The sequence below is a fragment of the Paenibacillus sp. GYB003 genome (assembly GCF_036577625.1).
Taxonomy (GTDB): Bacteria; Bacillota; Bacilli; order Paenibacillales; family NBRC-103111; genus Paenibacillus_AB.
This window is the reverse complement of the sequence record NZ_JARBDC010000033.1, coordinates 1-114,174: the sequence shown is the minus strand read 5'-3', so window position 1 is coordinate 114,174 and position 114,174 is coordinate 1. Positions and strand designations below refer to the sequence as shown.

The 114,174-nt window shown below is 59.2% G+C and carries 112 protein-coding genes, 4 tRNA genes and 1 riboswitch (1 of these 117 only partly in view); of the genes, 28 read left to right on the top strand and 88 right to left on the bottom strand.

The window, feature by feature from the left end; genetic code table 11:
* Positions 1–38 carry the 3' portion of a rhodanese-like domain-containing protein gene (locus PV407_RS12195; RefSeq protein WP_332090198.1) on the top strand. The gene continues 265 nt to the left of window position 1, outside the view, so only the last 38 of its 303 coding nucleotides appear in the window; the start codon falls outside the window, past its left edge; it ends in the stop codon at positions 36–38.
* A 30-nt stretch (positions 39–68) separates the two neighbouring features.
* Here PV407_RS12195 and PV407_RS12190 read toward each other — a convergent pair whose 3' ends face one another.
* The gene (locus PV407_RS12190) at positions 69–578 is read right to left on the bottom strand and encodes a shikimate kinase (RefSeq protein ID WP_332090197.1); all 510 of its coding nucleotides are present in this window, start codon (positions 576–578) and stop codon (positions 69–71) included.
* A 137-nt stretch (positions 579–715) separates the two neighbouring features.
* Here PV407_RS12190 and PV407_RS12185 point away from each other — a divergent pair, with 137 nt between their 5' ends.
* Complete coding sequence (locus PV407_RS12185) at positions 716–1,024, top strand: hypothetical protein (RefSeq protein WP_332090196.1); 309 nt, start codon at positions 716–718, stop codon at positions 1,022–1,024.
* 3 nt (positions 1,025–1,027) lie between these two features.
* Here the strand turns inward: PV407_RS12185 and gndA are convergent, their stop codons facing one another.
* The 7 genes from gndA to PV407_RS12150 all read right to left on the bottom strand — a co-directional run bounded on the left by gndA (position 1,028) and on the right by PV407_RS12150 (position 9,467).
* Positions 1,028–2,440: an NADP-dependent phosphogluconate dehydrogenase gene (gene gndA / locus PV407_RS12180; RefSeq protein WP_332090195.1), complete on the bottom strand. Its 1,413-nt coding sequence runs from the start codon at positions 2,438–2,440 to the stop codon at positions 1,028–1,030.
* Between the two features lie 76 nt (positions 2,441–2,516).
* The gene (locus PV407_RS12175; RefSeq protein WP_332090194.1) at positions 2,517–3,287 is read right to left on the bottom strand and encodes an SDR family oxidoreductase; all 771 of its coding nucleotides are present in this window, start codon (positions 3,285–3,287) and stop codon (positions 2,517–2,519) included.
* Between the two features lie 19 nt (positions 3,288–3,306).
* Positions 3,307–4,860 (bottom strand): gluconokinase, encoded by a 1,554-nt coding sequence (gene gntK, locus PV407_RS12170; RefSeq protein WP_332090193.1) that lies wholly within the window; start codon positions 4,858–4,860, stop codon positions 3,307–3,309.
* A complete protein-coding gene (locus PV407_RS12165; RefSeq protein WP_332090192.1) occupies positions 4,857–6,128 on the bottom strand; it encodes a DUF362 domain-containing protein in 1,272 nt (423 codons plus the stop codon). Before PV407_RS12165 ends, gntK begins: the two co-directional genes overlap by 4 nt.
* Before the next feature lie 282 nt (positions 6,129–6,410).
* Entirely contained in the window at positions 6,411–7,412 is a 1,002-nt protein-coding gene (locus tag PV407_RS12160; protein ID WP_332090191.1) for a LacI family DNA-binding transcriptional regulator, read from the bottom strand.
* Positions 7,413–7,582: 170 nt separating this feature from the next.
* Positions 7,583–8,179, bottom strand: a complete 597-nt coding sequence (locus PV407_RS12155) for a hypothetical protein (protein WP_332090190.1) — start codon at positions 8,177–8,179, stop codon at positions 7,583–7,585.
* A gap of 388 nt (positions 8,180–8,567) precedes the next feature.
* Positions 8,568–9,467 carry a stalk domain-containing protein gene (locus PV407_RS12150; RefSeq protein WP_332090188.1) on the bottom strand — a complete coding sequence of 300 codons (900 nt, stop codon included), beginning with the start codon at positions 9,465–9,467 and terminating at the stop codon, positions 8,568–8,570.
* Between the two features lie 171 nt (positions 9,468–9,638).
* Between PV407_RS12150 and PV407_RS12145 the strand changes: the two genes are divergently transcribed.
* Complete coding sequence (locus tag PV407_RS12145; RefSeq protein ID WP_332090187.1) at positions 9,639–10,262, top strand: YktB family protein; 624 nt, start codon at positions 9,639–9,641, stop codon at positions 10,260–10,262.
* 89 nt (positions 10,263–10,351) lie between these two features.
* Positions 10,352–10,885: a hypothetical protein gene (locus PV407_RS12140; protein WP_332090186.1), complete on the top strand. Its 534-nt coding sequence runs from the start codon at positions 10,352–10,354 to the stop codon at positions 10,883–10,885.
* A gap of 261 nt (positions 10,886–11,146) precedes the next feature.
* Here the strand turns inward: PV407_RS12140 and PV407_RS12135 are convergent, their stop codons facing one another.
* From PV407_RS12135 to PV407_RS12120, 4 genes are all read right to left on the bottom strand, one after another.
* Positions 11,147–11,998 carry a phytanoyl-CoA dioxygenase family protein gene (locus tag PV407_RS12135; protein WP_332090185.1) on the bottom strand — a complete coding sequence of 284 codons (852 nt, stop codon included), beginning with the start codon at positions 11,996–11,998 and terminating at the stop codon, positions 11,147–11,149.
* Between the two features lie 108 nt (positions 11,999–12,106).
* On the bottom strand, positions 12,107–12,994 hold the full coding sequence (locus PV407_RS12130) for an AraC family transcriptional regulator (RefSeq protein ID WP_332090184.1): 888 nt from the start codon (positions 12,992–12,994) through the stop codon (positions 12,107–12,109).
* Between the two features lie 103 nt (positions 12,995–13,097).
* Complete coding sequence (locus tag PV407_RS12125) at positions 13,098–14,177, bottom strand: GntR family transcriptional regulator (protein WP_332090183.1); 1,080 nt, start codon at positions 14,175–14,177, stop codon at positions 13,098–13,100.
* A gap of 192 nt (positions 14,178–14,369) precedes the next feature.
* Positions 14,370–15,704: an ABC transporter substrate-binding protein gene (locus tag PV407_RS12120; protein ID WP_332090182.1), complete on the bottom strand. Its 1,335-nt coding sequence runs from the start codon at positions 15,702–15,704 to the stop codon at positions 14,370–14,372.
* 628 nt (positions 15,705–16,332) lie between these two features.
* Between PV407_RS12120 and PV407_RS12115 the strand changes: the two genes are divergently transcribed.
* On the top strand, positions 16,333–17,166 hold the full coding sequence (locus tag PV407_RS12115; RefSeq protein WP_332090181.1) for an aldo/keto reductase: 834 nt from the start codon (positions 16,333–16,335) through the stop codon (positions 17,164–17,166).
* A 40-nt stretch (positions 17,167–17,206) separates the two neighbouring features.
* Here PV407_RS12115 and PV407_RS12110 read toward each other — a convergent pair whose 3' ends face one another.
* Positions 17,207–18,058, bottom strand: a complete 852-nt coding sequence (locus PV407_RS12110; protein ID WP_332090180.1) for a helix-turn-helix transcriptional regulator — start codon at positions 18,056–18,058, stop codon at positions 17,207–17,209.
* Between the two features lie 118 nt (positions 18,059–18,176).
* Here PV407_RS12110 and PV407_RS12105 point away from each other — a divergent pair, with 118 nt between their 5' ends.
* On the top strand, positions 18,177–19,184 hold the full coding sequence (locus PV407_RS12105) for a Gfo/Idh/MocA family protein (protein ID WP_332090179.1): 1,008 nt from the start codon (positions 18,177–18,179) through the stop codon (positions 19,182–19,184).
* Positions 19,185–19,205: 21 nt separating this feature from the next.
* Complete coding sequence (locus PV407_RS12100) at positions 19,206–20,150, top strand: aldo/keto reductase (RefSeq protein WP_332090178.1); 945 nt, start codon at positions 19,206–19,208, stop codon at positions 20,148–20,150.
* 507 nt (positions 20,151–20,657) lie between these two features.
* Here the strand turns inward: PV407_RS12100 and PV407_RS12095 are convergent.
* The 3 genes from PV407_RS12095 to PV407_RS12085 all read right to left on the bottom strand — a co-directional run bounded on the left by PV407_RS12095 (position 20,658) and on the right by PV407_RS12085 (position 25,258).
* On the bottom strand, positions 20,658–22,595 hold the full coding sequence (locus tag PV407_RS12095; RefSeq protein WP_332090177.1) for a DUF2334 domain-containing protein: 1,938 nt from the start codon (positions 22,593–22,595) through the stop codon (positions 20,658–20,660).
* A 169-nt stretch (positions 22,596–22,764) separates the two neighbouring features.
* Positions 22,765–23,925 (bottom strand): MFS transporter, encoded by a 1,161-nt coding sequence (locus PV407_RS12090; protein WP_332090176.1) that lies wholly within the window; start codon positions 23,923–23,925, stop codon positions 22,765–22,767.
* Positions 23,926–23,977: 52 nt separating this feature from the next.
* Positions 23,978–25,258, bottom strand: coding sequence for an MFS transporter (locus tag PV407_RS12085; RefSeq protein ID WP_332090175.1), 1,281 nt, complete (start codon positions 25,256–25,258; stop codon positions 23,978–23,980).
* A 263-nt stretch (positions 25,259–25,521) separates the two neighbouring features.
* Between PV407_RS12085 and PV407_RS12080 the strand changes: the two genes are divergently transcribed.
* The gene (locus tag PV407_RS12080) at positions 25,522–26,988 is read left to right on the top strand and encodes an aminotransferase class I/II-fold pyridoxal phosphate-dependent enzyme (protein ID WP_332090174.1); all 1,467 of its coding nucleotides are present in this window, start codon (positions 25,522–25,524) and stop codon (positions 26,986–26,988) included.
* Between the two features lie 79 nt (positions 26,989–27,067).
* Here PV407_RS12080 and PV407_RS12075 read toward each other — a convergent pair whose 3' ends face one another.
* The gene (locus PV407_RS12075) at positions 27,068–27,355 is read right to left on the bottom strand and encodes a DUF3055 domain-containing protein (RefSeq protein WP_332090173.1); all 288 of its coding nucleotides are present in this window, start codon (positions 27,353–27,355) and stop codon (positions 27,068–27,070) included.
* A gap of 223 nt (positions 27,356–27,578) precedes the next feature.
* Between PV407_RS12075 and PV407_RS12070 the strand changes: the two genes are divergently transcribed.
* A complete protein-coding gene (locus PV407_RS12070) occupies positions 27,579–27,998 on the top strand; it encodes a DUF1885 family protein (protein WP_332090172.1) in 420 nt (139 codons plus the stop codon).
* A 60-nt stretch (positions 27,999–28,058) separates the two neighbouring features.
* Here PV407_RS12070 and PV407_RS12065 read toward each other — a convergent pair whose 3' ends face one another.
* The gene (locus tag PV407_RS12065; protein ID WP_332090171.1) at positions 28,059–28,358 is read right to left on the bottom strand and encodes a DUF1292 domain-containing protein; all 300 of its coding nucleotides are present in this window, start codon (positions 28,356–28,358) and stop codon (positions 28,059–28,061) included.
* Between the two features lie 86 nt (positions 28,359–28,444).
* Positions 28,445–29,074 carry a stalk domain-containing protein gene (locus PV407_RS12060; RefSeq protein ID WP_332090170.1) on the bottom strand — a complete coding sequence of 210 codons (630 nt, stop codon included), beginning with the start codon at positions 29,072–29,074 and terminating at the stop codon, positions 28,445–28,447.
* 287 nt (positions 29,075–29,361) lie between these two features.
* On the opposite strand from PV407_RS12060, the gene PV407_RS12055 reads away from it, so the two are divergent.
* Entirely contained in the window at positions 29,362–29,523 is a 162-nt protein-coding gene (locus PV407_RS12055; protein WP_332090169.1) for an aspartyl-phosphate phosphatase Spo0E family protein, read from the top strand.
* A 13-nt stretch (positions 29,524–29,536) separates the two neighbouring features.
* Here PV407_RS12055 and PV407_RS12050 read toward each other — a convergent pair whose 3' ends face one another.
* Positions 29,537–31,885, bottom strand: coding sequence for an FdhF/YdeP family oxidoreductase (locus PV407_RS12050; protein WP_332090168.1), 2,349 nt, complete (start codon positions 31,883–31,885; stop codon positions 29,537–29,539).
* Between the two features lie 94 nt (positions 31,886–31,979).
* Here PV407_RS12050 and fdhD point away from each other — a divergent pair, with 94 nt between their 5' ends.
* A complete protein-coding gene (gene fdhD, locus PV407_RS12045; RefSeq protein WP_332090167.1) occupies positions 31,980–32,777 on the top strand; it encodes a formate dehydrogenase accessory sulfurtransferase FdhD in 798 nt (265 codons plus the stop codon).
* Here the strand turns inward: fdhD and PV407_RS12040 are convergent.
* Positions 32,770–32,961, bottom strand: coding sequence for a hypothetical protein (locus PV407_RS12040; RefSeq protein ID WP_332090166.1), 192 nt, complete (start codon positions 32,959–32,961; stop codon positions 32,770–32,772). The genes fdhD and PV407_RS12040 overlap by 8 nt on opposite strands.
* Before the next feature lie 229 nt (positions 32,962–33,190).
* Between PV407_RS12040 and PV407_RS12035 the strand changes: the two genes are divergently transcribed.
* Entirely contained in the window at positions 33,191–33,949 is a 759-nt protein-coding gene (locus tag PV407_RS12035; protein ID WP_332090165.1) for an MBL fold metallo-hydrolase, read from the top strand.
* Positions 33,950–34,056: 107 nt separating this feature from the next.
* On the opposite strand, the gene PV407_RS12030 is transcribed toward PV407_RS12035, so the two are convergent.
* From PV407_RS12030 to PV407_RS12000, 7 genes are all read right to left on the bottom strand, one after another.
* Positions 34,057–34,302, bottom strand: coding sequence for a DUF3892 domain-containing protein (locus PV407_RS12030; protein WP_332090164.1), 246 nt, complete (start codon positions 34,300–34,302; stop codon positions 34,057–34,059).
* Between the two features lie 95 nt (positions 34,303–34,397).
* On the bottom strand, positions 34,398–34,841 hold the full coding sequence (locus PV407_RS12025; protein WP_332090163.1) for a GNAT family N-acetyltransferase: 444 nt from the start codon (positions 34,839–34,841) through the stop codon (positions 34,398–34,400).
* 88 nt (positions 34,842–34,929) lie between these two features.
* Positions 34,930–35,724: an ABC transporter permease gene (locus PV407_RS12020; RefSeq protein ID WP_332090162.1), complete on the bottom strand. Its 795-nt coding sequence runs from the start codon at positions 35,722–35,724 to the stop codon at positions 34,930–34,932.
* Entirely contained in the window at positions 35,708–36,511 is an 804-nt protein-coding gene (locus PV407_RS12015) for an ABC transporter permease (RefSeq protein WP_332090161.1), read from the bottom strand. Before PV407_RS12015 ends, PV407_RS12020 begins: the two co-directional genes overlap by 17 nt.
* On the bottom strand, positions 36,508–37,506 hold the full coding sequence (locus tag PV407_RS12010) for an ABC transporter ATP-binding protein (RefSeq protein ID WP_332090160.1): 999 nt from the start codon (positions 37,504–37,506) through the stop codon (positions 36,508–36,510). The genes PV407_RS12015 and PV407_RS12010 overlap by 4 nt, the downstream gene beginning before the upstream one ends.
* A gap of 206 nt (positions 37,507–37,712) precedes the next feature.
* The gene (locus PV407_RS12005) at positions 37,713–39,026 is read right to left on the bottom strand and encodes a S8 family peptidase (protein WP_332090159.1); all 1,314 of its coding nucleotides are present in this window, start codon (positions 39,024–39,026) and stop codon (positions 37,713–37,715) included.
* 83 nt (positions 39,027–39,109) lie between these two features.
* On the bottom strand, positions 39,110–39,361 hold the full coding sequence (locus PV407_RS12000) for a hypothetical protein (RefSeq protein WP_332090158.1): 252 nt from the start codon (positions 39,359–39,361) through the stop codon (positions 39,110–39,112).
* A 259-nt stretch (positions 39,362–39,620) separates the two neighbouring features.
* On the opposite strand from PV407_RS12000, the gene PV407_RS11995 reads away from it, so the two are divergent.
* Entirely contained in the window at positions 39,621–40,001 is a 381-nt protein-coding gene (locus PV407_RS11995; RefSeq protein ID WP_332090157.1) for a cupredoxin domain-containing protein, read from the top strand.
* Between the two features lie 56 nt (positions 40,002–40,057).
* Here the strand turns inward: PV407_RS11995 and PV407_RS11990 are convergent, their stop codons facing one another.
* Positions 40,058–40,354, bottom strand: a complete 297-nt coding sequence (locus PV407_RS11990; protein ID WP_332090156.1) for a hypothetical protein — start codon at positions 40,352–40,354, stop codon at positions 40,058–40,060.
* Between the two features lie 107 nt (positions 40,355–40,461).
* Here PV407_RS11990 and PV407_RS11985 point away from each other — a divergent pair, with 107 nt between their 5' ends.
* A complete protein-coding gene (locus tag PV407_RS11985; RefSeq protein ID WP_332090155.1) occupies positions 40,462–40,764 on the top strand; it encodes a 4a-hydroxytetrahydrobiopterin dehydratase in 303 nt (100 codons plus the stop codon).
* Here the strand turns inward: PV407_RS11985 and PV407_RS11980 are convergent.
* From PV407_RS11980 to PV407_RS11965, 4 genes are all read right to left on the bottom strand, one after another.
* Positions 40,737–41,987, bottom strand: coding sequence for a peptidase (locus PV407_RS11980; protein ID WP_332090154.1), 1,251 nt, complete (start codon positions 41,985–41,987; stop codon positions 40,737–40,739). The two genes, PV407_RS11985 and PV407_RS11980, sit on opposite strands and share 28 nt — an antisense overlap.
* Before the next feature lie 154 nt (positions 41,988–42,141).
* Positions 42,142–43,347 (bottom strand): HD-GYP domain-containing protein, encoded by a 1,206-nt coding sequence (locus tag PV407_RS11975; protein WP_332090153.1) that lies wholly within the window; start codon positions 43,345–43,347, stop codon positions 42,142–42,144.
* A 146-nt stretch (positions 43,348–43,493) separates the two neighbouring features.
* The gene (locus PV407_RS11970; protein ID WP_332090152.1) at positions 43,494–43,796 is read right to left on the bottom strand and encodes a DUF1811 family protein; all 303 of its coding nucleotides are present in this window, start codon (positions 43,794–43,796) and stop codon (positions 43,494–43,496) included.
* 342 nt (positions 43,797–44,138) lie between these two features.
* Positions 44,139–44,211, bottom strand: a tRNA-Val gene (locus PV407_RS11965).
* A gap of 256 nt (positions 44,212–44,467) precedes the next feature.
* On the opposite strand from PV407_RS11965, the gene PV407_RS11960 reads away from it, so the two are divergent.
* Both PV407_RS11960 and PV407_RS29530 read left to right on the top strand, forming a co-directional pair.
* The gene (locus PV407_RS11960) at positions 44,468–44,950 is read left to right on the top strand and encodes an AraC family ligand binding domain-containing protein (RefSeq protein WP_332090226.1); all 483 of its coding nucleotides are present in this window, start codon (positions 44,468–44,470) and stop codon (positions 44,948–44,950) included.
* The gene (locus tag PV407_RS29530; RefSeq protein WP_442951650.1) at positions 44,877–45,050 is read left to right on the top strand and encodes a helix-turn-helix domain-containing protein; all 174 of its coding nucleotides are present in this window, start codon (positions 44,877–44,879) and stop codon (positions 45,048–45,050) included. The genes PV407_RS11960 and PV407_RS29530 overlap by 74 nt, the downstream gene beginning before the upstream one ends.
* Before the next feature lie 541 nt (positions 45,051–45,591).
* Here PV407_RS29530 and PV407_RS11955 read toward each other — a convergent pair.
* The 4 genes from PV407_RS11955 to PV407_RS11940 form a co-directional block, all read right to left on the bottom strand.
* Positions 45,592–46,329 carry an ABC transporter substrate-binding protein gene (locus tag PV407_RS11955; protein ID WP_332090151.1) on the bottom strand — a complete coding sequence of 246 codons (738 nt, stop codon included), beginning with the start codon at positions 46,327–46,329 and terminating at the stop codon, positions 45,592–45,594.
* Between the two features lie 403 nt (positions 46,330–46,732).
* Positions 46,733–47,515, bottom strand: coding sequence for an ABC transporter permease (locus tag PV407_RS11950; RefSeq protein WP_332090150.1), 783 nt, complete (start codon positions 47,513–47,515; stop codon positions 46,733–46,735).
* 7 nt (positions 47,516–47,522) lie between these two features.
* A complete protein-coding gene (locus PV407_RS11945) occupies positions 47,523–48,326 on the bottom strand; it encodes an ABC transporter permease (RefSeq protein WP_332090149.1) in 804 nt (267 codons plus the stop codon).
* A complete protein-coding gene (locus tag PV407_RS11940) occupies positions 48,323–49,303 on the bottom strand; it encodes an ABC transporter ATP-binding protein (protein ID WP_332090148.1) in 981 nt (326 codons plus the stop codon). Before PV407_RS11940 ends, PV407_RS11945 begins: the two co-directional genes overlap by 4 nt.
* 205 nt (positions 49,304–49,508) lie before the next feature.
* On the opposite strand from PV407_RS11940, the gene PV407_RS11935 reads away from it, so the two are divergent.
* On the top strand, positions 49,509–49,760 hold the full coding sequence (locus tag PV407_RS11935) for a hypothetical protein (RefSeq protein ID WP_332090147.1): 252 nt from the start codon (positions 49,509–49,511) through the stop codon (positions 49,758–49,760).
* 65 nt (positions 49,761–49,825) lie between these two features.
* Here the strand turns inward: PV407_RS11935 and PV407_RS11930 are convergent, their stop codons facing one another.
* Together PV407_RS11930 and PV407_RS11925 are read right to left on the bottom strand one after the other, a co-directional pair.
* Positions 49,826–51,586: a sensor histidine kinase gene (locus PV407_RS11930; RefSeq protein ID WP_332090146.1), complete on the bottom strand. Its 1,761-nt coding sequence runs from the start codon at positions 51,584–51,586 to the stop codon at positions 49,826–49,828.
* Complete coding sequence (locus tag PV407_RS11925) at positions 51,583–52,263, bottom strand: response regulator transcription factor (RefSeq protein ID WP_332090145.1); 681 nt, start codon at positions 52,261–52,263, stop codon at positions 51,583–51,585. Before PV407_RS11925 ends, PV407_RS11930 begins: the two co-directional genes overlap by 4 nt.
* Before the next feature lie 203 nt (positions 52,264–52,466).
* On the opposite strand from PV407_RS11925, the gene PV407_RS11920 reads away from it, so the two are divergent.
* Positions 52,467–53,507: an AI-2E family transporter gene (locus PV407_RS11920; RefSeq protein WP_332090144.1), complete on the top strand. Its 1,041-nt coding sequence runs from the start codon at positions 52,467–52,469 to the stop codon at positions 53,505–53,507.
* A gap of 102 nt (positions 53,508–53,609) precedes the next feature.
* Positions 53,610–54,104 (top strand): DedA family protein, encoded by a 495-nt coding sequence (locus PV407_RS11915; protein ID WP_332090143.1) that lies wholly within the window; start codon positions 53,610–53,612, stop codon positions 54,102–54,104.
* A gap of 272 nt (positions 54,105–54,376) precedes the next feature.
* On the opposite strand, the gene PV407_RS11910 is transcribed toward PV407_RS11915, so the two are convergent.
* Complete coding sequence (locus PV407_RS11910; RefSeq protein WP_332090142.1) at positions 54,377–55,540, bottom strand: GDSL-type esterase/lipase family protein; 1,164 nt, start codon at positions 55,538–55,540, stop codon at positions 54,377–54,379.
* Between the two features lie 194 nt (positions 55,541–55,734).
* Between PV407_RS11910 and PV407_RS11905 the strand changes: the two genes are divergently transcribed.
* Together PV407_RS11905 and PV407_RS11900 are read left to right on the top strand one after the other, a co-directional pair.
* On the top strand, positions 55,735–56,148 hold the full coding sequence (locus PV407_RS11905; protein WP_332090141.1) for a hypothetical protein: 414 nt from the start codon (positions 55,735–55,737) through the stop codon (positions 56,146–56,148).
* Between the two features lie 72 nt (positions 56,149–56,220).
* Positions 56,221–56,418 (top strand): hypothetical protein, encoded by a 198-nt coding sequence (locus tag PV407_RS11900; RefSeq protein ID WP_332090140.1) that lies wholly within the window; start codon positions 56,221–56,223, stop codon positions 56,416–56,418.
* Positions 56,419–56,487: 69 nt separating this feature from the next.
* Here the strand turns inward: PV407_RS11900 and PV407_RS11895 are convergent, their stop codons facing one another.
* Both PV407_RS11895 and PV407_RS11890 read right to left on the bottom strand, forming a co-directional pair.
* A complete protein-coding gene (locus tag PV407_RS11895; protein ID WP_332090139.1) occupies positions 56,488–56,883 on the bottom strand; it encodes a hypothetical protein in 396 nt (131 codons plus the stop codon).
* Between the two features lie 38 nt (positions 56,884–56,921).
* A complete protein-coding gene (locus PV407_RS11890; RefSeq protein WP_332090138.1) occupies positions 56,922–57,209 on the bottom strand; it encodes a hypothetical protein in 288 nt (95 codons plus the stop codon).
* A 144-nt stretch (positions 57,210–57,353) separates the two neighbouring features.
* On the opposite strand from PV407_RS11890, the gene PV407_RS11885 reads away from it, so the two are divergent.
* Positions 57,354–57,536, top strand: a complete 183-nt coding sequence (locus PV407_RS11885) for a hypothetical protein (protein WP_332090137.1) — start codon at positions 57,354–57,356, stop codon at positions 57,534–57,536.
* A 233-nt stretch (positions 57,537–57,769) separates the two neighbouring features.
* On the top strand, positions 57,770–58,678 hold the full coding sequence (locus PV407_RS11880) for a protease complex subunit PrcB family protein (protein ID WP_332090136.1): 909 nt from the start codon (positions 57,770–57,772) through the stop codon (positions 58,676–58,678).
* Positions 58,679–58,731: 53 nt separating this feature from the next.
* On the opposite strand, the gene PV407_RS11875 is transcribed toward PV407_RS11880, so the two are convergent.
* The 4 genes from PV407_RS11875 to PV407_RS11860 form a co-directional block, all read right to left on the bottom strand.
* Positions 58,732–59,481: an anti-sigma factor gene (locus tag PV407_RS11875; protein ID WP_332090135.1), complete on the bottom strand. Its 750-nt coding sequence runs from the start codon at positions 59,479–59,481 to the stop codon at positions 58,732–58,734.
* Positions 59,482–59,483: 2 nt separating this feature from the next.
* Positions 59,484–60,053, bottom strand: a complete 570-nt coding sequence (locus PV407_RS11870; RefSeq protein WP_332090134.1) for an RNA polymerase sigma factor — start codon at positions 60,051–60,053, stop codon at positions 59,484–59,486.
* Positions 60,054–60,293: 240 nt separating this feature from the next.
* Positions 60,294–60,376, bottom strand: a tRNA-Leu gene (locus tag PV407_RS11865).
* A gap of 130 nt (positions 60,377–60,506) precedes the next feature.
* Complete coding sequence (locus tag PV407_RS11860) at positions 60,507–61,919, bottom strand: sulfatase-like hydrolase/transferase (RefSeq protein WP_332090133.1); 1,413 nt, start codon at positions 61,917–61,919, stop codon at positions 60,507–60,509.
* A 133-nt stretch (positions 61,920–62,052) separates the two neighbouring features.
* A riboswitch (cobalamin riboswitch) is annotated at positions 62,053–62,249 on the top strand.
* Positions 62,250–62,511: 262 nt separating this feature from the next.
* Between PV407_RS11860 and PV407_RS11855 the strand changes: the two genes are divergently transcribed.
* Together PV407_RS11855 and PV407_RS11850 are read left to right on the top strand one after the other, a co-directional pair.
* A complete protein-coding gene (locus PV407_RS11855) occupies positions 62,512–63,501 on the top strand; it encodes an ABC transporter substrate-binding protein (protein ID WP_332090132.1) in 990 nt (329 codons plus the stop codon).
* A 21-nt stretch (positions 63,502–63,522) separates the two neighbouring features.
* A complete protein-coding gene (locus PV407_RS11850) occupies positions 63,523–64,344 on the top strand; it encodes a helical backbone metal receptor (protein WP_332090131.1) in 822 nt (273 codons plus the stop codon).
* A 127-nt stretch (positions 64,345–64,471) separates the two neighbouring features.
* On the opposite strand, the gene PV407_RS11845 is transcribed toward PV407_RS11850, so the two are convergent.
* The 17 genes from PV407_RS11845 to PV407_RS11765 form a co-directional block, all read right to left on the bottom strand.
* Positions 64,472–65,374, bottom strand: a complete 903-nt coding sequence (locus PV407_RS11845; RefSeq protein ID WP_332090130.1) for an AraC family transcriptional regulator — start codon at positions 65,372–65,374, stop codon at positions 64,472–64,474.
* Between the two features lie 83 nt (positions 65,375–65,457).
* Positions 65,458–66,873, bottom strand: coding sequence for a sulfatase family protein (locus tag PV407_RS11840; RefSeq protein ID WP_332090129.1), 1,416 nt, complete (start codon positions 66,871–66,873; stop codon positions 65,458–65,460).
* A gap of 13 nt (positions 66,874–66,886) precedes the next feature.
* Complete coding sequence (gene cysC / locus PV407_RS11835; RefSeq protein WP_332090128.1) at positions 66,887–67,423, bottom strand: adenylyl-sulfate kinase; 537 nt, start codon at positions 67,421–67,423, stop codon at positions 66,887–66,889.
* Positions 67,420–68,454: a Gfo/Idh/MocA family protein gene (locus tag PV407_RS11830; protein ID WP_332090127.1), complete on the bottom strand. Its 1,035-nt coding sequence runs from the start codon at positions 68,452–68,454 to the stop codon at positions 67,420–67,422. The genes cysC and PV407_RS11830 overlap by 4 nt, the downstream gene beginning before the upstream one ends.
* Before the next feature lie 44 nt (positions 68,455–68,498).
* On the bottom strand, positions 68,499–69,878 hold the full coding sequence (locus tag PV407_RS11825) for a sulfatase family protein (protein WP_332090126.1): 1,380 nt from the start codon (positions 69,876–69,878) through the stop codon (positions 68,499–68,501).
* Positions 69,879–69,916: 38 nt separating this feature from the next.
* Positions 69,917–70,720 carry a sugar phosphate isomerase/epimerase family protein gene (locus PV407_RS11820; RefSeq protein WP_332090125.1) on the bottom strand — a complete coding sequence of 268 codons (804 nt, stop codon included), beginning with the start codon at positions 70,718–70,720 and terminating at the stop codon, positions 69,917–69,919.
* 31 nt (positions 70,721–70,751) lie between these two features.
* Positions 70,752–71,858, bottom strand: a complete 1,107-nt coding sequence (locus PV407_RS11815; RefSeq protein WP_332090124.1) for a Gfo/Idh/MocA family protein — start codon at positions 71,856–71,858, stop codon at positions 70,752–70,754.
* A gap of 100 nt (positions 71,859–71,958) precedes the next feature.
* Positions 71,959–73,032: a Gfo/Idh/MocA family protein gene (locus tag PV407_RS11810; protein WP_332090123.1), complete on the bottom strand. Its 1,074-nt coding sequence runs from the start codon at positions 73,030–73,032 to the stop codon at positions 71,959–71,961.
* Positions 73,033–73,286: 254 nt separating this feature from the next.
* Positions 73,287–73,363 (bottom strand) — tRNA-Ile (locus tag PV407_RS11805).
* A gap of 21 nt (positions 73,364–73,384) precedes the next feature.
* Positions 73,385–73,458 (bottom strand) — tRNA-Met (locus PV407_RS11800).
* 97 nt (positions 73,459–73,555) lie between these two features.
* Positions 73,556–73,720, bottom strand: coding sequence for a hypothetical protein (locus PV407_RS11795; RefSeq protein ID WP_332090122.1), 165 nt, complete (start codon positions 73,718–73,720; stop codon positions 73,556–73,558).
* A 143-nt stretch (positions 73,721–73,863) separates the two neighbouring features.
* On the bottom strand, positions 73,864–74,418 hold the full coding sequence (locus PV407_RS11790; RefSeq protein WP_332090121.1) for a phosphatidylglycerophosphatase A family protein: 555 nt from the start codon (positions 74,416–74,418) through the stop codon (positions 73,864–73,866).
* 132 nt (positions 74,419–74,550) lie between these two features.
* Entirely contained in the window at positions 74,551–76,077 is a 1,527-nt protein-coding gene (locus tag PV407_RS11785; RefSeq protein ID WP_332090120.1) for an ABC transporter substrate-binding protein, read from the bottom strand.
* Positions 76,067–76,942: an ABC transporter ATP-binding protein gene (locus PV407_RS11780; protein ID WP_332090119.1), complete on the bottom strand. Its 876-nt coding sequence runs from the start codon at positions 76,940–76,942 to the stop codon at positions 76,067–76,069. The genes PV407_RS11785 and PV407_RS11780 overlap by 11 nt, the downstream gene beginning before the upstream one ends.
* Before the next feature lie 3 nt (positions 76,943–76,945).
* Complete coding sequence (locus PV407_RS11775; protein ID WP_332090118.1) at positions 76,946–79,861, bottom strand: ABC transporter permease; 2,916 nt, start codon at positions 79,859–79,861, stop codon at positions 76,946–76,948.
* A 5-nt stretch (positions 79,862–79,866) separates the two neighbouring features.
* The gene (locus PV407_RS11770) at positions 79,867–80,949 is read right to left on the bottom strand and encodes an efflux RND transporter periplasmic adaptor subunit (protein ID WP_332090117.1); all 1,083 of its coding nucleotides are present in this window, start codon (positions 80,947–80,949) and stop codon (positions 79,867–79,869) included.
* Entirely contained in the window at positions 80,909–81,634 is a 726-nt protein-coding gene (locus tag PV407_RS11765) for an ABC transporter ATP-binding protein (protein WP_332090225.1), read from the bottom strand. The genes PV407_RS11770 and PV407_RS11765 overlap by 41 nt, the downstream gene beginning before the upstream one ends.
* A 400-nt stretch (positions 81,635–82,034) precedes the next feature.
* Between PV407_RS11765 and PV407_RS11760 the strand changes: the two genes are divergently transcribed.
* Positions 82,035–82,211, top strand: a complete 177-nt coding sequence (locus tag PV407_RS11760) for a hypothetical protein (RefSeq protein ID WP_332090116.1) — start codon at positions 82,035–82,037, stop codon at positions 82,209–82,211.
* Between the two features lie 258 nt (positions 82,212–82,469).
* On the opposite strand, the gene PV407_RS11755 is transcribed toward PV407_RS11760, so the two are convergent.
* From PV407_RS11755 to PV407_RS11690, 14 genes are all read right to left on the bottom strand, one after another.
* Positions 82,470–83,498, bottom strand: a complete 1,029-nt coding sequence (locus PV407_RS11755) for a LacI family DNA-binding transcriptional regulator (RefSeq protein WP_332090115.1) — start codon at positions 83,496–83,498, stop codon at positions 82,470–82,472.
* Between the two features lie 88 nt (positions 83,499–83,586).
* Positions 83,587–84,402: a 5-deoxy-glucuronate isomerase gene (iolB, locus tag PV407_RS11750; RefSeq protein WP_332090114.1), complete on the bottom strand. Its 816-nt coding sequence runs from the start codon at positions 84,400–84,402 to the stop codon at positions 83,587–83,589.
* 32 nt (positions 84,403–84,434) lie between these two features.
* Positions 84,435–85,487, bottom strand: coding sequence for an inositol 2-dehydrogenase (iolG, locus tag PV407_RS11745; protein ID WP_332090113.1), 1,053 nt, complete (start codon positions 85,485–85,487; stop codon positions 84,435–84,437).
* Positions 85,484–86,362, bottom strand: coding sequence for a class II fructose-1,6-bisphosphate aldolase (fba, locus tag PV407_RS11740; protein WP_332090112.1), 879 nt, complete (start codon positions 86,360–86,362; stop codon positions 85,484–85,486). The genes iolG and fba overlap by 4 nt, the downstream gene beginning before the upstream one ends.
* Positions 86,363–86,397: 35 nt before the next feature.
* Positions 86,398–87,843, bottom strand: coding sequence for a CoA-acylating methylmalonate-semialdehyde dehydrogenase (locus PV407_RS11735; protein WP_332090111.1), 1,446 nt, complete (start codon positions 87,841–87,843; stop codon positions 86,398–86,400).
* Between the two features lie 42 nt (positions 87,844–87,885).
* Positions 87,886–88,896, bottom strand: coding sequence for a 5-dehydro-2-deoxygluconokinase (gene iolC, locus PV407_RS11730; protein ID WP_332090110.1), 1,011 nt, complete (start codon positions 88,894–88,896; stop codon positions 87,886–87,888).
* Positions 88,897–88,927: 31 nt separating this feature from the next.
* Positions 88,928–89,839: a myo-inosose-2 dehydratase gene (gene iolE, locus PV407_RS11725; RefSeq protein WP_332090109.1), complete on the bottom strand. Its 912-nt coding sequence runs from the start codon at positions 89,837–89,839 to the stop codon at positions 88,928–88,930.
* Between the two features lie 24 nt (positions 89,840–89,863).
* Positions 89,864–91,735, bottom strand: a complete 1,872-nt coding sequence (gene iolD / locus PV407_RS11720; protein ID WP_332090108.1) for a 3D-(3,5/4)-trihydroxycyclohexane-1,2-dione acylhydrolase (decyclizing) — start codon at positions 91,733–91,735, stop codon at positions 89,864–89,866.
* A 116-nt stretch (positions 91,736–91,851) separates the two neighbouring features.
* A complete protein-coding gene (locus tag PV407_RS11715) occupies positions 91,852–92,586 on the bottom strand; it encodes a glycerophosphodiester phosphodiesterase (protein WP_332090107.1) in 735 nt (244 codons plus the stop codon).
* 122 nt (positions 92,587–92,708) lie between these two features.
* Positions 92,709–94,049 carry an ABC transporter substrate-binding protein gene (locus PV407_RS11710; RefSeq protein WP_332090106.1) on the bottom strand — a complete coding sequence of 447 codons (1,341 nt, stop codon included), beginning with the start codon at positions 94,047–94,049 and terminating at the stop codon, positions 92,709–92,711.
* Positions 94,050–94,127: 78 nt separating this feature from the next.
* On the bottom strand, positions 94,128–95,162 hold the full coding sequence (locus PV407_RS11705) for a LacI family DNA-binding transcriptional regulator (RefSeq protein ID WP_332090105.1): 1,035 nt from the start codon (positions 95,160–95,162) through the stop codon (positions 94,128–94,130).
* A 650-nt stretch (positions 95,163–95,812) separates the two neighbouring features.
* Positions 95,813–97,681: an ADP-ribosylglycohydrolase family protein gene (locus PV407_RS11700; RefSeq protein ID WP_332090104.1), complete on the bottom strand. Its 1,869-nt coding sequence runs from the start codon at positions 97,679–97,681 to the stop codon at positions 95,813–95,815.
* Positions 97,682–98,116: 435 nt separating this feature from the next.
* Entirely contained in the window at positions 98,117–99,751 is a 1,635-nt protein-coding gene (locus tag PV407_RS11695; RefSeq protein WP_332090103.1) for a helix-turn-helix domain-containing protein, read from the bottom strand.
* 16 nt (positions 99,752–99,767) lie between these two features.
* Entirely contained in the window at positions 99,768–99,983 is a 216-nt protein-coding gene (locus tag PV407_RS11690) for a hypothetical protein (protein ID WP_332090102.1), read from the bottom strand.
* Between the two features lie 63 nt (positions 99,984–100,046).
* Between PV407_RS11690 and PV407_RS11685 the strand changes: the two genes are divergently transcribed.
* Complete coding sequence (locus PV407_RS11685; protein ID WP_332090101.1) at positions 100,047–102,236, top strand: family 78 glycoside hydrolase catalytic domain; 2,190 nt, start codon at positions 100,047–100,049, stop codon at positions 102,234–102,236.
* Positions 102,237–102,353: 117 nt separating this feature from the next.
* Here PV407_RS11685 and PV407_RS11680 read toward each other — a convergent pair whose 3' ends face one another.
* Positions 102,354–103,664 carry an ABC transporter substrate-binding protein gene (locus PV407_RS11680; RefSeq protein ID WP_332090100.1) on the bottom strand — a complete coding sequence of 437 codons (1,311 nt, stop codon included), beginning with the start codon at positions 103,662–103,664 and terminating at the stop codon, positions 102,354–102,356.
* Between the two features lie 246 nt (positions 103,665–103,910).
* Between PV407_RS11680 and PV407_RS11675 the strand changes: the two genes are divergently transcribed.
* A complete protein-coding gene (locus tag PV407_RS11675) occupies positions 103,911–104,735 on the top strand; it encodes a helix-turn-helix domain-containing protein (RefSeq protein WP_332090099.1) in 825 nt (274 codons plus the stop codon).
* A gap of 55 nt (positions 104,736–104,790) precedes the next feature.
* On the opposite strand, the gene PV407_RS11670 is transcribed toward PV407_RS11675, so the two are convergent.
* The 10 genes from PV407_RS11670 to PV407_RS11625 all read right to left on the bottom strand — a co-directional run bounded on the left by PV407_RS11670 (position 104,791) and on the right by PV407_RS11625 (position 113,253).
* Complete coding sequence (locus PV407_RS11670; protein WP_332090098.1) at positions 104,791–104,970, bottom strand: hypothetical protein; 180 nt, start codon at positions 104,968–104,970, stop codon at positions 104,791–104,793.
* A 2-nt stretch (positions 104,971–104,972) separates the two neighbouring features.
* On the bottom strand, positions 104,973–105,836 hold the full coding sequence (locus PV407_RS11665) for an RNA polymerase sigma factor (RefSeq protein WP_332090097.1): 864 nt from the start codon (positions 105,834–105,836) through the stop codon (positions 104,973–104,975).
* A gap of 1,435 nt (positions 105,837–107,271) precedes the next feature.
* Positions 107,272–108,843, bottom strand: coding sequence for an OmpL47-type beta-barrel domain-containing protein (locus PV407_RS11660; RefSeq protein ID WP_332090096.1), 1,572 nt, complete (start codon positions 108,841–108,843; stop codon positions 107,272–107,274).
* Between the two features lie 214 nt (positions 108,844–109,057).
* Positions 109,058–109,744: a hypothetical protein gene (locus PV407_RS11655; protein ID WP_332090095.1), complete on the bottom strand. Its 687-nt coding sequence runs from the start codon at positions 109,742–109,744 to the stop codon at positions 109,058–109,060.
* Complete coding sequence (locus PV407_RS11650) at positions 109,741–110,637, bottom strand: ABC transporter ATP-binding protein (RefSeq protein WP_332090094.1); 897 nt, start codon at positions 110,635–110,637, stop codon at positions 109,741–109,743. The genes PV407_RS11655 and PV407_RS11650 overlap by 4 nt, the downstream gene beginning before the upstream one ends.
* A complete protein-coding gene (locus tag PV407_RS11645; RefSeq protein WP_332090093.1) occupies positions 110,634–111,005 on the bottom strand; it encodes a GntR family transcriptional regulator in 372 nt (123 codons plus the stop codon). The genes PV407_RS11650 and PV407_RS11645 overlap by 4 nt, the downstream gene beginning before the upstream one ends.
* 219 nt (positions 111,006–111,224) lie before the next feature.
* A complete protein-coding gene (locus PV407_RS11640; RefSeq protein WP_332090092.1) occupies positions 111,225–111,347 on the bottom strand; it encodes a hypothetical protein in 123 nt (40 codons plus the stop codon).
* A 22-nt stretch (positions 111,348–111,369) separates the two neighbouring features.
* Positions 111,370–112,023 carry an ABC-2 transporter permease gene (locus PV407_RS11635; protein ID WP_332090091.1) on the bottom strand — a complete coding sequence of 218 codons (654 nt, stop codon included), beginning with the start codon at positions 112,021–112,023 and terminating at the stop codon, positions 111,370–111,372.
* 1 nt (position 112,024) lies between these two features.
* Complete coding sequence (locus PV407_RS11630) at positions 112,025–112,876, bottom strand: ABC transporter ATP-binding protein (protein ID WP_332090090.1); 852 nt, start codon at positions 112,874–112,876, stop codon at positions 112,025–112,027.
* Positions 112,873–113,253, bottom strand: coding sequence for a GntR family transcriptional regulator (locus PV407_RS11625; protein WP_332090089.1), 381 nt, complete (start codon positions 113,251–113,253; stop codon positions 112,873–112,875). Before PV407_RS11625 ends, PV407_RS11630 begins: the two co-directional genes overlap by 4 nt.
* Positions 113,254–114,174: the final 921 nt, after the last annotated feature.

The window sequence follows — 114,174 nt, the reverse complement described above, 5'->3', positions numbered from 1 at the left end:
ACATGACGGGCGGCATGCTCGCCTGGGAGAAGCTGTAAGGCATTCGCCTTGCGGCTTTTTTTTCGCGCTCAACCCCCGGCCCGCAGCCGCTCCTCGATCAAGCCGACGATTTGCTCGACCGTTTTGTCCGTCGTATCGATGCGGACGTGGGCGAAATCGTAAGCGTGCTTGCGCTGTTCCATCAGCTCCGGCACCGACTTCTCCGCATTGCCGCGCAAAAGCGGACGGTTCGGATCGTTATGCACGCGGCTAATAATCGTCTCCGCCGTCGCCGTCAACGCCACGACGAGCCCGTTGGCCAGCATGATATCGCGGTTTCCTTCCGCCAGCACCGCTCCTCCGCCGGTCGCGACCACTTGCCGGCTGCGCCCGACAAGCTCCCGCCGGAGCGCTTCCGTCTCCGCTGCGCGGAAATACGCCTCGCCCCGTTCCGCAAACAGCTCCGGAATCGATTTCCCTTCCGCCCGCTCGATCGAAGCGTCCAGATCGATCCGGCTCCATCCGAGCCGCTGCGCCAGTTCGGCCGCCACGGTCGATTTGCCGGTTCCCATAAACCCGACCAACACGATATTGCGCATCGCTTCCGCGCTCCTTTACCCGATTCGTACGGTACGCCCCGCTGCGTTTCCAAAAGATTTGTGAATAATTTCCACACTCTATAGTAATGATTAATAATGCCCCTATTTCGTCCCGCGAAGGAGATGAGCAATGCCCGATGCAACAAGCCGCATACCCGAAGCCGCCGGAGCGCCGGCTCGAGACGATTTTACATCCGAACCATCCGCTGTGCAAAGACGACGTTGTCTGGGTACTGGAATACGTCAAAAAAAAGGTGGCTGAGCAAGATCCGAGACTGCTGGATCTGCCGCAACCACGCCTCCTCAAAAACTTTCAGCATTTCGCCGAAGCGGCGACGATGCTGATCCATCGCAGACCGAGCGGGAACGAGGCGGACCGGCTTCGCACCTCGCTGCTCGAAGCGGCCTACGGCCTGCTGCCCGAATCGGCTCCGCCCGGACGATAGCGATTAGTCCATCCAGTGGAAATGGAACGTGCCCTCTTTATCCACCCTTTGGAACGTATGCGCGCCGAAATAGTCCCGCTGCGCCTGCAGCAGGTTCGCCGGCAGCCGCTCCGACCGGTAGCTGTCGTAATACGCCAGCGCGGAGGAGAAGCACGGAACCGGAATGCCCCGGGCGACGGCTACGGAGACGACCTGTCTCCACGCGTCCTGGTACGACTCGACGACTTCCTTGAAGTACGGATCGAGCAGCAAATTTTTCAGTCCCGGTTCGCGGTCGTAGGCGTCCTTGATATTTTGCAGGAACCGGGCGCGAATGATGCAGCCGCCGCGGAAAATCATCGCGATGTTCCCATAGTTCAAATCCCATTTGTATTCGTCGGAAGCGGCGCGCATTTGCGCGAAGCCTTGTGCGTAGGAGCAAATTTTGCTGGCGTACAGCGCCTTGCGAACCGCTTCGACGAACGCCGCCTTATCGGGAGCGGCCGGAACCGATTCGGGCCCTCTCAGCAGCTTGCTCGCCTGCACCCGCTCGTCCTTGATCGCCGACAGCATGCGCGCGAACACCGACTCGGTAATGATCGACAGCGGCACGCCGAGATCGAGCGCGCTTTGGCTTGTCCATTTGCCGGTCCCTTTTTGGCCCGCCTTGTCGAGGATGACGTCGACCATCGGCTTGCCGGTATCCGGGTCCTTCTTCGTGAAAATGTCGGCCGTAATTTCGATCAGGTAGCTGTCCAGCTCGCCTTTGTTCCATTCCGAGAAAATGTCGTGCAGCTCTTCCGTGCCGAGACCGAGAACGTCGCGGAGCAGCTGGTACGCCTCGCAAATGAGCTGCATGTCGCCGTATTCGATGCCGTTGTGAACCATTTTTACATAATGGCCGGCGCCGTCCGGTCCGATGTACGTGCAGCAAGGGTCGCCGTTCACTTTGGCCGAGATGGCCGTCAAAATCGGCTCGACCAGCTTGTACGCGTCCTGCTGGCCGCCCGGCATGATCGAAGGCCCTTTCAGCGCGCCTTCTTCGCCGCCCGATACGCCGGTGCCGATGAAACGGATGCCGCGCGCCTCGAGCTCCTTGTTCCGGCGCTGCGTATCCGGGAAATAGGCATTGCCGCCGTCGATCAAAATGTCGCCCTCGTCGAGCAGCGGCAGCAGCTGATTGATCGTGTCGTCGGTCGGCTTGCCGGCCATGACCATGAGCAATATTTTGCGCGGCTTCTCCAGCGATTGAACGAACTCTTCCGGCGAATACGTCGGCACGAGGTTTTTCCCTTTCGCCTCGTTCGCCATCAGATCGTCCGTCTTCTCCCGGGAACGGTTATATACCGATACGGTAAAGCCGCGGCTTTCGATGTTGAGCGCCAAGTTTTTGCCCATGACGGCAAGTCCGACGACGCCGATTTGCTGTTTCGACATAAAGTTCCAACCACCCTTATCCGTAATATGTAATGCCTGTTCGATGAAACGTCTTCTCTATTCTATCCCATTTGCGTCAAATTGTCATAGCCCCAAATCCGCCGTCGACCCGAAGCAGCGATCCCGTGACGAATCCGGACGCTTTCTCGGAGGCGAGATATACCGCGGCGCCCTGCAGCTCGTGCGCTTCGCCGAACCGGTTCATCGGCGTATGGCCCATAATCGATGCGATCCGCTCGGGGGACAAAATTTTGCGGTTTTGTTCGGCCGGGAAAAAACCCGGAATGATGGCGTTGACGCGGACGCGGCTCGGCGCGAATTCGCGCGCCAAATTTTTCGTCAAATTGTTGACGGCCGCCTTCGACGCGGAATACGTGAACACTTTCGACAGCGGCGGCTCGGACGAAACGGACGAAATGTTGATGATGCTGCCGCCTTCCCCTTTGTCGACCATATGCTTGCCGAACACTTGGCACGCCAGCACGACGCCCTTCAGGTTGACGTCCATGATCGAATCCCATTCTTCCATCGTGATGTCGAAAAACGGCGTCGCGCTGTTTTTGCCCGGGCAGTTCATCAGCACGTCCACGCGCCCGGTCCAATCGAGCACTTCGGCCAGCACCCGGCGCAAATCGTCCGCGTTTGTCGCGTCGGCGCTGAAGCTTTTCGCCTTCCCTCCGCCCAAAGCCTGGATCCGCGCCACGACCTGCTCGCATTTCTCCATGTTACGGCCGACGACCGCCACGTCCGCGCCGTGTCCTCCGAGCGCTTCGGCCATCGAGCCGCCGAGCGTGCTGTTGCCGCCGATAATAACTGCCGTTTTGCCGGTCAAGTCGAATAAATTCATCGCCATTCGTCCTCCCGAGTTATACGTATTTTTTTTGAAAAGCCGCGATCGCATCGAACTGATCTTTCAGCTGATGGTAAACGGCGCCGTAAATGGCCGTCAGCTCGCGATAAATCGCGTTGTTCGCCATGTCCGGCTCGTGGCGGACCGTCGTCCGGACCCAGTCGCCGATCGACGAGAAGTCGCGGATTTCGCCCAGCGCCAGCAAGCCGAGCTGCGCCGCCCCGAGGCCGGAGCTCTCGATCGAATCCGGCACCGTGACGGGCGAAGCGAGCGTGTCGGCCATCATTTGCCGCCACAGCGGCGAACGGGCGAAGCCGCCGGAGGCGCGAATTTCTTTCGTCTTCCCTCCGAGCTCCTCGAGCGCCACGGCGACGGAATGAATGCGGTAAATGACGCCCTCCAGCACGGCGCGGATCATGTGCTTTTTCTCGTGAAACAGCGACAATCCGAAGAAGACGCCCCGCGCGTTCGCGTTCCAATACGGAGCCCGCTCGCCGGCCAGCAGCGGCAGGAAAAGCAGGCCGTCGGAGCCCGGCTTCACCTGCGAGGCGAGCTCGGTCAAATGGTCGTACGGGTCGATCCCCCGGCGGCGGCCTTCCTCGGCTTCCAATGTCGCCAGCTGATCGCGCACCCAGCGAAGCATGATGCCGCCGTTGTTGATCGGGCCGCCGATCACCCAAAAATCTTCTTTGAGCGCATAGCAAAACAGGCGCCCCTGCGGATCGGTGAGCGGCTCGCGGACCGTGCCTCGAATGGCGCCGCTCGTGCCGATCGTGACGGAGTAGACGCCGGGCTCGTACGCGCCCGCGCCCAGGTTGGCCAGGACGCCGTCGGAAGCGCCGACGACGAACGGCGTATCCGCGGGCAACCCCATTTCGCGGCTGTAATCCGCGGTCAGCCCCTGCAGGAGATGCGTCGTCGAAACCGGCTCGGACAGCTGCTCTCTGGATACGCCCGCGACGCGCAGCGCCTCTTCGTCCCAGTCGAGACGGCGCAGGTTGAACAAGCCGGTGGCGCTCGCCAGCGAATAGTCGATGACGCAGCGGCCGAACAGCTTGGCGAAGACGAATTCTTTGATGCCGATAAATTTGTGCGTGCGGGATACGAGCTCCGGCTCGTGCCGGTTCATCCACATCAGCTTGAGCAGCGGCGACATCGGATGGATCGGCGTGCCCGTGTTCCGGTAAATGCCGAGGCCGTTCCATTGCTCCTTGAGCGGCGCTACGCAGTCGACGCTCCGGTTGTCCGCCCACGTGATGCAAGCGGTCAGCGGATGGAATTCGCGGTCGACGGCGATCAGGCTGTGCATGGCCGAGCTGAACGAGACGCACAGCACGTCCGAGCCGGAAATGGCCGCTTTCGCGATCACTTCCTTGATTCCGCGCACGACGGCCGCGAATATTTCGAGCGGGTCCTGCTCGGCCCGATCCGGCGTCGGCGTATGCATCGGATATTCGATCGAATGTCCGGCGACGACGCGGCCGTCCCGGTCGATGACGAGCGTCTTCGTGCTCGTCGTTCCCAAATCGGCGGCAATGACGTACCGCTTGGCGCTACTGTTTGCAGTCATTTCGGCAAATACCCCTCATCGTCGAACTTCAAATCGTACGGCTCGGTCAAAATTTCGATGTCCGGGTGACGGCGCGCTTCCTCGAGCATGTTGACCGAAATTTCGATTTCCCCGAGGTGCAGCGTATCGCGGATGCGAACGAGCCGGCATTTCGTATAATCGAGAATGTTGCACGTTTTGACCGCCGCTTTGATCGCGTAATAATCGTTTTCGAGCGTCGTCGCCTGTTTCGTCGGCGCGCATACGGTCGACGTGAGCCCGTTCGCGTACGTCGCCGGCCAGTCGGTTTTGTCCACCAGCCGCTGCGTCGTAAAATCGGCCGTGCCGACGCCGTTCGCGTTTCCCTTCGTTTCCGGCGTCAAGTCGAGCACGATCATTTTCGACACGTCCGGTCCGCCGTGGGCGTACGGCGTCGGGTAACGGCCGGTGACGTTCGGGTCCATTCCGTCGCCGCTAATGTTTTTGCCGATATAGTCGATGACGAGCACGTCGATCTGGTCGAACAAAATTTTCGGCAGATGCGATTTCGCCTCGATCAGCAGCTGTTCCTCGCGCGCTTCGATCTCCGCCGCCGGCAGCACCTCGACGCGGCACGTTTCGTCGTACGCATTCTCGACGAGCGCCACGCCGAACCGGATCGGCAGCTTGTTCAGCATCAGGTTCGCCATGGCCGGCACGTTTTCCGCCATATATTTGAAGCCGAGCTGATGGCACGCTTCGGCCCCCTTCTGCTTGCCGAGGCCGATGGCGATCATTTTCATGATGCCGCTCTCGATTCGGCCGCGGAAGGCGGTATGCGGCTTCACCCGATTGATGACGACGATGGCGTCCGCCTCGTACGCGTATTTGTCGACATAGACGGGCAGGCCGTTCGCCATCTCGTCGATTTTGACGACTTCCATCGACGACAAAATCGGAGCGCCCATCGCTTCCTCCGTAACGCCGAGATGGTGCAGCACGTCGCGCTGCCCTTCCGCCGTCGCGCCGCCGTGGCTGCCCATGCACGGCACGATGAACGGCTCGGCGCCGGCTTCCTTGATCGCGTCGATCGTCGCCCGCGTAAATTCGGCGATGTGCGCCACGCCCCGGCTGCCTACGGCGACCGCGACCCGCTCGCCTTTCTTGATCGAGTCGATCGCCCCCGGCTTGCTCAGCTCCCGGCGCAGCGCTCCGATGTAATCGTCGACCTTCGTGCCGTCGAACTTTTGCCGAATGCGCACCATTTGCGGAATCGGGATGTCTTCGAGCAGCGTTCTTAAAATGCTCATGGATGCCATGGCCTCCCCTTCATATGATCCTCAATTCTTTTTTACTTCTTTGGGCGGGGCTTGTATTTTTCATTCATGGGAAATCCGTTAAGAGACATTGCAGCTCCGAGGGGGAAAAGACGCGAGGCGGAAAGCTTGCGGCCACATTTGAAATCGTATCCTGTCCGCTTTCGTTCCAATCAAAAGGATACGATTTCGAGAGGGGTGGAGCTTGCGTCTTTTCTCCCGTCATTACGCCATCGTCTCTTATCGGCCATTTCCCATCCGAAACCCAAGCCCCGTTCAAATCGGCTTCACCGACTCGCGCACAACCAATTCCGTCTCCACGTACACCGTCTCGCGCGACGGCGCCCCCCGCTCGATGTCGGCAAGCAGCTTCTCCGCGCCGATCCGGCTGATCGTCTCGACCGGCCGCTTCACCGTCGTCAGCGCAGGCGACAAAAACGCCGAAAACACGTCGTCGTCGAAGCCGGCGACCGACATATCGTCCGGCACGGAAAGCCCTTGCTCGGCGATCGCCTTCATCGCCCCGACCGCCATTTCGTCGCTGGAGCAAAATACCGCCGTCGGCATCGGATCGGCGCGAAGCAGCTGCTTCATCGCCTTGTATCCGCCTTCAAGCGTGTAACCGCCGACGACGTGCAGCTTCGGGTCGGTATCGACGCCGTATTGGCCGAGCGCCTGCAAATAACCGTCCTTCCGCGCCGCGGACGATTTGAACGACTGCTTCCCCTCGATAATGGCGATCCGTCTGTGGCCCTGGGCGATCATATGCTCGACGACCCGGAATACGCCCGCCCTGTCGTCGGCGAGCACGTTGACCGGCGAAATCCGTTCGGCGTTGCGGTTCAGCACGACGAGCGGAATGCTTTTGTCCGCGACGTACCGGATGAACGATTCGTCGGCGTCGCTTTGGCTCATGACGATGACGCCGTCGAACGTTTTGCGCGTCACCGGCGAAAAATTGCCGTCGTAATCGTCGATCGCGTTGACGATCAGATGGTATTTCGAGCTGACCGCGGAATGGACCCCCTTCACCGTTTCGTGAAAGAAGTTCGACGACGTTCCTTTCGACAGCGTCGAAAAAAACAAGCCGATATGGTACGAGCGCGCGAGCACGAGACTTTTCGCGCTGTAGTTCGGCGTATAGTCGAGCCGCTCCGCGATCGCCCGGATTTTCCGCTTCGTCTCCTCGTGGATGAGCGGACTGTCGTTGAGCGCCCGCGATACGGTCGTATGCGAAACGCCGGCCATGCGGGCGATGTCTTTGATCGTAACGGTCATCCTACCACCTCTTGTCGCTTTGATCATAGCATACTGTGCACACGTTAACAAGAAGCAAACGGGACGCCCCGCCCCCGCTTTTCGCAAACCGCCGCCATTCAAAACAGCCGTCCCCCGGTCCTGTATCGGCACCGAAAGACGGCTGTCACGGAATCGTATGATGGCCCATTTCACATCTCCAGCTGCAGCATCTCGCTGCGCATATCCTTCAATCGTTCCTTGGACTTGGCGGCTTTCTCCTCGTCTCCCGCCGCAATCGCTTCGTGGAGCGTCGCCAGCTCGTAGTCCAGCTCGAGCCGCAGCACCGCCGCGCGTTCTTCCGCGCGCTTCGACTTGAACGCCTGAATCATCTCGTCGATCGTGACGACGGGTTCTTTTTGGAATAGCACTTTGTGCTCGACCCCCGATATTTCCACCATGCGGATGATTTCGCCGAACATGATGTTCTCGATTACGATTTGACGCTCGCGAAACCGTTTGACGATCGCATGACCGCGCGTGTCGCCGATCATTTTTTCCATCAGCTCGGACAGCTTTTCGTCCTTGAACGAATAATCGCCGACGATTTTGTAACGGTCGCCGATGCGTTGAAATTTCAGCTTGATCAGCTTGCGTCCGGTGCGGATCGAGATGACGAACTGCTGCTCGTTTTCGTTCCAATACAAGGAGTATCCTTCCTGAATGAGCGACTTGATGAAGTTGCGGATTTGCCGGCGGTCAAAACGCAACTCCAAGTTGCAGTATTCAACTTCATAGCTTTTGTTCACGGCAATCCCCTCCCTGAAACAGTTAACACCAAGTGTCGTGACATCCGAAAATCGTCTTGCGTCGTCCGATTCAACAGCGCTTCCCACTCGATGCGGCGCCGGGCTTGCCGGAGACTTGTGGAAAGATACTCCCGTTCAGGCGAATGCAGGGAATTTTGACAGAATGTTCAGACAACTCATCTGCTTACAACTATCTTATTATGGATCATATGATTTAGCAACTTGGATTATTGATTATTTTTTAAGCCCCCCTGTTTGTCCGGCCTTTCGACAAAAAAAGGAAGCCCGGTCGGACTTCCTGGGCCGCTTAGGTCCGTTTTTCGCCGGATGGCCGTCCGTCCTTCCGTCACGCCGTTTCGTTCCCGATCGTTCGGGTGTCGTCCGCGGCCTACGGCGTCGTATTCGTCGTTTCCTTCGGATACGATTTCCAGCCGGTGCTCGAAACGTTCCACGTGCCGTCGTGCGACTGCCAAAACCGGATGTAATATTGGACGAACCATTTGTCGCCGCCTTTGGCGAGCACCGAATATTCGTTTTCCGCTCCGAGCGGCTTGATCGTATAGCCGGATTCGCGGGTTCCGAAATAATCGTTCAGCGCCTTCAATTTCGCCTCGCTCACTTCGCCTTCTTCGACGATGACGTATTTCCGCTGGTCGCCCTTCACCTGCTCTTTCCAGTACGGCTTCACGAGCTCGAGATGGACGTACGTCTCGCCGGTGAGCGTTTCCGTGGAAAGCTGCGGACGTCCGACGTCGATCGGCAGCTTCTGGATGTCTTTCCAGCGCAAATAGGTGTCCCCTTTGTACAAATTGACCAAAGTCGGGTACGTGATGCCGTTGTATGTAAAGTTATAGGCGATCGGCGTGTCCAGCGTAATTTTCTCCTCCACCTTCACGTCGGGGACGACGATCGGCTTGTCCGTGCCGGCGCCGGCGCCCGTTCCCGTGCCCGTTCCGCCGCTTGCGCTTCCGCCGCTTCCCGAGCCGGCTCCCGTCTCCGTGTCGGGCTGGGGCGTCACCGGCATCGCCAGCTTGATCGTCTGCTTGCTCTCGTCCCAGCTGACGACGGCTCCGAGCAGCTCGCCGATCGTCTTGAAAGGCAAGTAGCTGCTTCCGTCGTAGATGAGCGGCGTTTCTTTGACCGTTTTCCCGTTCACCTCGATTTTGAAATCGGGACGCAAATAAGCGTCGACCTTTTGCAGCGTATCTTTGGCATAAACGCCGCTCGTGAAGACGACCCCCGTCGCCGCCGTAAGCAGCAGCGTCTTTTTCAGCCGCGTTCGATCCATCTCTTGATCCTCTCCCCACTTTATTCCATTTTCCGACATCTATTATACCGTACCCGTCTCGGCTCGACCAGAAAGAGTTGACAGCCGGCGTTTGCGTCCGCTCCTTCGTTTGTTGTACTGTAGAACATGACGAAAAACGGTACGCAGCGACATGCGAAGCAGGAGGGTTTTATGACGTTTCCGACGTTCGATTCATCCGATTTCGACGTATTTACGATTCCCGGGCTGGAGCCGCGCATGAAAGCGCTCATCGAGCGCGTCCGGCCGAAGCTGACCCGGCTCGGCGACGAGCTCGCCCCGGCGTTGACCGCAATGTGCGGCGAGCCGATGTTCCCCCATGTGGCGAAGCACGCCCGCCGAACGATCAATCCGCCGGCCGACACGTGGGTCGCCTGGGCCAACAGCAAAAAAGGGTACAAAGCCCATCCGCACTTCCAAGTCGGGCTTTGGTCGACGCATTTGTTCGTCCAATTCGCCGTCATTTACGAGAGCGGCAACAAAGACGTTTTCGCCCGCAATCTCGAGAAAAAGCTGGCCGCGATCCGCAAAGCGATTCCGGCCGATTTCCGCTGGTCGACGGACCATATGCAGCCGGAGACGACGCGGCACGGCGACATGTCTAAGGCCGATTTTGCGGCGATGATCGTCAGGCTGAAGACGGTGAAAAAAACGGAGGCGCTGTGCGGCATCACGATCCGGAAGGACGATCCGCTGCTCGCCGATCCGGCCCGGTTTGCGGACGCGGTCCGGGAGACGTTCGAGCAGGTCATGCCGCTGTACCGGATCGCTTTCTAACCGAAGCCGCCTTTCATTTTCGTCGCATGAATGTCCAAAGTTTGGAACAAACTATACGGGACTTTCGACGAAAGGAAAGGTGATGTTCCATGAACGCCCGAAACACGCTTAAACGGATCGCGTTCGGTACATTCGTCCTCGGTATGTCGGGGACTATCGCGTTTTCGGCGCTCGGCGTGCAGGCGAGCGCTTCCGGCCGGCACCCGACTTCCCCGGAGACGAGGCAGGAAGCCCCCGAATCCAAAGGGACCCGCGACGAAAAGCACGGGCACAAACGGTTTTTCCTGTTCGAGGACGCTGCGGCGGCGATCGGGATCGGCGTCGACGAGCTGAAGAAGCAGCTCGAGAGCGGCAAAAGCATCGCCGAGGTCGCCAAGGCGAAAGGGATCGAGCCGTCCGCGCTCATCGACAAAATGACCGCGATCCGGCTGCAAAAAATCGACGAAGCGGTCAAAGACGGCAAGCTTCCGCAGGAAAAGGCGGATCGGATCAAGGAAAAGCTGCCCGAGCATATGAAAAGACTCGTCGAAAAAAAAGATTGGAAAGATTGGGACAAGCACAAAGAACGGCATCCGAAAGACGCCAAGCAGACGACGTCCGAGCAGGAGACGCTGCCGTTCTGACCGGCGCCCGACAGCGGCAATAAACCCGGCTCCTCCTGGAGGAGGCCGGGTTTATTCGCATTGTGCCAAGCCGTCATAACTGTGTACCAATTGTATGGTACGATGGCGTCATTCCCGCAACTGACGAAAGGAAGATCGCGCTATGCCCCGTCCAGCCACCCGCGGCCGCCGCCTGCCGCTCGCCGCTGTCGCCTCGATCGCCGTCAGGCCGGGCGGAGGCGGCCGCCGTTCTCGAGCGGCTCGCCCCGTAGCCGCCCCCGCCTAAAACCCGGCCCGCGAATAGACGAGCGGGTTCAACCGGCTTGCCGCGGGATCCCCGGGCTTCAGGCCGGGAAACCATGCCTGCAAATCGTTTTTGCGCGCGTTCGAGTCCGGCTCCAATACGCGCGCTCCGTCCGCGTAGTAAATGACCGTCATCACCTCGCGCATCGTTTCGGTCGGATTGCCCGGCGCCGAATGAAGCGTCCATCCGGCGTGAAACGTTGCGTCCCCGGCCGCGAGCGCGCCGTAGTTGACCGTCTCCAGCCCTTTGCTATCGATGTAGGCCTTCAGCGTTCGGTGCGACTCGTCCGATATGACCGTTTTGCTGATATAGCCGGCTTTGTGCGATCCGGAGGCGAACGTCATCGAGCCTACCTGCTCGCTTACGGGAACGAGCGGCATCCACATCGTAATCATGTCCGACGTATCGACCGGCCAATAGATCTGATCCTGATGCCATGGCGTATGGCCGCCTCCCGGCTCTTTGAACAGCGCCTGGTCGTGGTAAATGCGCACGCCGCTTACGCCCATCAAGTCGGCGGCGATTTTGGCGAATCGGCGGGCGAGAACAAACGTTCGTACCGCCTCGTTTTGCGTCCACAAGTTGCCGATCTGGATAAACGCTTTTCCGTACGTGTCCCGCTCGTGCAGTGGCTTCGCATGAACATTGCGCTCCCGCACGAAATCGGCGATCGCCGGCCGGTATGCGGCGATTTCACTGGCGTTCGCCACCTGCCGCAGGACGATATGGCCCTTCTCGCGATAATACGCCGCCTGCTCGTCCGAAATCGGATATTCGTCGTCCATGCGGGGCCATTCGCCCGCCCCCGCATGCAATCGTTCGGCTTCCATGCAGCCATCCCCTCGCTTTTACGGAAAAATGAATGAATCTATCCCGATTGTAGCAAGCGGTCGAGGCTTTTTCTTTGTGAAATGCAGCCGATTATGGGTACATTCCGCTTATGGGCGATGTTCCGCATGGAAGCGGCGATAGGCGGCGGGCGAATGGCCGGTGCTTTTTTTGAACGCCTTCGTCAGATGGTGCACGTCGGCAAACCCGCACAGCTCGGCGATTTCCGACAGCGGGCGGGTCGAGCCGGACAGCAGGTCGCAGGCGTGCTTCACCCGCATGCGCAGCACGTATTGATAAGGCGTCTGCCCGAACGTTTGCCGGAACAGAACCGTAAACCGGGACGGCGACAGCTTCGCCTGCCGCGCCATCCGCTCCACCGTCAGCCGCTCGGACAAATGCAGCGAGCAATAGGACGTCACCCAGTTGAGCGGGCCGGACTGGACGGGGGACGTTCCTTTCGTATCGTAGGTTTTCAGCAGCATGAGAACGACTTCCGCGGCCAGCTGCTGCGCTTCCAGCATGGCGAGCTGCGTCTGCTCCTTCCACAGCGCAATCGCTTTCAAAAACGTATCGCGAAAATGCGGGGCGTCCGCGGGAAACAGCTGCACCGGAACATGCAAATCGTCGAAATCGTTCAGCCTCGGCTGCATCAGATGCTCCAGCCCGTCGAGCGCCACCTGTCCCGGCTTCGTCGGGAAGGCGGATTCGCGCAGCGGGTTGTAAAACAGGTCGAGATGGGCGAACGGCGTAATCGTGTCGGTCGTTCCTTCGAACCGGTGCAGCTCGCCGGGCTGCACGAGGCAAAAGTCGCCGTCGCGCAGCCGGTAATCCCGCCCTTCGACATGAAGATGAAAGCTGCCCTCCTGCACGTAAATGAGCAAGTAATCGAGCAGACGACGCTCTCCGTGCCGGTAAGGATAACGGACCGCAAAATCCGCCTGGCGGATGTACGGGACGAGCGGATGCGTTGCGAACGCGTCGTAAACCGAGCCCATGCGCTTCTCTCCTCGCGGCGCGTAATAAGAGCCGTTCCGGCGGATCGGCTCCGATCAATGACGGTCGTTCGCCCGGCAGCCGCAGGGAACGAATTCTTTTCCGTTACGACTTCGTTTTGACGGAAGGACGCGTCGATTCCCGGACGACGAGCTCGGTCGCGACGACCTGCTTCTTCGGCGCTTCGCGTCCGTCGATCAGCCGTTCGAGCGTGTCGAAGGCGGCGCGGGCCAAGCCGCGCTTGTCGAACTTCACCGACGTGAGCGGGACGAACGCGATTTCCGCATGCGACGAATTGTCGTAGCCGAGTACGGCGACGTCGTCCGGCACGCGGACGCCGCTTTTGATTAGAACATTCATGGCGCGGATCGCGATCAAATCGTTGAAGGCGACGATTCCGTCGACACCGCGATCCTTTACGCAGCTCAGCAGCTTTCGTTCGAAATCGGGGTCGTTGTTGAACAGCTCCCGGCTTTCGATCCCGCGGCTTTCCGCCGCCTGCCGCATGCCGACCTGGCGCAGCCCGGACAAATAGCTTTCCGGGTAGTCGCCGATATATAACAGGCCGCTTCGCCCCTGCTTCAGCAAAAGCGTCGCGCCCTCGTAGCATCCTTCGCTTTGATTGAATACGACGTACGGCAAATGATCCATGTCGGCGTGAATTCTCGCGATGAGCACGACCGGGATGCCGGACCGGTGAAGCTGCTCGTACAGCCCGGCGTTGCGGCCGCTCAAGTGCGGAGCGGCGATGACGCCCCGTACCGATTGGCCCGGGATGGCGTTCAGGATCGCCCTCTCCTCGTCGGGATCCTGGCCGGCCAACGAAACGGCCAGCTTATAGTTTCGCTCGGTGGCGATATGTTCGAATTCGCGGTAAATATCGCCGAAATAGTAAACCGATATGTCGGGGAATATGACGGCGATCGTATTCGCCGCCTGCCGGAGCGTATCGAGCTGCTCCTTCGGGGGAATGAAAACGCCGATGCCTCTTCGCTTGACCAAATATCCTTCCGCAACCAGCTCGGAGATCGCCTTGTTGACGCTGAACCGGCTCACGTTCATTTCTTCGGCCATGTCCCTTTCGGATTTCAGCCGGACCTCGCTGCCGGCTTCGGCCTTGTTCAATATATCTTCGCGCAAAAACCGTTTGATTTTATCATATAAAAAGCTGTTGTCGAATTTCATTCGTTCATCTCCAGCGTCGTTGGCGAGTGGACTGACCACCACTCATTATAGGCGATTGCCGGCAGGTTCGCAATAATCGCGGCAGATCGTGCGATCCGAAAACGGGAACGGCCGGCAGGCGGACGTGTGTCGTACCCCTCATCCGATCCTGCCGGCTTCGGTCCGGTTCCTCCTTCGGAAGGTCGGCCGCCGTTATTTTTGACGGCGCGCGGCTTCCTCGGCGATCGCCTTGTCGGCGCTTTCCTGCGTTTCCCGCAGCATCGTGTTGATATCTTTCGTCCCGGCGACGATAACGTCGGCCAGAGCGTTTACTTTGCCAGCGACCGCGACGTGGTACGGATTCGGCGGCGCCATTTTCGCCGGCTTGACCTTCAGCGCGCCTTGGATGTTTTTCCCTTTCGCCAGCGGCAGCTCGGACAAAAAGTCTTTGCGGATCGATTCGTCGGCGAGCGCGGTCAGCCGGCTTTTTTTGTTCAATATCGTCTGCACGTCCGGCGACGTCAAAAATTCGATCACCTTAAACGCTTCTTCCTTGTGCTTCGACGTCTTCGTCACGATCATCAGCTGCGCGCCGGGATCGATCGTAATCCCCGGATTATCGCGGAACGTCGGCGCGCCGACGAGGTCGAACGGAAAGAGCGCCCCGTTTTTTTGCAGCAGGCCGAGCGAATCCGGGATCCAGTTCATGAACATCGCGGTTTGCTGGTCTTTGAAAAAGCTGTCGAGTCCGGGCGGCTTCTGGAAATTGACGACCATCCCCGGAATTTGGTAAAACTGCTGCACGAGCTCGAGCAGCGGCTTGAACTGCGGCGTATTCACCAACGCTTTGTTCGCGCTTGCGTCGACGAGTGGCTGCGATTTCATGCGGGCGAACGTTTCCGGGTTCGGGGGAAGACTGCCGCGAAATTGTACGCCGCCTTCGCTGTACGTCATTTTTTTGACGATATCGACGTATTCGTCCCAAAACAGGCCGTCCTTCGGGTACGGAACGCCGCGCTTGTCGAACAAATCTTTGTTGTAAAAAAGCGCCATATGATTGAGCGCGAACGGAAGCGCATACAATTCGCCTTTCGGACCGAGCTCCTTGATCCAGTCGATGTTCGGGCTGGCGAATTTGTTCAGGTCGACTTTGTACGTTTTCGCGAATTCGCGCAAATCGTACGGCAAATCGAGGTCCTGGAGAACCGAAAATCTGGAGTTGGCCCCGTACACGATGTCCGGCGTCTGCCCCGCCGTTACCAGCTTCGTGATGTCCTCCTTGTTAATGTTCAGCGTAATGTGCGGATATTTCGCCTTCAACGGCTTTATCATCACTTCGTCGTATTCTTCGTCGGTCATGTTCAAAAAGTACGGCGTAAGGGTCAGCGTGACGGGCTCCGGCGCTTTCTCTTTGTTATCCGCCGGCGTCCCGCCCGTCTCCCGGCTCCCGCCGCAGCCGGCCAGCAGGCCGGCCAGCATCGCGCAAGCGGCGACGAGAACCGTTTTTTTATCGGCAGCTATCGAAATCGGAATCCCCACCTTTGTCATCGTTTCAATTCGCCGTTCGGACTCGTTCGTTGGAACGGGTTGCCTGACGACGTTCGCTGTGCCACAATGAAGTCCGGGTTGTTGTCCGGGCCGCTTCGGACCGGCAACAATGCGCAATGCGGGTACCGGCGGGAACGCGACCTTTCGCAGCGGATGCGATCTCCCCGGTACTCGTTCTTTTTCGCTTCGGCAAGCGCACGAATGTCGCAAACCGCCCATGCGAGCGGGAATGCGAATGCGCTTACAATTGAATCCGGCATCACCCTTTCCGCCTCATTCGGCGCGATCGTTTTTGAAAGCTCTCGACCTCCTTGTTTTGATTTGGTTGGTGGACCAGCCACGAAAAGTAAGCGCTATCCCAACTGAAAATCGCTATCCCAACTAAAAATCGCTATCCCAATTGTATAAGCGTTATCCCCATTAATAATCGCTTTCCCAATCGAAGTGGATGGTCCACCTGCTTCCACACCTCATTATAGGTACATACCGAAGCGAATGTCAATGGTTACGTTGGCTGATAACGGCGTTTTTCCGGCGACTTGCCGCGAATTTGCATCGGGCGGGCCGTTGGTGTATCTTGAAGACGTTGCCGCAACCCAAAACAATCCAATGAAGCGGAGGTTTGACGATGACTCAGCAATTGGCGTCCGGCGTAACGCTGGCAAACGGAGTGAACATGCCCTGGCTCGGGCTTGGCGTATGGAAAGTGACCGAAGGCGGAGAAGTGGAACGCGCCGTCAGGACGGCCATCGAAGCCGGCTATCGGAGCATCGATACGGCGGCCGCTTACGGCAACGAAGAAGGCGTCGGCAAGGCGGTGCGCGAGAGCGGCGTACCCCGCGGCGAGCTGTTCGTCACGACCAAAGTATGGAACGCCGATCAAGGGTACGACAGCGCGCTGGCCGCGTATGAGTCGAGCCTGCAAAAGCTCGGCATGGATTACGTCGACTTGTACTTGATCCATTGGCCGGTCAAAGGCAAATATAAAGAAACGTGGAAAGCGCTAGAGAAGCTGTATAAGGACGGCCGCGTCCGCGCGATCGGGGTCAGCAATTTCCACGAGCATCATTTGGACGATTTGCTGCAGGATGCGGAAATCAAGCCGATGGTCAATCAGGTCGAATACCATCCGCGCCTGTCCCAGCGTTCGCTGCTGAACTATTGCCGCGACCGGGGCATTCAACTGGAAGCGTGGAGTCCGCTTATGCAGGGCAAGGAGCTGCTCGATCACGAGCTGATGAAGGAGCTGGCGGCGAAGCACCGCAAAACGCCGGCGCAAATTATTTTGCGCTGGGACGTTCAAAACGGCGTCGTCACCATTCCGAAGTCGGTCACGCCCGAACGTATCCGCGAAAATGCGGACATTTTCGATTTCGAGCTGTCCGCGGACGACATGCGGCGCATCGACGAGCTGAACGAGAACCGCCGGGTCGGTCCCGATCCGGACAATTTCAACTTCTGATCCTGTGCGGCCCGGTTCGAACGACCGGGCCGTTTTGCGTTTACGACGACTCCTTCTTCAAATACAGCTCGCGGAATTCGGTCGGCGTCATCCCTTCGTGCTCGATAAATTTTTTGTTGAAATAGCTCGCGCTACTATAACCGACTTCGGCCGCGATCTCTTTTACCGGCTGTTCCGGGCGTTCCAGCAGCAGCTGCTTGCCGAGCTGCATCCGGCAAAGCGTGACGAAATCGAGCGGCGTCGTCCGCGTCGCATTGCGGAACAGCTTGCAAAAGTAAAACGGGCTGACGCCGGCCTGCTCCGCCCAATACGCCAAGTCGAACGGCTCGCGAGCCTTCTCCTGCATTCGCGGCAGCAGCCCGGTGATCCGATCGGTCCTGACGGCGCTTCTGGCGCCTTCAAAAGGCGCCGCCTGCCCCATAAACTCCACGAGAAACGCGTACGTCAGCGCGGACAGCTTCGTCTCGTGCAGGATGTTATGCCGGAGCGCCTCTCCATACAGCGCTTCGTGCGCTTCCGCGACCGGATCCAGTTGATGAAACGACCATAGCGTGGAACGGTGAAAGCCGTGCTCCATCATGAATTCCTGCAGCTTGTCCCCGTAAAAATGCACCCATCTGACGTCCCACGGCTCATCCTCCGAGCTGTAGTACCTTTGCTCCTCCAACGGAAAAAACAAAAAGGCGCTGCCCGCGTGCATCATATGCACGACCCCGTCGATTTCGACATATCCTTTCCCGCCGGCGACGAAATGAATATTGAATTCGTTGATCGCCCCTTTGCTCCGATGAATGCTGTGATGCGGATCGCCTTTAAATCTCCCGACCGAAACCGGCCAACAAAAAAAACGCCGATGCGGCTGCGTCGGCAGCAGCCGGATATTGTGGACCATGTCGCCCCCCCCATACGATGACAATATCGTGTTACCAGGTAACAATATATTATTATATTTATTATATTATCCATGCATTATAATGACAATAAACTGCTAATGAGGGGTTGAATATTCAATGGTGCAATCCAAGCTGCGATGGGGCATACTCGGCTGCGCGGGAATCGCGGTCCGTTCCGTCATTCCCGGCATCGCGCAATCCGCGCGGGGCGAAGTCGTCGCCATCGCCAGCCGCGACGAGTCGAAAGCGAAGCAAACCGCCGAGAAGCTCGGCATCCCCAAATCGTACGGCAGCTACGAGGCGCTGCTGGCCGACGCGGACGTCGACGCGGTGTACATTCCGCTGCCGAACAATTTGCATAAGGAATGGACGATCCGCGCCGCCGAAGCCGGGAAGCACGTACTGTGCGAAAAGCCGTTTTCGATGGACGCCGCCGAGGCGGCCGACATGGTCGAGGCTTGCCGGAAGCACGGCGTGAAGCTGGCCGAGGCGTTCATGTATCGCCACCATCCGCGGTACGCGCGGGTGAAAGAAATTATCGATTCCGGCGAAATCGGCACGATTCGCGGCATTCACGGCACGTTTACGTTCAACAACTCGGCGAACACGACCAATTTCCGCAACGATCCGGCGATGGGCGGCGGCTCCATCTACGATATCGGCGTTTACCCGATCAGCGCCGCGCGCCTGCTGCTCGGCCGGGAGCCGGAAGCGGCGACCGTCCATGCCTTCTTCTCCCCCGAGCACGGCGGCGTCGACATGATGGCGTCCGGCTTGCTCGAATTTTCGGGCGGCGTCGCCTTGACGTTCGACTGCGCCATGTGGGCGGCGGGCCGCAACACGCTCGAGGTGCTGGGCACCGAAGGGCGCATCGAGCTGCCTTCGGCGTTCGTTTGCCCGCCGAATGCGCCGTCCGTCTTCTACGTAACGGTTAAGGGCGAGCGCCGGGAAGATAAGCTGGACGCCGTCAACCAATACAGCCTGCAGGCCGACGATTTCGCCGCGACGGTTTTGGACGGCGCACCGTCCGTTATATCGTCCGACGATCCGGTCTTGAACATGCGCGTCGTCGACGCCTGTCTCGAATCGGCGCGTACGCGCGCACGCGTCGTCCTTCCATCTTAACGATAAGGAGTGCATCCGATCATGGACTATATTTCGATACCGGGCTTGGACAAGCGCTGCTCGCAGCTTATGATGGGAACCGACTACTACAAGCCGGAGCTGCTGGATACGGTAGGAGAGCTGCTCGACGCCTATGTGGCGATCGGCGGAAACGCGGTCGATTCCGCCTACATATACGGGGGCGGCAACAGCGAAAAGACGATCGGCCTGTGGATGGAGTCGCGCCGAAACCGCGCCGATATGATCGTGCTGACGAAAGGCGCGCATCATAACGCGAACGGTCCCCGCGTGAACAAGCAGGCGATCGACGAGGAGCTGGCCGTCAGCCTGGAGCGGCTGCGCACCGATTACGTCGATCTTTACGCGCTGCACCGCGACGATCCGAACGTCCACGTCGGCCCGATCGTCGAAGCGCTTAACGAGCATATCGAAGCCGGCCGCATTCGCGCCATCGGCGTTTCGAACTGGACGACAAGCCGCATTCAGGAGGCGAACGACTATGCGGCGGCGCACGGTCTCGTCGGATTTACGTTCAGCAGCCCGAATTTGAGCCTGGCGAAGCCGAACGAGCCGTATTGGGCCGGCTGCGTGTCCGCCGACGCGGAGGACTGCGCCTGGCACGAAAAGAAGCAGTTTCCTCTGCTGTCGTGGTCGTCGCAGGCGCGCGGATTTTTCACCGGCTTGTTTACGCCGGACGTGCGCGACAACGCCGACCTCGTGCGCGTCTTCTACAGCGACGCCAACTGGGAGCGGTACCGCCGCGCCGAACAGCTGGGGAAAGAGCGCGGCGCGTCGACGATTCAGATCGCGCTGGCGTACGTGCTGAACCAGCCGTTTCCGACGTGCGCCTTGATCGGCCCGAAAAACGCCGACGAGCTGCATTCGTGCCATGACGCCACGCGCATCAAGCTTAGCGCGGAGGAGCTGGGCTGGCTCGATTTGTCTGCGGAGAAGCAGACGATATAGAGGTAAGAACCAAGAAAAGACCGTCGGACAGGCGGTCTTTTCTGCGCAAACCGTTCGTTCGATTCCAGCGGCCCGGCGGGATCAGGAGACACCGGACGCGGAACCGAAAGACGCCACTCGCATCATGCTCAAAAACTGTAAAGGGCGCCGCCGCTAACGAACCGGCATAACCTTATTGAGACTCGTTTGACGTACTTGCCGATCTGACGAACTGGAGTATCGTTATTCGGCGCAGCGACCGCCTAATTGCGCCCGTTTCCGTGAAATAAGGTCGTCTCGATTCGTTAGACGAGAAAACCGTTCCTTTTGCCGCAAATAACGTTACTTGGATTCGTTAACGTCTCCCTGCCCGAAAGCTGCCGTTCGACGCTTGCTCTTGGCAAAAAGGTCGCACTTCGCTGTTGTGCCATAGCGAAGTAAAACATTCATTATCCAACAAACAAAAACGGTCGCGGCTGCGAGGCGCCTTTCGGCTCCTTGCGTCCGCGACCGTTTTCGTTCGAACCGCTATCGCGCGGCTTGCGCCGCCGGACGTTTCGATTGGAACGACATCGCCGTATCCACATACGGCTCGTCATTGCTGAGCTCGGCGATGTCGTGCCTCCCGTCCCCGTTCAAATCTTTCGCGAACAGCCGGCCGCCCGAATGGCCCCACGGCCCCATCCTCGACAGCAGCTCGAACTGGAGCGGGCCGGTTTGCCGGTAGACGGCGAGCTTTTTCTCCTCCGCGTTCCAAAATAAGACGTCCTGCTTCCCGTCTCCGTTGAAATCGCCGATTTTCACCTGCCCGTCCTCGCCCGTCGGTATCGTCAGCTGAAGCACTTTCCGCTTCCATTTCAATGCCGATGTATCCGGACTCAGCTCGAGCCACCGGGACGAATGCGGAAACGGAATAAGCAGCGAGTCGTTGCCGTCCCCGTCCAAATCGCCAACCGTCAGCGGAATCGGGAAATTGCGGTCCCATGGGCGCGGCGCCAACGCCACCGGCTCGCCCTTTTTCAGCGCATAGCTTTCAAGCTGGCTGCCGTCGGCCGCTTCGCCGGCGATAACCCATTCGCCTCCCGTTTTCCGCAGCGCCATCATCTGGGTCCAGCCCTGCTTGCTTTTTTTCCAGGAGCGCGAAAAGACGAATTCGTTCCCTTTCGAACGATACGACTCGATCGTGCCGTTCGCCCGCATCACCCATAAATCCGCCCGGCCGTCGCCGTCGTCGTCGAGCATCGTCCATACGTCGCCCTTCTCGTACTTCAGCTTGCACCATACTTTCGGAGGCGGCGCGGCTTCGTTGCGCAAGCCGCGAAAACGGCCTTCCGTCACGTTCACTTCGTTTTTGCTTTTGTCCCAGTCGACGATGTCGGACTGTCCGTCCCCGTTCACGTCCTCCAGCTCGACGGCCCCTTCCTTGCCGTTTCCGACCTTGACGCTGTGCGCTGGAACGAACGGAATGAAATCGGTCAACGACATGAACCGGTATCCTTTGTCCGCGAGCCTGGGGAGCAGTTTTTGCAGCGGGCTTTTCGCTTCGGCCGGATAGTCGTACAGCGGGAGGCCGTCCTCGAGCAAAGGGTTTCCTTCCTCGTCCGTCACCGGCAGCAAATGCTTGAATTCCAGAAACGGATGGAAAAATAAAGCCGGCAGCTTGTCGGATTTGCCCAACTGGTTCGTAATGATGTCCACGTCGCGATTATAAGGGATGTAGGATAGCGGCGTCGGGACGTACACCGCCCCGAGCGAAGGGGCGCCATAGCCCGTGTTGCGTTCCGTCGAATATTGCGGGTACAGCGCGTTGCGGTTGATTTGCACGTTCGCCTGAAAATGCAGGCCGAAATAGTTCCGGAACACGGCGTCCTGCTCCGGCAGCGTATGATAGTGCGGCGCCTCCCAAAAATACGGGAAAAAGCCGGCACGCCGAAACGTCTCCGCCCCTTGCTCGACGCGCATCGAGGCGTAAGCCGTCGTCATCGTTTCCTTGACGTCGGGGATATAAAACTCGTTGCCGCCCCCCGACTCCTGCTGTCCGTCGTTGCGGTACGCATCGCCGACCTGATGCGTATAGCCGTGCATCCCGAGTACGGCGCCGTCGCGTTCCGCCATGCGCAGCAGCGAATCGAACGCCCGAACGTACTCGTCGTCCGTCCGGTCGATCGACACGTCGTACCGGCTGCCGTCCTTGGACACGTTGACCCAGCGCGGAATGACGGCGATTTGGTACCGGACTCCGTTTCGCTCCAGCAGGCGCAAAACCGCTCTCAGCTTGCCGAGCTGTTCGACGGTGCCGTACTGGCCTCCCGGCCCGACGTCCTCCAGACGGAGCAAAATCTGTTTCGGCATATTGTCGTTCCCGACGGCCGGGACGAGATATAAAGCGTATAATAAAATGAAAACGGCCATCACGGCCAGCATGACGCGAGTGCGAAACCGGATGGCGAATAGCGCGCGTTTCAAAATGCGGGTCCCTCCTGCTGCTTCATTCCTTTGCGCCGACTAGTTGTATTATATCTAAACCGCTTACAAAAATCATCAACAAAAAAACCTCCCCGCGCATATCGCGCCGGAGAGGTGTCGGCTGCGGGACCGCCCGCCGTTTCGGCATTCCGCCCGTTCGAGCCGGGGCTTACCTGGCCGCGCTTTCCGCGCGGATCGTCCGGCTGTCGGCCGTCCGGAAGGCTAGCAGCAGCGAAATGGCCGCCAAGCAGAGCGTACCGCCGATCGCGAACGGCAAGTTCACGTTCAGATGGTACGCGCCCATGCCCATCATCGGTCCCGCGATGCGGCCCAGGCTGTCCATGGACGAGTTGAGTCCGGTCGCGACCCCTTGTCCGACCTTCGTCTTTTGCGTGATGAGAGACAGGACGCACGGGCGAATGAGCGCGTTGCCGGCCCCGAACACGGTCAAATACAGCGTCGCGGTCAGCAGGCTGGACGACAGCAAAATGAGGAAAAAGCCGGCGGAGGACAGCAGCAGGCCGATCATGATCACTTTCGCCTCGTCTCCCGGCTTGACGAGCCGGCGGACGACGCCGCCTTGAATGGCCGCTCCGACGATTCCGCTTACCAGAAACATAATGCCGATATCCATCGGCCCCGCTCCGAACTTGAGCGCCTCGAAATATTGGAGCGTCCCTTCCATGCCGGCCAGCGTGAACGTCACGAAAAACGACAGCATGTACAAATATTTCAGCGATCCGGAAAAAGCGGTCCAGCGGGACGCCCGTTTCGGCGCTTCGCCTCTTCGCGAGGCGGGCAGCGATTCGGGAAGGCGGGCGGCGGCGAGCGCGAACGCGACGAACGAAAGCGCGGACGCGACGAAGAACGGCACCGACAAGCCGAAGCCGGTGAGCAGTCCTCCTACCGCCGGGCCGAAAATGAAGCCGAGCCCGATCGACATGCCGACGAGCCCCATCCCCTTCGTCCGGTTTTGTTCGGTCGTAATGTCCGCCACGTAAGCGACCGCGCACGACGTCGCAGCTCCGGAAAACAGCCCGCCGAGCAGCCGCGATACGTAAAGCAGCCATAGCGAATCGCCGGCCAGGCCGAGCAGCAAAAAGCTGACCGCGAAGCCGCACAGGCCGGCCAGCAGGACGGGACGGCGGCCGATTTTGTCGGACAGCGATCCCCAAAACGGAGACATGAGAAACGATACGGCCGAATAGAGCATCAGCATCATATTGAGATGGAACGGCCCGACGATTTCCGGCAATACCGGAATGATAATGCCGAACCCGATAAAAATCGTCATAAGCAGCAGCATGATCGCCGAAAGTTGCTTGTTCACAGTTAAAGCCCCCGACTGAATGGAAATGTCGCGATCGATCCGAATCGCTACATCATTTTACCATAACTTTACGGCCGGAAAAAATGAACAATTGCAGAACGAACAGGACGGCGAGCACGATGCCGCTCGTGAGGAACGGCGCGCGATGGCCGAGCGTATCCCACATTTTGCCCGAAACGATCGGTCCGATCACGTTGCCGCATCCTTCGATCGTCAAAAAAAATCCCCATATCGCCCCCCGTTTTTCCTTCGGGATGACGGAAGCGATCAGCGCGTTCCAGGACGGGATAAGCAGCGCATAGCCGATCCCGACCAGCGTCACCAGCACGAGAATGATCGAAATCGACGTAATGTACGGAAACGTAAGCAGACTGAACGTGCTGAGCAGCAGGCCGACGTTGACGAACCATTTCGCCCCCCAACGGTCGACGAGCTTGCCGACCGGAATGAGAAACAGGACGGTAATCGCGCCGCCGGCAATCAAAAACAGGCTGTATTGCGTCGGGGTCAAATGGAGCACCGTCCGCGCGTACAGCGTCAGCACCGGCGTAAGCAGCCCGAGCGCGAACGTTTGGGCGAACAGCGCCACATAAAACGCCCAGCCGACGTCGAGCGAGCTTCTCGCTTCATTCAAATACCGGCGTATTTTGTCGTTTAGACGGCTCCACATGGTACCGAGCGGCTGTCGGGTCTCCCGTTTCCGCTTCAGCTCTTGCGCTAGCGATCGGATACCGTCCCCGCTTTTTCTGCGCGCCGGCATCCAGAACGTTACGAGGATGCAGGCGAGCATCAGCATGACGAGCAGCCGGAACGCGACCGTAAACGTTTCGTCGATAAAAAAGTTGATGACGACCGGACCGAGCCCGACCCCGGTCAGCCACGCCATATAGATGACCGACATCATCGTCCCGGTCCCCTTCTCGCCGACCGACTCCGTCGCCCCCGTAATGACGCACGGCCACAACGGCGACGTGCCGATGCCGAGCAGCGTGCACGAGAAGATGATCCAGGCGGGGTGCTTGAACGTCACCAATATGACGACGGAAACGAAGGTCAGAATCACCCCGGTCAGCATGACCGGACGGTAACCGATTTTATCGATCAGCCACCCGACCGGGGAACGGAACAAATTGTCCCCGATATATTGGAACGCCATCGTCCAGCCGATAAGAAAGGTCGATATCCCGAGCGCCGACTTCATGTAGATCGGCAGGATCGAGACGAGAATCGCTCCTTTCACGAACTCGACGATGAACATGATGACGAGAAGCAGTACGACGAATGGAGTAAAAAATTGCTTTTGATTGGCCCAAAACGTTTTCAGTCGGTTCACGAGTTCACCCTCTGCCGTTGCGATATCGGTTCGGACGGCTGCTTCGCCGCCGCCATCTATGTATTGTTTCCCAATCGGCCGATATTTTACTTCTTGAATATTTAACTTGCATGGGCCGTGCAAGTTAATTCTTGAACATTAACTTGTCATGGACCGTGCAAGTTAATTCTTGAACATTTAACTTGCATGTGGCGGTCAATTTGATATACTCAAGCTTGTTTAAGAATACCATTTCAAGCCGCCCGGAAGGAAGGGATGTCCGCATGGATCATAACCGCACGCCGCTTTTTACCGCATTGACCGAGCATGCGGCCAGGCAGCCGATTCAGTTTCATATTCCCGGACACAAAAAGGGAGCGGGCTCCGATCCGGAATTTCGCGCATTTATCGGAGACAATGCGCTCTCGATCGATTTGATCAATATCGCGCCGCTCGACGACCTGCATCAGCCGACCGGCGTGATCATGGAAGCGCAGCGGCTGGCCGCCGACGCGTTCGGGGCCGAATATACGGTATTTTCCGTGCAAGGAACGAGCGGCGCGATCATGACGATGATCATGTCCGTCGTCGGCGAAGGCGACAAAATTATCGTTCCGCGCAATGTCCATAAATCGATCTTGTCGGCAATCATCTTTTCGGGGGCGAAGCCGATCTTTTTGTCGCCCGTCCGCGATACGAATTTGGGCATCGATCACGGCGTCACGACGAGCTCCGTACGCAAAGCGCTCGACAAGCATCCGGATGCGAAAGCGGTGCTCGTCATCAACCCGACGTATTACGGCGTTTGCGCCGATTTGAAGCAGATCGTGGAGCTCGTACATAGCTACGACATTCCGGTGCTCGTCGACGAGGCGCACGGGGCGCTTATCCATTTTCACGACGACTTGCCGATATCCGCCATGAAAGCGGGAGCCGATATGGCCGCGACCAGCGTGCACAAGCTCGGAGGCTCCATGACGCAAAGCTCGGTGCTGAACGTGCAAGGCCCGCGCGTCAGCCAAAGACGCATTCAAACGATCATCAGCATGCTGACGACGACGTCGACGTCGTACCTGCTGCTGGCTTCGCTCGATACGTCGCGGCGCAAGCTGGCGCTGCACGGCAAAGAGATGGCCGAGCAAACGATGCGGCTCGCCGAATACGCGCGCCGGCGCATTAACGAAATTCCGGGCTTGTACTGCTTCGGGGACGATATTCTCGGCACCGAGGCGACGTTCGATTACGATCCGACCAAAGTGACGATCCATATCCGCCATCTCGGCATTACGGGCTACGACGCGGAAAATTGGCTGCGGGACAAGTACAATATCGAGATCGAGCTGAGCGATATGTACAACATCCTCTGCCTCATTACGCCCGCCGATACGCAGGAAAACGTGGACATTTTGCTGGACGCGCTGGCCGAGCTGGCGAAGGAGCACGCCCATAACGAGGCGAACGAGCTCGTCGTCAAAATCCCGGAAATCCCCCAGCTTTCGCTGACGCCGCGCGACGCCTTCTACGGCGATACGGAGCTCGTCCCGTTCAAGGAGTCGGCCGGCCGCATTATGGCCGAGTTCATTTACGTGTATCCGCCCGGCATACCGATATTGCTTCCCGGCGAGGTTATCTCGCAGGAAAACATCGACTACATCGTCGATCATCTCGAAGTCGGCCTGCCGGTCAAAGGACCGGAAGACCGGACGATCGAGTTCGTCAAGGTAATCGTGGAAACGAAGCCGATTTTCTAGCAGCCCCGAGACGCGACAAAAAAGGAGCCGCCCGCCTGCGAATGCGGAGCGACTCCTTTTCGTTTTGTATCGAATCGCGTCAATATTGCTCGCTGAGCCGCATGCTCGGGATGAGCTGCTTCAAAAAGACGGACACGTCCTCCGCCTCTTCGACGTTCAGCCCGAACGAGCGCTGCAAATGCGCCAAATGGTCGAGATCGTCGTGATCCAACAAACAGGAGCGGTTCGTCTGCATGCAAATGACCAAAGGCTTGCCGAAAAACGCCGTCGTGTACACAATGCCGAAATCGTAACGGGTCCGATCGGTAGCGAAGCCGACAAACTGGACGTTCGATTGTTCCGCCGTATCGTACAAACGATCAAACATGCGGTCACGCTCCTTTTGGATTGAATTTTCTGAATATTTGTATTATTTTTGCAAGTATATCATACGAATCTGGCGGAACGCAATGATTCCTATGGACCAATCCGGCGAAAACCGCCTTTCGACGGCCGCAGGCGAACGAACCGGCCAGCTCCGCACCGTTGTCAAACTATGGACGAAATGCTATGATGTTGATGGATAACGGGACGACTAAGGTGGTGTAGCTATGGCGCAAAGCGCTTACATTTATCTCGTGGACGGATCGAGCGCGTCCACCTTGACGCTGGACGAATTGAAAGGTCATTTGGACCGCTACCGGGAGCAAACGGCGCTGACCGGCAAGCAGCTCGGGTGGGATTACGCCGCATCCGCCTTTCCTTATACGGTGGAGACGAAGCCCGAGAGCCAAGGGAAATGGTTTTATTTGAAGGGCACGAGCTCGCTCTACAAGTATATTTTGTTCGGCGTCGGCAGCAAAGCGGACGAGGACAAGGAGCGTACGTACATCCAGGTGACGCTTCCGGACGACGCGACTCACGGCGACAAATCGAAGGGCAACGAGCTGTGCAAATATTTGGCCAAAAACTTGAAGGCGGAGCTGAAGCTGTTCAACGGGCGCACGATGTACTTCAACCCCCGCAAATAAGGACCCGGGCAAATGAAACCCCCTTTTCCCGCACGGGAGAAGGGGGTTTGGTTCGCTTTATTACGCTTCGGCTTCCGTCGCGACGATCTGTTCGTACACGTTCGTCACGTGCTCCCACTCGGCGTCGTCTTCGATGTTGACCAGGAACGACTCGTCGCCTTCCTCGTCGATCCGGAAAATGATGCTGTCCGCCTCCGGGTCGTTTCGATCGAGCAGTACGGCATAAGCTTTGTTTTGCGTTTCGAACGTATATACGATCACCATTTCGTGTTCGTTTCCGTCTTCGTCCGTCAATATGAACACGTCTTCCTCGTGTTCGTCGCCGCAGCCGCAATTTTCGTCGTGCTGATGCTCGCTCATGCATGACCCTCATTTCGTCGATTGGATTTCGAACCGTTCCTATCGTACCATTTTCCCATATTCCGGTCAATGAAGGTCCGTCCGGGTTACTCGGATATGATCGTTTTCTCGGAAACGACCGCATAGTCGCGAATATCGTCCAGCTTGATTTTGAACTGCACCTTGTACTTGCCGTACGAATCGAACGATACGCTCTCGAGCGGCCAGCTGTACCAGAAGCTGTCCTTGCCGTCCTGCAGCGCGACCGCGTTCGTGGAACGGATGACGGCTCCTTCCGGAGACACGAGATCGATCTTGAACGATTGAATCGGCGTCGCCAAGCTGTCCACCTGGGCGGCTACGACGAAATCGAGCTTGTTGCCTTGGCTCACTTTGCCGAACGGCGTCTTCGGGGAATCGTCCTTTGCGATGTCTTTGGCTACGAACATATGTACGTTCGGTTTGTATAAATAAGCCGTTTTCGATTCGTCGTCCCATTTGACCATCGCCTGGAGCGAATCGGACAGCTCGCGAAGCGGCAGCACGACGCGGCCGTCTATCATGAACGCGGGAACGTCGCCTGTCGGCACCCCCTCGTTGTTCAATTGCACTCTCACTTTGGCGTATCCTTGATAATCTCCCCATGGCGAGCCTGCATAGACGATTCCTGCGCCGAGCACGACCAAGGTGGCTGTAAGTAAAGCAAGCCGCTTCATTTTCACTTCGAAAACCTCCATCGAACTTCTCATTTCTGAACAGTTATACTCGGTGTCGAATGAAAAGTTGCGCGCAAAAACGATAAAAATATTTGCAATTTCGATAGAGAATCGTTACAATAATTGTTTAAATATTCCATGAAGTTCAGGCTGGAAGAACTTCTTAAAGATTGGTAAAATTTTTATAATACACCAGACCAAATACATTGTAAATAATAATTAAGTTTCATAGATTCAAGTTACGCAATCGGCCGAAATCATGTAAACTGATACAGAAGATTTTAATCAATGAGGAAGCGGGAATCATCATGAGCCAGTATTTCGGTTTGCATGCGGAAATCGATCAAATGAAAAAGCTCCTGGAACGTACGGCGAAAGAATGCATGTACAACTTCCGGCACCCGCAAGTAGTCGAAATCAGCCAGCGGTTGGACAAGCTGATCGTCAAAGTGATGCGATACGACCGTTAACGGCCCGTACGCCTTACGGGTCGATCTCCAGCTCCGCAATCCGCCTCTCCGCGTAGCGCGTATCTTTGTACGCGAAAAACGTTTCGGCCTTCTCGACGATAACCGCGCCGTTATATTCAGGAATTCCCGCATGCGGCTCGTAGACGCCTTTCGGAAACAGCACATTGCCTTCGGGCCAGTACACTTCGATATTCCCGGGCGAGATATCGGCGATTTTGGCGCGTCCGTACAGCGTTCCGTTGCGGTTGTAAACGACGATCGCTTCGCTTTCCGCGATTCCGAGCTCGCGGGCGTCGGACGGATGAAGCAGGACGTCTTCGCGCATCGCGGCATTGAACGGATCTTTCCGGTCGTACACCATCGAGTTGAATTGTTTGCCCCTTCGGGTCGTCGCGTAAAAATGTCCTTCGGGCTTCCGCAATTCCGGGAGCTGAATCGCAAGAAGCTTGCCCTTGCCGTCCGGCGTCGGGCATATTCCGTCTTCGCAAAGCCACGCCCCGCCCCATTGAAAGACGTCCCCTGCCTTGGACAAATGCCGGATGCCGTCATAGGAAGGGACGGCCGCCGCGATTTCGTCGCGAATCGCCTGCGCGGACGCGAAAGCGATTTTATGCTTCAGCTCGGGCTTCACTCTCGCCGCCATGTCGGCGATGATGTCCCATTCCGCCCTTACCTCGCCGATGCGCGGGCCTTCGATTTCCGGGCTGAAGTAGACCATCCGCTCCGTGCTTGTCGACGTTCCGCCGCCGGGCTGCTCGTATCTCGTCATCGCCGGAAGGACGATCACTTCCTCGCACGCGTCGACGAGAGCCGACGTATTCAAAATGATGTCCTGATGCACCCGCAGCTCCATATGCTCCAGGCACGAGCGAATGAAGTCCGGCTTCGGCATCGTTTCCAAAAAGTTGCCGCCGCTCGTATACAGGACGCGCGTTCGCCGCTCATGGCCTTCCGGCAGCAGCGCGTTTTCGAGCGACAAGCCGACGATGTCGCCCTGCCAAGCCGGGATCGGGAAGCCCCATAACGCTTCGAACCGTTTCCGGCTTTCCTCGTTCAGCGGTTCACCTCCCGGCAGCGACATCGGCTCGGCGCCCATTTCGCCGGCGCCCTGCACGCCGCTATGCCCGCGAATCGGCATCAAGCCGCATTGTTCCCGGCCGATGAAACCGCGCAGCATCGCCAGGTTGGCGAGCTGGGATACGTTGTCGGTGCCGAACCGGTGCTGCGTAAGGCCCATGCTCCAGACGAACACTCCGGTCCGGGCCGAAGCGAGCGTACGGGCGAACTCGCCGATGCGTTCCTTCGTCAGACCCGAGCTTCGTTCCAGCGCCGTCCAATCGAGAGCGGCGACGTGCCGCCTCAGCTCCTCGCAGCCGGTCGTATGCTCGTTGATATAGTTCCGGTCGAGCGCCGAGCCCGGCTTCTCCTTCTCCATTTCGAACCAGATCTTCATGATTCCGTTCATCAGCGCGATGTCGCCGCCGATATTCACCTGCACGAAATCGTCGGCGATTTTCGTGCCGAACAGCGCGCTTTCCGGAATCGACGGAATCCAATACCGTTCCATCGAAGGTTCGCGGTACGGATTGACGACGATGATTTTCGTCCCCGCCCTTTTCGCCGCGTACATATATTTGGTCGAAACCGGCTGGTTGTTCGCCGCGACGGAGCCCCAGAAGACGAGCACGTCGGCGCCGATCCAATCTTTGTAGCTGCAGCTCGACGCGCCGATGCCGAGCGACCGTTTCAGCGCCGTCTTGCTCGGCGAATGGCAAATGCGAGAGGCGTTGTCGATGTTGTTCGTGCCGAGAAACCGCGCGACCTTCGAGGCGGCGTAATACACCTCGTTCGTAATGCCGCGGGCGGTCCAATAAAAGGCGAGCTGCTTCGGATCGATGCCGCGGATTTTGTCCGCGATCCGGTTCAGCGCTTCGTCCCAGCCGATGCGGGTGAACCCGCCCTCGCCCTTGCGGCGCAGCAGCGGATACGGGATGCGGCCGAGCCCCCGCAGCTCGGCGCCGCTCATCGCCCGCAGCCGTTCGATATCGTCCAGCCAATGCGGGGAAATCGCCGGCATCGTGTTCAGCCGGAGCACGTTCAGCCGGGTCGTGCACAGATGGGGGCCGTCCAGCGTCCGGTCGCGCAGCCCGGAAACGCCGAGCGCGCAGCCGTCGCAAACCCCTTTCGTCAAGATGCGGTAAGCGTACGGCAAATTGTCGCGATTGTCGTAAAGCGCTTTCAACGTATCCCACAGATGATGCGGCTTCACCTTGCCGAGCCCGAGCGGAACCGGGCTGACCCACAGCGAAGGGCGCGGCGTCCGGCCGAGCTTGACCGGACCGGTATGCTTCGTATTTCCCATATCGAACCATCCTCCCGCCTGTTTTCCATGGTATCATAATACCATGAACGCGCGGGATGGGCATCCCGGAATCGAACCTGGGAGGAATGCTGCTATGACCGGCAAAACAGAAACGGCCGCCTGGCTTGTCCGAAAATACGACGGAGACGCATGGACGGAGCAGGACGATCCGATCGCCGCGGAATATCCGCTCACCGTTTACGCCGGCGACGCCGAATGGGCGACGATCGTCTGCACGCCGACCGACCTCGAGCAGCTGACGGTCGGCTTTCTCGCCTCGGAAGGAGCGATCCGCGTCTATGACGATATCGAGGAGCTGGCGATCGACGAGGACCGCGGCATCGCCTACGTCCGGTTGGCGCGTCCGCAAGCGCTCGATCCGTCGCTGTTTTCCAAGCGCCGCATCGGCTCGTGCTGCGGCAAAAGCCGGCTCTCCTTCGTGTTTCGTACCGACGCCGAGACGTCGAGAAAGCTCGAATCGGACATGACGATCGCCCCGTCCCGCTGCTACGAGCTGATGCGGCAGTTGCACGCGGCCTCCGTCGCGCATCGGCTGACCGGCGGCGTTCACGGCGCCGCCTTGTGCGACGAGACGGGCATCTTGGCCCATTTTACCGATATCGGCCGGCATAACGCGCTCGACAAGCTGTACGGGCACTGCCTGATGAATCGCGTGGAAACGGCGGACAAAACGATCGTCTTCAGCGGCAGGCTTTCTTCCGAAGTCGTGCTGAAAGCGGTCAAAATCGGCGCCCCCGTGCTGCTGTCGAAATCGGCGCCCACCGACCTCGGCCTGCAGCTGGCCGAGGAGCTCGGACTGACCGCCGTCGGCTTTTTGCGGGGCGGGAGCATGAACGTGTATACCCGCGGGGAGCGTATCGCCCCTATTTGAAATACCGGGTCAGGATGCATGGAACGCCGCCGCCGACCGCGCCCGGCCGTTCCATCAGCGCCATGTATTGGATGCCGCGCGCGCACTGCTTTTTGCAAACTTCGCATACGTCCGACGTGACGATTTTATATTGGGCTTGCGGCTTTGCCGACGATACTTGCTTTTTCGCTTTTTTGCCTGCCATCGTGCTCCCTCCCCCGCTTCGAGCGAATAGATGCCGGATTCGCATTGTAGTGTATGCGGACGCGGAGAAAGCGGACTCCGCGCCTGTACCGGGAAAAACGAAATGTTTGCGCGGGGAGTCCTGCCCAGGGCCTATGAAAATTTTGTCGAATTCGGGCGAACCGTTCTTTTCAAGCTTGTGGAAAAATGATACATTTACTATATGTGTTCTAGGCCGAAGGGGGAAGCGTATGAGCATCACAATCCGGATGATCGGCACCGGCTCGGCATTCGCGAAAAACTATTTCAATAATAACGCACTCGTGACATGCGGCGACTATACGCTCATGATCGACTTCGGCATAACCGCCCCGCTGGCGATGCACCGGCTGAACGTACCGCTCGACGTGATCGACGGCGTGCTCGTGACGCACCTTCATGCGGATCATATCGGCGGCTTCGAAGAGCTGATGCTCCGCCTGAAGTTCGACTACAATAAAAAACCGGCGCTTTTTATCGAAGAGCGGCTCGTAGCGCCGCTGTGGAATTATTCGCTGCGCGGAGGTCTGGAATTCGGCGCGGGCGGACGGCAAACGCTGGACGATTTTTTCCGCGTCGTCCCGTTCCGGGCCGGCGTCCCGCAAACGGTCGCTCCGGGAGTGAGGCTGGAGCTGCTGCCGACCCGCCATTTTCCGGACATGCCCAGCTTTGCCGTCGTCATAAACGACAATCTGTTTTACAGCGGAGATACCGTCTTCGATCCGAAGCTGATCCAGGCCGCGCAGGATCGGGGGTGCGAATATTTGCTCCACGAATGCCAGCTGGAGGGGCAGGGCTTGTTCCACGCCACGCTCGACGAGCTGCTGACGCTGCCCGAAACGGTTCAGCGCAAAATTTGGCTGATGCACTACGGGGACAATATGGAGCAGTTCGCGGATAAAGCCGGGGCGATGACGTTTATGCGCCAGCACGAAACGTACGCCTTTCCGCCGTCCGTCGAAGCAAAGTAAAGCCGGCGCGAAAGGACGCTTCCTTCGCCGGCCGCGGGGCGATCCCGAGAAAACGTCTTGTTGCGGAAAAAACCCGGGGCTCGCCCCGGGTTTTGCGTGTCGCCGTGTCAAAACATCGGCAAATTGTCCAAATTGTTGCTCGGGTCGCCGTCCGCGTCTCCCCGAATGTACGTCTCGCCGTCTCTTCCTTTAAATGCATTGACGCCTTGAATGGCGCCCGACTTCACTTCCGCCAGAGCTTGCTCGTAGTTCAGCACGCGGCCGGTCGACGTTTTGAAGGCGGTGATGTCGCCATCCCCGTTTTTTTGAACGGCTACGAACGATTCTCGGTCGTTTCCCGATGCGAAATCCATATCGGCAGCTCCTTCGCTGTAAATTCGCGGTACAACGTTACTATTCCCGGAATTCGCCAAAATATGAACGTTCGCGCGTTCCGAAAGCGAACCGCTTACGGCCGCAGTTGTTTTCGCATGCGCACGTGCATGATGCCCGCGTCGTCAAACGGTTCGTCGGATTCGGTCGCGTACCCCAACCGGCCGTAAAACGGCTCGGCCTGCAGCTGCGCGTCGAGCACCGCGTACGAATAGCCGAGATCGGCCGCAAGCCGCTCCGCCGCCTCCATGATCCGGCGGCCGCAGCCTTGTCCCCTTCGAGCCGCTTTTACGGCGACGCGCTGAATTTTCGCCGTCTGCGCATCGTATCGTTTCACTCTCGCCGTGGCGACAGGCTCGCCGCGATCGACCAGCAGCAAATGGCGGCATGCCCCGTCCGGCGTATCGAGCTCGTCGACCTCCAAATGCTCGGGGACGTTCTGCTCGGCGACGAACACTTCTTTGCGCAGCCGCAAGCATTGCTCCAGCCGCTCGGCGTCGCGCGCTTCGATGATGTCCATTGGTCCTCCCCGTCCTTCTTCATAGTGCGATATGGAACCGGAAAGTCCGGCATGTCCATTATAGCCCGAACGGCGAGGCCGCGCATCCTCAGGAGCGCATCGTCATCATGTTGCCGGACGAATATTTGCGCAGGCCGCGGTAAAAGAACAAAATGCCGAGCGCCGTCAGCAGACCGCCGACCCCGGTCGCCCCGGCCAAAAAGGGCCATTTCACTTCGCGCAGCAAACCGATCGGCATATAGCTGATAAAGCCGGCCGGGATGACCGTAAACAGGACGAGCCGCCCGATTCCTTTAAAAATGTCGGTCGGATACGTCGAAAACGTGACGAAGCCGATGAACACCTGCTGGCCGATCCCTTCCGCATTGCCGATGTAAAACGCCAGCGTTTGCGCGATGACGTTGAAGAAGACGAAAATGACCGTAGCGAGCGTCAGCCCGAACCCGAACTTCAACAGCCCGGAAAACGTATGGTCGCCGAAAATCGCGTACAGCATCAGGCCGAAAACGACGTCTCCGATCGCCGATACCGACATGCGGCTGATGAGCACGTGGAGCAGCACCGGCTTCGGCTGGGTCAAATAGACGTCCAGCTGGCCGTTCGCAATCATGCCCGCCATCGCGTAGCTGTTGCCGAACAGGACGGCCGACAGTCCGAAGCCGCCCGCTCCGATCGCCCACATCATCATGACGTCCTGCAGCTGCCAGCCGTTCACGATCGGAAACTTGGTGAAATAGACGCCCCAATAAAAGATCCAGACGACGTTGTTGACGACCATCATCCCGGCCGTCAGCAGGAAGCTCATCCGGTATTCCATCGCGCCGGCCAAGTTCAGCTTCCAGCATGTAAGAACGAATCGAAGCAGCTTACCCGCCGTTGACATTCAGCTTTCGCACCCCTTTCCGGTACACGAACGCCGCGACGGCGACCAGCGCGGCCGCCCAGCTCCACTGAATCGCGACCATCCGGACCGTTTCCCCCGGATCCGGCGCGACGGCCGTTTTCGCGGCGAAATAGGCGACCGCCTGGAAGGGCAGCCACTCGCTGACCGAACGAAGCGAGTCCGGGAACATTTCCAGCGGAAGCAGCATGCCGCCGATCGTAAACAGCAGCTTGTTGTAAACGAAATCGAGTCCCCGCGTCTCCTCGACCCAAAATGCGCATAACGACAAAATCATGACGAGCAGGAAATTGACCGTGAACGAGCCGATCATGACGAGCAGACAGAGCGGAACGTTATAGCCGGGCGGGCTCCAGCCGAACCAAAGCGTCGCCAGCGCCGAGCCGAGCAGCAGGTTGATGACGACGCGGACCGCCGCCTCTCCCATGTAGCTGCCGTAATGCATGAGCAAATAGCTGGCCGGCCGCGTCAGCTGGTAGGCGATATCGCCGTTTTTCACCTCGGCTTCGACTTTCGCGTTCAGCTTCGGCGAAGCGAGAATGATCGATTCCGCAACGGCCAAATACCAAATCATCTGCTCGAACGTATACCCTTCGATTTCGCGTTCCCCCACTCCCGCGAACGTCACCGACCATAGCTGAAAAAAAATAAACAAAATGACGAGAAGAAACAACGATCGGATCAAAAAGTCGAGCACGTAGGCCAAATGGCTGCGAACCGTCACGCGGGCGAACGCCGTATATTTGGCCAGCTTGCGGACGGCTGTCATCCGCCTCCCTCCTTCCGCGCGTGGCTTTCGTAGATGTGCGTAATGATTTGCTCCATTGGCGGATCTTCGATCGTGACGTCGTCGAGCCGGTACCGGTCCACGATATGGGCGAGCACCCGCTCGATCGACGTCCGCGACGTGTCGACCGACAGCTTGAGCCGGTTGTCGAGCGATTCGAGCTGTTCCACGCCCGGATGGTCGATCGGCTCGGGCCGGTCCTTCAGACGGAGCTCGATCGTCTTGCGCGTCAGATGGAGCCGCTTCAAATCGGCCACGCTCGAATCGAGCACGACGCGCCCGTGATTGATGACGATCGCCCGCCGGCACAGCTGCTCGATATCGCCCGCGTCGTGGGACGTAAGGAAGACGGTGATGTTTTCCTTCTCGTTCATCTCTTTCAGCAGCTCGCGGATTTTGTGCTTGACGACGACGTCCAGCCCGATCGTCGGTTCGTCCAAAAAAACGATGCCGGGACGGTGCAGCAGCGCGGCCGCGATTTCGCACCGCATCCGCTCGCCGAGCGACAGCTTGCGGACCGGCACGTCGACGTAAGCGCCGAGCTCGAACCGGTCGATCAGCTCCGCGCGCCGCTTCCGGTAGTCGGCTTCGTCCAGCTCGTAAATGCGCCGCATCAGCTCGAACGTGTCCGCCGGCGGGAGATGGTACCACAGCTGCGATTTTTGCCCGAACACCGAGCCGATCCGGTAGGCGAGCTTTTTGCGCTCGCTCCACGGGCGGAAGCCGAGCACCTCCGCATCGCCGTCCGACGGATGCAGGATGCCGGTCAGCATTTTGATCGTCGTCGATTTCCCCGCCCCGTTCGGGCCGAGAAACGCCAAAAATTCGCCGGCCTCCACCTCGAAATCGATCGGGTGCACGGCCGTCTTTTCCGTAAATTCGGGACGGAACAACGCTTTTACGCTGCCCGCGAGCCCTTCCCGTTTCCGTTTTTGCCTGAATCGTTTCGTCAGTCCTCTTACCCGTATCGCCTTCACAGCGTTCGTCTCCTTCCCGGATCGCCGATTTACTTCGCTAAAGCAGCAAAGACCCGCGGCCGTCCGCTCGTCCATAGAGCCGGAACTTGCCACAGGTCTTTTATCCCCACGGTGTAGCGCGATATTCCGTTCGCGCCCAGCTTCGCTCGGTTCGTCTGCGGCTTCGCGCCGGTATCGGATCCCTAGAAGCTCTTCCAGTAATATTTTTACATATTACCACGGCCCCGCGGAAGCTGCAACGCTTTTTTTGCAACGGCGAAACGGAGGTTCAGCTCGCCGCTTCCTTGGGCGTTCGCGGCGGCCTTCAAGCGGAACGCGCCGCGCTTCAGCAGCCGCTTGACGCGGTTCGGCGTCAGCTTCGGATTTCGCTGGAGCAGCGCTGCCGCTCCGCCCGACACGATCGGAACCGCCATCGACGTGCCGGACATGCGAAAATAGCTTTTGCCGACCCGGTCCGACGGATTGCCGCGGTCGTTCAAAGAACCGGGCGCCCGAAGCGAGACGATGCCCACGCCGGGCGCGACCAAATCGGGCTTGACGCGGCCGCCCGCGACCGGGCCTCTGCCGGAAAACGGCGCGATCGTATCGTCGTTTTGCCTGACCGTTCTGCGGTCGTTCGTCGCTCCGACCGTGACGAGCAGCGGGCTGATGCCGGGCGACTCGATCGATCGCGCGCCCGGCCCGGCGTTTCCGGCGGCGGCGACGACGACGAGCCCCGCCCTCCAGGCCCGCTCCGCCGCTCTGCAAACCGGATCGTCCGCGCATCGCGATACGCCTCCCGAGCCGAACGACATGTTGAGGACGCGAATCCGGTATTTTCGGCGGTTGCGCAGCACCCAGTCGACGGCGGCGACCACGTCCGAGCTGTCGGCGTCGCCGTCCCGGCCGAACGCCTTGACGACGACCAGCTTCGCCGCGCTCGCGGGCCCTTTGTATTTGCCGCCCGAGCTGAAGCCGTTGCCGGCGGCGTCCCCGGCCACGTGCGTGCCGTGACCGTTGTCGTCGTACGGCTGTTTCCGGCCGCGGACGAAATCTTTAAAGGCGACGATCCGGTTCGTCGGCTTCGTCAAATCGGGATGCGGATACACCCCCGTATCGATGATGGCGATCGTCACCCCTTTGCCGTCGAGTCCTTGCCGCTGCAGCGCCGCCCCTCCGACCGAGGGCGTGGCGATATTCAGGCTGACGCGCACCTTGCGGTCCAGATGCACCCGCCTCACGTCCTTGCGGCAGCACAGCTTGCGGAGCCCGGCGAGCGACAGTCGCGCCGACAGCGCCCGAAGCGCGGACATGCGCCGGATGACGCGAAAATGGCCGCCCTGCTTCGTCATTCCCCGCTTCACGGACTGCAGCCATCGTCGCGTCGGGCTCCGTTTCAACTCGATCACGACCTGAAACGTCCCGCGCTTCGATTTCGCCCCCCCGCGCCGCCGCGGATCGGTAACCGCGCGCCGCAGGTGAGCGTTCATTTTCGGATGGACGACGGAAGCTTTCGGCTTCCCGCCCGATCGTTTCGGCATATCCGGTCATCGCCTCCTTCTCCGTTTCGAAAGCGGAAAGAAGCCGGAGCGCACCGCCCCGGCCCGAATCTAGCGGCATGCCGTCAATATTTGCAGCCGCGGCTAATGATGACAAGCAAAATGAACAGCACCAAAATCGTACCGGCCGAGCTGTAAGCCGGAGCTTTCGGATAACAATGGCTGACGTGAACGGGCATGTAAGGCGCCGTGTAAGCGGGAGCGATGTTTTCGTAGGGGGCGTTCACGTTTGCGGGCATCGTTGCGGCCGGAGAGACCATGTTCGGCATGCTCATCATCGGAGAAACCGCGTTGACCGGTTTATTCGGAAATTCCATTATTGCACCTCCCTTTGACCTTCAATCTACCATCAGTCTATGGGATGGCACCTATGCGGAACACGGATAAACACCCAAGCCGGGCAAAATAGACGAATGCCTACCCCTCGCGCCCGTTTGCGAGGCGGCGCATTCGGCAACAATGGAGCTATGGATTTGTTCAACGTTTTGTCAAAAAGACGTCAAACGGGCGAATGGATTTGAAATCCAAAATATCGTATAATCGGTGAAGTGACATTTCGATCGAGGAGGACCACAGATGTACAAATGGATTATGTCCGTTTTGTTTTTCGGGGCATGCGCGTTCGGCCTGATCTTCCTGCTCGTCAGCGCAAAACCTGAAAAAAGCGAAGACGAAGCGGCCGCAGAAAGCGGAAAACCTCAACTGAAAATTACGGCAAGCAACTTTCAGTTCGATCAAGCCGAGTATAGAGTAAAAACGGGGGAAACGTTGCAAGTCGTATTGAAAAATAAAGAAGGCACCCACGGCATCGACATCACCCAGCTCGGCATTTCGCTCAGCGGCAAAGAGCTGTCCAAAGAAGTGACGTTCGACAAACCGGGCACGTACGAAATCGTCTGCTCCGTACCTTGCGGTGCCGGACATGTGAATATGAAAGCGAAGCTGATCGTGGAATAACGTTTGCGGGACTGGAGAGGGACAAGCGCCCTCTCTTTTTCTATGCGCCGGCAGGATCACGTCGCCTTTTCGGCCAGCCGTTCCCGCCGCACGTACCGTTTCAACTGCTCCTTCTCGAGCTCCGTGAACCGGTATTCGCAATCGCAGCCTTCGTTAAGCGCGACATAGTCGATCGGTTCCCCGTCCGTCCGGCAAATGACGAGAGCCCCGGGCTCCGGCAAATCGTCGGGCCATTCCGCTCCGTTCCGGCGCAGCTTCAAATAAACGTCGATGAACGATCCCCTTCGTTCCACAATAGGCGAGTGCGGCAGCAATTCCGCTTCGAACATCGCGCCCGCATCGAATTTGTACACGGTGCATCCCCCTTTTACGCTGCGATGGTTTATAATGTAGGGAAAGCAAAAATCACGGCGAATTCCGGACGTTCGTCCTTTCGGATTCGGAAAGTGAGGTGCCCTTCATGGCGAAAATGACCGAAGAGCAAATTCAAGAGCAGTTGGCCGGAAGGCCGGGATGGACTCGCAAAGACGCGAAATGGCTCGTGAAAAAATACAGGTTTCCGCAATATATGAAAGGCATCGAGTTCGTCCAGCATACGGCCATGACCGCCGAGGCGCTGAACCACCATCCGATGATCGCCATCGAGTACAAAATGGTGACGATCAGCGTCACGACCTGGAGCGAAGGCGGCATCACCCCGCTCGATTTCGAGCTGATGGACCGGTGCGACCGGCTTTACGGCTCCATGTGCGGTCCCGGTTGAACGCCGTGCCGGTCGTCCCTCGGACGGCCGGTTCGGTTTTTCATCAAGGAACGGAGAAGCAGCGAGCCGAGCACAACGATTTCCAGCACGAAAACGACCGCGTCCCAAAATCGCGCCGCATCGTCCGGCACGGCCAACCGCGGCAGCGCGGTCGCAAGCGAAACGACAAGCTGCGGCGCGAAATACAGGGCGACGATCGCCAGGTTGAGCACATAGCCGGCCGCATAAACGACGGCGTACCAACGAACCGCGCGCGGCTCTTCTTCCCGCCCCTTCTCCCGCCCTTCCCTTCCCGACAGCTTCCTGCCGAGCCAGCTGCAGCTTCGTTCCATCAAATTATAGCAGCCCGTCCCGTTCTCCACAACGTAATACAGGTCCGTTTTCATGAAGAGGCAGCATTGGAACGCCAGCTTCACGACGAGATCGAGCACCGCCAGAGCGGCCAGCTTCCGAACAATTTCCGGATCGCCGGGAAGCGCCGTCTGGACGAGCAGACAAACGAGCAGCACCAGCTGATCGACCCCCATGCCGGCCAAAAACGCCCGGTTCCGCTGCTTCGGCGTCAAACTCCAAATCCCGTCCATCTCGGTTTCGAACACGACGAACACGAACCGGTGGCCGACGCCCAGCTTCGCCGGAAGGCCGAACGAGCGAACGGCCGTTATATGCCCGAGCTCGTGCAGAAGGAGCAGTGCGAACGAAAGCCCGAGCCACGTCGCGCTGTTCAGCGCCATCGAATCGAACGGAAAGGCGTCGCGAAACCGCGGGAACAAGTCCGGCTTGGCCGCCAGCAGCGCGACGTTCGCAACGATCGCGCCCGCGTACAGCCATCGCATCGCCGGATGAAACAGCATCCGGGCGAACGAAGGCGATATCCAGCCGAAGCCCCCGGACGTCTTCGCCTTTTCCGCATCGTTTCGCCCGCGAGCCTCGCCGTTGTCCTTGCGGATCGGGATGCCGTCCAGCTCGGCGACGAGCCGAAGCTCGAGCAGCTGCTCCGCGAAGCCGGCGAGATCGACGTCTTCGTCCGGAAAGCGGGCCGACAGCTCCCGCTCGATCGTCTCGAGCGTCTCGCCTTCGCCCATGCGCTGCAGGGCGATCACGCATAGCTCGGACATTTCGTAATAGTCGCGGTTCGCCGCATCTTCGACGATATAGCCGTTCCGGTCTTGGCGAACGACGAGCTGCACCGGCTTCAGCCGGCTTTGCGGCGTAACGTTCAAGCTTCCGCCCCCCTCCGACTTCGTTCCAAATAAAAAGGATGCGGCCGAGTCGGCTGCATCCTTCACGTTCACCACCAAATTCCGCACCACCAGCAAGTCGTTTTCACTTTTGCGAGTTTTCTGATCTTCATAACCGTTCACCCCCTTGTCCGAGTTATGGTGCAGCCGTTGCCGCAGCGTTTGTTGCCGTGTACGCGTTCTGCTTGACGCGCTCCTCCTCGACGTACTGAACGATTTGAGGATACGCGTCTTGAAACAGCTGCACGACAGCGGGATCGAACTGCGTCCCTTTCCCTTGCACGATTCGGTTGTACGCTTCCTGTACGGTCAAGGCGTCGCGGTACGACCGCTTCGTCGTCATCGCGTCGAACGCATCCGCAACCGCTGTAATTCTCGCGATAAGCGGGATTTGTTCACCCTTGAGACCGTCCGGATATCCTCGGCCGTCCCAGCGTTCATGATGGTGAAGCACGACGCTGACGCTGTCCTGCAGGCCGTCGATATGCTTGATCGCGTTGACGCCGACGACCGGGTGGGTACGAATGATTTCGAATTCCTGCTCGGTCAATGAGGACGGCTTCGTCAATATATGATCGGGGATGCTTACTTTTCCCACGTCGTGCAGCAAACAAGCGTAATAATAAGACTTCAGCTGTTCCTCCGAAAAACGGTTCAGCCGTCTCGCCATCACCAGCGAGAAATGGGCGACCCTTTCGCTATGTCCGCGCGTGTACGGGTCTTTCAGCTCCAGAGTGGCGACGATTCCTTTCACGATGCCTTCCAATTGCCAATTGTACGAGTCCCGGATCGCATTCACGTATCCGTAAAACCGGTTCAGCATAATGTACGACATCGCGGATAAAATCGGATAAAGCGCCAGCGGCAGCATCAGTCCGGGTTGGCGCAGCGCCAGAAGCAGCAGCACGTACTTGGCCGTTATGCCCCCGATGACGGTCCAAAAATACTTTTTGTTCAAAAAAATCGGCGAAAACAAAACGAACAAAACTTCCGCCACGTTGCTCGATTCGTAAATGTTGTCGGAGCCTATGTAGACGTACAAATCGTTGGATACCGTTACGGCCAAATACGTGTACAAATAAACGTATTTGACGAGATCCGGCCTCTGTCTGCGCATCAGGTAGACGGCCGCGAACAGCAGCGCGATCTGGAACGCATAGATGCCGTAGCCGAGCCCGCCCGAAGGAAGGCCGATCTCTCTCGTGTGGCCTATATATTTCGGATACACGTAAAAATAAAAAGCGTCAAAAGAGAAACCGATACCATAAAACAGCAGCAAAAACAACCTGATCGCCCGCTGTTCCTGGTTCATGACCGTACTATCGAGCAATCCCTTATGCATTCGGTTACCCCTCTAAACGCAATGGCTGCCGGGATGTTCGGGAACGCCGAAATCGAAAAAGGATTATAGTTCAACTATTTCGACATTTCCCACAATATTCCTGCTTGTTCATCACGTTTTTGTAAAATATTTTAAGATTCGCGTTTTTACAACGAATGTTCGCGCCGCTCCAGCATCGATATAGGAAAACTAGCCTCGTCCTCCGTTCCTATGCGGCCCCATGCCATGACACCGTTAACATACTTCAGCTCGAACGGCTCCGACCGCCCGGCCACCTTGTATACCCCCTGCGGGAACGTCTCGTCGGAACGCAAATACGCCTTCGCCATCCATATTTTTTGCTCCAGCATCTCCCGCTGACTGGGAAATTCGGCGTTCCGCTTGGCCGCCTCCAGCCTGTCCAGCTCCTCGCGCAATTCATCCCGGGACATTTCGCCGTATCGTTTCATTTCCCTCCTCCGTTCCTAGCGTATGGGTAGTTGCAACTATTTTCGGTCTCATTTTTACATTATCACAAATTGTCGATTAGGAACAACGTGAAAAAAGTATGAGAAAGCTTACGCCGCGAAGGAGTTCGACCGCTTCCCAAGAACTACCGGACGGTTGCGCCGTTCGTCGTTCGCCGATTTCATTACATCATTCGACATAATTTTGTCGATTCCTGCAAGACGCTTGCTACAAAAAAAGGGCGAACGCGGTTTGGACCGCGCGCCCCGATTCGACTTTACCGATTTCCGCAAAAAACGGTCGGCAAAAAGGAAAAAACCCTTGATTTACAAGGGTTTTCGTTATGATCTGTAGTGGGCTCGAACCACTGACCCCTACCCTGTCAAGATAGTGCTCTCCCAGCTGAGCTAACAGATCGTATTTAATATTCATCAGCGACAAGTAATATAATAGCAAGAACTTTCGAGCATGTCAACACTATTTCTCGATTTTTTTTGGATTGCGCGGTATACGCCGATTGTTCAAGAATCAGTCCTTCAAACGAAGGGATTTATTGCTCAAAGATGAACGGGAGAGCTACGAAAAAAAGTTTATAAACCAATAGGCCGGATGGTAGCATCCTAATTATAAGAACAGTTGCATCGCATAACGCCGTTGTTACGAAGGTGATCTTATCCGACTTACGAATTATATCAATTTTACGAAAAACCCCTTTCACTTCTCGTATCGGAAAAAGGACCCTCTCGGTCAACAGGGACGTATCTACCATATGCATCAAGGTATGGAACTGTTTTTCCTGCATGAGGGAGTTGGAAAGGCGTTGATCGAGAATCGGATCATCGATATCGAGTCCGGAATGCTTTTATTTTATTCGCCTTTCCAACCGCATGGAGTAACGGTGGAACATAATGTTCCAGGGGCTCTGATCCGCTCTGTCTTCGAATTTGATCCGATCGCCCTTGAGCCGTACGTGAAACCGTTTTCCTCGCCTCAACTATTATTTTACAATTTGTGGAAAAACAGGGCATCATATTTCCACATTATTTCGAAAAGCGACGGGAACGAGCATATCCGAATATTTGATGGCCAGAAGACTGAAGCAAACATGCAAGCTGCTTACCGATACGACCGAATCCATCGAGCGGATCGCCAATGAGGTCGGCCTTACGAACTTCTCTTATTTTTGCCGATTTTTTAAATCGCGAATCGGAATGACGCCGTTTCAATTTCGAAAACAGTTCGCTGAGAAAGACTGACTTCGTTTCTTACAATATTCCTTCGCTCACCCATGTTCCGGGAGAACCGTCCGCCGTGCATATCCACCCTTTCTGCAGTCCTACGGCAGGGTTCGAATTGATAATTTTGTCCCCTTTTTTCCATAACCCTGCGATCGGTATATCCGTACCGTACGCGATAACGGTCTTGCTCGATGTATATTCGACAGACTGGAAAGTCGTATGCGGATTTATGATGTCCATCGGTCCGGCAGGTCTGTTTATCCACTTCTCGCCGGTGTTTAAAAAATATCCGCAGTCCGATATACAATCGAATGCCACTTCTCCAAGATCGACATATTTATCGTAGACTCCGGGTGAGGTTCCTCTATAAATTCGAATAGTAAGACATATTCGATCGTCGTAGTATGGATTATTGATGACGGGAATTCCGTTCCCGGTCGTATTTACTCTGGACAGCTCGCCGGATGCGTTGCGACTGCTGAGCAATCTCGTTTTGTCGCCGAATAAAGCAGGTTGATATTCGATATATCCAGACCGTCGCCCAACCATTTGATTCCGATCAGATCGTTCGGATTATCGGTATGAAACGATGTTCCAGATCGGAGCCGAACAACTTCTCGATGTCCGGATTTGCGATCGTCGGCAGCCTGCCCGATTTGGAAACAATCGTTTGAACCTCGTCGGAAAGAATATGCGACATTACTTTCCAGGCGATTTCTTTTTTCTTTCCGAGCGACGAATGGATCATCATGTGAACGTCAACCTCCCGGCCGGTTCCGAGATACTCTTTGAAATTAGGCAGCGCCACCCAGTCCCAGTTGATCGAATCCCCCTTTTTATGCATGTCTTCCAAAGGACCGAGCATTTGATCGGCCCAGCTGGTCATCATCGCCACATTTTTTTTCTGCAAAAATCCGATGTATGGATAATCCCAGCGTGAATCGAATTTATAGCCCGGCAGCTCGTAATTTTGTTTCATGAAGGTCAATACTTTTTTCCATCCCTCCGTATCGATGAGCGCTTTATTCGTTTTCAGGTCGATCAGCGGCAGCGACATTTGGCCTCCGATCCGGTCGGGAGCATCCAGTTCCATTCCAATGTAGGCTTCCCCGCCATCCGTCCGCGTCAACTTGCGCGCAAGCTCGAACGTCTCGTCCCATGTCATCAAATCTTTAGGGTACTTAACTCCGAACTTGTCAAAAATGCTTTTATTGTAATACCATCCGGCAAAGTTTAAGGAATACGGCACCAAGCAGCTGGCCTTTATCGGAGTACATGGAAAGCGACTCCAGAACAATGGGCCGTATTTTTCCTAAATCGAACCCGGTGGTTCGGGCATATTCGTTAAGATCCGTTGTAAGCTGCAAATCGATGAATCGATGGAGAGACGTATTGCTGGTGTAAATCATATCGGGAACTCGCCCTTGGCCGCAATCAAATCCTGCACTTCGTTTCCTTTTCCTTTTCGAATCCAACCGAACTAAGCCACGGACGCACATGCAAGCATTTGGATACATAGCAGCCTCTTTTTCATCCGAATGTTAGCCTCCCCTTTTTTTAGTAAAGCGCTTACTGGAATAATAGCAAAGCGGCATGTTTTTTTTACTGCTGCGGTTTGAATAAATGTTGCTAAAGTTCGATTTTGACGATGCACAAAAACGAAAGGGAGCCCCAAGGCCCCCTTCCCTTTTCGTATCGGTTCAAGATCCCGTCGACCGATAATGCTTCACGCCGATATGCCAGACGAAGACGCACGGGACGATAAACAGCAAGCCCGCAAGCGGAGCCAGCGCGTAGAGCCAATCGTTTCCCGACGTTTTGCCCAGCACGTACATGAGCGGATAGTAATTGACGCAGCCGAATGGAATGACGAACGTGAAAAAACGGACGATCCATCGGTGATAAATGTTCAGCGGAAATTTCGCCATCTCCCGGCCGCCGTCCGTAAAAATATTGGCGATCTCCATTCCCTGTATCGTCCAAAACGACAGCGTCGCCGCCAAGATGAAGATGCCGGTGAAAATAAAGACGCCGCCCGCGATCATGAGCAGAAGCGTCGCCGTCTTCAGCGCCGTCCATTCGACCGTCAGGCCGCCGAGAGCCAGGACGAGCACGAAGACGCTTTGCAGCAGCCGCCCGAATCGCGTAAATTCGAATTTCGAGCCGAGCACCTGAATGACGGTGCTGCGCGGACGAACGAGCAGCCGGTCGAAATCGCCGTTGCGCACGAGGCTGGAAAAGGCGTCGAAGCCGCGGGCGAAGCATTCGCTGATCGAGTAGCCCATATGTATGACGGCGAAGCAGAGGGCGACCTCGTAAAAGGTCCACCCTTTGATTTGGCCGAACCGCTCGAACAGGAAGTAAATGCCGGCCAGCATCGCGAACGGGATGAAAAACTGTCCGATCGTCAGCAGCCAAAACGACGCGCGATACTGCATTTGCGATTTGAACAAAATAAGCACATACTTCGAGTACAGTTTCACCGCGTTCTCAACCTCCTTGTACGACCACTCGGCGAAGCGCCCGCCGAAGCGCCGTCTTCCCGACGAACAGCAGGGCGGCCAGCCAGAGCAGCTGCAGTCCGATGCCGCGGAAAGCTTCCGCCGGCGGAATATGCCCCGAATACACCCGGAACGGAAAATCGGCGGTCAGATGGAACGGCAGCAGCAGCACGATCGTTTGCAGCCATGAAGGCATGAGCGGAACCGGAATCGTCATCCCGGCCAAAAACTCCCCGAGCAAGCCGAACAACAGCAGCGAACCGACGGGAGACATCGTATAGAAGACGGAAATGTAGATCAGCATCGAGATGGCGACGAGGACGAGCAGCCCGAGCAATAACGCCGCCGCGAACAGCATAAACGACGATGCGGCTGGCGGAAGCGTCAGCCGGTACGGGCGGGGAAGCAGCATCGCGACGACCAGAATCGGAACGCAGCGCAGCAAAGCGGCGGACAGCCGCTGGGCGAGCAGCTTCGCATACCAAAATTCGTACAGGCCGGCCGGTCTGCACAGCTCGTAGGCGATATTTCCGCTCGTAATCAAGTCGAACAGCTCGTTATCGCGAAACCAGAGCATAATAAAGGCGAGAAACGATTGCTGAAGCCACAAGTATACGATGAGCTGCTCGAGCGACATCGGCGGCTCCCCGCTCGTCTGCGCGTAAAACGCCTCGAAAATCATGATGAACAAAAATCCGAAAAAAAATTGCGTCATCACGCCCGCGACGGCCGCCGCCCTATACTGCAAACCGAGCAGCAGCCTGAGCCTCAACACGGAGTAATACGCTTTCATATGCGATACTCCTCGTACAGCTTGACGACGATATCCTCGATCGGCTGCGCCTCGATCGAGACGTCGACGATATCGACTTTCTCCGACAGCTCGCTGATGACTCCGGATATTTTCGTCCGTTCCATATCGACGAGCAGAACCGCTCTGGTGGCGGAACGGGACAGCAGCTGAACGCCGTCGAGCTCGAGCGGCGCATCCGCCGTTTCGCGATAGTCGACGGTGACCGTTTTGCGCGAGCCGAAACGGGCCCGCAGTTCGTTCAGCGTCCCGTCCACCAACAGACTCCCGTTTCCGATCATGATGATCCGGTTCGCCAGCGCTTCGATGTCGTTCATGTCGTGCGTCGTCAGGATGACGGTGACGCCTTTTTGCTCGTTGATCGTTTTGATAAACCGGCGGACGGCGATTTTGGAAACGGCGTCGAGACCGATCGTCGGTTCGTCGAGAAATAAAATGTCGGGACCGTGCAATAGCGATGCGGCGATTTCGCAGCGCATCCGCTGGCCGAGACTCAGCTGGCGGACGGGCATATGAACGAGGCTTCGCAAATCGAGCGATTCGACAAGCAGGTCGAGGCTGTCCCGGTACGCGCGTTCCGGCACTTTATAAATGTCGCGCAGCAGCTCGAACGAATCGATGACCGGCACGTCCCACCATAGCTGCGACCGCTGCCCGAACACGACGCCGATATGCCGCACGTAGGCGACGCGATCTTTCCACGGCGTATACCCCATTATGGAGCATTCGCCTTCGTCGGGCACCAAAATGCCGCTCATAATTTTTATCGTCGTCGATTTTCCCGCGCCGTTCGGCCCGATGTAGCCTACGATTTCTCCGGGCCGGATGCGGAACGTTATGCCGTTTAGCGCCTGCACCGTTTTATACTCGCGGACGACAAGCGCTTTAAGCGCCTGCCCGATGCCGCTCGCCCGCTTCGCGACGCGAAACGATTTGCTTAACCCCGATACCGAAATCACTGGGTCATGTCGCCTCCCCGATTCTGAATAAGCTCTTCCGAGCGCTTCCGTCGGACGGAAGCAATATATCATTCTAGATTCGCGGGGATGCCCGGGCAAGAGAAAAAACAACTATAACGGACAATATAACGCGAAATCATCGGCTAGTACCGTTACCAAACTTGTCTCTCTCTCATCTACTGCTAGCAGGAAGGGAGGGAGAGCCATGCGCACTCATAGTTTCAGCCGCGCGCGGGTCATTCGCCTTCGCCGCGGCCAATCGGTAGCGCTCGTTTGCGGATTCACGCTCGTCACCCGGCGAATTACGCTCAGACCCGGCCAGTTCGTCGTCGCCACCTGCGATGGAAGTCCGCGGGTCATCGTCGTCGGCTGCGAATCGTTTCGCAGAGAAATCCGCATCCACCTTCGCGTCGGCGAACGCTTGATCGTCCGGTGCAGACGGACACATGGCGAATGAGACGGAAAAAGGCCGCTTTCGGCCTTTTTCCCCTTTCCGGCTTGAACGCGCGCGTCCTTCTTCAATCAAGGATTGGCTGGCAGCTCGAACCAGAAGCATACGCCTTTTTCCATATTGGCCACGCCGAACCGGCTTTCGTGCAGCTCCAAAATCAGCTTGACGATCGGGAGCCCGAGCCCGGTTCCTCCCGTTTTCCGGTTGCGCGACCGCTCGACCCGGTAAAACCGCTCCCAGATGTGCGCGATCTGATCGTCCGGGATCGGCTCGCCTTCGTTCTCGATCGAGATACGGGTCATCCCGCTTTCCTTCTCGATGCGAACCGTAATATCGCCGCCCGGAACGGCGTGCCGGATCGCGTTCATCATAATGTTGAACATCACTTGCTCGATCATCCCCGGGTCCGCGTGGACGGACTGCTCGTTCGCCGCGACCGTGACGACGGTAAGCGACTTGTCCTTCAAATGATGCGACAGCTTGTCGACGACGTCCTCCGTCAGCTCGCCGATCGAGAAGACGCTTTTTTTCGGCTTGATCGATTTCGACTCCAGTCTGGCGAGCTCGAGCATGTCTTTGACGAGCTCCTCCATCTTCTCCGTTTCGTCCAATATGACTTCGATATACCGTTCCCGCTTGCTTTCGCCTACGCCGTCCTTCAGCCCTTCGGCGAACCCTCTGACGACGCTGAGCGGCGTTTTCAGCTCGTGCGAGGCGTTCGATACGAACTCCTTCTGCATATGCTCGATCCGCTTCTTGTGCTCCACGTCTTCTCTCAGCTGCTCGTTCGCCAGCTGCAGCTCCTTCAGCGTCGCGTCGAGCGTCTCGGACAAGCTGTTCAGGCTGTTCGACAGGCTGCCGATTTCGTCGTTGCGGCGAATCGGCGACTTCGCCGTAAAGTCCAGCTTGGCCATGCGGCGGGCGACGTTGTTCAGCGAGACGATCGGCCTTGCGATCAATCGGGAGAAAATGAGCGACAGCAGCAAAATGAGCAGGAAGCCGCCGATTCCGATATAGACGTAAAACAGCTGCAGCGCGTCGTACGCCTCGCTGATTTGCTGCAGCGACGCAAAGGCGAAAATGAGCTCGCTGACGCGGCCGTCCCGCATGACCGGCTGGATCGCGATGAAGCTGCGCACGCCGCTCCACGAATCGATCCATTCCTCCTCGATGCGGTTCCCTTTTTGCAGCTCCGCCTTATGGGCGTCCGACAGCGGGAACCATTCCTCGAGAGCGAGCGACAGCATCCCCTGGCGCAAATTCCACTGCTTCAGCCCCGGGAGCAGCAGCTCCGTAATGTCGCCGACGATGCGCTCCCGCGGGTACGGCGTCTCGATCCCTTCCAGGCCGCGAATTTCTTTCGCGCCCGCTTTTTTGATTTCGACCGGGTACAGCCAGTCGCGTGCCGTTTCGTCCTCGAAAAAGCCTTCGACCTCGATCCGGTCCCCGCGCTTCAGCTTGGCCGCCTGCAGTTCGCGTCCTTTGGAGGCGAACGTCGACAGCGACACTTTCACCTGATGCCCGTCCGGCTCACGGATGACGATTCGGAACGGGTTATCGTGGACGATTTTGCCTTCCGGGGTCAAAATCGCCAGCTGGGATTTGTTTTTGTTGATGAACAGGGCGATTTCGCGGGAGATACGGTCGTCGTCGCGCATTTGCGCGTAATGCTGCCCGAACGTCCGCAGCTTTTTGCCGAGCGCGGACAGCTTGTAATGCTCGTAAAACTGCTCGAAAAAGAGCAGCTGGCTGACGAGCACGATCGCGTAAAAGGCGACGAACAGCGACGCCGTAATCGCGAACAGCTTGACGACGACTCCGCGGCCGCTCATCGGTCCTCCTCGAACTTATACCCGGCGCGAATGACGGTGCGGATATGGCGGGCTTCGTCGCCCAGCTTGCTTCTCAGCTTTTTGATGTGCGTATCGACGACCCGCGCGTCGCCGTCGTAATCGAACCCCCACAGCTGGTCCAAAATCGTTTCGCGCGAAAGAACGATGCCGGCGTTCTTATATAAGTAGAGCAGCAGCTCGTATTCTTTGGGAGACAGCTCGATCCCGCTTCCGTCGATGTCGACGCGGTGCGCCCGTTTGTTGACGACGACGCGGCCGAACCGGATAATATGGTCGTCTTTGCCGACCGTCCCTTCGACCCGCTTGATCAGCGTTTTCGCCCGTGCGACGAGCAGCCTCGGGCTGAACGGCTTCGTCACGTAATCGTCCGCGCCGAGCTCGAAGCCGAGCAGCTTGTCGTCGTCCTCCGACCTGGCGGTCAGCATGATGATCGGGATATCGGATTTCGCCCGTATTCGTTTGCAAACCGTCCAGCCGTCGAGCCCCGGCAGCCATATATCGAGGATGACGAGATCGGGCCTCATCGTCTCCAGCATATCCAGCGCATCGCCGCCGTTGTCCGCCTCGTGCACCGTCCACTGCTCCTCCGCGAAATAATCGGCGACGATTTCCCGGATCCGGCTTTCGTCTTCCACCAGCAATACGCTCCGCTTCAATTCGCATGCACCTCCGATTTCCGGAATTCCGGCTCGCTCATCCAAGCTTCGATTTCCAGTATAACCGATCCGTGTGTTTTTTGTATGTCCGCGGACGGAAGCCGTGCTTGAACGATCGATGAACACATGAAGTACACAGCGGCCTGTTATACTGACGGGAACGAGTACCCGCAGACGACCCGCGCCCCGAAAGGATGTATCGCATGAACGTTTTCATCGGCCTGCTGCAAAACAAAGACGTGAAACGATTCGGCATTCTCGCCTTGTTTTGCCTTATTCTGTACTTGCTCCGCAGCATGCTGAACATGATGCTGCTGACGTTTCTGTTTACGTTTCTGATGGACCGGATCCATTTTTACGTATGCCGTTTCGTCCGCCGCCTCGTTCCGGTCAATCCGAAGCTGGTGCTGGCGCTGTTGTACGTCCTGCTCGCTTCGCTGCTCGTAGCCGGCGGCTTCAAGCTGTTTCCCGCTCTCATCAATCAGGCGGGACAGCTGATCGACCTGGTGAAGCGCGCCGGCACGCTGCCGCAAGACAACGAATTGTCGGGGTACCTCGTCTCGTTTCTGGATACGATCGACGTGCAGGGAATGGTGAAGCACGGGCTCGATTTCGCGATGAAAATAAGCAATTGGGGCTTTCATCTGTTCCTTGCCCTGCTGCTCAGCCTGTTTTTGCTGCTCGGCAAGGAGAACGTGATCCGGTTTACGCGCCAATTCCGGACGAGCAAGCTCGGCTGGCTGTTCAACGAGATCGAGTTTTTCGGCCGCAAGTTTATCCATACGTTCGGGAAAGTGATCGAAACCCAGCTGCTGATCGCATTCATCAACTGCGTCTTGACGACGCTCGCGCTGTGGATCATGGGCTTTCCCAACTTGTTCGCGCTAGCGCTGCTCATTTTCGTTTTGGGACTCGTGCCGGTCGCCGGCGTCTTTTTGTCGCTCATCCCGTTATGCGCGATCGCCTACAGCATCGGCGGTTTGCTCTATATCGTCTACCTGCTCGTCACGGTCACGCTCATTCACGCGCTCGAGGCGTACGTGCTCAATCCGCGGCTGATGGCGTCGAAAACGCATTTGCCGATGTTTTTCACGTTCGTCGTCCTGCTGTTTTCCGAACACTTTTTCGGCGTATGGGGGCTGATCGTCGGCATTCCGACGTTCGTCTTTTTGCTCGATATTTTGGAGGTTCAAACGATCGGCAAGCCGGCCGACCGGCTGCCGGAAACGCCTGTCCGCAAATAGTGCGGCCGGGAAAACGGACCGGAAGCCCGCTCTTCCCGCCGCCACGCTTCCGCTTTCGCGGAACGGCAGCTTGTTGCATTTGCCGAAACGGAGTGAATCGATGTGCACGTTGTACAGGATCTGATCGGTCAATACGGCTATATCGCGCTTTATGTACTGCTGGCGTTGGGCATTGTCGGCATCCCGGTACCGGACGAGCTGCTGCTGACGTTTATCGGCTATTTGGCGTCGATCGGCATGTTTTATTATCCGGCCGCCGTTGCGGTGAGCCTGATGGGTGCGATGACGGGAATGGTCGTCAGCTACTGGGTCGGCCGTTCGGTCGGCAAGCCGGCGCTGCGGAAATACGGGAAATGGATCAAGCTGACGCCGAAACGGCTCGGAACGGCCGAGCGATGGTTCGACCGGTACGGGCCGTGGACGGTCAGCTTCGGCTACTTCATCCCGGGCATCCGGCATTTGACGTGCTATTTGTCCGGCGTCAGCGGCATGAGCCAGCGCAAATATTTGCTGTTCGCCGGCGTCGGGGCGCTCGTTTGGTGTCTGTTCTTCATTACGCTGGGCTATTTCGTCGGTTATCATTTCGATTTTGCGTGAACGCATTTCCAAAGACAAAAAAGCCACTCTCACGAGTGACTCCACAGCCATGCGATAAGGGCCCATACCGGGGCGACCAATAGTATCGCGAACAGCAATCCGCGAACGGCCGAGCCGCCGTTTCGCTCCATGTCGCATCACCTCCAAATATCCGCCTCGCCAAAAACGGACGATTTCGGATCGGGTCGGTGATAGCAGTATATGTACGGAAGCGAATGATGATGATGGACAATCGAAAAAATCGGCGAACCCGCGTTCGCCGGCCGGCTGAGCTACTCCCAGCCGAGAAACGATCCGTTTACCATCCCGTATAGTAGCCGAAGCGAGCGTCCGGTACTGTCGGCATGCTTGTTCTCGGATATTCGAATAGCGAGCGTATGGCTTCCCGGCGGCAGTCCGTCCGCCAGCACGACCGCCTTCGGGCGATAAAATTGCGTGCAGTATCGATCGAACAGCTCCACGGTCCGGTACGGCCCTTCGTCGACCGCGACTTCGATCGAACCGGTATCCATGCCGGCCAGAAAGGCGATTCCCGCCGCGGTCCCGTCGAATCGGAGGACAAGCGGGGCGCCCGGCTCGTCTCCGAGCACGATGTCGGCCGGAGGCTTCCAGTTGCACACCCGGTCCGCCGACCACCCGGGAAGCTCGCGCCAACCCGGAGCGTGCACGGAGCCGTTCGGTATCGCCAATTCCCCCCGTTCGTAGCAGAACGGATCCAGCGGCGGCGGGAGATCCGCAGCCTCGGTCCCACCGTTGTCGTCGCCCGTCTTCGTCAGCACGCGGCTTAAAAACGCTTCCAAATAATCGGCGTAAAGCCGGTGCCCGCGATCGTTCGGATGAACGGAGTCCCGGCTGAAATCGCTCCACCGCATGTCTCCGGCCCCGATGATCCGGGCGACGGCGCGGGCGAGACAAACGGACGGCAGTCCGTAACGTTCCGCGACCATCTCGTGGTGAACGATATTGGCGGGAACTCCGCCTTCCGCAAACCGGGCGACTCCGGTCTCGTTTGCGGTATACAGCAAACAAAGCTCCGTTGTCGGGCCGGTCCGCATTGTCCTCCGGACGATGCCTTCCATCGCGCGTACGGACGCCTCCTTGTCGCCGGCGTCGTTAACGGCGAACTCGACGAACAGCAGATCGACGCTCGCTTTGTCGAGCGCGTGAGCCTTCAGCCGAAAAGCGCCGTACGTCGAGTCCGTCCCGCCGATCGCCGCGTTGACGAAAGCGAACTCCGAACGAGGATACGTTCGGCGCAAATAGTCGGCCAGCAGTGCGCGATAGCCGGTTTTACCCGGATCGGAAGCGCCCGCCCCCACCGTTACGGAACCTCCGATAAACGCGACCGTCACCGGCTCTCCGCGCTCCAGTTTTCTTGCCGTATGGGGCAGACCGCCCCGCACGATATAATCGGTCCATGTAAGGTCGCTTCGCAAAGCCTCATCCCCCGCTTTTGTCCGTTCTAGCTTTATCATACTGCCGTCCGGACCGGTTGGGTATCTTTTTTTCGCTTCATTAAGAAGATATGGGGCCGGACGATTCCGGAACGAAGAAAGCCCAAATCCGGAGTAGGCAAGTATCCCTCCTGCCCGATCCGACATATGCTGTCGTATCCAAAGGAGGAATAACGATGACCTATTACCCTTACTCGGCTTACCCGCATCCGGTTTACCCGGGCACCGTTTATCCCGGGTCGTATCCGTACGGGCACTGGCACCATCATCATCACGGCGGCTGGCACGGCTATCCATACGGTTGGCACGGCGGGCAAAGCGGCTGGTACGGCGGCCAAAGCGGCTGGCACTACGGCCAGGGCGGCTGGCACGGCGGCCAGGGCGGCTGGCATGGCGGCCAGGGCGGCTGGCATGGCGGCCAGGGCGGCTGGCATGGCGGCCAAAGCGGCTGGCACGGCGGCCAGGGCGGCTGGCACGACGGCCAAAGCGGCTGGCATGGCGGCCAAAGCGGCTGGCATGGCGGCCAAGGGATGCAGCCGGGCGTTCAGCGCGAACCGGTTATCGATACGACGGGGACCGTCGTGGAGTAAAACCGGTCTTGCCCTTCATTTTTCGACCGTTTTTTTATAAAATCGAGAAAGAATGAAGCGCAGGAGGTTGCCATGCTGAGACTGCTGTACGAATACATCTATGTGAACATGTGGCTGCTGCTGTTCTTGGCTTTTATGTGGGCGAACGACGGGTACATTTCGTTTTTCGAGAGCTGCGTGCTGATCGTCGTGGCGATAACCGGCATCGCGATCGTTTCCAAAAAACAGCAGCGGACTCCGGAGAACCGTCGGTACCGCAAGTTGAATTGACCGGCTTTCGCGCGAATCGATCGGAAAGGAAAAGCCCCGGGTTTCCGGGGCTTTTTCGCGTACTTATTTCTAGGCGCGAAGCAGGTAAACGAGCAGGCCGTAGGCCGCCTCCAGCTCCTTGTTCGTCATGCCGAGCGCGGACGCCTGCTCCTCGTAGGTCGCGTTCGGCAGCTCCGAAATGACTCGCGCCAGCTCCAGCGCCGTCCCGAACGGCGTCACGTCCAAATCGGTCCGGATCAGCTTGTAGCCGTTAAAGCCCGTTTTGCGGACGAGGCCGAAGTCGATCAGCCGGTCGATGCGCGCCTTCGCCTCGGCGCGGCCGATTTTCAGCGCGGCGGATAATTGCTTCGCCGACAAGACGGTGATGCCTTCGGCGTTTTGCTTCTTTTGCAGCAGCTCGATCGTTTCCCGGGCTTGCTCCATCGCTTCGTTCAGTCGATTCGTTATGTTCGGCGTCGCTATCATATATGTCCGATCTGCTCCAACGCATCGTTATTCCATTATCATATACGATGGGGCGGCCTGGAGGCAACCGATCCGTCGATGACGATTTCGATGCCGGCGACGTCGGGAAAATCGACCCAGCAATATTCGTCCGCGTTCTCGATTTTGATCCGTTTCCGCTCTTTGTCCAGCTTCGTAATCCGGCCTTGAATCGTCTGCGCCTCCAGATCGCCGCGTACGGTAACGATCGCCTCTTTCTCCGTAAACATCGCGACGGCGAGCGATCGGATGTTTTCTTCGTACTGTCGGCAGCCCGCCACATCGGCCGCATGTCCGTTTACGTTCATAATCGAACACCCTCCCAAACAAGAACATCTGTTCTTATTATACGTACAAAGACGAACATACGTCAACCGGTTCGAATGGAAAGTCCCGCATTCGGGTACGCTAAGCCAAACGATCCGGAATCGCGAAAGGGGAGCCGATCCACCATGACCGAACGCGGCCAGTATACGTTCGCCGACTTGAACGAAAAACCGGCGCTTGTCGAGCAAATCGTCAGCCTCGAACACAGGCTGCGCGACGAGACGGGTCAGCCCGTCACGCTCATTGCTTACTCGCCCGTCGAATCGATCGCCGACAAAGCCCCGTGCCGAGCCGATCTCGACGATTAAACGAAAACAACGCCGGACCGGCGGACTGATTGTCCGCTGGCTGGCGTTTGCTTTTGCTGTCGAAAGTTACGGCTCCGAGCGCCTTCGCTCGGATTGATTTGCGCCGGCTGTTAGTATGACCGCGAGCCGTCCGGCGAAAAAAGAAAGCCGACGTGCAACATTTTCCTTTTATCGTCCGTTTATAAGGTGGAACGATCGATCGTAGTCCAATTTATAAGAAACGGGTGATTGGAATGAAAAAACGTTTGACGGCAGCGCTCGCGGCGCTGCTCGTAATGGCGACGATCGGAAGCTCCGCCTTCGCGTTCGACGATACGGCTGGCGATCCGAACGAGGCGCAAATCGTCGCCTTGCAAAAAGCCGGCATCGTCAGCGGTCTGTCGGCAAACTTGTTCGCTCCGAAAGGAAAAATGACGACGGCGCAAGGCGTGGCGATGCTCGTGAAGGCGTTCGACCTGAACATCGCGCACATGCAGTTTATTAAAGAGCCGAAGGCGAGCGATTATTTCACGAACATTCCGGACGACGCCTGGTACGCGCAATCGTTTCTGTACGCGTATTTGAACGGCGTTCCGCTTCCGAAGGACGTCGACCCGTCTCAGCGGATGACGAAGGAGCAGTTCGCCCATTACTTGTTCCACGCGATGACGGCGAAAGGCGACTACGCCTTCATTGAAATGTTCGTCATGATCAAGGATGAGAAAGACATTACGAAAGAATATATGAACAGCATCCAAAAGCTGATTCTCGGCAAAATGACCGAGCTGGACGACGGCTACTTCCATCCGAAAAACGAAATTACGCGGAGCGAAGCGGCTCGCATGCTGCACGCGGCCGTCGAATTCGCGAAACACCACGAGCCGGTTCCGAAGCAGCCGGTCGAGCAGCCGAACATCGCGCTTACGGTTACGAAAGTGAACGACGACGTCAACAAAGTGACGCTCAGCTGGGGCGAGCGGCCGAATCCGGGCTACGGCATTTCGGTGACGAACATCGAATTCAGGGACGACGGCATGGCGGTCATCTCGTACGCGCTGCGCGAGCCGGAACCCGGCAAGTTTTACCCGCAGGTCATTTCCGAGGCGAAGGTCGATACGTATATCGCGTCTTCCTACAAACCGGTGCTGAACAATCCGAACTGAATATGAAAGGACTTTCGGTCTCGAATCCGAAAGTCCTTTTTTTGTCCGCCCGGTTACGAACCGAGCACTTTTTGCCCCCGGGGCTCGCGCCCGTCGGCGTCCGGCTCCAGCGTAATCCCGATTTCTTCGAATTCGGCTTTGTTTCGCGGCAAATCGTAGATGAGGACGCCGCTTCCTTGCGGATCGACCAAAAACGTGCCGGCGTTTTGCCTTTGGCCGTTGCGGATCAGCCATACCTGGTACGCTTCTCCCTGAGCCGTTTTCGCCAGACCGCTTACGTTCAGCACGAGCTTTTTCTTTTTGCCCTGGCATACGATCCAGCCGGTTCCGCGGGCGTCGGCCAACGATTTGTCGTAAGAGCGGAGCGCGTACGATTGCTCCACGTAAAGCGGCTGGGCGGCGGCGGACGCAAAAAACGCCTCGTCGCTGCGCGACAAATAAAACCACAGGCAGACGGCCAGCATGACGGCGGCCGCCGTTGCGCCGAACGTATACGTTTTTCGCGCGCGCGGAACGGTTGCCCGCGGCGGGACGGCGGCCGGTTCGGCATTCCCCCGGCCGGAGTCGGCGCTTTCGGTTCCGAACAGGGAGGTCATCAATTCTTCTTTCATTCGGGCGGGAGGCTCGACCAGATCGATCGTCTCCGGTATGAGGCTCCACGCCTCGGTCAATTCCTTCCATTGCTCGGCGCAAGCGGGACATTCGGGCAAATGGCTCTCAAACGCCTTGCGCTGCCCGGCCGCGGCGTCGCCGACCAAACATTCCAGCAAATAGTCGCAAGGAGTGCCGTTTTTCGTTTCCATCGTTACGTCCCCTCCTCTTGCTCGGCCATATGCTTGCGCAATATTTTGAGCGATTGATGGAGCCGGCTTTTGATCGTGCCGACCGGCTCGTTGTTCATTCGCGCAACTTCCACGAGCGTATAGCCTTCCCAATAGACCCGTTCGATCAGCTTGATTTGATGGGCGGACAGCTTTCGGTAGCCGTCGCGAATTTGCTCGCGCACCCATCTCCGGCTCGCTTTCGCTTCCGGCGTATTGCGGCTGTCGTCCGGGATGGCGCCCCACTGATCCGGCTCGAAGGCGACGGCGACTTCGTGCCTGCGCTGCTTGCGAACATAGTCGATCGCGATATTGCGCGTAACCGTAATGAGCCAGTTGACGAAAAGTCCTTTGTCCGGATCGTATCCGCTTTGCGTCGTCCACAAGCGGGTGAACACCAGCTGCACGATTTCTTTGGCGGCTTGCTCGTTTTGCACGGATTTGAGCGCATACGAATAAACCAGCTTGACGTATCGGTCATACAGGCGCTCGAACGCCTCGCGATTGCGGCCGCGTATCCGTCGCATCAGTTCCCCATCGGTTGCTTCATCCATATTACCGGCACTCCTCCGCCGCGTATGACGACCTTCCCTACGTACACCTATCGATATACCCATAATCCTATATCCGGAACGTTTTGGCAAGAATGCAGCCGCGCATTTTCGCGCGGAGCGCCGGATTTTTTGCGTGCGTTTGCGCACCCTAAAGACGTTAAAATAAGAAAAACGCCCGAGCCCGGGGTTCGTCCCCGCAGCGCCAAGCGTTTTCGTTAGTCCCGTATTCGCAACTTATACTGCCGAGGACCGGACTCGAACCGGTACGGGGTTGCCCCCGCAGGATTTTAAGTCCTGTGCGTCTGCCATTCCGCCACCCCGGCATGTACTCGCAGGCTCGTATATAAAGCCAACGAACTACATATTACCACGGTACTCGAGTGCAAGTCAATATGAAAGCCATACGATTTTTTCATAGGTTTTGCCAATACGGGAAAGCGGCCGAACGCATTTCTATTTGTCCAATTTCGCCCCGTGCAGCAGCTGGCGTCGCACCCATTCGTTCCGCACCAGCGCGTCTCCGTCGGCCAGGAGAGTTTCGTACAACTGTCGCCGGAGCGACGCCACGAGGGCTGCGTGCTGCGGATCGCGGATCCGGTTGTCGAGCTCGGCCGGGTCGCGCCGCAGATCGTAAAGCTCGTCGACATCGGTCGTATTCCAAACGTATTTCCATGCCGAAGTTCGGATCATTCGCTGCGTATACAGCCCAAACTGCTGCCCGTTGTACGAGGCGACTACCGCGTGCCGCCAATCCGGGACTTCCCCGTCCCCGGTCCATATCGGCGCCAGCGAACGGCCGTGCAGTCGGACCGAATCGGGAGCCGGAACGCCGAGCAGCTCCAGCAGCGTCGGTGCCAGATCGAGAAAATTGTAAACGAACCGGTTACACGTCGATCCGGCTCGGACGCGTCCCGGCCAACGAACGATAAACGGCACGTGTACGACATCGTCGTACAAAATGTAATGCTTATCCATCATCCGGTGGGAGCCGCACATGTCGCCGTGATCGGCCGTGAAAACGACTAACGTGTCGTTAGCGGCGCCGATTTCCTCCAGCTTGCGCAGCACGAGCCCGATCGCCTCGTCGAGCTGGCTGACGATGCCGTAATAGCGGGCGACGACCGGCGCCCAATCTTTCCATTCGTAGTGCTCGACGCCCCAGTTGTACAGCTGCTGTCTCTGTATATACGGCTTCCCGGCAAACGTTTCGCGAAATCCGCTCCATTCGGGAATATCGGCCGGATCGTACATATCGGCGAATCGGCCCGACGGCCGGCACGGCAAGTGCGGCTCCGGAAAATGAAGCGCCATATGCCAGCGCTTGCCGGAGCGATGCAGCTTCTCCATCGTCTCGGAGGCCCGCTCCGCCAGCCAATGCGTGCGCGAATGCTCGACCGGAATCGGATTCGGCTCGCCGAAATATCCGTTCGTGTACGTCGCATCCGGGTACAGCCGTTTCGCGAACCGGCCGTACTCGTCCTCGGCGACGGCTTCGTCATAGCCGAATGCGGTCGGGCCGCAGGTCGGATGGACGCCCCATTTCCCCAAAAACGCGGACGCATACCCGCAGTCTCGCAGCGTTCGCGTCCAGCTGTAATCGCTCGGCTGGAGCGTTGCCACCGGCAAAGCGCCGCTGTAATTCCACAGCGCCCCGAACGTTTCGGCTCTCCGGCCGGCCAACAACGACTGTCTCGCCGGACCGCAAACCGGAATGTGCGAAAAAGCGTTCGCGAAAACGGCTCCTTCGGACGCGAGCCGATCCAAATTCGGCGTCCGGACGGGATACCGCCCGCTCGAGCCGACGCAGTCGTACCGCAGCTGGTCGGCCGTAATCAGCAATAGGTTCGGCGCGGATGTTGCGTTCATCTCTTTTCCTCCCGACATGACATTCTTGCACTTGGAACAGCATCGGACATACATGCGTCAGGCAGCAGGACTAGATCAACATAGCGACTCTATGATATAATCGCTCAAGAGATTTGAGCTTGAACGAATCGAAATGCTGCAAATGCCAGCAGGTGCCCGCCGTCCATCCAGGACGGCCGGGTTAAAAGGGAAGCCGGTGCGAATCCGGCGCGGTCCCGCCACTGTGAATCGGGGAGCCCCTCCATATGCCACTGTTCCGTACGGAACGGGAAGGCGAGGAGCTCGTCACGACCCGAGAGCCAGGAAACCTGCCTGCTGCGCTCCAGCCACGTAGGTCCTTCGCGGAAAAGGATCGGCTAAATCGGGAACTTGGACCGTTTATCGGCATCGCTTTCTGCCGTCCGGCTCGGGCTCCGCCGTGCGTTTCGCGCGCGACGAACGCCCTGCCGCCGGCTGCGACCGCCGGCTCATTCCTTGATTTGCTGCCTCCGTCCTGACAAGGATGGAGGCTTTTTCGTCGTGCGGAGAGGACGAATTTCATCGCTTCAAGCTTTCAGCTCCAATCCGAATCCGAAGGGGAAGAATGACCGACATGAACAAATTGGCTCAACTCACGCTCGTACTACTGCTCAGCCTATCGCTCGCCGCTTGCGGGGGAGCCGGGGGCGACCGAAACGCCGCCGCGGGAGGAACGCCCGCCGGGTCCGACAAACAGACGGAAACCGGCGCAGCCGCCCAATCGACGAAATATCCGCTGACGGTAAAAGATACGACCGGCACCGAAATGACGATTGCGAAGGCGCCGCAGCGCATCGTTTCGACGTCGACCGCCGAGACGGAAATTTTGTTCGCGCTCGGGCTCGGCGATCGCGTCGTGGCCGTCTCCGACTTCGACAATTACCCGGAGGAGGCGAAAAGCAAGCCGAAGGTCGGCGGCGTATCCGCGCCGAACGTCGAAGCGATTTTGGCGGCGAACGCCGACTTGGTGATCACCGGCATTTCGATCAAGGACGACGCGCTTGGCAAGCTCCGCTCCTTGAACCTGCCTCTGTACAAGTTCGAGCCGAAATCGGTCGACGATATTTTGAACACCGTCAAGACGATCGGGCTGCTGACGGACAAGCAGAAGGAAGCCGAAGCGCTCGCCGAAACGATGAAAAAAGAAATCGACCGGGTGAAAGCGGCGGTCGGCGGCCTGAAGCCGGAGCAAAAGAAAAAGGTGTATATCGAATTTTCCCCCGGCTGGACCGTCGGCAAAGGCGAATTCATGGACGAGCTCATTACGCTGGCCGGCGGCGTCAACATCGCTTCCGATACGAAAGGGTTCAACAAAATCAACGAAGAAAAAATGATCCAGGACAATCCGGCCGTCATTTTCTATACGACGGGGGCGAAAGACAAAGCGGGCCAAACGCTCGACCAAATCATTAAACAACGGAACGGCTGGGACAAAATCGAGGCGATCGCCGCGAACCGTCTCATCGCCGTCGACCAAGATACGCTGTCGCGTCCGGGGCCGCGCATTACGCAAGGGCTGCTCAGCATAGCCAAAGGCATTTACCCCGATCTGTTCAAAAATTGACCGGGAAGGAGCGGCATCGCGATGAGAATCGTCTCCCTTTGCCCGAGCAATACGGAGCTGCTCGGCTTCATGGGCTTCGCCCCGAGCCTCGTCGGGGTCGACAATTATTCCGATTGGCCGGCGTCCGTCGCCGGATTGCCGAGGCTCGGCTCGGATATGAAAATCGACATGGACGCCGTCGAGGCGCTTCGTCCTGACCTGGTCGTCGCTTCGCTGACCGTTCCCGGCATGGAAGCGAACATCGCGGGGCTCAACGAGCGCGGCGTTCCGTACATCACGCTCAGCCCGAAAAAGCTCGCCGACATCGCCGCCAATATGACGATCGTGGGCGAGGCGCTCGGCGCGGAATCCGCCGCCGAGCGGGCGCGAAGCCGGTTCGAGGCGATGCTGGAACGTTACGCCGCGCTAAGCCTCGAATGCGCGAGCAAGCCTTCGCTGTACTGGGAATGGTGGCCGAAGCCGGTATTTACGCCGGGCGGCGGCAACTGGCTGACCGAAATCAGCGCGCTTGCCGGAGCCGCGAACGCATTTGCGGACGACGATCGGGCCAGCGTCAAAACCGACTGGGACGAAGTGGTCCGCCGCGATCCCGACTACATGTTGCTCGCTTGGGTCGGCGTACGGGAACGGCTCGTCAAGCCGGAAACGGTGGCGAAGCGGGACGGCGCGGACAAGCTGCGGGCGCTGGCCGGCGGACGCGTGCACGTCATGGAGGAGTCGCTCTATTGCAGACCGTCGCCGCTTCTCGTCGCCGGCTTGCACAAGCTGGGACGTCTTCTTCACCCGGACGTCTACCCCGCCTACGACGAAGACGAAATGAGCCGCTGGCTAAGCGGCAGCTAAGCAGCCAGGCAGCCAGGCACCAGCCAGGCAGCCGGAAGACGAAGGCGATCCGGCGGATCGCCTTCGTTTCGTGCCGGCACGTCCGCGGTCGGGCGGGTCCGCTCGCTCGAACGCGACCCGGGTTCTTCTACGCGCGGGGCTCCCTGCGTTCGAGACTTTGGCGGTACCGGCTCGGCGAACAGCCGACCTGGCGGACGAACAGCCTGTTGAAGAAGGACGGGTCGTCGTAGCCGACGAGCGCCGCGACGGTAATCACCTTCTCGTCCGATTCGGACAAAAGCCGCTTCGCCCGCGCGATGCGAATGTCGTGCAGCACGTCGATCATGCTCCGGCCGAACTCCTGCTTGACCAGGCGGTTCAGCTGGCGGATGCCGACGTTGAACAGCCCGGCGAGCGACTCGAGCGTAATTTTTTTGTCGTAATTTCGTTCCAAATAGCCGTAAATGCGCCTTGCCGTAATCTCCCGCTCCATCCGCCGCGGCGACGATGCCGTGCCGCCGCCCTGCATCAACGCGTAATAGCGCGACAGCAGCACGAGCAGCTCGATCAGCTGCAGCCGAATGATCGTCATATGGCCCGGAGCGCGGCTGCCGATTTCGCGAATCATGCTGTCCAGCAGGCCGAGGACGTGCACCGCGTCCTGGCCGTGCAGCGTCAAATGACGATTGAAGCGGACGTCCGGCTGCATAAACGGATGGACGTAAAAATAGTCCATGGACGCCGAAATTTGCAGTTCTTTCAAAAGCGCGTCGGGAATGAAGGACGGCATGAACAGACAGTTGACGATTTCCATCCGCTCTCCGTCCCTCACCGAGTAGGCGTGCATTTCGCCCGGATTGATGATGTACACGTCTCCGGAGCCGACCTCGTACTCCGTCCCTTCGAAGATGTGCACGCCCGCGCCGTGCACGACGTAGACGAGCTCGACGAACTCGTGTCCGTGCTCGTCGAGCTCGCCTTGTATTTGTCTCGTAATCCAAAACGGAAATTCGTCCTTCATCAGTCCGCTGCTTCGAATCACTCGCTGCATCCGCATCGCTCCCCGCCTGCGCGAATCGGCACCGGGTCGCTCCGGCGTCGGGCGGCCCGGCCTCCCGGCTTGTTCCGGGCAAATCAATGCTTGCCGACCAGCTTGTCGAACCGCTCGCGGCGGGGATCCAGGCGCCATTCGTCCCAGGTCGTTCCCGCCGACGCCAATATTTGCTCGATCCGCCTCCGAAACGGCAGCCCGGCCTCCTCCAGCTGGCGCGTCATCGGATCCCGACGTCCCGCCAGCTTGGCCGCTACCCACTCGTCCAGCAGCCGCTCGAACCGGTTCGCCAGCTCCGGCTGCCGGGCGGCCAGGTTGACCGTCTCGTGCGGATCGGCCAGCAAATCGTACAGCTCCCTCTCCGGCCGGATGAACGGGCCCGAATCGTACGTGCGAATGAATTTGTAGCGGTCCGTCCGTATTCCGCGGGCCGCCTGCCAAGCGCATTCGCTCAAGTAGACAAGCTCGTGCGTTCCGCCGGCTTTTCCTTCGATCGCCGGCCATAAGCTTTTGCCGTCGATACCTTCCGGATCCGGAAGCCTTGCGGCGTCGATCCCCGGCGGACGTTCCCGGCGGACCGCTTCGAGCAGCGTAGGCAGCAAGTCGACCTGCTGCACGAAGCCCGGAACGCGCCGCCCTTCCGGGATGCGGCCGGGCCAGCGCATCAGGATCGGCACGTGAACGGTCGGCTCGTACAAGCCGCAATGGTCCCAGTAAATGTCGTGCTCGGTCAAGCTTTCCCCGTGATCCCCGAACAGAACGAGCAGCGTGTCGTCCGCGATGCCCAGCGATTCCAGATGGCGGTCGAGCTCCTTCAGCCGGTCGTCCAAATAGCGGATTTCCGCGTCGTACAGCGCGTCGTAATAGTCGCTGTCGGTCACTTCGCCGATCAAGTCGTAATGGTGGTGCTTGAAAAACGGGTAGGCCAAATGATTGTACGCCCGCTCCATGCTGCCGTTCGCCGGATCGAACGGATCGCGCCCGGCCTCGTAAAACGGCGGAACGAGCTCCGGCGGCGGCAAATACGGCGTGTGGGCGTCCCAATAATGAAGAAACAAAAAAAACGAGTCGTCCTTATGCTGCTCGAGCCACGGAAAGGCGAGCGCGTTTACCGTTTTCCCGTCGATCCAGCGGTTGCCGCCGACGCTGTTTATATAGTAGCGGTACCCTCTGGCGAACCATTCCTTCAGCTGGTACAGGTTGTCGACCGCGCCCGTGACGAAGCCGGCCGTCCGCAGCATCGTCGGCAGCCACGGGACCGATTTCGGCAAATGCGTCAGCTCGGAGCCGTGCGAGACGACGCCGGTCGTCAAGCCGACTTTGCCGGTAAATATTCCGGTATGCGCCACCTCGGTCGGAATGTCCGCCGCATAGGCGCGTTCGAACAGCACCCCCTGCCCGGCGATCGTATCGAGGTGCGGGCTTGTCGGCTTTCCGTACCCGTAGCCGCTTAACCGGGAGGCGCGGAGCGTATCGAGCGAAACGAGTATGATTTTCATCCGGTTCCCTCCACTAGGCGCGGGCGGCGCCGGCCCGAATGCCGATATGGGCCAGGACGGTCTCTGCGTTTTCGTCCAACGTGCCGGTTAACGTGCCGATCGTAACGTCGGGACGATGCGGAATTTCGTAAGGATCGGATATGCCCGTAAAATGCCGCACCTCGCCGCGGCGCGCTTTGGCGTAGAGCCCTTTGACGTCGCGGCGCTCGCATTCCTCGAGCGGACATTCCACGTATATTTCCACATATCCGGGCAGCGTCCTTCTCGCATATTCCCTCATTTCCCGGTACGGCGTTATGGCCGATACGAGCACGTCGACGCCGTGCTTCGACAGCAGCCCGGCCACGTAAACGATCCGCTTCACATTCTCAAGCCGATCTTCGCGGGTAAAGCCGAGTCCTTTGCATATCGTGCCGCGCAGCTCGTCGCCGTCGAGCAGCTCGACGCGGCGTCCGCTTTCGAGCAGCCGCGCTTTCACGCGTTCGGCCGTCGTCGTTTTGCCCGCGCCCGACAAGCCGGTAAACCATAATACGTGTCCGAAGTCGTTCATGTTGCCGATCCTCCGTTGCTTATGCATTCAGCCGCCCCCGGCACGTCCACGGGGACGCCGCCAAGCTCGTGCGAGCGGATGGCGGCTTCGATCGTCTCCTGCGCCGCCAGCGCCTCGGCGCCGGAACCGTCGATGCGGTCCGGGGGGTCGCCGGCTTTGATCTGTTCCACGAACCGGTCGATCCGCCGCCGGAACGTATCGTCAAACCCTTGCATGCCGCCGAATATCGGGTTGCGGTATACGATCAAGTCGTCCGATTGATGCGGGTAAAACGTCATCTGCTCGTACACGTTGTCGATGACGAGCCGGCCTTCGCTGCCGGCAACCTCGCAAAATTCGATCGGATGGCGCATCGACATGTCGTAGCTCCCCGTCAAATGCCCGACCGCCCCGCTAGCGAACTGGACGTTGACCGATACGGTCGACCATACGTTCCGTCCGGGCGCCTTCGTCATAAACGACTGCACCCGTTTGATATCGCCGCCGAAGTAGCGCATGACGTCGATCGAATGGGGGTGCAACGCCCGCATATGGAGCCATTCGGCATCGTCCTGCGGATTGCGGATCGTCAGCCGCATGTTGAGAAACAGCGGCGTTCCGAGCCTGCCCTCGTCGACGAGACGTTTGGCGCGATACGCGGCCGGCGCGAAGCGGTGGTTCAAATTGCAGGCGAAGCGGACGCCCTTCTCCCGGGCGAAGGCGACCATTTGCCGCGCCTCGTCGATCCGGTTCGAGATCGGCTTCTCCACGAGCACGTCTTTGCCCGCCGCGATCGCCGTCATGACGGGAGCGAAATGGTGGCTGCCCTTCTCCACTCCCGCCGTGGCGACGACGACCGCGTCGATCGCTTCGCCGGCGAGCATTTCCGCCATGTCCGTGTAGGCCGGCACGCCGTGCCGGGACGCGGCCGCCTGCGCCCGCTCCGGCAGCAGGTCGCAGACGGCGGCAAGCTCGGTGTCGGGGTGGCGGCGGTACGCCTCGCAATGAATGTTGCCGATATGGTTGACGCCGATTACGGCGACTCGAATCATCGTCGTTCTTCCTTTCCGAAGGCCGTCGTCGCCGCGGCTTCCAGCTATTTTTTCTCCTGCAGCGTGCGGGCGTTCACGATCGAGCCGATGTACAGCGAATCGTAAGCCTCCTGCGACGAGGCGAACGGCTTGCCTTTGCCGTGCCAGTTCACGTTCGTATAAATCGGGTTCGGCCGGTTCGTCTCCGCTTCGCGCTTGGCGATATGGTCCAGCATCCGCTTCTCGAGCAGCGCGACGACCTCCGGCTCCTTCTCCGCCAGGTTGACGTTTTCGTCCGGATCGCGGATCAGGTTGTACAGCTCGACCTCCGGCTTGAAGTGGAAATCCGGCTCGAGCGCGCGAATCAGCTTCCATTCCGGCGTCCGCCAGCCGTGCTTGCGCATCCATGTGCACTCGGTAATGTAAAACTCGCTGACGGGCTCAATCGTCTCGCCGTCGATCCAGCGGGCGAGGTTGCGGCCGTCGAACGCGATGTCCGTTTCGATCCCGAGCAGGTCGAGGACGGTCGGCATAATGTCCTGTATGAGCGATACGCCGGCGAACCGTTTGCCGGCCGGCAGCACGCCCGGGTATTTCAAAATAAGCGGAACGACGAGCGTGCAGTCGTACAGGCCGTGATGGTCGAAATAGCAGTCGTGCTCGTACAGCGTCTCGCCGTGATCGGACGTAATGACGATGAGCGTCTCTTCGGTCAGTCCGAGCGCGTCGAGCTTCGCGAAAATCGCCTGGATGCACGCATCCATATAAGCGACGGCCCCGTCGTATTGCGCGCAGACGTAGTCGGAATCGGTCACGCCTTCCGGAATCCACGATTTCAGAAAATCGGCGAACGGCTTGAAATTGTACACCGGCTCCATCGAACGGTTGGCCGGGTCTTTCTCGTTGCCGCCGTAAAACGTCCGCTCGTAAGGCTGCGGCGGCAAATACGGCGAGTGCGGGTCCATATGGCGCAAAAACAGGAAAAACGGTTTGTCGTCGCCGGCGAGCCGCTCCAGCTCCGGAATCGCCACGCGATTCAAGTTGTGCGCCTTCGGCGCCCGTCCGGTTTCGTCGGGATGCCACGATTCATAGTTCAAATACGTTTGGAAGCCGCGCGACGACGGGTTTCCGGTAAAGCCGACGCACGTCGTATTGTAGCCGTTGTCGCCGAGCACCTCGGCGAGCGTCCGCACATGCCCGCCGAGCGGCCCCTGGTGCCGCAGCGCCACGACGTCGGTGCCGAACACGTCCATGCCGGTCAGCATCGCCGCGTAGGCGGGCGTCGTCGGAATGCTCGGGCTGAAATGCTGCTCGAACAAAACGCCTTCGGACGCGATTTTGTCCAAATGCGGCGTCGTCAAGCGGGAATAGCCGTATGCGCTCATATGATCGCGGCGCAAGCTGTCGATGCCGAATACGATGACGTTCGGTTTTTTCGCTGCCATGTACAGTTCCTCCTTCGATTGGCGCAATTCCGTTCCGTTCAGCGGGCGCCGAGCCGCTTCAGGCACCCGTTCAAATAGCCGTACGATTCCGCGGCCACGATCGACACCTGGGCGAGCGTATGGTCGGGAGTCGCCCCGATCACTTCCAGCACGACCGGACCGTCGTAGCCGCCGTCGACCATCGCCTTGCAGTAGCCGAACAAGTCGATGTCGCCGCGCCCGCACGCCTGCAGCTCGATCGGCCCGGGCCCTTTCTCGCGGCCTTTGCAGTCGCGAATATGAATATGCTTCACGCGGCTCAGCACGGCCGGGAGCGCTTCCTCGGCGTTTTCGCCGGCGCGGTGGATGTGGCTCGGGTCCATGTCGATGCCGAACGCCGGGGAGCTGATTTCGCTCATCGCCCTGAGCGTCGTCGGCGTATTGTAAATCGCATTGCCGACATGCGCCTTCACGCACAGCGTAACGCCGTAGGACGCCGCCCGTTCGGACATCCGCGCCAGCTTCTCGATCGACGCCCGAACGTCCTCCTCGACGCCGAGCTTGCCGCCCGGTCCGACGTTGACGACCGGGATGCCGATTTCGGCCGCCGCTTCGAAGGCGGGCAGCAGCCTGTCCTCGCTCAGAGAAGCGACCTCCGTCGACAAAAACTCGAGACCGTTTTCGGCGACGATCGCTTGCAGCTCCTCTTTCTGCTCTTTCCACCGGCTCAGGTCGAGATGCTCGCACATCCCCTGGATGGCCGCGATTTCCACGCCGTCGTAGCCGCACAGCGCGATTTGCTTTGCCGCCTCGGCAAAGCCGAAATGTTTGAACAAAACCGAGTTAACGCCGAGCTTGATCATATCGGATTCCTCCGTCCGCCGGAATTCCGGCTTATTTCATGAAATGCGGGTCGCCGGTCAGCGGCGGCAGCGCGTGCGGGCGGACGAGCTCGCCGCCGCGCTCGTACGATTCGATGACGGCGAACGTATATTCCAGTACGGCCAGCGCGTCCCGGCCGTTCGCGCGCAGCTGGTCGCGCGGCACTCCGTTCGAGACGTCCTCGAGAAACGCGTGCAGCCGGTTGTTGAACGTCCGGTTGAAATCGGTCGTGCCGAAGTCGGTCACTTCCGGCGCCGGCTGCGAGCTGATCGCCGGAATGCCTTTCTCCGCCTTCCAGTACGACACTTTTTCGACGCAGTTTTCGATGCAGAACGTGCCTCGCGTTCCGGCCACCTCCACGCTCCACCAGCCGCCGAGACCGTACGCCGCGTCGCCCCGCTGGCTGAGCAAATAGCCGACGCCGCCGTTCGCGAACTTGACGTGTATGCTGTTGATCGACACCATGACGTCGCCGGCGCTGCGCCGGAAGCCCGGACGGTCGGAGAACGTCTGAATATGCGTAATGTCGCCGCAGAAATGTCTCATGACGCTGAACGGATGCGTCAAAAACGCCTTCATGTGAAAATACGGGTGGCCGTTCACTTTCGGCGATTTGGCAAGCGCGTAATTGAGCTCGCCGCCGTTGAAGCCCATCTTGGCGAGACAGTACACGAGCTCTCCGATGTCGCCGTTGTCGATATACTGCTTGGCCCGCTCGGCCGGCTTCGTAAAATAATGGTTCAAGTTGCAGCCGAGGTAGACGTTCTGTTTTTCCGCGAAGGCGACGAGCTCCCGCGCCTGCCGCACGTCGTGGCAAATCGGCTTTTCGACGAGGACGTGCTTGCCGTAGCCGACCGCCTCCATCGCCGGCTCGAAATGCCAGCTGCCGTTATCGATGCCGCCCGTCGTCACGTCGACGATTTGCAGGTCGGGCTCGTTTTCGATCATGTCCTTCAAGCTGTAGTACGCTTTGATGCCGTATTTCTCCGCAACCGCATCCGCTCTTTCCTTGACGACGTCGCATACCGCGATCAAGTCCGCAAGCTCGTCTTCCTGGTAGCAGGCGGCATGGTTTTTGCCGATGCCGTTTAACCCTACGATGCCGATTTTGAGCGCCATCTTTCCCGTCTCCGGTTCATTCGCCCGCGCGAATGCCGGAAACTTCACCCGCCTTTCTCGTTCGATTGGATTGAAACCGTTTCCACTGCTCCGGCTGCGCTTACATGGCGAAAATCATCGGGTCGTCCAGCGTCACCCGGCGCCCCTGCCGCGCGGAGGCGTAGCAGGCCAGCACCATGCGCAGCGACGTTCGTCCCTCCTCCGCCGTCGCGATCGGACCGCGCTCCCCGCGGACGAACTCCGCGAGCGGCTTCGCCAGCGCGCGGATGCGATGCCCGTGGTTCGGCGGACTTTCGACGTCGCTCGCCGTCCAGACGCCCGCCGCGGCGTCGTACCGTTTGAGCCCGGCTCCGGCGCCCGGCGGACGCGGGACGTTGCAGCTCGGCGCATCGCCGTAATTTTGCACGACCGTGCCGCGCTCGCCGACGATTTCCGTCGTGTTTTCGGCGGCATGGCAGGTGAACGAGCAGCTCACCTCCGCGATCGGCCCGCCCGGATAACGGAAAATCGCGATGCCGTTGTCCATCGGAATGCGCGGGTTGTACAGCGTCTCGATTTCCGCGGTGACGCTTTCCGGCATGCCGAGCCAGAAGTGGAGCAGGTCGATCGGGTGCGAGGCGTCGTCCGCCCATATGTCCCGATTCCATTCCGGCTGCACGTGCCACGAATCGGCGAAGCTCGCTTGGAGCCCCATCGCCAGACCGTGTCTGCGTCTGACCGAGAACAGCCGCCCCAGCTCGCCGCTTTCGATCCAACGCTTCATCTGCACGTTTTGCGGGTCGACCCGCATTTGCCAGGCGAGCGTAAAGCGGATGCCGCCGCCGTTGACGGCTTCGACGATCCGGTCCGCTTCGCGCATCGTCAGCGCCAGCGGTTTTTGCAGGATAACCGTTTTCCCCGCTTTCGCCGCCTGCTCGACGAGCTCCGCATGAAGCGAAGTTTCCGACGCGACGACGACGGCGCGAATGTCTTCCCGGGCGAGCAGCTCCGGGACGGTTTCGAACGGCTGCAATCCGTATGCGGCGGCCGCCTTGCCCAGCCGTTCCGCGTCGCGGTCCCAGCCGGCCGCCACCCGGACGCCGTGTTCGCCGTTTTTCCATTCGTCGCAATACGTATGGACGTGGCCGTGGGCGAATCCGAGAATGCCGATGTGGATCGGCTCGCTCCCGCTCATTTGCATGTCTCCCTCCGCCGGTTGTTCGTTTTTCGCTGGATGTCGATGTCGTCCGGTTACTTCAATCATAATCATCCGGCCCTGTCGATTTCATGGTTGATCTGGACATTTCTATTACCGATATGGACCATTTCGCAAAAAATCGCAAAAAAAAGAACGCCCTGCATCGTTCGGCCGCTCGAAGGCGATCGACGAAGCAAGACGTTCGTTACGTGTTATGTATGATTTCCGTTCGACGCTGCGAGAACTGAATGTGGTGGGCCCTGAGGGACTCGAACCCCCGACCAATCGGTTATGAGCCGACCGCTCTAACCAACTGAGCTAAGGGCCCTTACTCTCGCAAAAAAACGAATTGCGGGGGCAGGATTTGAACCTGCGGCCTTCGGGTTATGAGCCCGACGAGCTACCGGGCTGCTCCACCCCGCGTCAGTATGAAATCGTTCAGTTGATTCAAACAGCGACAAAAATAAATATACACTACAGGCCGATGACGTGTCAACCCTATTTTTTAGGAAAACTCGCGTTACAATTGATAGCGGACGCCGAACCGGCCTTTTTTGGAACGGTATACTTCGACCGTTTGCGGGCATTCGTACCCGTAAATCCACCAGTCTTCCTCCATCCGCTTGGCCAGGCAGCCCGCTTGAAATTTGCTTTCGTACAGTTTGACCCAATACACCCATTTCATTTCGAACGATCGTTCCTTTCGCGCAAGTTGTTCTACTGTATAGCATATCCCAACTCTCCGATTTTTTTTCGGACGCTCGCCCAAAAAAGAGAAAAATCCCCGAAAACGGGATCGTTTCGGGGATTGGATATCGGCCTTTCTGGTCAGCCCGCGTTTTCTTCCATCGCCGTCGCGGCGATTTCGGCTTGCTCTCTCCGCTCTTCTTCGTCGCGCAACCGGTGGGCGATCCGGCTCGATGCGGAGGCGGCGATGCTCGCCACGAGATCGTCCAAAAACGTATGGACGCCTTTGCCTGTCTTCGTATCGAGCCGTTTGATAATGCCGGTTTTATGTTTGTCCAAATGGCCGAACGTCGTGACGGCGATGCTGCCGTACCCGAACACGGAGCCCAGCGCGAGCGTCTCGTCGCAGCCGAACAGCCCTTCGTCGGACGCGACGATCGACTGCAGCGGCTCGGACAGCAGCTTCTTCTCGGCAAGCTGGTCGAGCTCGATGCCGACCAGGATGGCATGCTGCAGCTCGCGCTTTTCCAGCACGGCCCGCACGCTTTCCAAGCATTGATCCAGTCTCAGTCCCGCGTTATAGGGAGATTGCATCTCGTATACGATGCTCGCGATATCTTCCAGCTGCACGCCGCGTTCGGCCAGCTTGCGCAGGGCGGCTTCTTTCACGTCTTTGCTATGAACACGGATTGGCATGGAAATCTCCCCCCGGATGTCAGATGTAATCCATTATAGCACGGATTCGGATCGGCCGCGCGGCTAATAAACGGAAAAAACAAAGCCGGACCGCGCGTCGGCGGTCCGGGTCGTTCGGGACGCAGTCCTGCATTACCACATCGGGACGGCCATTCCTTTGCCGCCCGGCATGTTGATCGGGGCGTCCGGGTTTTCTTTCATTTGCTTCAGCGCCGCGTCTCCCGCGGTTTGCCATTCCTTGAGCGCGTCGCTGACGGTCGACGTGCCTTCAAGCGCCTTTTTGAAATATTGCGCCCCCATCGAACGGATCTGATAAATATTGCGGTATTGACGGGACAACTTGCTCATCTCGTTTTCGATCGGCACCGGCTTGAGCGTCGTAAACGCCTTGATGTTATACTGCAGGCCGTCGCGCGGCTGGATATATTTCGAGCGGGACACGAGCTGGTTGACGCTCTTCGACTTCAGCTTCGCCCACTCTTCGCCGTTGATGAATTTGATGAACTTCCAGGCGTCGGCCGAGTTTTGCGCCTTCGTGTTAATGCCCATCAAGCCGTTAAAGTAGACGCTGCCGCCGAGTCCGTTTTGCTCCGGATGCGTCGGCATCGTGACGATATCCCAATCGATCGGCGTATAGCCTTTAATGTTGGCCGCGTTTTTGTTCGCCTGGATTAATTCGTTGATCGTATACTGATGGCCGATCGTCATCGCGAGCTTGCCGTTCATAAACGGATTGTTCTGGAACGGATTGTACTGGCCGCTTTCCATGGCCGCGCGTCTTGCCGCGTCCATTTTGCTGTAATCGATCGGCTCCGGGAATATTTTATCCTTGCTCAGCTGTATCATCGTCGTCCATACTTTTTCCCAACCCGGAGAAGCGACGGTAAGCGCATCGGCCGCATCGTTGAACATGCGCAGCTGAAGCGGCGCGACATAGGCTTCCATCTCATGGAACAGGCTTTCCTTCGAGCCGGAGGCGTATTGGTTGAAGCCGAAGCCGTAAACGCGGTTTTCGCCTTCTCCTTTGGCCACGCGGCGCGCGAGATCGAACATTTCGTCCCACGTCATGCCGTCCTTCGGATACTGCATGCCGGCATCGTCGAACGGCTTCTTATTATAAAGCAGCACCTGCGACGAAAACGTAGGCGCAAGCGCGTACAGCTTGCCGTCGCCGGCCGCCTTGATTCCGTCGATAACGGCGGGCACGATGTCCGATATGTCGAATTTGTCTTTCGCGATGTCGCCGTCCAGCTGCTTCAGCATATTGTTCGCGACCAGGTCCGGAAGCTGTTCGTAGTTGATCATGACGACATCGGGCGGATTGTCGCCCTTCATCAGCTCTTTCATTTTTTCGTTCGGATCTTCCGGCTTCTCGCCTTCCGGTCTGCCGCCGTACCGGTATTGATTCGGATTCATCGCCGACACGATCTCGACCTTGATGTTCGGATTGCTGAATTCGAATATTTCGGTAAATTGCTGGCGGAAATATTCGTCTTCGTCCCCGCTGTAATACATCGTCGCGATGCGCAGCACCCGCTCCGTTTTATCGTCGTTCGCCGCTCCTTTGTTGCATGCGGCCAGCACCGGTACGGTCAATGTCGCGACCAGCGTCATGCCGGTTACCGTACGGAGCCATTTCGGCTTCTGATTATTCGTCATCCGGATTTCCCCCCAATTGATTCGGCGCCTTGATCGTGATCGTCTTTCCGTCGAATTCCATCGACGCCTTGTTCGTAATTTGCAGCGCCTGCAAAAATGGCTTCGGAATTTGCAGGCGTCCCGCCCGATCGAGCACGACGTATTCCTCGTGCCCTTCATTCATGCTTTTTCCCGCGTCGAGGTTCGGGTTGCGCTTTATAAACTCGGTGCTCGTCATCCCGTCGCGAATCGCCACCACCCGGTCGACTTTGCTCGCGAGCGTCAAATCGTGGGTGACGATGACGATCGTAACGCCCAATTCCTTGTTCAGCCTGCGGAAAATGTCCATGATCATGTCCGACGTCTGCGTATCGACGGAGCCGGTCGGCTCGTCGGCCAGCAGCAGCGACGGCCTGTTGGCGAGCGATATCGCGATCGCGACGCGCTGCTGCTCCCCGCCGGACAGCTGGTACAGCTTGTTGTGCAGCCTTTCCTTCAGCCCGACCCACTCCAGCAGCTGCTTCGCGTACGGGCGGTCGATTTTGCCGCTCAGCATCATCGGCATTTCCACGTTTTCCAAAGCGCTCAAGTACGGAAGCAAGTTGCGGGCGTTGTTTTGCCAAATGAATCCGACCGTCTTGCGCTTGTATTCGACAAGCTGATCGTCGGTAATTTTCAGCAAATCCCATTCGCCGACGCGCACTTGCCCGGCCGACGGGCGGTCGAGACCGCCCAAAATGTTCAGCATCGTCGATTTACCGCTTCCGCTGTTGCCGATAATCGCCATCATTTCGCCGGTTTCCACCGTTATGTTGAGTCCTTGCAGCGCGACGACCTCGATGTCGTCGGTTTTGTAAATTTTGACGAGTCCTTCGCAAACGATCATCGGTTACCGCTCCTCCCCCAGCTTGACCGCCTGATGCACTCTCAGCCTGCGGATATGCAGCAGCAGCAGCGTCGCTCCCGTCACCATCATGAAGGCGACGACGCCGTAAAGCTGATACATGTCCTTCGCCTCGAATACGACTCGGAACGGCGGCACTTGGGTCGCGGCGCTGCCCGCCGTCTGCAAAAACGGCAAAAACAACAGGCTCGTCAGCTTGCCGATCGTAAAGCCGAGGGCGATCGACAGCCCTGCCGTAAACAGCTGCTCCAGCATGAGCATCCCGGTTAGCTGCCGGCGCGACAGCCCCATCGCCCGCAGCACGCCGAACTGAACAACCCGGCTTGACAGGTTGAAAAACCAGTACAGCACGTATCCGATGAGCGATATGAGCACCGAGACGAGGAAGCCGAGGCTTAAGATGCCGAACACGCCGCCTCTGGACGGATGCTTGCTTTGCGTAATCAGCTCGTTGCGGACGTCCTTGTAGCCGGCGAGCTGGATCCCTTTCGCCTGAATCGATTCGATGATCGGCGTCAGCTTGGCGCCGGGCTTCATTTTGATCCATACGTCGTACGGCGTAATCGGCGCACTGTCGAATATGTAGTCGAGATTGGCGATGAAAAACGGCGACTGGTTCGGATACAGCGACGGCCAATACGGTACGGTGCCGACAATGACGAATTCGACCATTTGCTGGGAAACGGCGATCGAAATCAAGTCGCCGGGCTTCAGCTGATTTTTGCTCGCGAACGATTCCGATACGAGCACGCCTTGACCGTCGAACGCGCCGAGCAAGTTCAAATATTGCCACGGCTTCGCCGGAAACAGATCGTCCCGGAACCAGCCGACCTCGTTGAAGTCGACGTTGTCGATGCCCATGACGGTTCCTTGGCCGAGCGATTTGCCCGACACGACCACGTTGCCTTTCGTCTGCAGCACCCGCGTCGCGTGTTCGACGCCTTCGAGCGTTTTGTACATTTCGAACGGCGGCTCGATGTACAGCATTTTCGAGTTTTGCTCGCCTTGGCCGCCTGGACCGCCGCCTTGGCCTCCGCCTTGACCGCCTTGGCCCCCTTGGCCTTGGCCGCCCTGTCCTTGGCCTTGTCCTTGGCCTTGTCCCTGGCCCTCTCCGCCGTTTTGCGACGGGGGCGTCATCTCTGAATAAGCTTCCCACACCGGCTGCAGGACGACGTCGGCGCCGAATTGGTACAGCGTCCGTTCCGTCGAATTCAAGTCGATCGTCCGCGCCGCCGACGAGTTATATACGCCGAGTCCGAGCGTCAGGATCAGGAGCAGCATGAGCGGATAATACGCCTTGGACGACCGCGACAGCTGCGTCAGCGTCAAATAGATCGGCACGGGCAAAAACGTTTTGCCGAGCCAGCCCGCCAGCTTCAGCAGCCACGGGAACAGCCTCAGGAAAAACAGCCCCAGCGCGAATATGGCCAGCGCCGGCACGAAAAACAGCAGCGGATGCACCTGAAGCTGATCGTTCGACAGCCCCGTTCTCTCCGATAATATTTGCACGTTCTGGAACGCATAATAGCCGTAACCGGCCAGACCGACAAGCGCGATGTCGAGAAACCAGCGCTGCCAAAGCGGCTTCCGGTCCGAACGGGCCAGCTGCTGCTTGTAGCTGACGATCGACGAGCGGGCGAACGACACGGCCGGTATGACGCTCGCGACAATCGCGAGCACGACCGCCGACGCGCCGTACAGCAGCGCTTCGCCGGTCACGCCGACGGGTACCGCCTTGCGGTCGACGAAGGCGAGGAAGCCGTTCGACGAGCCGATCCCTTTGGCCATCAAATAGCCGATGAACGGACCGATCAGCATCGCAATGCCGCCGAGCAAAACGCCTTCCAGCAAATAAATCCAAACGATTTGCCGCGTACTGCCGCCTCTGCTTCGCAGCACGGCGATGTCGCTTCGCTGCCGGTCGAGCGACTGGCGGGCGTTCATGACGATATAATAGAACACCATGGCGAGCATCGGCGCCGCCAGCGTGAACAGCATCATTTGCATTTGCAAGCTTTGCTTTTTGAACTCGGACAGCATGTCTTTGAACGAGTAGTCGACCTTCGTTTCTTTCAGCTTCTGGTACAGCGTAATGTCGAGACGGTCCAGGATGCGCGTCAAATCGGACAGCTGGCTCGTCTTGATTTCCCGCAAATCGAAGGCGTAATACCAATTCGCCAAGTTCAGCGGAATTTTCTTTTGCTGCAGCAGCTCTTTCTGAAATACGTCCTCGCTGACGATCAAGCTGGAGAGCAGTCCTTCGAAGCCTTGATACCAATACGGGTCGTTTTCCTGCTTCGGCTTGAACGTGCCGACGACCTTGACCTTCAGCGGCGGGATGCCGAGCCCTCCCGTCAGCGGGTAGTTGAATTCGTCGCCGACGCGGAAGTCGCCCCGGTACATCGCCTCCTCGAGAACGATCGCCTCGATGACGCCGTTTTTCACCTCGTTCGAAAACGGGCTGCCGCTCGCCATCTCGACATGATCCTGCAGGCCGCTCCATGCCGATATCGTCATTTGCCGGCGCTTGCTCGGGTCGGTCTTTGTCGGATCGACCGGCGTCACCTGCGAGCTGCGGATGGAATACGTCCGCACGTAGGTCGACACCGGAAAGCCGATCTGTTTCGGAATGTCTTCGGCGATATACGCGTCGACGTCCTTCAGCGAATCGAGGTCGGCTTTGTCGGCTCCGACCGCCTGGTAACGAATGAGGGTCGAGCCCGGCGGCAAGCCGTCCGTATTGTCGAGCAGCGTTTTCGCGACGACCCGCTTGAGCGATCCGTCGGAATACATCGGGATGCTGGTCGTGAACGAAACCGCGACGATGAGCCCGAGCAGCGTGCTGAGCGTCATCCAGCGGTTGTTCCACATTTTGCGGTACAAAAATCGGAGCATTGGCATAGGCGTTATCTCCCCACCACTTTTTGCCCCGGCTGCAACCCTTTAACGATTTCCACTTCGGTGGACGTTTGCTGGCCGATTTCGACGTCGACCTCGCGTTTGCTGCCTTTGTCGTCGACGACCTGCACGTAGTTCCGTCCGGCATAGGAGCGAAGAGCCGCGCTCGGAATGACGACCGCGTTTTCCTTCCGCTGCGTGATGACGGAGACGCTGAGCGGCGTTCCTCTGTTCAGTCCGGGCGGAAACGCGTCGAGCGTCACGAGCAAATAGTTGTCGATCGTATCTTTTTGCTGGCCCTGGCCTTGTCCCGGTCCCGGCTGGCCTTGCTCCTGCTTCGGCAGCGGTAGCTGCGTCACTTTGCCCTTGTGCTGGCCGGCCGAGTTGATGTCGACGACCGCTTCCATGCCGATCGCCACTTTCTTCACGTCGTCCGGCAGCAAGTCGGCGGCGACCGTCAGCTGGCTCAAATCGGCGATGATGGCGATGTCGTCGTAGCCTTTCACGTTGTCGCCCTTTTTGACCGCGACGGACACGATCGTTCCGTCGAACGGCGCGGTCAGCTTCGCCGCGGCGATCGAGGACTCCAGCTTGGCGAGCTCTTCCTTTTTCAACTCGAACGCAATTTTGGCCCGTTCCAGCTCTTCGGCCGACTTGGAGCCGTCGTTTTTGCGCAGCAGTTCGATCATTTGCAGCTCTTCGCTGCGCTGCTGCAGCCTCTTTTGCCGCAAATCGTTTTCCAGCGTCGTGACGTCGAGCTCGGCGATCAGCTGGCCGGCTTTGACCGAGTCGCCGGTTTTGACGTAAATGTCTTTGAGCCGCTTCGTATCCTCCTGCGTGAAATAGAGCGTCTCTTCCTTCGTCGACAACAGCCTGCCGCTGGCGCGCACCTTCGTTTCGAGCGTCGTCGTCTTGACGACGTGGATCGGCTTCTCCGACATTTTCGGCGGGGCGATCGAAGGAAGCACCTCCTCTTCGTCCTCCTTCGGCAGCAGCGAGCAGCCGGAGGCGGCCGCGAGCGAGACGGTCAGGGCGATCGACAACAGCGTCTTATGTATGGATGAATTTTCCGTCAACCATTTGGTAAACATGATCGGCTACCTCCAAAATCGTAGGGTCGTGGGTCGTCATGCAGATGGTCACCTGCTCGGTCCGGATAATGTCGCGGAACACCGTCATGACCTGCGCGCCCATCTGCGAATCGAGCTCGGCGGTCGGTTCGTCGGCCAGCAGCAGCGTCGGACGGTGGGCGATCGCCTTGGCGATGGCGACCCGCTGCTGTTCGCCCCCGGACAGCTCGAACGGCCGGTGATGCATCCGTTTGCCGAGGCCGACGAGCTCGAGACAATGCTGCACCCGCGGCTTCCATTCCGAGCGCGGCACCCCGGCCATCCGAAGCGACAGCTCGACGTTTTCCCACGCGGATAGTAGCGGCATTAGCGCAAACGATTGGAAAATGAAGCCGATCTGCTTCCTCCGAACTTCCGTGCGTTTGTCGTCGTTCCATTCGTGGAACGGGTGACCCAGGAAAAAAATTTGCCCGCGGCTCGGCTGATCCAATCCGCCGATCATGTTGAGCAGCGTCGTTTTGCCGGAGCCCGAGCGTCCTTTCAGCATGACGAGCCGATTCGGCTTCAGCTCCATGTCGATGCCTTTCAGTACGTGAAGCTGCCTGCCTCCGACCTGAAACGACCTCTCCACGCCGCTCACCGTCAAAATCGGCTTGGCGGTTTCCGGGTCCGCGCGATCGGCGATCGCCTGCATAACCGGCGCCATGCCGGCGGCGCTCTCCATCGCGGCCTCCGTTCCCGGATGAGCGGCAGGGGGCGCGGCGGACGACGGCGATTCGGTCGGCGTTGTTCCCCTTTTTTTGTGTGCGGCGAAACGTTTCAGCCAACCCATTGTGTTAGACTCTCCCTCCTATCCGACTGTTCATAAACAGTTCATCCAAAGGAATAGACGTCGATACGAGCGAAAAAGTTACACCGTTTTCTAAAATTTTGCAGATTTGACCGACTCAAACAAGCATTTGGGTTCGAAAGACCCATATTCTCCCGACTTTTGACGAATGTCGTCGCGCGCGGCATGCCTCCCAAGAAATCCTAGTATTTTGGTCAGATATATAGTACAATAAGGACAGCAGAAATCGAGCAGCAGGAAGGAGCCCGACGCTTTTATGGCCAAACGAAAATGGATTACGATTCCCATCATCGCCGTCGTGGCGGTCGTCATTGCCGTTTACGGACAAAAAGAGCGAAAGAGCGTCGTGGAAGCGAAGCCGTACGTCCCGCAGCCGCTCATCGTGTTGGACGGCGGAACGGTCACGTACAACGACGTGCCGGACTGCCATTAACGAACGGTCGCGCAACACTGCCGACAGGCGATTGCGGGACCGTATAAGAAGCCGAAAGCCGCGCTTCGCCCAGTTTCCTGCGGCGTTGCGCGGCTTTTTCGTTTGCGAACTTGATCATGCGTGATCGCTTAAGGGGCGGTAACCGTTGCCGATCCGGCCGAATTCGAGGTACGAATCCAAGTAACGAAGCATGAACCGAAGCGCAACGATTGAATCGAAATGTCCTCGCCCCGACGCCGACCCTCGTCGTATCGCCGCTCAAATCGGCGAAGGCGCGGGCGCCGCCGTCGACTCCCTGACGACCAGCTCGGGCTGCAGCACCGTGCGCGGAGGTTCGTCCGTCTCGTTTGCCAGCCGCCGGATCAGGAGATCGACCGCCAGCTGTCCCATCCGCTCGATCGGCTGAGCGACCGTCGTCAAAGGCGGATCGGTCACGGACGCCAATATCGTATTGTCGAAGCCGACGACGGATACATCGCCAGGCACGGATAGTCCGGCTTCCTTCGCCGCCTGGAGCGTGCCGATCGCGAGCAGATCGTTGCAGCAAAATATCGCCGTCGGCCGGTCACCGCTCCGCAGCAGCTCCGACGCGCGCCGCTTGCCTTCCGCGACCGGAGGCTGGCCGCCGCACGTTACGACGGCGGCGTCCGGCAGTTCGACGCCCGCCTCGCCGAGCCCTTCGCGAAAGCCCCGAATGCGCTCGCGGCTGCTGCTCAGCTTCGGGCTTTCGGCGAGCACGGCCATGCGGCGGTGCCCGAGCGCCGTCAAATGGCCGGCGGCCATGCGGCCTCCCGCGAAATCGTCGACGACGACCGTTCCCCCGTCGCAGCCGGGCAGCTCGCGGGCGATCGTCACGATCGGGATCCGGCCGTGCGCGAGCGGGGCGATCGTCTCCTTGTCGTCGGTGCCGATGCCGGTGCCGATGACGATGCCGTCCACGCTTTTGCTGCGAAACAGCGACAAATACCGCTCGACCCGGTCTTCCTTGTTGTCGGTGCAGCAAATGACGAGGCTGTAGCCGAGACGGTGCCCCTGCTCCTCGACGCTTCGCGCGATTTCCGCGAAAAACGGATTCGAGATGTCGGGGACGAGCAGGCCGATCGTGTACGTCCGTTTGCCGGCCAAAGCGGTCGCGATGACGCTCGGCCGGTAGTTCAGCCGTTCCATCACGCGGACGATTTCCCTTCGCCGCCGTTCGCTGATTTTCCCTTTGCCGTTGATGACCTGAGAGACGGCGGCGATCGAGACGCCCGCTTCGCGTGCGACGTCGTATATGGTAACGTTCATCGGACTCCCCGCTTCTTCGCTGCCCGGGCCGGGCCGTTTCTTTCCATTATGCGGATGCGGCGGACAAGTTGCAAGACGGAACGTGCGTTCAACGCCCCGGCCGGCCGGCGATCCAGGCGTGGTCGGGATCGGTATGAATGCTCCACGTGCGGACCGGACCGGCCATTACGTTCAAATAGTAGACGTCATAGCCGGGCGGCGCGGCGACGGGATGGTATCCTTTCGGGACAAGCACCGCTTCGCCGTCCCCGACGGCCAGCGTTTCGTCGATCGAGCGATCGTCGGTGTAGATGCGCTGCAGGGCGAACCCTTGTTCGGGCCGGATGCGGAAATAGTACGTTTCCTCGAGCAGCGATTCGTCGGGAAGCGCGTCCCGGTCGTGCTTGTGCGGCGGATAGCTCGACCAATGGCCGGCGGGCGTGAACACTTCCACGACGAGCAGGCTGCGGGCGGGCTCCGTTTCCGGCAAAATGTGATGAATGCGGCGCCGGGTGCTGCCGGATCCGCGAACTTCTTCCGCGACCTGTCCGGGGCCGATCAAGCGGGCCGGATGTCGCCCGTCTCCCGGAGCCGCGCATACGGCCAATTCCAGCTCCGTCAGCGCGCGCACCTCGTAAAAATCGTCCGCCGGAACGTAGACGGAATACGGCTTCGTCCCCTCGAACACGCTCATTCGTCCGCCCACCTCGCCCCATCGCGCGGCGCGCGTCGTTACGTCCGCTTTGCCGCCGAGCAGCACGAGACAAGCCTCCCGGCCGCCCGTATCGCGGCGTATCGATTGCCCGGCCGAAAGCCGAACGAGCTCGAAGCCGACGTAGGTCCAGCCGGCCGATTCCGGCGTAACGGCCAATACGGCGCCTTCGCGATCCGGCGCGGACCGCGGTTTGACGATCCATGTTGACATCGGTTCCCTGCTCCTTCCCGTAAATGCATTTCCTACGGCTGACGCCCGCCTTGCTGCCCGGCCGTCTCCGCCGCGACCGCCTCGGCGACCTTCACCGGCCGCCCGAGCCGGACGGACCGCGCCGCCGCCAAGGCGATCGCCTCCGCCCGCAGCGCGTCGTCCCCGTCGACGGGAAGCGGATCGCCCCGCAGCAGGCCATCGACGAACTGACGCGCTTCTTCGGCGTACGCGGCCATATACCGTTCCAAAAAAAAGTGGAGCGGTTTGTCGCGCGATACGCCCGCCGCCGTGCTCACTTCCGCCGTGTTCGGGTAGTCGTTGCCGACCGTTACGCTCCCCTTCGACCCGAACACCTCCAGCCGCTGATCGTACCCGTACGCGGCCCGGCGGCTCGCGTCGATGACCCCGAGCGCGCCGCCCGCGAAGCGGAGCGTGACGATGGCGGTATCCACGTCCCCGTGCGCCGCGAACATCGGATCGATCAGCACGCCGCCCTGCGCGAACACTTCCTCGACCTCGCATCCGGTGACGAAGCGCGCCATGTCGAAATCGTGGATCAGCATGTCCATGAACATCCCGCCGGACGACTTCACGTACCGTTCGGGGGGCGGGCCCGGATCGCGGGACGTGATTTTGACGATATGCGGCTCGCCGACCGTGCCGCCGCGCACATGGTCCCGGACGCGCATGAAATTGCGGTCGAACCGCCGGTTGAACCCGACCTGAAGCCGGACGCCGGCTTGCCTCGCCGCTTCGACCGCCTCCGACGTCCGGGCGATGTTCATGCTGACCGGCTTCTCGCAAAATATATGTTTGCCGGACGCCGCCGCCAGCTTGATGAGCGGCGCGTGCGTATCGGTCGGCGAGCAGATGAACACCGCGTCGATCGCCGGATCGGAAACGACGTCGTCGCCGCTTCCGCATACGCGGCCGATCCCTCTCGCCGCGGCCCAGCTTCTGAGCTCCGGACCGGCGTCGATGTCGCTGACCGCGGCGACACGCACGGCCGGCAGGCGCAGCAAATTGTCGGCGTGAATTTTGCCGATTCGCCCCGCTCCGATTATGCCGATGGTCAAATGAGTCATCGCGTATGCTCCCCCGCTTTCCCGGCGCAGCCGAACAGCTCGATTTTCGTTCGGACGCACGCCTGCACCGCCTTCGCCGCCTCGCTCAAATAATGGCGCGGATCGTACGCGTCGGGGTGCTCGTTCAAATAGCGCCGGATCGCGGCGGTGAACGCCGCCTGATTGTCCGTATTGACATTGATTTTGCGCGTGCCACGCACGATCGCCTCGCGGATTTCGTCGTCGGGCAGGCCGCTGCCGCCGTGCAGCGCCAAAGGCAGGCCGGTCAGCCGGCGAATGTCCTCCATCCGCCCGAAACCGAGCCTCGGCTGGCCGCGGTACGGGCCGTGTACGGAGCCGAGCGCGGGCGCCAAGCAATCGATGCCGGTTTCGCGCGCGAGCCGGACGCATTCGTCCGGCACCGCGTACATGACTTCCGCCTCGTCGACGACCAGCTCGTCCTCGCGGCCCGCGATGCGGCCGAGCTCCGCCTCGACCGTCGCTCCGAGCGCATGCGCCGCCTGCGCGACGCGCGACGTCAGCTCGATGTTGCGCTCCAGCGGAAGGCCGGAAGCGTCGATCATGACCGACGTGAACCCGGCATGAAGCGCGCGCAAGCAAATGTCGAACGACGAGCCGTGGTCGAGATGAAGGGCGACGGGAACGGTGACGCCGTAATGGTCGATCAGCGCCCGGACCATGCCCGCTATGCAGGGCAAACCGCCCATATACGGAACGTAAGCTTCGCTGACGCCGAGGATGACCGGCGAACGTTTCTCCTGCGCCGCCTGCAAAATCGACTGCGCGAACTCCATATTGGTCAAATTGAACTGCCCGACGGCATAGCCGCCGTCCGCGGCGTCAAGCAGCATCCGCTTCATCGAGACAAGCCCCACGTGCGATCCTCTCCTTCCTGCCGCGGTCGTTCCCGTCACCAGCGGGCCGTAACCATCTTTTTGCGGGTGTAAAATTCGACGCCGTCGGCCCCGTTCGCGTGCAAATCGCCGTAGAACGACTTCTTCCACCCCGAAAACGGGAAAAACGCCATCGGCGCCGGAACGCCGAGATTGACGCCGAGCATGCCGGCGTCGATCGTTTCGCGGAACTGCTTCACGCTGGCGCCGCTGCGCGTGAACAGGCAGGCTCCGTTGGCGAACTCCGAAGCGTTCGCCAGCTCGATCGCCTCCTCCAGCGTATCCGCGCGGACGATCGACAGCACCGGCGCGAAAATTTCGTCCCGCCAAACGGTCATGCCGCGGCGCACCCGATCGAATATCGTCGGCCCGACGAAGAAGCCGCCGCCCGACTCGGCGGCATCGCGCCGACCGTCGCGGATCAGCTTCGCGCCTTCGGCGACGCCGGCTTCGATATACGACAGCGTGCGCTCCTTGTGGGCGGCGCGGATGACCGGGCCGAGAAAGACGCCCTCGTCCAGCCCGCTGCCGATCGCCAGCTTGTCGGCGGCCGCCCGCAGCCGCTCCGCCAGCTCGTCGCCGATGCCGCCGACGGCGACGACGACGGAGCAGGCCATGCATCGCTCGCCGGCCGACCCGAACGCAGCGCCGACGATTTCTTTGACCGCCGAATCGAGATCGGCGTCCGGAAGCACGATCGTATGATTTTTCGCGCCGGCGAGCGCCTGCACCCGTTTGCCCCGTTCCGTCGCCGTCCGGTACACGTATTCCGCCACGGGCTGCGAGCCGACGAACGAGATCGCACGGACGTCGGGATGCCGCAGCAGTCCGTTTACCGCGTCATGGGCGCCGTGAACGACGTTCAATACGCCGTCCGGCAAGCCCGCCTCGCGAAACAGCTCCGCCAGTCGCATCGCCAGCAGCGGGGTGCGCTCGGACGGCTTGAGCACGAACGTATTGCCGCAGGCGACGGCCAGCGGGAACATCCAGCACGGGACCATCATCGGGAAGTTGAACGGCGTAATGCCGCCGACGACGCCGACCGGATACCGGTACATCCCCGACTCCAGATTGGTCGCGATGTCCGGAAGCTGCCTGCCCATCATGAGCGTCGGCGCCCCTGCGGCGAATTCGACGCATTCGATGCCCCGCAGCACTTCGCCGTGCGCTTCGGCCAAGCTTTTGCCGTTCTCCGTCGTGATGAGCCGGGCCAGCTCCTCCCAATGCTCCACCAGCAGCTGCTGGTATTTGAACAACAGGCGCGCGCGCCTCGGAACCGGCGTCCGGCTCCACGTCCGGAATGCGTCCTTGGCCGCGCTTACCGCCCGGTCCACGTCTTCGGCCGACGAGAGCGGAACGTAAGCGAGCAGCTGTTCCGTGGCCGGATCGATCACCGGCTCCGTCCGGCCGGAAGCGGCGGTCACCCGCTCGCCCCCGATCCAGTTCGTTAACGTTTCGGCCATCGCTTCTCCTCCTTTTCCTTCTTGGGACTGTTCGACTGCCGTTCACGAAGCCGTAATTTCGCCCCGGTCGCACCGCGCGATATAATCGTGCACCTGCTCCGCCGTCGGCATCGCGTCCGAGCAGCTGTGGCTGGAGACGACGATGGACGCGGCCGCGCTGCCGAACGCCATGCTTCGCCCGACCGGCCAGCCGTTCATGAGGCCGTACAGAAAGCCGGCCGCGTACGAATCGCCGGCGCCGAACGTTTTGACGACCCGTGCCGGATAGCTTTTCGCCCGGTGGTCCGCCCCGTCTCTCGTATAGGCGACGGAGCCGTCCTTGCCGTGCTTGACGACGACGATTTTCGCCGAATGCCCGAACCATCGGGCCGCCGTTATCCGGTCGTCGCGGTCCGGATTCGGCTCGAACCGCTCCATCAGATCGAACTCCTCGCGGGTGCCGAGCAAAATGTCGCATTTTTCCGCCGCCAAATTGTAATACACCGCCGTTTCTTCGCGCGAAGTCCACGTATACGGGCGGTAATCCAGGTCGAACGCGATCGTGCAGCCGTGCTTTCGGGCGTAGTTTAACGCCTGGAACACCGCCTCGCGGGACGGCCCGGCCGCCAAGGCCGTCCCCGAGACGAGCAGCGTTCCCGTCGAGGCGATCAGCTCCTCGCGGACTTCGTCGGGCTTCAGCAGCAGGTCGGCGGCGCGTTCGCGGTACATCAGAATGCTGCAGTCGGTCGGGCTTTTGATTTCCGTAAACGCCAGCCCCGTCACCGCTCCGCTGCGGTCGATCACGACATTGTCCGCGGCGATGCCGTTTTGCCGCAAATAGGCGGCTATGAATCGGCCCATCGGATCGTCCGCAATTTTGCCGATGAAAGCCGTCTTCAGCCCGAGTCGCGACATGCCGATCGCAATGTTGGCTGGCGATCCCCCGACGTATTTGGCGAACGTGACCGTTTCCTCCATCGGACGGCCCGTTTCCACCGCGTTCAGATCGATGCACAGCCGGCCGATGGCCGTAAAATCGTACGCCCTGCCGGACGGGAAAGATAGATAGGTCATCGCGAAAGTCACCTTCTTTCCGATTCATCGTTTACTTTGCCGCAACGAGCGATTCGATGTATCGCAGCGCGTTCGCCGCGTAAGCGAGCGGGGGATGCAGGGCCGGGTCCTGCTCGCCCTCCAGCATCGCCCAGCCCTCGTAGTTCCTCGCGAGCAGCTCGGCGACGATCGGGCCGAAGTCGATGCAGCCGTCGCCGGGCACCGTAAACACGCCTTTGCGGATGCAGGCGACGAAATCGGCTTTTTCCGCGCGCGCTTCCTCCAATACGCTTCGGCGAACGTCCTTCAAATGAATATAGGCGATCCGCCCGTAATGACGGCGAAGCAGGTCGAGCGGGTCCGCGCCGCCGTATAACGCATGGCCGGTATCGTACAGCAAATGCACGAGCGACGGATCGGTCAGCTCCATCAGCCGGTCGATCTCCTCCGGCCGCTCGACGACGGTGCCGCCGTGATGATGGTACGCCAGCTTCAACCCGTATTCGCGCGCGATCTCGCCCGCCCGGTTCAAGCCGTCCGCCAGGCTTCGCCAGCCCGCTTCGTCCAGCCGCGCCACTTCCTTCTCGTTCGGCGTCCGGCGCGGATCGAAGTGCAGCGAGCCGCCGACCTCGCACGTGCTGATCGTTTCCCCGCCCATGTCCCGCAAAAAAGCGGCGTGATTCCGGTACGCCCGCAATTCGTCCTCGAGCCGGGACGGGTCGGAAAACAGCACCGATTTCCACCACGATACGAGCCGAATGCCGCGCGACGACAGCTCCTTCTTCAGGACGGCCGGGTCGGTCGGAAACTTGCGGCCCATCTCCGTGCCGGTCAAGCCGAGCGAGCGGATGTCGTCGACGATTTGCTCGAACGGCGTATGCTCCCCATGCTCCTTCACGTCTTCGCCGACCCAATTGATCGGATGGATGCCGATTTTGAACGGCAGCGCATTCCATGCGGCCATGCGCGAGCGCCTCCTCTCTCCGGCTTACGGACGCCTGACGGCCCGCAGCCGCTCCTTCATGTTTCGATGCGCGGCTTCGACGGCGTCGCTTGACGATACTTCCGGCACGCCTACGTGCCACCACGAATCGTAGCCGCCCGAGTTCGTCCCGGGCACGACCCGGATTTCGATCAGCGTCGATACCGTTTCCCGCTTCGCCAGCAGGAGCGCCTCCTTCAGCTGCTCCGCCGTCTCCGCCTTGTACGCCTTGGCGCCCAGGCTGCGGGCATGCGCCGCGTAGTCGATGTCCATATACGCTCCCGTCAGCCGCTCCGTATCCGCCGAGCGATAGCGGAACTCGTTGCCGAACCCGTCGCTGCCGTGCTCCCGCTGCAAATGATGGATGCACTGGAACCCGCCGTTCGCGAACAGCAGCACCGTAATTTTGCGGCCTTCCTGCAAGCTCGTAATCAGCTCGGAATGCAGCATCAAGTAGCTGCCGTCGCCGACGACGGCGTACACCTCCTTGTCGGGATCGGCCAGCGCGGCCCCGAACGCGCCGCTCACTTCGTAGCCCATGCACGAGAAGCCGTATTCCATATGGTACGTCCTCGGTCCCGACGCCCGCCACAGCCGGTGCATATCGCCCGGCAAGCTGCCTGCGGCGCAGACGACGATCGCCGAAGGATCGATCGTTCCGTTTACGATTCCGAGCGCCCGCGTCTGGGCCAGACCGTCTTCGTGCTCGAGCGTATGCAGCCGGTCGACTTCGCTTTCCCAGCGCCGCTTCAGATCGGCCAGTTCGGCCGCTTCGTAGCCGCTTCGGTAGCCTGCGGCCGCAAGCGCTTCGCCGAGCGCGGCAAGCCCTTCCCGGGCGTCGCACGTCATGGCGAGCGCGCCGAGCTTCGCGGCGTCCGCGCCGTTTGCGTTCAAATTTACAAACGCCGCGTCGGGCCGGGCGAACGCCGATTTGGACGAAGTCGTAAAGTCCGAATACCGCGTGCCGACGCCGATGATCAGATCGGCCTCACGCGCCAGCCGGTTGGCGGCCAGCGAGCCGGTCACCCCGATCGCTCCGACGTTCAGCGGATGGTTCCACGGCAGCGCGCCTTTGCCGGCCTGCGTTTCGGCGACCGGGATGCCGAACGCCTCGGCGAACGCGGCCAGCCGGTCCGTCGCCGCCGAATAGAGCGCTCCGCCGCCCGCGATCAGCAGCGGCCGTTTTTTGCCCTCGATCAGCCGGGCGGCGCGGCGCACCGCTTCGGCGGACGGCGGGCGCCGGTCGATCGCGTGAACGGTGCGCTCGAAAAAGGCGAGCGGATACTCGTACGCTTCCGCCTGAACGTCCTGCGGCAGCGCGAGCGTCACCGCCCCCGTCTCCGCGGGGTCGACGAGCGTGCGAATGGCGTTGACCGCCGCCGTCATCAGCTGTTCGGGACGGACGATCCGGTCCCAATATTTGCTGACGGCCTTGAACGGATCGCATGCGGAAATCGTGTAATCCCAGTTCATTTCGAGCTGCTGCAGCACCGGGTCCGGCTGCCGGGAAGCGAAGTTGTCCCCGGGAAGCAGCAGCACCGGAATCCGGTTGACCGTCGCGGTCGCGGCGGCGGTCACCATGTTCAAGGCGCCGGGGCCGATCGACGACGTGCAGGCGAATATTTGCCGCCGCCCGTTCTGCTTCGCGAACGCCGTCGCCGCGTGCACCATCCCCTGCTCGTTTTTGCCCTGCACGAACGTCAGGCCGCCGGCGCTCCGTTCCAGCGCCTCGCCGATGCCGGTAACGTTGCCGTGCCCGAAAATGCCCATGACGCCTTTGACGAATTTCGTCTCGCTGCCGTCGATCGACACGTACTGCCGGTCGAGAAAGCGCAGCAGCGCCTGCGCCATCGTAAGGCGAATCGTCCGTTCAGCCATTTGCGTAACAACTCCTTTCGCAACCGGAAGTATAGCGCTTAACCTTTCATGGCGCTGCGGCAATGCAGCGAAGCCGCGCACAAGGACGAAACGATGCGGCGAAGCTTGCCGCGCCATTATTTCCCGGACAAGCCGCCGTCCCGCAGGCCGACCAGCCCCGCGACCCGTTTGGTCGTGATCGCGTCCACTCCGCACCGGACAAACCGCATCATTTCCTCCGCCTCGTTCACCGTGTACACCCAAACGGCCAGCCCGTACTCCCGCGCCAGCTCCACGATTTCGGGACGGCACGTTTCGCGGTGCATGTTCAAGCCGTAGCAGGAGCCTTCCCGGCCGATGTCGCACATTTGGCGGGCGAACGGCCCGTACTCGCTTTGCCGCTCCGCGGGAAGCTTCGTCGGCGTATTGTATACGACCCGCAAGTCGCGATGACGGCGCGTAATGTTGTCGCTGCACCCGGTGACGTACACGTCATCCGCCGCATCGTGCCGTTTTACGAGCCGAACGACGGGTTCGATCGCTTCCGGCGTCTTAATGTCCAAATTCAGCTTCACCCGGCAGCTCCTCGCAAGCGGCAGCACATCGGTCAGCTTGACGATATCGCGCCTCTCGTACAGCGGATCGATGCTCGCCCGGACGTCCGGCTCGTTCAGCTGCTCGTACGTGCACTCGCGAAGAAGCGGATTGTCGTCATGAAGCAAAACGACGGTGCCGTCCCGCGCGACCCGCAGGTCGACCTCGACGATATCCGCCCCGAGCCGGACGCCCGCCATAAACGATTCGACCGTATTGTAGGGCGTGCCGTCGCATCCCGTATGCGCGGCGACTAACGGAAAGGGCGATCGATCCATGTGTATTCCCTCCATCTTGCAAAAAGTACGCCCGACGAGCGGCGCCGTTCCCGGCGATACGCAAAACGCGCGGCGTTCGCGCCAGGCGGCTTCGCTGCCCGGATTCGTCGGCCGGCTTGGGCTTATTTCGATTTTTCTTCCTGCACGTTTTTCAGCGCGCGGTCTTGGGCGTCCGACAAGGCGGTGTTGACGTCCTTCAGTCCGAGCGCCATATTTTTTTGCTCCTCGCGCACGATGCTTCCGGCTTTGCTGCCGTAGAGCGACGCCTTTTGCGAAACGGTTTGCTTCGTCAGGAAAATGTTCTGCACCTTTTTCCCTTTGTAGCTCTCGAAGTTTTTGGCGTAGTTCGCCTGTATCGTTTTGTCGGGAATCGAGCTGATGCGGGCGTTCGCGCTGACGAGCATTTGCGTCTCCCGGGAAACCGACTCGAGCAGCACCTGAAACGCTTCTTCCTTATGCCGGCTCGTCTTGGAAATGAACGTCATATGCGAATCGACCGTCCGTCCGTTGCCCAGTTTGTCCTGAAAATTCGGCAGGCCGGAAACGTCCCAGTTCGTAAAGCCGGCTTTCATCGCGTCCTCGAGCGGGGCGGCGAAATCGTTCGTCCACTCCAGAAACATCGCCAAGTTTTGATCTTTCAAAAAACCGTTTCGGCCCCAATTGTACTTTCCGTTCGGTCCGATTTGACCGGGAATTTCGTACACCTGCTTCAAAAAGTCGAATACGCGCTTGTACTCGGGCGTATTGAAATTCGGCACGTCGTTGCTTCCAACCGCCGGAACGCCCAATTGACCGGCGATCGTATCGGCGTGCTGCGGCTCGAAGCCGATGTACGGAACGCCGTTCTCCGTACGGTTGATCCGCTTCGCAAGGGGCAGTATTTCTTCGAAGCTCATCAAATCTTTCGGATACGGAATGCCGAACTTGTCGAAAATGTCTTTGTTGTAAAACATCGCGCCATAGTTGAGCGAAAACGGGATGGAATACAGCTCGCTTTTGTCGCCCGCCTGCCGGATCCGGTCCAAAATCGGCTGGTCGTACATCGACAGATTGACGTTGTTCGTTTTGACGTACTCGTTCAAATCCTGCATGACGTCGAGCTGCTGGAGCAAAGCGAAGTAGCCGTTGCTGGCGAAAATGAGGTCAGGCGTTTTGCGGGCCGAGATGAGGTCTTCGAGGTACATGCCTTCGGTCGGCTTAATATACTCGAGCGTGATGTGCGGATACTTTTTTTTCACCGGTTCGACGAAATACGTTTGAAAATCTTTCTCCGTAAATCCGACGCTTCGATGGTTCGTCATCGTCAGCGTCACCGGCTCGGGAGGCTTCGGCGGCTTCGTTTCCTCGGCCGCGGCCGGTTTGTCGCCTCCTTGCCCCGACCCGTTTTGCCCGGAGCCGCAAGCCGCCAGCATGGCGCACAGCAGCGGCAGCGCCACGGCCGGTAAACCCGCTTTCCATCTCATCGTAACCCCTCCAAATGATCGTTTCGGTTGCAACCGGACAGCCGCTCGTCGAAAAGCCGCGCTTCGCTCACATGGCCATCACCGCCTTTCCGTTTCCGTTTTCGCCGGTCCCGTCGTGCCGCGGACGATCAGCTTCGGCGCGTACGCGATCGCGGAGGGGCTCGGTTCGAGCTTGCGGATCAGTCGGTCCAGCATCGAAACGGCGTCGCGGCCGATCCGCTCCTTCTCGGTATGGACCGTCGTCAGCGGCGGCGTGGAATAACCGGCCGCATCGATATTGTCCGAGCCGATGACCGATATATCGTGCGGAACCTGCAGTCCTTTCTCCTGCATGACCCGGATCGCGCCGAAAGCGAGCATGTCGTTCGTGGCGAACACGGCCGTCGGGAGCCGGGTGTGGGAACGTTCCCACACCGAACGAAAGCTTGCGCAGCCGTCCTCGAACGTCGAACCCGGCGAAAACCGGACGCTCTCCCCGGCAACGGCGCACCCGAGCTCGTTCAACCGGCTGCAAAACCCTTCGTAGCGCAGATGATGGCTCCGATGGTCTTGCGGACCGGCTATGACGGAAATGCGCCGATGGCCGAGTCCGAACAGATGATCGGCCGCCAGTTTGCCGCTCTCCCGGTCGTCGCTCACGAGCTGAAGGACGCCGCCGTTTTCCGTCGTCCCGTTCACCATCAAGTACGGGATGCCGAACCGGTCGATCCGGCCGATCGTTTCCTGGCTTAGCCGGCTGATCAGCACGAGTCCGTCGACCCGTTTCTCCATCATGTAATCGGCGGAACGCAGCGACATTTCCTTGTCCGTCGAAACGAACACCGAGTAGCGAAGCTTTTCCGCCTCGGCCAAAATGGCGTCGACTATTTTCCCGTACACCGGATGCGAAACGATCGGATAATCTTTCCGGTAGACGATGACGCCGATGTTGTACGTTCGCTGCGCGACCATCGCCCTTGCCACAGCGTTCGGTTTATACTGCAGCCGCTCGATCGCGTCCGTCACCTTCGCGCGGGCTTCCGGGCTGATATACCCTTTCCCGGAAACGACGCGGGAGACGGTCGACTTGGAAACGCCCGCGAGCTTGGCAATATCCATGATCGTATAACTCAATTCGGTTTCCACTTCCTTGCGCTAATGCGTTTCGCTCGTCTGCGAACGAATGCGTTCGTTCGAGGTTAAGCGCTATATCTTCGGTCGCAGCCCGATCCGGAATCGGAGGACAGGACGTTTCGCGATATCCGCCGATCCGGGACGATGCGGCTCAGCCTCGAAAACCGGCTCCGGCTCCGGCTTCGGCTTCGGAAGTCGGGTAAAGCGCTTTCACTTCCCTGTCATTAACTATACTGCAAGCTCCCTGATGCTGGCAATCCTCTTTTTGGTTATTTTTTCTAACCGTTTTGTAAAGCGGCCCGCACCCAAGTCAACTTGCAGCGCTGACGAACCGGGATGACCTTACGCGAACCGATTTCACGCACGAACCCGATTCAACGAACGCCGATCGCGTTTGGTCCGAATCTGATAAAATACAGATCCGGTATCTCGGATCCGCGTCGTTCCGGAACGGCGCAGCGGCAAGAAGCCCTTCCCGGCAATGCCCGGAGGGGCTTCTTCACGCGCGTTCGCCGTCTATCCGCCGGCCGGGGCGGGGAGTCCGTAAATCGCCGCCGCATTCAAGCCCCACAGCCGTTCCAGCCTGGCCTCATCCCGGCCATAGCCGCCCCGGGCCGGCTCCCCGTAATGCTGGCGAGCGTCGACTCGCGTTACACGCCCCACAAGACGTCGGTATAAAAATAGTTCGAGCCCGGCGAGCTCGTCTCGCGGACGGACACCGGCAGCACGTAAACGTCCAGCGGCTTGCCGAGGCGCACCGCTTGCACTTCGATCTCGTGAACGCCGGCCGCCAGCTCGAGCTCGACGAACTGGCTGCGCGGCGCCCGATGGAACGCCGGCATAAACTGCGGCGTATCGGCGCATTCGATTACGGTTCGCCCGCCCAGCTTCAGCGTAACCGGTCCGTTCGCGGCCGCGATCAGCCGAATGTTCCGGGCGACCGGATTGTACATATTCGTGCGCGCCGTATAAACGCCGTCCCGCTCGTCCCCGAGCGCGCCGGCCCAATCGATCCGGTTGCCCGCCATATAGGCGGCTGTCCCTTCGCCCCCGTCCGGCCCCGATACGGTCCAGCGCGACGCCCGCACGAGCGCGAACGCGACGCGCTGCTCGCTCCACGGGGCGTTGTCGTGCGTTCGTTTCCAGACGAATTCCAGACGATTGACGCTCCGGACGTCGTCCGACGCTCGAATGTCGGCGGCAAAGCGGAACGACTCGCCCGGCTGCAGCGATACGCGCCGCTCCGAGGGTCCCGTCCATCCCTCCGGCAAGGCGAGCGCGACCGTTCCTTCCACGGCAGCGCCCGACAAGTTCGTAAACGTAACATGCGCCGTCGCCGACCGACCGGCCCCGATCGCCGGACCGTTCGGTCCGTAGTCGATAACGAGCTCGGCGTCCGGGCTGCCGGTCGTCCCTTGCGGCAGCAAGTAACGATTCTCCGTCGGCTTGCATTCCCGCAGCTTTGCGAGCGCATCGGGCCCGGCCGGCTCGCGGTTCCACGACGTCGGCAGCTCCGGATGGACGACGATGCCCGTATCCCATGCGGCCAAAATGCGTTTGCCGACGCGGATCGTGCGCTTCGTCAGCTCGTCCAGCCGTTTCGGCGCCGGGAACCCTTTGATCGGCGGGCTGACGACGACGCGGTCCCCGACCGGGGCGACCCATTTGTCCGGCAGCCCCTCGGGTCCGAGCAGCATGCCGAGTATCGCTCCCAGCGTCGCGGCCGTGCAGTCGGTATCGTAGCCGCAGTTGACCGATTTCAGGATCGCGTCCTCGAAGCTTTCCCCGTACAGCCAGCCGAGTATCGTAAAGGCGATATTTTGCGGCGCGTCGGTAAAATTGTCGTTCCCGTGATGTTTCAGGATCAGTTCCCGGGCTTCCGTCCAGCTTCGCCCTTCCCGATGCCAGCGAATCAAATCGCGCATGGCGAGCGCGGTGCGGCAGTCCGCCGGAATGTGGCGCAATCCGATTTCGATCAGGCGGTCGCGGTCTTTCTCGACGAAGATCGCGCTTTCCAATGCGGCGAAAAACATTTCTCCGTAAACGCCTTCGCCGCCCGCATGGTCGACGATCGCGTCTTCGTACGCGTAACGGGCCGCGACTTCCGGAGCGCCCGGCGCCGCCATCGCCCATATTTCCGAGCGAATCGGCGAGCCCATACAATTCGCGAACGGGTTGTTGAACCATCCGGCGACCGGAGGAATGAGCCCTCGGCGCAGGTTGGCGAGCGCGTACCCGTATTCGTCGTACGGGAAGAAGACGTGCTCCAGCCATTCCTGCCCGAGCTCCCTGGCGGTCAACGCCGGCCCGTACTGCTCCAGGGCGTGCAGCCATACGAGCTGCAGGTCCAAATCGTCGTTTTCGAGCGGACCGTCCGGCAGCTTCGGATAAAACGTCAGCGAGAGCAGCTCCTTCCTGCCTTCGACCGGAGCGCCGAGCGTGCCTCCGATATTTTTGCCAAGCCAGCCTCCGTACACGATCCGGTAATAGTCGTTTTCGTTCAATACGCTGATGCCCACGCCGAGCCCTCCTGCAAACGTTATCGGGAAACGGTACGATTCCCATCACCGTTCATTATAGAAACGCGGAACGAGGCGAACCATGCACTGCGTTAAGATTTCGGCGCGAAAAAACATCGCGGGAACGCATCCGACGGAAGCGTTCCGCGTACCGGCCTCCCGGCGATCGCCCGAACCGGCGAACGGAGCCCCGTCTGCCGCCGGAAAACGCCTGCGGGCGGGAGACGGTCCGGGCTGGACGCCGTACGAGGGACGCGGGATCCGCCCGCGCGCCTGCGCCATGGCGAGGCCGGCCCATTGTTTGTCCGGATTCGAGCTTGCGATCTTAAAATCGTCCAGGTCGGCTTATGCGACGAAGCCGAATTAAAGCGCTTCCAACGATCGGATCCGGTATCCGAACGGTTTCCGTCTGCCCGATCAATGTCCGCCCGACCTTCACGATTCCGCCGTTTCCGACCGGCTTCTGTAGGCCGAGGGGGTCAGCCCGGCATATTTTTTGAAAACGAGGCAAAAATGCGATTCGTCGGCAAAGCCGACCTGCCGCGCGACCGAACCGATGTCGCCGCCCGCCTCGCGCAGAAGCGACTTTGCCATTTCCATCCGGTATTCGGTCAAATAATCGAATAGTTTGCGTCCGGTTTTATTTTGGAACACGTCGTTCGCGTGACGCAGGCTCAGCTGCAATTCGTCGGCGATTTGCCGGACCGTAATCGGCTCCATGTACCGTTTCATGACGATCCGCTTTATATCTTTCGCAACCTGGTCGTAATAAGGGCGACGCTCGTCGACGAGCTGCCGGCGCGCGAGCGCGAACATTTGCCAGATCGCCGGGCGAACGTCCGTCTGGCCGGGCGCCGCCTCCAGCTTGTTCCACAAGCTGAGAAACAGAATGAGCAAGCCGCTCGCCGATACGCCCGCTTCGACGTACATGCGCTGCAGCGCGCCCGACAGCTGCAGAAGCAGCGTCTTCGCTCCTCCGTCCGTCGCTGCCGTCTCGAATCCGTTCAAATACCGGTCGATATGCGGCTGCACGTCCGGAGCTTTCTCGGAAAACAGCAGCTCGCGCATATCTTGCAGCCATCCGTCCGGATCGGAGGCGACGCCCGACGCGACGTCGCCGAACTCGACCGCTTCTTCGTAAAACAACACGCGCGGCGTCCGGTCGCTGTATACGTTTCCCGCGAGCGCCCGAGCCGCCTGGGCGTACAGCTTCGGCAAATCGTCAAGCCGGCCTTGCCCGCTTATGCCGATCGACAGCGCATGCTGCAGCGATTCGTCCATCCGTTCCTCGGCCTGCAGCACCCAGTCGAGCGGCCGCTCGCCCTCCCGAATTCCCGAATCGCAGCCGACGATCAGAGCGAGCCGCCGTTCCGACATCGGAACGAGGCGCGCATATACGCCGGGCGGCTGCGGACGTGCCGCCAACCCGGCTTCCATATGGCGCATGATCCGGAAGTCATCGGGAATATCCGCTTCGCCGGAGCCGCCTGCGGCCGTCCGCAGCAGCATGACCCGGTAACGGCCGTCCGCGGGCAAACCGATTTCGAGCAGTTCCATCCATTTGCGCAGCGGCTCGCCGCCCGTGCCGTCGAGCGTGCCGAGCAGCAGATCGCGGACGAACCGGTCTTGGCGCTCCGGCAGCGAACGTTTGATATGCTCGCGCCATTCGTCGCGCTCCCGCGCGGCGTTCCGCTCCCGCTCCAGCTTTTCCGCCGCCTTCGCGATCGCCTCCCGCAGCTCGGCTCGGCGGACCGGCTTCTGCACGAAGCGCTCCGCTTCCGGCCGCGGCGCGGCTCCGGCGGACGCGAACGCGTCGCCGCCGCTCATGAAAATGAGCTTCACGCCCGGATACCGCTCCTGCATGCTCCGACCAAGCTCGAAACCGTCCATGTCCGGCATCCGCACATCGGTCAGCACGACGTCCGGGCGCGACCGCTCCGCCTCTTGAAGCGCTTCCAATCCGTTCGCGAATATGCCCGCGACCTGAAGCCCCATCGCGTTCCAATCGAGCATCCCGGCCACTTCTCCGCCGTCGCGCGGATTGCCGTCGACGATAAACAGTTTGTACATGCGGCACCTCATCTCTTTATATCCATATCATACCCATATCGTTCAGACCCGCCATATCCATAAAAGTCGGACGCTCCCGAGTAAACGATTCGACGTCCGGCCCGAATTTCCTTCGGAGCAAGCAGCCGGACTTGGAAACGGGGACGGCCGAATCCGGCTCGGCGCCCCGGGCCGACTTCGCGCGAATGTTCCATATCGTCGATTCCTCCCGGTTTTCCGGCAAATCGTCCAAGTTTTTCGGCGCGCTCCTGCCTTATAATGGTCGCGACGAACGCGCGAAAGGAGAAGAACGCACATGGATAAACAATGGCACGCGCGATGGATCATGGACGCGGCGTTCGCCGGCCTGCAGCCGATCGATTTGTACCGCAAACAGCTGGAGCCGGACCGCAGCCCGCCGCACCGGGACGACCTGAAAAACATGCATATGCTCGCCCGCCGAACGTTCGAGCTGAACGAAGCTCCCGGCGAAGCGCTGCTCGACATTACCGCCGACGATTGCTACAAGCTTTACGTCAACGGACGATTCGTCGGTCAAGGTCCCGCGCAAGGGAATTATTACCATTATTTTTACAACCGGTACGACGTCGCCCCGTTTCTGCGGCGGGGAGCGAACGCGATCGCGGTTCACGTCTATTACCAGGGGCTCGTCAACCGCGCGTTCAACAGCGGCGATTACCGTCAAGGGCTGATCGCCGAGCTGCTTGTCGACGGCCGTCCCGCTCTCGTCACCGACGCGGCGTGGAAAATCGAGCGCGCCCGCGAATATGCGAGCGGCGGCGTGATCGGATACGATACGCAATATTTGGAGCATATCGACAACCGGCTGAAGCGGACCGGATGGCGGGAGCCGGACTACGACGACTCGGCGTGGAGCCGGCCGGCCGAGCTTGCGGGCGACGATCGCCGGCTGTTTCTTCAGCCGACTCCGCCCGTCGCCGTATACGAAGTAAAGCCGACGCGCGTCATGCGGCTGGCCGCCGAGGACGGCTACCTGCTCGACTTTGGAGAAGAGCGGACCGGCCAATTCCGCATGACGGCTCAGGGCCGGCCCGGGCAAACGGTCGAAATCCGCTGCGGGGAGGAGCTGCGGGACGACGGACGCGTCCGCTGGGACATGCGCTGCAACTGCAACTACCGGGAAACGTGGACGCTGTCCGGCGCCGAGCGGGACGAGCTGGACTTTTTCGACTACAAAGCGTTCCGCTACGTGGAGGTGCTGCCCTCCCCCGGCGTTCGCGCGCACGAGGACAGCTTCGCGGCCGTCGTCCGCCATTACCCGCTCGACGAGGCGGCGCTCCGGTTCGAAAGCTCCGATCCGATGCTGAACGCCATTTGGACGATATGCAAAAACGGAGTCAAATACGGCTCGCAGGAAAACTACGTCGACTGCCCGTCCCGGGAAAAAGGCCAATATTTGGGCGACAATACGATCATCGCCCACGCCCACGCGTACGTGTCCGGCGATTTGCGCCTGTACCGGAAAGCGTTGCTCGATTTCGCCCTGCTGGCCGAACGGACTTGTCCCGGCCTGATGGCCGTCGCGCCCGGACATTACATGCAGGAATTCGCCGACTATTCGCTCCAATACCCGATGCAGCTGCTCGAATATTACCGGCAGTCCGGCGACGAGCCGTTCGTGCGCGACATGCTGCCGGTCGCCGAGCGCATGCTGGCCCACTTCGCCGCGTTCCGGCGGGAGGACGGCTTGATCGCCGTCGCGGACAAGCCGAACCTCGTCGACTGGCCGGTCAACATGCGGGACGATTACGATTTCCGGCTGCAGCTCCCGATTCAGGACGGCGTCCATAACGTCCTGAACGCCTTTTATTACGGCGCCATGCGCGACGTTTGCGCGATCCGCCGTCTGCTCGGACTGCCGGACGATCCGGCCTGCGATTTGGCAAGCTTCAAGCAATCGTTCCGGCGGGCGTTCCTTGACCCGTCGACGAACCGGTTCGTCGACGCCGAGCGGTCGGACCACGCCTCGCTGCACGCCAACGCGCTCCCGCTTCTGTTCGGGCTGGCGGAGCCGGCCGAACGCGAAGCGATCGTAGCGCTTATCCGCCAGAAGGGACTGAGCTGCGGCGTTTACATGGCGTATTTCGTGCTGAAGGCGCTGGCCGAAGCGGGCGAGCGCGGACTCGTCTACGGGCTGATCCGTTCGGAGCGGCTCCATTCGTGGAGCACGATGGTGAAGGAAGGGGCGACGACGTGCTTCGAAGTATGGGCGAAGCGGTTAAAATGGAACACCAGCTTGTGCCACGCCTGGGCGAGCTCCCCGATTCCGCTGTTTATCGAGGAAATCGCCGGCATTAAGCCTGCCGCTCCGGGATGGAGTAAGGTGGCGTTCTCGCCGCGCATGCCGGACACCCTCGCGAAGGTCGAGCTGACGTTCCGGGTGAAGAGCGGAACGATCCGCTTCCGGTACGAGGACGGGCATGCCGAGCTTGACGTGCCGGACGGCGTCGACGTAATCCGGTGATGCTCCGACGACCGGCCGGCATGCCTTGTCTTGCCTTGCCGCGCAAAGAACCCGGCGCTTCGCAAGCGCCGGGTTCTTTCCGTTATTCGCCAAGACGCAATATGGCATCGGAGGCGATTATTTGCCGCCTTTTTCCGTCGCGACCATTTTGTCGATTTCTTCCCCCGCCTGCTTCAGGGCGGTGTTGACGTCCATCGTGCCGTTCACGTATTCCCTGAACTTGCCGTTCAAAATCGATTCCGCCTTGCTCCGGTAGGTCGAAGCGTTCGGATACGGCACGGGGGAGCTTTTGAAAATGCTCGGCAAATGTTTGTCCTTGAGCGCCGGATTGTCGGCTCCGAGCGCTTTTTTGATGTCCGCGCTTTTCAGCGGCGACAGTCTGCCGATTCGCGACAGCGCCATTTGCACTTCTTCGGAAGCGATCAGATCGATGACTTTCGCCGCCTCCTCGCGATGCTTGCCCGGCTTGCTCGCCGACAAGACGTACACGCTCGCGTTTCCGTACGTATTCGGCTTTTCCGGATAGCTCGGATACTGCGCCACGTCCCAGTTCAACCCGTCCTTCTGGGCGGCGGACAGCTGGGTCAAAATGTTCAGGTCGAGCAGGATGGCGAGCGTCTTCGTCTTCATAAACTGGTCCTTGGGGGAAGCTCCGACGATTCCGTTGCCCGGGATGTCGTAAATCGCCTTGCCGATCTGGAACGCCCTTCTCCACCGGTCGTCGTCGGTCGTCGCCTTGTCCGTCTTCGGATCGATCGCGGCGACCGAAAGCGGCTGCGACATCCAGACGATCAAGTTGCCCGGATCGAGTCCCCGGTATTGGGTCGCGCCTTCCGTCCGCGTTACTTTTTTGGCCAAATCGATCAGCTGGTCCCAGTTCATCCCGTCGGTCGGGTAAGGCGCTCCGAATTTATCGAAAATGTCCTTGTTGTAATACATCGCATGGTATTGAACGTTGATCGGCAGACCGTACAGCTCCCCGTTCGGCGAGGCGTTCCGCACGTCGGTGATGTAGCCCGTCTCGAAGCGGTTCAAGTCGACGCGCTGCGTTTGCAGCAGCGGGGTCATGTCGGAAATCAAATCTTTGTCCTTCAGCGCCGCCAAATTGCCGTTGAACGTCAATATGATATCCGGCACCGTTCCCGCGGTCATCAGCGCATCGAGCGTGGTGGTGCCGACCTCCGGGTTGTACTGCAGCGTAATGTGCGGGTATTTTTTGGCCAGAAACGGCCCGACGACCTTTTGAAAATCTTCGTCCAGCACCGTGCCGGCGCCCTGGCTGGCGATTTGCAGCGTCACCGGCTCGGCTTTGGCCGGCGCAGCGCCGCCCTCCGGCGACCCGCCGCCGTCGGACGCCGTTTTCCCGCAGCCCGCCGCCGCCACGACGGCGCCGATTGCGATCAGCGCATACATGATTTTCGTTCTCATGAGTAATCGCTCCCCCTCGGAATCGTATAGGATTCGCCAGCCGCACATGTTCCGCGCAAGACGGCGGTCTGCAGGCTCCCCTTTCGGGTAACCGCTTTCATTTTCCCGGCCGCGCCCGGCTCCGGCATCGACAAACTATAAGTATTTTCATCCTAAAGGAAACGGGATACTTTTAAAATGCCGATTCTTAATATAAAATGTATACAAAATTTAATCGGAATGTTCGACCAAGCCGGAGGGACCGCCATGAACCCTTGCCCGCTGAGCGACTGCGTGCCGCAGCTGAATCATACGATCTTCTGGAAAAGCAAGCAGAAGTTCCAATATTACGAAGACAGCTACGAGGAATGGATGGTTTTCGCCGTCGAAGACGGTTCGTTCTACTACGAAATCGAAGGGGAATCGGGAACCGCCGCATTCGGCGATTGGATCGTCTGCCCGCCGCGGACGCCGTTTCGCCGTGTCGTCGTGACGCCGCTTTCCTTTTACGCGCTGCGCCTGTTTTGGCACGACCGGGACGGCAACCGGATCGAGCCCGCGGAAGGACGCGAATATGTGACCGGCAAAATCAGCATCAAAAACACGAGCCGCCTGGCCGCCAACTATGCGATGATGAAAAAAGCGGAGTCGCTCGACCATAAACGCAAGCTCCAGCTCCACAATCATTACGCGCAGGACATATGGCTGCTGTACTGCGCCGAATCCGGCGAAGAACCGTGGGCGCAAAGCCGGTCCGAACCGAACAGTCCGGACCCGGTCATGTCCAAAGCGTCCGCCCTCATCCGCAAGCACGCGTTCCAGACGATCGACCTGAAGCAGATCGCCGCTTCGCTCGAGCTTAGCCCGGCGCGCCTCACCCAAAAGTTCAAGTCCGAATTCGGCGTAACGCCGATCCACTATTTGACGTCGATCCGGCTGGAAAAAGCGAAGCGGCTGCTGCTCGACACGAATTTGACGCTGGAGCAAATATCCGAAAGCATCGGCTACCAAAACGGATACTACTTGAACCGCATTTTTTTGAAGCATATGAACGTAACCCCGGCCAAATACCGCAAAGCGAACCGGGTATGAGACGAGCGCATGCCTCCTCGATCCCGGGCCTGTCCCCGTCCGCGCAAATAGCGCGTTACCGGGACTTCCCCGTCTTCGCCCCCTTCGTCAGCGGCCATAGGCCCGCCGCCGACTTGCGGCATTCCCGCACTTCCAGATTCAAAAACATCGCCTGCAGGCGCAGCAAGTCCATTCGCGCTTCGTATTCGGTGCCCGGCTTCGTCAGCCGTTTGTTGTCGTAGTATACGGCGAACATGCTTATTCCGTCCCTTCGTCCGATTGTTGTATTCGGGTCGACCGCGGCGATGTCGGGAGGGCTTCCCCCGTCCTCCGCACCCCGCAAGCCGGCCCCGCTTTGCCGCACGCGGCTTCCGCCAGCGTGTCTTCGTATGCAAATCGCCGCAGCAGCGCGGGATCGGGCTCGAATTCTTCCAATAACCGCGTCGGCACCGGCCTTGCGATATATCCGTACGCGGACGGCGCCTCCTTCAGCAGCGGTGTGTCGGCCGGCGAGCCGTTCGCCGTTTCGCCTCCGCTCGCCCGCTCCGGCGGGCCGTATTCGGGAAAATGCGGCGCCAGCGTCTTCGCGAGCGTTTTTCTCGCCTTATGCAGCCATTGGTCGACCTGGTTGCCGCTGCAGGCGAGCCGCCGCGCGACTTCCTTCGACGAATAACCGCCCCAATATCTCAGTATGATCGCGAGCTGCTGATTATGCGGAAGAGCATGCACCGCCTGTTCGATTTTTTCGATCTGCTCGTCGGTCAGCTCGCCGCGGTCATCCGACGCCATCGCGTCCAACAAGCTTTCGACCGTAACGAAATCGGTCGGAATCGGATGCTTCCGGCGCAGCTGGTTTCGGGTCACATAGACGATCACCTGGCAGATCCAGGCCCGGAACGCTTTCCCTCCCTTGGCCGGATTGCCTTTTTGCAGCGCGATTTCGAACGCATGTCCGGCGATTTCGTCGCAGTCGTCCGGATGCAGGCTGCGCCGCTGCCGGTACGCCTCCCGCTCCGCCAAATGCTTGACTACTCCCGGCAGCCAATTTTTTCGAAAATGCGCCACCGACTCGTCGTCGAGCCGGCATTGGCCGATGCTTTCCAGCAGTCGGTTAAAGTCCACCGCTCTCCCCCCTCTATCACGCGGTTATCACGCGTTTTTATCCCCTCATTACTTAATTGTCTTGAGAAGGGCGAAATCTTATCGGTTTGCGGCGATTTTCGAAAAAAATTTTTGCGTTTATCCATGATCGTACCATAAAGCGAACGTTTGTTCTATATGGTGCTTTAAAAATATCGCTGAGAAAAAGACGTTACGTTTGCGCGTCGGGAGGGAATGGGGTTCAGGCTCCAACCGCCGGTGAAGCCGCGTTGTCGCGAATCGATTGTAGGGCAATAACGCGACCTCAGGGGGGCCCATAAACGCTCCGCTCTAATCCCTCCAAGCTTCCGCGTGCCGCTTTCGACTTCGCTTTTTCGGTTTTCGGACTTGCGGTTAACGAACCGAGTAAGCCTGTCGATTTAATGTGGACAGATCAATCCCCCCATCCTTATCGCCCTTCAAATCGATTTTTTTGAATGCGTCAGTTTACAATCTCAAAAAAAATCGATTTGGAGGCAAATGAGGAGCATGAACGGAAACCATCCACAATTAATCGACGGCCTACGAGCGATCGTTATCGGAGCCGAATGCGGGGGGGTTGATTGGCTTACGAACTCCCGTATCGCTATTGCCGGCAAATCGGATCGTTTTCTTCCATTTTGGGCTGGATAGCGATGTCCGGATTCGTTAGCCTGAAAAACGACCGTTTTTTCCGCCGATAAGCATCGTAAAGTTCGTTAGCCATCGAACCCGGATTCGCCCGGATGCCGCGGATACCGTATATGATGGACTTTTGCAGAGAAGCGAAAGAAAGAGAGGTCCCCTGCATTGGACCATGGGGCACGGCTACGGGCACCGTCTACGGTAAACAATTTCGCCCTTCGCTTTAGCGCTTTAGCGAAGTTATACATGCTAACGACAAAAAAGACCGTCAACCTGACGGTCTCTCCGTACAAACCGATCCTTTTTGCATGCCGACACGGCGGCGGAGCGGGAAGCGAGATGGAAATGCTCCCGCTATTTTCGGTCGGTTCCCCGTTTCCGAGCAAAACAACGGGAATACGTCCCGCTAAAATCGTCCATACCGTGCATATCGCTGATTCGGCGCCGTTTTAGCGGGAGCTTTTCCCGGTATTTCGAAACGCCGCCACTAGGGGAGCGAGTTAACGGGAGGTTTTCCCGTTCGTTATATCCCAGTGGCCGGCTTGTCGGTTCGATCTTGGGCTGTTTGTTCGCGTTCAGCAGGCTGTTGACTATCACTCGTTGACGTTCGCGGACATGTTGGTTCGCACCCGTAGACCGTTGGTTCGCGTGCTTGATGGGTTCGCATACTCGAACTTATTGGGTTCGATATTCTCACACTTGATGAGTTCGCATTCTCGAACTTGTTGGTTCGCAGGAGCTTGTTAGGTTTTCGCATTCTCACACTTGTGGGTTTGCAGTCTTGCGCATCCGTTTATTCGCCGCCGAACGCGATCGCCGCCTGCAGCCAGAGGGCGGCATCCTCGTGGGTAAACGCGCCGTCTCCGGTCGCGTCGAGCTCCGCCGTCACCGCCAGGACGACATCGGCGATGTCGCAGCGGCCGTCGCCGTTCAAATCCGCGTAGGCGAGCGTACGCGGGCTTTCGACGTTCCCGGCTTTATCCTCGCTCCAATACGCGATCGTATGGGCACCCGGCAAGCTGAGCGCGATCGTATCGCCCGCCCGCACCGGTCCGCCGTCCAGCGCGTAATACGTCGCCTGCAGACCCGACAAGCCGTCCGTGCCGGACAGCCGCAGCTCGCCTTTGTCCGATTCGAACCGAACGGACATCGCCGGAGCGGTCCGGTCGATCCGGATGCCGTCCACGACGCGAACCGCCGCATTGCCGGCCGCATCGTACGCCGCCGCCGTAACGGACTGGCCCGCGCCTTCCGCGTCGAACGTCGCCGCTGCCGGACCGCAGCTTGCCGGTCCGGACAACGCGTCCTCGCACCGAAACCGGACCGTTACCGGCTCGCGAAACCAGCCGTACGCATTCGCCGTCACCGACATGTCGGCGTAAATGACCGGCGGCGTCGCGTCGATCCGGATGCCGCTCACCGTCGCGGACGAGACGTTGCCTGCGCGATCGGACGCCGTTCCGGTCGCGGCCAACGCCTCTCCTTCGCCCGTCAGCCGGACGGGCGCGGCGCAGCTGGCGATCTGCGACATCGCGTCGCCGCATGCGAACCGCACCTCGACCGGCGCGTTGTACCAGCCGTTCGCGTTCGCCGCGCCGTACACGGTGCCGACGATCGTCGGCGGCGTGGCGTCGCGCTTGATCGTCACCGACCCGGATGCGGAATGCCGGTTCGTCTCCGCCGTGCAAACGAACGGCGTTCCCGGCGTATCGGAACGGACGAACGTCGGCTCGCATCCCGATCGGCTTACGATCCCGGCGGGCGGGCTTGTCGACACGTTCCAGCTTACGCCGACGTCCGACCGGTACCAGCCGTCCGAGCCCGGTTCTCCGGTTACGACCGGTACGACGCTTACACGCGCTTCGGGGCTTAACGCAATCGTCCCGCGCAAAAAATGGCTGCTGTCGAAATTTTTGCCGTATACGAGAAATCCGTACCGATAGCCTTCGAAAACCGGAAGCCGCAGCGACCCGGTTTTGGCAAAATCTCCTCCGACGGCGCCGTCGAACAAGACGTACTCGCGGTAAGAGCCGCCCGGTCCCGTCGCGAACGCGGTCAACGTCGCATGCGTCATAAACCAGGCATGGTTGCCGCTGTAGCTCCAATCGTAATAAATCGTTCCGGTTACGGAAGCCGTCGTTTCAAACCGCCACGTTTCGCCGTCGAACACGTCGTTGCCTTCGAAGGCGTAATGCAGCGCGACATTGCCGGTATCGTCGTCGACCTCGGCGCCGGCCGTCCCTTTCCCATGAACCGTCCAGCTTTGGCCGTTCGCCGTCGCCGTCGTTCCGAATACGGTCAGCCATGCCCAACAGACGGTCGCCAAAACCGCCGCCGCACGCTTTGCTGCGAACAAGCCTCGCATCGCAAGCCGCCCCCTCCCTTCATTTCCAATAAAAGTATTTCGACGCCCATTACAAAAGTCCTATGCGTGCATTAATAAAATTTGATTAAAAATTGATTGGACGGGCCGGCAATGCCGTATCGGCGGCCATGATCGCAACAAAAAAGCCGATCCCGAAGGATCGGCCAAAAGTCCCATATCGCTTGAGCGGCAATCGTCCCGGAGCATGTCATGCTCAGGCGGACGCCCGGCGCAGCAGCGCGTAGGACGCGAGCGCATAAACGACCGCACCGGCAAACATATACAGCGACAGCTGGAACATCGTATGCGCCGCGATCCATAAGTAAATGTCGCCCCACCATTCGTTGTACGTGCAAACGTACGAGACGACCGTAAAGATGACAAAGGAGACGGCCGTTGCGATCCACATCCCTTTTTTGCCGAATCGGCGGTGGATGCTGGAGATGGCGAAGCCGAGATAAAACATGTTGAGCAGGCACGAGAAAAAGATCCACAGCTGCGCGAGAGCCGGTCCGTCGTTCAAATAGGGAAGCTTGAAAAAATGCAGGTCGACGCCCCAGCCTGCCGTCCATTCGCTTTCGACGACGGCCAGCAGCAAAAGCAGCACCGAGAAAACCGCGCTCGCCGCCGCGATGACGGCCGCCGTTCCCCAAAAGTAATCTGTCCTCCTGACGCTCATTCCGAGCGCGAACGGGAACGTCTGCGGCAGCACAATGAGACCGAAGACGAGCATGAAGACATATAAGGAAGCGATGCCGCCCGTATACATCGGCTCCCGGTCGCTGATCAGCAGACCGATCGTCAAATTCGCGACAAAGCTGATCGAAACGATCAACCAAGGCATATAAATCAACGATTTATCCTGCAAATGAATTTTCACGACTCCGGCAATACGATTCATCGGCTCATCTCCGCCTTTCTTTCCGATTTATCGTTCGTCAAATGAACGATCAGCTGCTGCAGCGACACCGGGGCGATTTCGAGTCCGAGCGCTTCCGCCTGCTTGCGGTCGTCGCCGTACAAATTGCCCATGACGGTGAGCGAAACGAACCCGCCGAACGATTCCCGGTGAATCGTTTGCTTGCCTGCCTCGTATGATTCGATCGCCGCCTTCGGGCCTACAACCGTAAACGCCCGGCCGCGAAGACTGTCCGCGTCCTCGTCGACGATCAGCTTTCCGCCGTCGATGACGATAATATGCTCGAGCAGCCGGCTCACTTCGTCGATCAGATGGGTCGACAGGACGATCGTACGGGGATGGGCCGCGTAATCTTCGAGCAAACGGTCGTAAAACAGCGTCCGGGCGACGGCGTCGAGGCCGAGGTACGGCTCGTCGAACAAAGTGAGCGGAGCCCGGCTGGCAATACCTACGACGATGCCGAGCGCGGACAGCATGCCGCGGGACAGCTTCTTCACTTTGCGGCCGAGCGGCAGCCGGAAATCGTCGGCCAGCTTCAACGCGAACGTTTTGTCCCAATTCGCGAACAAGGCGGCCGCAACCTCCAGCACGTCGACGACCCGGTAATTGTCGGGATATTTTTGGCTTTCCTTGATGAAGCACAGCCGCTCGAGCACGCGCCCGTTTTCGTACGGCGACTCCCCGAATACGCTCACTTCCCCGCGCGTCGGAAACAACTGCGCCGTGATCATATGCATGATCGTCGTTTTGCCGGCGCCGTTTCGTCCGAGCAGCCCGTAAATTTTGTCGCTTTCCAGCGAAAAGCTGATATCGGCCACGGCCGTCACGTCGCCGTACGATTTCGTCACGTTGTTCAGCTGCACGATCCGGTTCATTGTTCCTTCTCCCCCCGTCTGATCATCTCGGCCAATTGCTCGGACGTAATGCCGAGCTTTCTCGCTTCGAGCACGAGCGATACGACGTACTGCTCGTAAAACTGCTCTTTGCGCTTCTCCACGAGCGCCGCGCGGGCGCCTGTCGCCACAAACATGCCAATCCCCCGTTTCTTGTACAAAATGCCTTGATCGACCAGCAAATTGACGCCCTTCGCGGCGGTTGCCGGATTGATCTGGTAGAAGGAAGCGAATTGATTCGTCGAGGGCACCTGCGATTCTTCCGGCAGGCCGCCTCCGATAATGTCGTCTTCGATTCGTTCGGCGATTTGTACGAATATCGGGCGGCTGTCATCGATCAACGATGCCATTTAGCCTCACCCCTACGTTGGTTAATTACTCATGTAACTAACTATATAAGGGATGAACCTTGATGTCAAGCAGCTTTCGCTTTTTCGGGTCGTTCGCCTTGTGCGGGACGAAGAAGCTCCCGGATTCGACAGCGCGGCCGCAAAACAAAAAACTGCCGGATCCTGCGATCCCAGGCAGTTTCTTTATATTTTTTGCACCCGTTCGGTTCGATCGGCTCCTCAGCCGGCCGCCAAGCAAATGCCGATTGCCAGCAGCGCCGCGAACAACGCCAGCAGCGCGGCGCCGGCAACCGTTACTTTGCCGTTCTTCGTTCCGAACCGCTCGAATATGCGAATCCACATGCCGGCTCCCCCTTCCGATCCGTTATACGTTTTTGCGCTCGTATAAAAACGCGGACAACGCCCAAGACAGGAGCAGGAGCGCCAACCCGCAGCCGATCGCTTCGATCCAGACGCCTTGGCCGCCGGAAGCCGCCGCCTTCCGCAGCAGCTCGCCGACATGGACGCCCGACCATTCCATCAATCGCAGCGCGACGACGACTCCGCCTCCGACCGAGAAAATAACGATGATGTCCAGCACTTGCGCGATGCGCGAGCCGAAGGCGAAAAACAGCGGGAAATAGATCGAGTAAAACAGCAGCAGCGCCCCGACCGCCACCCCCGTCGAACCGGCGTCGAACGCAGGCAATTCCCCGGCGGGCAGCACGAGTCCGGCGATCAGCCGCCACAACGCGGTCAGCGCATAGGCGAGCGTCATGAACAGGACGATTCCGACGTATTTCGATGCGACGATATCCCGCCTTCGCAGCGGAAACGAGACGAGCATCCGCCCGTTTCCGTTTCTTTCGTCCATTTTGCTCGCGACGACGATCAGAACATGGCTGAACAGCGCGGCCGGCACCGCAAGCGGAAGACGCTCGAAAGCGCCGAGGAGGAAAAAGACGACGCCGACGAAAACGAAGCCGAGCGCGATAAACGTTTTTTGAATGCGAAAATCTTTAACGATCAGCTGCAGCACGTTACGTCCCCTCCCGCGTGAAAACGACGATATCGTCAAGCGTCGGCCTCTCCATAAGCAGCGCCGGATCGAGCGCCTCCGTCCCGATCCGTTCCCGGTCCAGCAGCCCTTCGAATCCGTGCCGCGTTTGCCGCAGTCCGACGAACGGGAGCTCATCCCGCAGCAGCTCGACCGGCCCTTTCACGATCGCATACCGGTCGAACAGCTCCTCCTTCGTCCCGCTGAAGCGCAGCTCGCCCCGGCCGATATAAACGATGTAGTCGGCAATCCGCTCCAAATCGGCGCAGATGTGGGTCGAGAACAAAACCGACTTCGTGCCGTCGCGGATGTAGTCGCTCAATACCGACAGCAGCTCCTGGCGAAATACCGGATCGAGCCCCGACGTCGGTTCGTCCATGACGAGCAGCTCCGGGTCGTGCGCGAGCGCGGCGGCCAGCGCGAATTTCGTTCTCATCCCTTTGGACAAGTCGCGAATTTTTTTTCGTTCGGGCAAGCCGAATTCGTCCAAGTACCGCCGAAACGCATCCTCGTTCCAAGTCGGGTAAAACGAGGCGACGATTAGTTTCATTTCGCGGATCGACAAATGGTTGTAAAAAAAATCTTCGTCGTACACGAAGCCGATTTTCCGCTTTATATCGCGTTCATGGGTGCGGTACGACTGCCCGAAAACGAGCACCTCCCCCCGGTCGGGCCGGATCGCGTTCATAATCGAGCGGATGATCGTCGTTTTGCCCGAGCCGTTCGGACCGATCAAGCCGGTAATATAGCCCGCTTCCACATGAAAGTTCAAATTGCTTAGCGCGAAGTCTCCATGGCGCTTGTAAAACTGCCGGAATTCGATCACCCGCGTCATTCGTTCGCCTCCCCGTACAACAGTTCGAACAATTCGATTACGTCCTTCTTGCCGAGACCGAGCGACCTGCTTTCCGCGATGACGCTCTTCACCTGCTCCTCCAGCCGCTTGAATTTCACTTCGCGGATCGCTTCCTTGTTTTTCTCCGTCACGAACGTGCCTTTGCCGGCGACGGACGCGACAAGCCCTTCCTGCTCCAGCTCGTCGTAGGCGCGCTTCGTCGTAATAACGCTGATCCGCAGATCGCCGGCCAATTGGCGGATCGACGGAAGCGGCTCTCCGTCGCGCAGCTCGCCGGACAAAATTTGCCGCTTGATCTGCTCTTTGATCTGCTGGTAAATCGGCTCCCCCGAAGCAAGGGATACGGAAACGTTCATCGATTCGCCTCTTTCGCAACTGTTTATAACCGTTATATCTGTATATATCGTATATGTACAGTATATATTTATTTTCCTGTCATTGTCAACACTAAGAAAAGCTTCTGATCGAAGCCTTTCGATGATGTTCGTCCGTGTTTTAGCTGCAGCTTGTTCTTGGTAAAGAATGTCGCACTTCGCTTTAGTGCTTTAGCGATTAGAAAAACGTCCATCGACTATTTCGAGGATGATCGAAAAACAGTCGGATTTCCGAAACGTAACGGACGCCACGACGCTTATTTCGCGAAAATCGGCCGTTTTCCAATCGTAACGGACACCATCTGCGCTTATTTGCACTAAACCGCCGTCCAAAAGGGGGTTTTTCGCCAAATAGCCGCACCTGTGTACGTTACAAAAAAATAAGCCGAAATAAGGCTCATTAGCGGCCGCCATGTCCGTTAGAAACTTGAAACTTGGTCCGTCCTGCCGTCGCCCCATGCTCGCCCCCGCTCCAACTCCCGACGACACCGGCGCAGGTCAACCGAGCCGATATCGCCGTGTCCCGCCGCCGTCAGCGGGAAGCCCGCTCCGCTTAAGCGAAGGTCGGGACGGATGGTCCTTTCTGCGCAAACCGAACGCGCCGAAACGGCAGCGAAGCGGGGAACGAGATGGAAATGCTCCCGCTATTTTCGGTCGATTCCCGTTTTCGGGCAAATCAACGGGAAAACATCCACTAGCGTTGCATCAAAGCTAACAAAACAAGGGCAAGTAAAAAGAATGTGATATTGTCGACATTATTTTTCACCGTACAACTAGAAAAAGGCTGTCTACTCTTACGAGCAGGAATCATCCATTTACAAATATTGGTCGATTTATATCAAATTACCTGTTCCGCTTTTTCGGCTGCCGGACACATACCCCGGTCACTTCCATCACTTCTCG

Coding starts and splice junctions, on each gene's coding strand:
- PV407_RS11645 (WP_332090093.1), bottom strand. CDS start 111,005: ATGGCATCGTTGATCGATGACAGCCGCCCGATATTCGTACAAATCGCC.
- PV407_RS11825 (WP_332090126.1), bottom strand. CDS start 69,878: ATGGCAGCGAAAAAACCGAACGTCATCGTATTCGGCATCGACAGCTTG.
- PV407_RS11710 (WP_332090106.1), bottom strand. CDS start 94,049: ATGAGATGGAAAGCGGGTTTACCGGCCGTGGCGCTGCCGCTGCTGTGC.
- PV407_RS11670 (WP_332090098.1), bottom strand. CDS start 104,970: ATGTTCGCCGTATACTACGACAACAAACGGCTGACGAAGCCGGGCACC.
- PV407_RS11780 (WP_332090119.1), bottom strand. CDS start 76,942: ATGATCGTTTGCGAAGGACTCGTCAAAATTTACAAAACCGACGACATC.
- PV407_RS11970 (WP_332090152.1), bottom strand. CDS start 43,796: ATGAAACGATACGGCGAAATGTCCCGGGATGAATTGCGCGAGGAGCTG.
- PV407_RS12070 (WP_332090172.1), top strand. CDS start 27,579: ATGGCGCAAAGCGCTTACATTTATCTCGTGGACGGATCGAGCGCGTCC.
- PV407_RS12030 (WP_332090164.1), bottom strand. CDS start 34,302: ATGGATTTCGCATCGGGAAACGACCGAGAATCGTTCGTAGCCGTTCAA.
- PV407_RS11815 (WP_332090124.1), bottom strand. CDS start 71,858: ATGGCGCTCAAAATCGGCATCGTAGGGTTAAACGGCATCGGCAAAAAC.
- PV407_RS11895 (WP_332090139.1), bottom strand. CDS start 56,883: ATGATAGCGACGCCGAACATAACGAATCGACTGAACGAAGCGATGGAG.
- PV407_RS11770 (WP_332090117.1), bottom strand. CDS start 80,949: ATGTTTACCAAATGGTTGACGGAAAATTCATCCATACATAAGACGCTG.
- PV407_RS11920 (WP_332090144.1), top strand. CDS start 52,467: ATGAACGTTTTCATCGGCCTGCTGCAAAACAAAGACGTGAAACGATTC.
- PV407_RS11790 (WP_332090121.1), bottom strand. CDS start 74,418: ATGCCAATCCGTGTTCATAGCAAAGACGTGAAAGAAGCCGCCCTGCGC.
- PV407_RS11885 (WP_332090137.1), top strand. CDS start 57,354: ATGACCGAACGCGGCCAGTATACGTTCGCCGACTTGAACGAAAAACCG.
- PV407_RS11715 (WP_332090107.1), bottom strand. CDS start 92,586: ATGGATCGATCGCCCTTTCCGTTAGTCGCCGCGCATACGGGATGCGAC.
- PV407_RS11625 (WP_332090089.1), bottom strand. CDS start 113,253: ATGAACGTTTCCGTATCCCTTGCTTCGGGGGAGCCGATTTACCAGCAG.
- PV407_RS11685 (WP_332090101.1), top strand. CDS start 100,047: ATGGATAAACAATGGCACGCGCGATGGATCATGGACGCGGCGTTCGCC.
- PV407_RS11900 (WP_332090140.1), top strand. CDS start 56,221: ATGCTGAGACTGCTGTACGAATACATCTATGTGAACATGTGGCTGCTG.
- PV407_RS11795 (WP_332090122.1), bottom strand. CDS start 73,720: ATGAAATGGGTGTATTGGGTCAAACTGTACGAAAGCAAATTTCAAGCG.
- PV407_RS11840 (WP_332090129.1), bottom strand. CDS start 66,873: ATGAAAATCATACTCGTTTCGCTCGATACGCTCCGCGCCTCCCGGTTA.
- PV407_RS11760 (WP_332090116.1), top strand. CDS start 82,035: ATGGCCAAACGAAAATGGATTACGATTCCCATCATCGCCGTCGTGGCG.
- PV407_RS11880 (WP_332090136.1), top strand. CDS start 57,770: ATGAAAAAACGTTTGACGGCAGCGCTCGCGGCGCTGCTCGTAATGGCG.
- PV407_RS12110 (WP_332090180.1), bottom strand. CDS start 18,058: ATGGTCCACAATATCCGGCTGCTGCCGACGCAGCCGCATCGGCGTTTT.
- PV407_RS12080 (WP_332090174.1), top strand. CDS start 25,522: ATGGATCATAACCGCACGCCGCTTTTTACCGCATTGACCGAGCATGCG.
- PV407_RS12035 (WP_332090165.1), top strand. CDS start 33,191: ATGAGCATCACAATCCGGATGATCGGCACCGGCTCGGCATTCGCGAAA.
- PV407_RS12150 (WP_332090188.1), bottom strand. CDS start 9,467: ATGGATCGAACGCGGCTGAAAAAGACGCTGCTGCTTACGGCGGCGACG.
- PV407_RS11995 (WP_332090157.1), top strand. CDS start 39,621: ATGTACAAATGGATTATGTCCGTTTTGTTTTTCGGGGCATGCGCGTTC.
- PV407_RS11755 (WP_332090115.1), bottom strand. CDS start 83,498: ATGAACGTTACCATATACGACGTCGCACGCGAAGCGGGCGTCTCGATC.
- gndA (WP_332090195.1), bottom strand. CDS start 2,440: ATGTCGAAACAGCAAATCGGCGTCGTCGGACTTGCCGTCATGGGCAAA.
- PV407_RS12075 (WP_332090173.1), bottom strand. CDS start 27,355: ATGTTTGATCGTTTGTACGATACGGCGGAACAATCGAACGTCCAGTTT.
- PV407_RS12020 (WP_332090162.1), bottom strand. CDS start 35,724: ATGTCAACGGCGGGTAAGCTGCTTCGATTCGTTCTTACATGCTGGAAG.
- PV407_RS11640 (WP_332090092.1), bottom strand. CDS start 111,347: ATGTGGATTCGCATATTCGAGCGGTTCGGAACGAAGAACGGCAAAGTA.
- PV407_RS12160 (WP_332090191.1), bottom strand. CDS start 7,412: ATGACCGTTACGATCAAAGACATCGCCCGCATGGCCGGCGTTTCGCAT.
- PV407_RS12040 (WP_332090166.1), bottom strand. CDS start 32,961: ATGGCAGGCAAAAAAGCGAAAAAGCAAGTATCGTCGGCAAAGCCGCAA.
- iolB (WP_332090114.1), bottom strand. CDS start 84,402: ATGTCAACATGGATCGTCAAACCGCGGTCCGCGCCGGATCGCGAAGGC.
- PV407_RS11675 (WP_332090099.1), top strand. CDS start 103,911: ATGAACCCTTGCCCGCTGAGCGACTGCGTGCCGCAGCTGAATCATACG.
- PV407_RS12130 (WP_332090184.1), bottom strand. CDS start 12,994: ATGGGCTCGGTTTACGACGCGTTCGCAACGCATCCGCTCGTCCCGTAC.
- PV407_RS12175 (WP_332090194.1), bottom strand. CDS start 3,287: ATGAATTTATTCGACTTGACCGGCAAAACGGCAGTTATTATCGGCGGC.
- gntK (WP_332090193.1), bottom strand. CDS start 4,860: ATGACTGCAAACAGTAGCGCCAAGCGGTACGTCATTGCCGCCGATTTG.
- PV407_RS11975 (WP_332090153.1), bottom strand. CDS start 43,347: ATGCATAAGGGATTGCTCGATAGTACGGTCATGAACCAGGAACAGCGG.
- PV407_RS12005 (WP_332090159.1), bottom strand. CDS start 39,026: ATGCCGAAACGATCGGGCGGGAAGCCGAAAGCTTCCGTCGTCCATCCG.
- PV407_RS11860 (WP_332090133.1), bottom strand. CDS start 61,919: ATGAACGCAACATCCGCGCCGAACCTATTGCTGATTACGGCCGACCAG.
- PV407_RS11660 (WP_332090096.1), bottom strand. CDS start 108,843: ATGCGAGGCTTGTTCGCAGCAAAGCGTGCGGCGGCGGTTTTGGCGACC.
- PV407_RS12165 (WP_332090192.1), bottom strand. CDS start 6,128: ATGAGCATTTTAAGAACGCTGCTCGAAGACATCCCGATTCCGCAAATG.
- PV407_RS11775 (WP_332090118.1), bottom strand. CDS start 79,861: ATGCCAATGCTCCGATTTTTGTACCGCAAAATGTGGAACAACCGCTGG.
- PV407_RS12050 (WP_332090168.1), bottom strand. CDS start 31,885: ATGGGAAATACGAAGCATACCGGTCCGGTCAAGCTCGGCCGGACGCCG.
- PV407_RS11945 (WP_332090149.1), bottom strand. CDS start 48,326: ATGAAAGCGTATTACTCCGTGTTGAGGCTCAGGCTGCTGCTCGGTTTG.
- PV407_RS11695 (WP_332090103.1), bottom strand. CDS start 99,751: ATGTACAAACTGTTTATCGTCGACGGCAATCCGCGCGACGGCGGAGAA.
- PV407_RS11855 (WP_332090132.1), top strand. CDS start 62,512: ATGAACAAATTGGCTCAACTCACGCTCGTACTACTGCTCAGCCTATCG.
- PV407_RS11905 (WP_332090141.1), top strand. CDS start 55,735: ATGACCTATTACCCTTACTCGGCTTACCCGCATCCGGTTTACCCGGGC.
- PV407_RS12185 (WP_332090196.1), top strand. CDS start 716: ATGCAACAAGCCGCATACCCGAAGCCGCCGGAGCGCCGGCTCGAGACG.
- PV407_RS11845 (WP_332090130.1), bottom strand. CDS start 65,374: ATGCAGCGAGTGATTCGAAGCAGCGGACTGATGAAGGACGAATTTCCG.
- PV407_RS12190 (WP_332090197.1), bottom strand. CDS start 578: ATGCGCAATATCGTGTTGGTCGGGTTTATGGGAACCGGCAAATCGACC.
- PV407_RS29530 (WP_442951650.1), top strand. CDS start 44,877: ATGGCCAGAAGACTGAAGCAAACATGCAAGCTGCTTACCGATACGACC.
- PV407_RS11850 (WP_332090131.1), top strand. CDS start 63,523: ATGAGAATCGTCTCCCTTTGCCCGAGCAATACGGAGCTGCTCGGCTTC.
- PV407_RS11810 (WP_332090123.1), bottom strand. CDS start 73,032: ATGAGCGGGAGCGAGCCGATCCACATCGGCATTCTCGGATTCGCCCAC.
- PV407_RS12120 (WP_332090182.1), bottom strand. CDS start 15,704: ATGACAAAGGTGGGGATTCCGATTTCGATAGCTGCCGATAAAAAAACG.
- PV407_RS12055 (WP_332090169.1), top strand. CDS start 29,362: ATGAGCCAGTATTTCGGTTTGCATGCGGAAATCGATCAAATGAAAAAG.
- PV407_RS11785 (WP_332090120.1), bottom strand. CDS start 76,077: ATGACGAATAATCAGAAGCCGAAATGGCTCCGTACGGTAACCGGCATG.
- PV407_RS12135 (WP_332090185.1), bottom strand. CDS start 11,998: ATGGAAGCCGAACGATTGCATGCGGGGGCGGGCGAATGGCCCCGCATG.
- PV407_RS11870 (WP_332090134.1), bottom strand. CDS start 60,053: ATGGATGAAGCAACCGATGGGGAACTGATGCGACGGATACGCGGCCGC.
- PV407_RS11875 (WP_332090135.1), bottom strand. CDS start 59,481: ATGGAAACGAAAAACGGCACTCCTTGCGACTATTTGCTGGAATGTTTG.
- iolC (WP_332090110.1), bottom strand. CDS start 88,896: ATGACCTATCTATCTTTCCCGTCCGGCAGGGCGTACGATTTTACGGCC.
- PV407_RS11650 (WP_332090094.1), bottom strand. CDS start 110,637: ATGAACCGGATCGTGCAGCTGAACAACGTGACGAAATCGTACGGCGAC.
- PV407_RS11985 (WP_332090155.1), top strand. CDS start 40,462: ATGGCGAAAATGACCGAAGAGCAAATTCAAGAGCAGTTGGCCGGAAGG.
- PV407_RS11655 (WP_332090095.1), bottom strand. CDS start 109,744: ATGAATCGTATTGCCGGAGTCGTGAAAATTCATTTGCAGGATAAATCG.
- PV407_RS11930 (WP_332090146.1), bottom strand. CDS start 51,586: ATGAGCGGCCGCGGAGTCGTCGTCAAGCTGTTCGCGATTACGGCGTCG.
- PV407_RS12125 (WP_332090183.1), bottom strand. CDS start 14,177: ATGAAATTCGACAACAGCTTTTTATATGATAAAATCAAACGGTTTTTG.
- iolE (WP_332090109.1), bottom strand. CDS start 89,839: ATGGCCGCATGGAATGCGCTGCCGTTCAAAATCGGCATCCATCCGATC.
- PV407_RS11820 (WP_332090125.1), bottom strand. CDS start 70,720: ATGATCAAGCTCGGCGTTAACTCGGTTTTGTTCAAACATTTCGGCTTT.
- PV407_RS12000 (WP_332090158.1), bottom strand. CDS start 39,361: ATGGAATTTCCGAATAAACCGGTCAACGCGGTTTCTCCGATGATGAGC.
- cysC (WP_332090128.1), bottom strand. CDS start 67,423: ATGAACGACTTCGGACACGTATTATGGTTTACCGGCTTGTCGGGCGCG.
- iolD (WP_332090108.1), bottom strand. CDS start 91,735: ATGGCTGAACGGACGATTCGCCTTACGATGGCGCAGGCGCTGCTGCGC.
- PV407_RS12105 (WP_332090179.1), top strand. CDS start 18,177: ATGGTGCAATCCAAGCTGCGATGGGGCATACTCGGCTGCGCGGGAATC.
- PV407_RS11765 (WP_332090225.1), bottom strand. CDS start 81,634: ATGGCGCCGGTTATGCAGGCGATCGCCGATCGCGCGGACCCGGAAACC.
- PV407_RS11830 (WP_332090127.1), bottom strand. CDS start 68,454: ATGATTCGAGTCGCCGTAATCGGCGTCAACCATATCGGCAACATTCAT.
- PV407_RS12140 (WP_332090186.1), top strand. CDS start 10,352: ATGAACGCCCGAAACACGCTTAAACGGATCGCGTTCGGTACATTCGTC.
- PV407_RS11735 (WP_332090111.1), bottom strand. CDS start 87,843: ATGGCCGAAACGTTAACGAACTGGATCGGGGGCGAGCGGGTGACCGCC.
- PV407_RS11630 (WP_332090090.1), bottom strand. CDS start 112,876: ATGACGCGGGTGATCGAATTCCGGCAGTTTTACAAGCGCCATGGAGAC.
- PV407_RS12060 (WP_332090170.1), bottom strand. CDS start 29,074: ATGGAGGTTTTCGAAGTGAAAATGAAGCGGCTTGCTTTACTTACAGCC.
- PV407_RS12100 (WP_332090178.1), top strand. CDS start 19,206: ATGGACTATATTTCGATACCGGGCTTGGACAAGCGCTGCTCGCAGCTT.
- PV407_RS11935 (WP_332090147.1), top strand. CDS start 49,509: ATGCGCACTCATAGTTTCAGCCGCGCGCGGGTCATTCGCCTTCGCCGC.
- PV407_RS12115 (WP_332090181.1), top strand. CDS start 16,333: ATGACTCAGCAATTGGCGTCCGGCGTAACGCTGGCAAACGGAGTGAAC.
- PV407_RS11680 (WP_332090100.1), bottom strand. CDS start 103,664: ATGAGAACGAAAATCATGTATGCGCTGATCGCAATCGGCGCCGTCGTG.
- fdhD (WP_332090167.1), top strand. CDS start 31,980: ATGACCGGCAAAACAGAAACGGCCGCCTGGCTTGTCCGAAAATACGAC.
- PV407_RS12145 (WP_332090187.1), top strand. CDS start 9,639: ATGACGTTTCCGACGTTCGATTCATCCGATTTCGACGTATTTACGATT.
- iolG (WP_332090113.1), bottom strand. CDS start 85,487: ATGACTCATTTGACCATCGGCATAATCGGAGCGGGGCGAATCGGCAAA.
- PV407_RS11890 (WP_332090138.1), bottom strand. CDS start 57,209: ATGAACGTAAACGGACATGCGGCCGATGTGGCGGGCTGCCGACAGTAC.
- PV407_RS12025 (WP_332090163.1), bottom strand. CDS start 34,841: ATGGACATCATCGAAGCGCGCGACGCCGAGCGGCTGGAGCAATGCTTG.
- PV407_RS12015 (WP_332090161.1), bottom strand. CDS start 36,511: ATGACAGCCGTCCGCAAGCTGGCCAAATATACGGCGTTCGCCCGCGTG.
- PV407_RS12065 (WP_332090171.1), bottom strand. CDS start 28,358: ATGAGCGAGCATCAGCACGACGAAAATTGCGGCTGCGGCGACGAACAC.